Source organism: Caldimonas sp. KR1-144 (assembly GCF_049446155.1).
GTDB lineage: Bacteria > Pseudomonadota > Gammaproteobacteria > Burkholderiales > Burkholderiaceae_C > Rivibacter.
On sequence record NZ_JBMSEE010000011.1, the window covers coordinates 112,537 to 199,246 of the forward strand.

96 protein-coding genes (1 of these 96 cut by a window edge) are annotated in these 86,710 nt (G+C 71.0%); 56 read left to right on the forward strand and 40 right to left on the reverse strand.

Annotated elements, in window-relative coordinates; all coding sequences use genetic code 11:
- The 3 genes from ppk1 to ACO2TI_RS21610 form a co-directional block, all read right to left on the reverse strand.
- Nucleotides 1–409, reverse strand: the beginning of a protein-coding gene (gene ppk1, locus ACO2TI_RS21600) for a polyphosphate kinase 1 (RefSeq protein WP_423287315.1). 1,697 nt of this gene lie to the left of the window's left edge; the window shows 409 of its 2,106 coding nt (coding positions 1–409); it begins with the start codon at nucleotides 407–409; the stop codon falls past the left edge of the window.
- Nucleotides 410–573: 164 nt separating this feature from the next.
- Nucleotides 574–1,656: a porin gene (locus ACO2TI_RS21605; RefSeq protein WP_423287317.1), complete on the reverse strand. Its 1,083-nt coding sequence runs from the start codon at nucleotides 1,654–1,656 to the stop codon at nucleotides 574–576.
- Between the two features lie 328 nt (nucleotides 1,657–1,984).
- Nucleotides 1,985–2,899 carry a UDP-2,3-diacylglucosamine diphosphatase gene (locus ACO2TI_RS21610; RefSeq protein WP_423287500.1) on the reverse strand — a complete coding sequence of 305 codons (915 nt, stop codon included), beginning with the start codon at nucleotides 2,897–2,899 and terminating at the stop codon, nucleotides 1,985–1,987.
- A gap of 268 nt (nucleotides 2,900–3,167) precedes the next feature.
- Between ACO2TI_RS21610 and ACO2TI_RS21615 the strand changes: the two genes are divergently transcribed.
- The 3 genes from ACO2TI_RS21615 (at nucleotide 3,168) to ACO2TI_RS21625 (ending at nucleotide 5,588) form a co-directional block, all read left to right on the forward strand.
- Nucleotides 3,168–3,611, forward strand: a complete 444-nt coding sequence (locus ACO2TI_RS21615) for a post-PEP-CTERM-1 domain-containing protein (protein ID WP_423287319.1) — start codon at nucleotides 3,168–3,170, stop codon at nucleotides 3,609–3,611.
- The gene (locus ACO2TI_RS21620; protein ID WP_423287321.1) at nucleotides 3,601–5,031 is read left to right on the forward strand and encodes a PA domain-containing protein; all 1,431 of its coding nucleotides are present in this window, start codon (nucleotides 3,601–3,603) and stop codon (nucleotides 5,029–5,031) included. Before ACO2TI_RS21615 ends, ACO2TI_RS21620 begins: the two co-directional genes overlap by 11 nt.
- A 146-nt stretch (nucleotides 5,032–5,177) precedes the next feature.
- Nucleotides 5,178–5,588 (forward strand): PaaI family thioesterase, encoded by a 411-nt coding sequence (locus ACO2TI_RS21625; RefSeq protein ID WP_423287323.1) that lies wholly within the window; start codon nucleotides 5,178–5,180, stop codon nucleotides 5,586–5,588.
- Nucleotides 5,589–5,601: 13 nt separating this feature from the next.
- On the opposite strand, the gene ACO2TI_RS21630 is transcribed toward ACO2TI_RS21625, so the two are convergent.
- The gene (locus ACO2TI_RS21630; protein WP_423287325.1) at nucleotides 5,602–5,949 is read right to left on the reverse strand and encodes a hypothetical protein; all 348 of its coding nucleotides are present in this window, start codon (nucleotides 5,947–5,949) and stop codon (nucleotides 5,602–5,604) included.
- 169 nt (nucleotides 5,950–6,118) lie between these two features.
- Here ACO2TI_RS21630 and ACO2TI_RS21635 point away from each other — a divergent pair, with 169 nt between their 5' ends.
- Nucleotides 6,119–6,994: an NAD(P)-dependent oxidoreductase gene (locus ACO2TI_RS21635; RefSeq protein ID WP_423287327.1), complete on the forward strand. Its 876-nt coding sequence runs from the start codon at nucleotides 6,119–6,121 to the stop codon at nucleotides 6,992–6,994.
- Between the two features lie 131 nt (nucleotides 6,995–7,125).
- Here the strand turns inward: ACO2TI_RS21635 and polA are convergent, their stop codons facing one another.
- Entirely contained in the window at nucleotides 7,126–9,909 is a 2,784-nt protein-coding gene (gene polA / locus ACO2TI_RS21640) for a DNA polymerase I (RefSeq protein ID WP_423287329.1), read from the reverse strand.
- 275 nt (nucleotides 9,910–10,184) lie between these two features.
- Here polA and ACO2TI_RS21645 point away from each other — a divergent pair, with 275 nt between their 5' ends.
- From ACO2TI_RS21645 to ACO2TI_RS21655, 3 genes are read left to right on the forward strand one after another with little or no spacing between them, the layout of a single operon-like run.
- Nucleotides 10,185–10,544: a hypothetical protein gene (locus ACO2TI_RS21645; RefSeq protein ID WP_423287331.1), complete on the forward strand. Its 360-nt coding sequence runs from the start codon at nucleotides 10,185–10,187 to the stop codon at nucleotides 10,542–10,544.
- Between the two features lie 34 nt (nucleotides 10,545–10,578).
- Nucleotides 10,579–11,562, forward strand: coding sequence for a homoserine kinase (locus ACO2TI_RS21650; RefSeq protein ID WP_423287333.1), 984 nt, complete (start codon nucleotides 10,579–10,581; stop codon nucleotides 11,560–11,562).
- 1 nt (nucleotide 11,563) lies between these two features.
- Nucleotides 11,564–12,349: a BPSS1780 family membrane protein gene (locus ACO2TI_RS21655; protein WP_423287335.1), complete on the forward strand. Its 786-nt coding sequence runs from the start codon at nucleotides 11,564–11,566 to the stop codon at nucleotides 12,347–12,349.
- A 27-nt stretch (nucleotides 12,350–12,376) separates the two neighbouring features.
- On the opposite strand, the gene ACO2TI_RS21660 is transcribed toward ACO2TI_RS21655, so the two are convergent.
- Complete coding sequence (locus tag ACO2TI_RS21660; RefSeq protein ID WP_423287337.1) at nucleotides 12,377–12,709, reverse strand: DUF3579 domain-containing protein; 333 nt, start codon at nucleotides 12,707–12,709, stop codon at nucleotides 12,377–12,379.
- A 196-nt stretch (nucleotides 12,710–12,905) separates the two neighbouring features.
- On the opposite strand from ACO2TI_RS21660, the gene ACO2TI_RS21665 reads away from it, so the two are divergent.
- Genes ACO2TI_RS21665 through ACO2TI_RS21690 form a run of 6 tightly spaced genes read left to right on the forward strand, consistent with a single transcriptional unit; the run spans nucleotide 12,906 to nucleotide 18,414 of the window.
- Entirely contained in the window at nucleotides 12,906–14,117 is a 1,212-nt protein-coding gene (locus ACO2TI_RS21665; RefSeq protein WP_423287339.1) for an aspartate aminotransferase family protein, read from the forward strand.
- A gap of 2 nt (nucleotides 14,118–14,119) precedes the next feature.
- Nucleotides 14,120–15,052: an ornithine carbamoyltransferase gene (gene argF, locus ACO2TI_RS21670; RefSeq protein ID WP_423287502.1), complete on the forward strand. Its 933-nt coding sequence runs from the start codon at nucleotides 14,120–14,122 to the stop codon at nucleotides 15,050–15,052.
- Between the two features lie 7 nt (nucleotides 15,053–15,059).
- Nucleotides 15,060–15,836, forward strand: coding sequence for a HipA family kinase (locus ACO2TI_RS21675; protein WP_423287341.1), 777 nt, complete (start codon nucleotides 15,060–15,062; stop codon nucleotides 15,834–15,836).
- Nucleotides 15,814–16,209, forward strand: coding sequence for a DUF3037 domain-containing protein (locus ACO2TI_RS21680; RefSeq protein WP_423287343.1), 396 nt, complete (start codon nucleotides 15,814–15,816; stop codon nucleotides 16,207–16,209). Before ACO2TI_RS21675 ends, ACO2TI_RS21680 begins: the two co-directional genes overlap by 23 nt.
- Entirely contained in the window at nucleotides 16,206–16,952 is a 747-nt protein-coding gene (locus ACO2TI_RS21685) for a metallophosphoesterase family protein (protein WP_423287345.1), read from the forward strand. The genes ACO2TI_RS21680 and ACO2TI_RS21685 overlap by 4 nt, the downstream gene beginning before the upstream one ends.
- Complete coding sequence (locus ACO2TI_RS21690) at nucleotides 16,942–18,414, forward strand: protein kinase domain-containing protein (RefSeq protein ID WP_423287347.1); 1,473 nt, start codon at nucleotides 16,942–16,944, stop codon at nucleotides 18,412–18,414. The genes ACO2TI_RS21685 and ACO2TI_RS21690 overlap by 11 nt, the downstream gene beginning before the upstream one ends.
- 13 nt (nucleotides 18,415–18,427) lie before the next feature.
- Here ACO2TI_RS21690 and ACO2TI_RS21695 read toward each other — a convergent pair whose 3' ends face one another.
- The 5 genes from ACO2TI_RS21695 to ACO2TI_RS21715 all read right to left on the reverse strand — a co-directional run bounded on the left by ACO2TI_RS21695 (nucleotide 18,428) and on the right by ACO2TI_RS21715 (nucleotide 21,732).
- Nucleotides 18,428–18,856, reverse strand: a complete 429-nt coding sequence (locus ACO2TI_RS21695) for a DUF3574 domain-containing protein (RefSeq protein ID WP_423287349.1) — start codon at nucleotides 18,854–18,856, stop codon at nucleotides 18,428–18,430.
- A 10-nt stretch (nucleotides 18,857–18,866) separates the two neighbouring features.
- Nucleotides 18,867–19,244, reverse strand: coding sequence for a DUF2784 domain-containing protein (locus ACO2TI_RS21700; protein ID WP_423287351.1), 378 nt, complete (start codon nucleotides 19,242–19,244; stop codon nucleotides 18,867–18,869).
- Between the two features lie 16 nt (nucleotides 19,245–19,260).
- Nucleotides 19,261–19,695: a YciI family protein gene (locus ACO2TI_RS21705; protein ID WP_423287353.1), complete on the reverse strand. Its 435-nt coding sequence runs from the start codon at nucleotides 19,693–19,695 to the stop codon at nucleotides 19,261–19,263.
- An 83-nt stretch (nucleotides 19,696–19,778) separates the two neighbouring features.
- On the reverse strand, nucleotides 19,779–20,597 hold the full coding sequence (locus ACO2TI_RS21710) for a YihY family inner membrane protein (RefSeq protein WP_423287355.1): 819 nt from the start codon (nucleotides 20,595–20,597) through the stop codon (nucleotides 19,779–19,781).
- Between the two features lie 55 nt (nucleotides 20,598–20,652).
- Nucleotides 20,653–21,732: a class I SAM-dependent methyltransferase gene (locus ACO2TI_RS21715; protein ID WP_423287357.1), complete on the reverse strand. Its 1,080-nt coding sequence runs from the start codon at nucleotides 21,730–21,732 to the stop codon at nucleotides 20,653–20,655.
- 136 nt (nucleotides 21,733–21,868) lie between these two features.
- On the opposite strand from ACO2TI_RS21715, the gene ACO2TI_RS21720 reads away from it, so the two are divergent.
- Nucleotides 21,869–22,909 carry a GlxA family transcriptional regulator gene (locus ACO2TI_RS21720; RefSeq protein WP_423287360.1) on the forward strand — a complete coding sequence of 347 codons (1,041 nt, stop codon included), beginning with the start codon at nucleotides 21,869–21,871 and terminating at the stop codon, nucleotides 22,907–22,909.
- A 16-nt stretch (nucleotides 22,910–22,925) separates the two neighbouring features.
- Here ACO2TI_RS21720 and ACO2TI_RS21725 read toward each other — a convergent pair whose 3' ends face one another.
- A complete protein-coding gene (locus tag ACO2TI_RS21725; RefSeq protein ID WP_423287362.1) occupies nucleotides 22,926–23,381 on the reverse strand; it encodes a MarR family winged helix-turn-helix transcriptional regulator in 456 nt (151 codons plus the stop codon).
- Between the two features lie 198 nt (nucleotides 23,382–23,579).
- On the opposite strand from ACO2TI_RS21725, the gene ACO2TI_RS21730 reads away from it, so the two are divergent.
- Both ACO2TI_RS21730 and ACO2TI_RS21735 read left to right on the forward strand, forming a co-directional pair.
- Nucleotides 23,580–24,026, forward strand: coding sequence for an Ohr family peroxiredoxin (locus ACO2TI_RS21730; RefSeq protein ID WP_423287364.1), 447 nt, complete (start codon nucleotides 23,580–23,582; stop codon nucleotides 24,024–24,026).
- A gap of 82 nt (nucleotides 24,027–24,108) precedes the next feature.
- The gene (locus ACO2TI_RS21735) at nucleotides 24,109–24,363 is read left to right on the forward strand and encodes a hypothetical protein (protein WP_423287366.1); all 255 of its coding nucleotides are present in this window, start codon (nucleotides 24,109–24,111) and stop codon (nucleotides 24,361–24,363) included.
- A 36-nt stretch (nucleotides 24,364–24,399) separates the two neighbouring features.
- Here the strand turns inward: ACO2TI_RS21735 and garD are convergent, their stop codons facing one another.
- The 3 genes from garD to ACO2TI_RS21750 all read right to left on the reverse strand — a co-directional run bounded on the left by garD (nucleotide 24,400) and on the right by ACO2TI_RS21750 (nucleotide 28,269).
- Entirely contained in the window at nucleotides 24,400–25,938 is a 1,539-nt protein-coding gene (gene garD, locus ACO2TI_RS21740; RefSeq protein ID WP_423287504.1) for a galactarate dehydratase, read from the reverse strand.
- A gap of 122 nt (nucleotides 25,939–26,060) precedes the next feature.
- Nucleotides 26,061–27,023: a Bug family tripartite tricarboxylate transporter substrate binding protein gene (locus tag ACO2TI_RS21745; RefSeq protein ID WP_423287368.1), complete on the reverse strand. Its 963-nt coding sequence runs from the start codon at nucleotides 27,021–27,023 to the stop codon at nucleotides 26,061–26,063.
- 100 nt (nucleotides 27,024–27,123) lie between these two features.
- Nucleotides 27,124–28,269, reverse strand: coding sequence for an L-talarate/galactarate dehydratase (locus ACO2TI_RS21750; protein WP_423287370.1), 1,146 nt, complete (start codon nucleotides 28,267–28,269; stop codon nucleotides 27,124–27,126).
- Between the two features lie 148 nt (nucleotides 28,270–28,417).
- On the opposite strand from ACO2TI_RS21750, the gene ACO2TI_RS21755 reads away from it, so the two are divergent.
- The 3 genes from ACO2TI_RS21755 to ACO2TI_RS21765 are packed head-to-tail and all read left to right on the forward strand — an operon-like array spanning nucleotide 28,418 to nucleotide 30,388.
- Nucleotides 28,418–29,425, forward strand: coding sequence for a LacI family DNA-binding transcriptional regulator (locus ACO2TI_RS21755; protein WP_423287372.1), 1,008 nt, complete (start codon nucleotides 28,418–28,420; stop codon nucleotides 29,423–29,425).
- 17 nt (nucleotides 29,426–29,442) lie between these two features.
- Nucleotides 29,443–30,024: a GNAT family N-acetyltransferase gene (locus tag ACO2TI_RS21760; RefSeq protein ID WP_423287374.1), complete on the forward strand. Its 582-nt coding sequence runs from the start codon at nucleotides 29,443–29,445 to the stop codon at nucleotides 30,022–30,024.
- A 31-nt stretch (nucleotides 30,025–30,055) separates the two neighbouring features.
- Nucleotides 30,056–30,388, forward strand: coding sequence for a YkgJ family cysteine cluster protein (locus tag ACO2TI_RS21765; RefSeq protein WP_423287376.1), 333 nt, complete (start codon nucleotides 30,056–30,058; stop codon nucleotides 30,386–30,388).
- Here the strand turns inward: ACO2TI_RS21765 and ACO2TI_RS21770 are convergent.
- From ACO2TI_RS21770 to ACO2TI_RS21800, 7 genes are all read right to left on the reverse strand, one after another.
- A complete protein-coding gene (locus ACO2TI_RS21770) occupies nucleotides 30,381–30,788 on the reverse strand; it encodes a RidA family protein (protein ID WP_423287378.1) in 408 nt (135 codons plus the stop codon). The genes ACO2TI_RS21765 and ACO2TI_RS21770 overlap by 8 nt on opposite strands.
- Nucleotides 30,785–32,407 carry an AMP-binding protein gene (locus ACO2TI_RS21775; protein WP_423287380.1) on the reverse strand — a complete coding sequence of 541 codons (1,623 nt, stop codon included), beginning with the start codon at nucleotides 32,405–32,407 and terminating at the stop codon, nucleotides 30,785–30,787. The genes ACO2TI_RS21770 and ACO2TI_RS21775 overlap by 4 nt, the downstream gene beginning before the upstream one ends.
- On the reverse strand, nucleotides 32,404–33,579 hold the full coding sequence (locus ACO2TI_RS21780) for an acyl-CoA dehydrogenase family protein (RefSeq protein WP_423287382.1): 1,176 nt from the start codon (nucleotides 33,577–33,579) through the stop codon (nucleotides 32,404–32,406). Before ACO2TI_RS21780 ends, ACO2TI_RS21775 begins: the two co-directional genes overlap by 4 nt.
- Before the next feature lie 138 nt (nucleotides 33,580–33,717).
- On the reverse strand, nucleotides 33,718–34,572 hold the full coding sequence (locus tag ACO2TI_RS21785; RefSeq protein ID WP_423287384.1) for an enoyl-CoA hydratase family protein: 855 nt from the start codon (nucleotides 34,570–34,572) through the stop codon (nucleotides 33,718–33,720).
- On the reverse strand, nucleotides 34,569–35,072 hold the full coding sequence (locus tag ACO2TI_RS21790) for a MarR family winged helix-turn-helix transcriptional regulator (RefSeq protein ID WP_423287386.1): 504 nt from the start codon (nucleotides 35,070–35,072) through the stop codon (nucleotides 34,569–34,571). Before ACO2TI_RS21790 ends, ACO2TI_RS21785 begins: the two co-directional genes overlap by 4 nt.
- Nucleotides 35,069–35,932 (reverse strand): SDR family NAD(P)-dependent oxidoreductase, encoded by an 864-nt coding sequence (locus tag ACO2TI_RS21795; RefSeq protein ID WP_423287388.1) that lies wholly within the window; start codon nucleotides 35,930–35,932, stop codon nucleotides 35,069–35,071. The genes ACO2TI_RS21790 and ACO2TI_RS21795 overlap by 4 nt, the downstream gene beginning before the upstream one ends.
- Complete coding sequence (locus ACO2TI_RS21800; RefSeq protein WP_423287390.1) at nucleotides 35,932–38,322, reverse strand: bifunctional salicylyl-CoA 5-hydroxylase/oxidoreductase; 2,391 nt, start codon at nucleotides 38,320–38,322, stop codon at nucleotides 35,932–35,934. Before ACO2TI_RS21800 ends, ACO2TI_RS21795 begins: the two co-directional genes overlap by 1 nt.
- Nucleotides 38,323–38,480: 158 nt before the next feature.
- Here ACO2TI_RS21800 and kynB point away from each other — a divergent pair, with 158 nt between their 5' ends.
- From kynB to kynA, 3 genes are read left to right on the forward strand one after another with little or no spacing between them, the layout of a single operon-like run.
- Nucleotides 38,481–39,122, forward strand: a complete 642-nt coding sequence (gene kynB / locus ACO2TI_RS21805; protein WP_423287392.1) for an arylformamidase — start codon at nucleotides 38,481–38,483, stop codon at nucleotides 39,120–39,122.
- Between the two features lie 7 nt (nucleotides 39,123–39,129).
- On the forward strand, nucleotides 39,130–40,410 hold the full coding sequence (kynU, locus tag ACO2TI_RS21810) for a kynureninase (protein WP_423287394.1): 1,281 nt from the start codon (nucleotides 39,130–39,132) through the stop codon (nucleotides 40,408–40,410).
- Between the two features lie 9 nt (nucleotides 40,411–40,419).
- Nucleotides 40,420–41,268, forward strand: a complete 849-nt coding sequence (kynA, locus tag ACO2TI_RS21815; RefSeq protein ID WP_423287396.1) for a tryptophan 2,3-dioxygenase — start codon at nucleotides 40,420–40,422, stop codon at nucleotides 41,266–41,268.
- Between the two features lie 10 nt (nucleotides 41,269–41,278).
- On the opposite strand, the gene ACO2TI_RS21820 is transcribed toward kynA, so the two are convergent.
- From ACO2TI_RS21820 to ACO2TI_RS21830, 3 genes are read right to left on the reverse strand one after another with little or no spacing between them, the layout of a single operon-like run.
- Nucleotides 41,279–42,697, reverse strand: a complete 1,419-nt coding sequence (locus ACO2TI_RS21820; protein ID WP_423287398.1) for an ATP-binding protein — start codon at nucleotides 42,695–42,697, stop codon at nucleotides 41,279–41,281.
- On the reverse strand, nucleotides 42,694–43,356 hold the full coding sequence (locus tag ACO2TI_RS21825) for a response regulator transcription factor (RefSeq protein WP_423287400.1): 663 nt from the start codon (nucleotides 43,354–43,356) through the stop codon (nucleotides 42,694–42,696). Before ACO2TI_RS21825 ends, ACO2TI_RS21820 begins: the two co-directional genes overlap by 4 nt.
- Nucleotides 43,353–43,700, reverse strand: a complete 348-nt coding sequence (locus tag ACO2TI_RS21830; protein ID WP_423287402.1) for a PepSY domain-containing protein — start codon at nucleotides 43,698–43,700, stop codon at nucleotides 43,353–43,355. Before ACO2TI_RS21830 ends, ACO2TI_RS21825 begins: the two co-directional genes overlap by 4 nt.
- Nucleotides 43,701–43,817: 117 nt before the next feature.
- Here ACO2TI_RS21830 and ACO2TI_RS21835 point away from each other — a divergent pair, with 117 nt between their 5' ends.
- From ACO2TI_RS21835 to ACO2TI_RS21860, 6 genes are all read left to right on the forward strand, one after another.
- Nucleotides 43,818–44,255 (forward strand): DUF1924 domain-containing protein, encoded by a 438-nt coding sequence (locus ACO2TI_RS21835; protein WP_423287404.1) that lies wholly within the window; start codon nucleotides 43,818–43,820, stop codon nucleotides 44,253–44,255.
- Nucleotides 44,256–44,277: 22 nt separating this feature from the next.
- Complete coding sequence (locus tag ACO2TI_RS21840; RefSeq protein WP_423287406.1) at nucleotides 44,278–44,787, forward strand: diheme cytochrome c; 510 nt, start codon at nucleotides 44,278–44,280, stop codon at nucleotides 44,785–44,787.
- A 34-nt stretch (nucleotides 44,788–44,821) separates the two neighbouring features.
- Nucleotides 44,822–45,559: a cytochrome b/b6 domain-containing protein gene (locus tag ACO2TI_RS21845; RefSeq protein ID WP_423287408.1), complete on the forward strand. Its 738-nt coding sequence runs from the start codon at nucleotides 44,822–44,824 to the stop codon at nucleotides 45,557–45,559.
- Nucleotides 45,560–45,590: 31 nt separating this feature from the next.
- Entirely contained in the window at nucleotides 45,591–45,755 is a 165-nt protein-coding gene (locus ACO2TI_RS21850; RefSeq protein ID WP_423287410.1) for a rubredoxin, read from the forward strand.
- A 102-nt stretch (nucleotides 45,756–45,857) separates the two neighbouring features.
- Nucleotides 45,858–46,535, forward strand: a complete 678-nt coding sequence (locus ACO2TI_RS21855; RefSeq protein WP_423287412.1) for a YitT family protein — start codon at nucleotides 45,858–45,860, stop codon at nucleotides 46,533–46,535.
- 43 nt (nucleotides 46,536–46,578) lie between these two features.
- Nucleotides 46,579–46,986 carry a ribonucleotide reductase subunit alpha gene (locus ACO2TI_RS21860; protein ID WP_423287414.1) on the forward strand — a complete coding sequence of 136 codons (408 nt, stop codon included), beginning with the start codon at nucleotides 46,579–46,581 and terminating at the stop codon, nucleotides 46,984–46,986.
- A gap of 39 nt (nucleotides 46,987–47,025) precedes the next feature.
- On the opposite strand, the gene ACO2TI_RS21865 is transcribed toward ACO2TI_RS21860, so the two are convergent.
- Nucleotides 47,026–48,216, reverse strand: a complete 1,191-nt coding sequence (locus ACO2TI_RS21865; RefSeq protein WP_423287416.1) for a tetratricopeptide repeat protein — start codon at nucleotides 48,214–48,216, stop codon at nucleotides 47,026–47,028.
- Nucleotides 48,217–48,417: 201 nt separating this feature from the next.
- On the opposite strand from ACO2TI_RS21865, the gene ACO2TI_RS21870 reads away from it, so the two are divergent.
- Both ACO2TI_RS21870 and ACO2TI_RS21875 read left to right on the forward strand, forming a co-directional pair.
- Nucleotides 48,418–48,885 (forward strand): hypothetical protein, encoded by a 468-nt coding sequence (locus ACO2TI_RS21870; protein ID WP_423287418.1) that lies wholly within the window; start codon nucleotides 48,418–48,420, stop codon nucleotides 48,883–48,885.
- The gene (locus ACO2TI_RS21875; RefSeq protein WP_423287420.1) at nucleotides 48,882–49,805 is read left to right on the forward strand and encodes a DUF2145 domain-containing protein; all 924 of its coding nucleotides are present in this window, start codon (nucleotides 48,882–48,884) and stop codon (nucleotides 49,803–49,805) included. Before ACO2TI_RS21870 ends, ACO2TI_RS21875 begins: the two co-directional genes overlap by 4 nt.
- On the opposite strand, the gene ACO2TI_RS21880 is transcribed toward ACO2TI_RS21875, so the two are convergent.
- The gene (locus tag ACO2TI_RS21880) at nucleotides 49,802–50,152 is read right to left on the reverse strand and encodes a hypothetical protein (RefSeq protein ID WP_423287422.1); all 351 of its coding nucleotides are present in this window, start codon (nucleotides 50,150–50,152) and stop codon (nucleotides 49,802–49,804) included. The genes ACO2TI_RS21875 and ACO2TI_RS21880 overlap by 4 nt on opposite strands.
- 189 nt (nucleotides 50,153–50,341) lie before the next feature.
- On the opposite strand from ACO2TI_RS21880, the gene ACO2TI_RS21885 reads away from it, so the two are divergent.
- From ACO2TI_RS21885 to ACO2TI_RS21905, 5 genes are all read left to right on the forward strand, one after another.
- Nucleotides 50,342–50,674 (forward strand): hypothetical protein, encoded by a 333-nt coding sequence (locus tag ACO2TI_RS21885; protein ID WP_423287424.1) that lies wholly within the window; start codon nucleotides 50,342–50,344, stop codon nucleotides 50,672–50,674.
- Between the two features lie 124 nt (nucleotides 50,675–50,798).
- Nucleotides 50,799–52,139, forward strand: a complete 1,341-nt coding sequence (gene argG, locus ACO2TI_RS21890) for an argininosuccinate synthase (RefSeq protein WP_423287426.1) — start codon at nucleotides 50,799–50,801, stop codon at nucleotides 52,137–52,139.
- A gap of 25 nt (nucleotides 52,140–52,164) precedes the next feature.
- Entirely contained in the window at nucleotides 52,165–52,422 is a 258-nt protein-coding gene (locus ACO2TI_RS21895; protein WP_423287428.1) for a hypothetical protein, read from the forward strand.
- A gap of 91 nt (nucleotides 52,423–52,513) precedes the next feature.
- A complete protein-coding gene (locus ACO2TI_RS21900; RefSeq protein WP_423287506.1) occupies nucleotides 52,514–53,314 on the forward strand; it encodes a transporter substrate-binding domain-containing protein in 801 nt (266 codons plus the stop codon).
- A gap of 132 nt (nucleotides 53,315–53,446) precedes the next feature.
- Complete coding sequence (locus ACO2TI_RS21905) at nucleotides 53,447–54,100, forward strand: amino acid ABC transporter permease (protein WP_423287430.1); 654 nt, start codon at nucleotides 53,447–53,449, stop codon at nucleotides 54,098–54,100.
- 7 nt (nucleotides 54,101–54,107) lie between these two features.
- Here the strand turns inward: ACO2TI_RS21905 and ACO2TI_RS21910 are convergent, their stop codons facing one another.
- Entirely contained in the window at nucleotides 54,108–54,881 is a 774-nt protein-coding gene (locus ACO2TI_RS21910; protein ID WP_423287508.1) for a sulfite exporter TauE/SafE family protein, read from the reverse strand.
- A 46-nt stretch (nucleotides 54,882–54,927) separates the two neighbouring features.
- Between ACO2TI_RS21910 and ACO2TI_RS21915 the strand changes: the two genes are divergently transcribed.
- Nucleotides 54,928–55,842 carry a LysR substrate-binding domain-containing protein gene (locus ACO2TI_RS21915; RefSeq protein WP_423287432.1) on the forward strand — a complete coding sequence of 305 codons (915 nt, stop codon included), beginning with the start codon at nucleotides 54,928–54,930 and terminating at the stop codon, nucleotides 55,840–55,842.
- A 7-nt stretch (nucleotides 55,843–55,849) separates the two neighbouring features.
- On the opposite strand, the gene lysM is transcribed toward ACO2TI_RS21915, so the two are convergent.
- The 5 genes from lysM to murB form a co-directional block, all read right to left on the reverse strand.
- Nucleotides 55,850–56,347, reverse strand: a complete 498-nt coding sequence (lysM, locus tag ACO2TI_RS21920; protein WP_423287434.1) for a peptidoglycan-binding protein LysM — start codon at nucleotides 56,345–56,347, stop codon at nucleotides 55,850–55,852.
- A gap of 116 nt (nucleotides 56,348–56,463) precedes the next feature.
- Complete coding sequence (locus ACO2TI_RS21925; protein WP_423287436.1) at nucleotides 56,464–57,255, reverse strand: glycine-rich domain-containing protein; 792 nt, start codon at nucleotides 57,253–57,255, stop codon at nucleotides 56,464–56,466.
- A 94-nt stretch (nucleotides 57,256–57,349) separates the two neighbouring features.
- A complete protein-coding gene (locus tag ACO2TI_RS21930) occupies nucleotides 57,350–57,745 on the reverse strand; it encodes a 4a-hydroxytetrahydrobiopterin dehydratase (protein ID WP_423287438.1) in 396 nt (131 codons plus the stop codon).
- Nucleotides 57,746–57,791: 46 nt separating this feature from the next.
- Nucleotides 57,792–58,427: an intradiol ring-cleavage dioxygenase gene (locus ACO2TI_RS21935; protein ID WP_423287440.1), complete on the reverse strand. Its 636-nt coding sequence runs from the start codon at nucleotides 58,425–58,427 to the stop codon at nucleotides 57,792–57,794.
- A 123-nt stretch (nucleotides 58,428–58,550) separates the two neighbouring features.
- The gene (gene murB / locus ACO2TI_RS21940) at nucleotides 58,551–59,582 is read right to left on the reverse strand and encodes a UDP-N-acetylmuramate dehydrogenase (protein ID WP_423287510.1); all 1,032 of its coding nucleotides are present in this window, start codon (nucleotides 59,580–59,582) and stop codon (nucleotides 58,551–58,553) included.
- A gap of 85 nt (nucleotides 59,583–59,667) precedes the next feature.
- On the opposite strand from murB, the gene ACO2TI_RS21945 reads away from it, so the two are divergent.
- From ACO2TI_RS21945 to ACO2TI_RS21960, 4 genes are all read left to right on the forward strand, one after another.
- Entirely contained in the window at nucleotides 59,668–60,156 is a 489-nt protein-coding gene (locus tag ACO2TI_RS21945) for a YajQ family cyclic di-GMP-binding protein (protein WP_423287442.1), read from the forward strand.
- A complete protein-coding gene (locus ACO2TI_RS21950; RefSeq protein ID WP_423287444.1) occupies nucleotides 60,156–60,929 on the forward strand; it encodes a retropepsin-like aspartic protease family protein in 774 nt (257 codons plus the stop codon). Before ACO2TI_RS21945 ends, ACO2TI_RS21950 begins: the two co-directional genes overlap by 1 nt.
- A gap of 172 nt (nucleotides 60,930–61,101) precedes the next feature.
- Entirely contained in the window at nucleotides 61,102–62,280 is a 1,179-nt protein-coding gene (locus ACO2TI_RS21955; RefSeq protein WP_423287446.1) for an acyl-CoA dehydrogenase family protein, read from the forward strand.
- 13 nt (nucleotides 62,281–62,293) lie between these two features.
- Nucleotides 62,294–63,436, forward strand: a complete 1,143-nt coding sequence (locus ACO2TI_RS21960) for an acyl-CoA dehydrogenase family protein (protein WP_423287448.1) — start codon at nucleotides 62,294–62,296, stop codon at nucleotides 63,434–63,436.
- Nucleotides 63,437–63,488: 52 nt separating this feature from the next.
- Here ACO2TI_RS21960 and ACO2TI_RS21965 read toward each other — a convergent pair whose 3' ends face one another.
- Complete coding sequence (locus tag ACO2TI_RS21965) at nucleotides 63,489–64,364, reverse strand: hypothetical protein (protein ID WP_423287450.1); 876 nt, start codon at nucleotides 64,362–64,364, stop codon at nucleotides 63,489–63,491.
- Between the two features lie 69 nt (nucleotides 64,365–64,433).
- Between ACO2TI_RS21965 and ACO2TI_RS21970 the strand changes: the two genes are divergently transcribed.
- The gene (locus tag ACO2TI_RS21970; protein ID WP_423287452.1) at nucleotides 64,434–65,156 is read left to right on the forward strand and encodes a pseudouridine synthase; all 723 of its coding nucleotides are present in this window, start codon (nucleotides 64,434–64,436) and stop codon (nucleotides 65,154–65,156) included.
- A 9-nt stretch (nucleotides 65,157–65,165) separates the two neighbouring features.
- Here the strand turns inward: ACO2TI_RS21970 and ACO2TI_RS21975 are convergent, their stop codons facing one another.
- Nucleotides 65,166–65,633: a VOC family protein gene (locus ACO2TI_RS21975; protein ID WP_423287454.1), complete on the reverse strand. Its 468-nt coding sequence runs from the start codon at nucleotides 65,631–65,633 to the stop codon at nucleotides 65,166–65,168.
- A 233-nt stretch (nucleotides 65,634–65,866) separates the two neighbouring features.
- Nucleotides 65,867–66,214 carry a GFA family protein gene (locus ACO2TI_RS21980; protein ID WP_423287456.1) on the reverse strand — a complete coding sequence of 116 codons (348 nt, stop codon included), beginning with the start codon at nucleotides 66,212–66,214 and terminating at the stop codon, nucleotides 65,867–65,869.
- A 137-nt stretch (nucleotides 66,215–66,351) separates the two neighbouring features.
- On the opposite strand from ACO2TI_RS21980, the gene ACO2TI_RS21985 reads away from it, so the two are divergent.
- Entirely contained in the window at nucleotides 66,352–67,248 is an 897-nt protein-coding gene (locus tag ACO2TI_RS21985; RefSeq protein ID WP_423287458.1) for a bile acid:sodium symporter family protein, read from the forward strand.
- Here ACO2TI_RS21985 and ACO2TI_RS21990 read toward each other — a convergent pair.
- From ACO2TI_RS21990 to ACO2TI_RS22000, 3 genes are read right to left on the reverse strand one after another with little or no spacing between them, the layout of a single operon-like run.
- Nucleotides 67,223–67,702 carry a GNAT family N-acetyltransferase gene (locus ACO2TI_RS21990; RefSeq protein ID WP_423287460.1) on the reverse strand — a complete coding sequence of 160 codons (480 nt, stop codon included), beginning with the start codon at nucleotides 67,700–67,702 and terminating at the stop codon, nucleotides 67,223–67,225. The two genes, ACO2TI_RS21985 and ACO2TI_RS21990, sit on opposite strands and share 26 nt — an antisense overlap.
- A complete protein-coding gene (locus tag ACO2TI_RS21995) occupies nucleotides 67,699–68,331 on the reverse strand; it encodes a response regulator (protein WP_423287462.1) in 633 nt (210 codons plus the stop codon). Before ACO2TI_RS21995 ends, ACO2TI_RS21990 begins: the two co-directional genes overlap by 4 nt.
- Nucleotides 68,328–69,701 (reverse strand): ATP-binding protein, encoded by a 1,374-nt coding sequence (locus tag ACO2TI_RS22000; RefSeq protein ID WP_423287464.1) that lies wholly within the window; start codon nucleotides 69,699–69,701, stop codon nucleotides 68,328–68,330. The genes ACO2TI_RS21995 and ACO2TI_RS22000 overlap by 4 nt, the downstream gene beginning before the upstream one ends.
- Nucleotides 69,702–69,962: 261 nt before the next feature.
- On the opposite strand from ACO2TI_RS22000, the gene pqqA reads away from it, so the two are divergent.
- From pqqA to ACO2TI_RS22055, 11 genes are all read left to right on the forward strand, one after another.
- A complete protein-coding gene (pqqA, locus tag ACO2TI_RS22005) occupies nucleotides 69,963–70,037 on the forward strand; it encodes a pyrroloquinoline quinone precursor peptide PqqA (RefSeq protein ID WP_423287512.1) in 75 nt (24 codons plus the stop codon).
- A 65-nt stretch (nucleotides 70,038–70,102) separates the two neighbouring features.
- On the forward strand, nucleotides 70,103–71,035 hold the full coding sequence (gene pqqB / locus ACO2TI_RS22010) for a pyrroloquinoline quinone biosynthesis protein PqqB (protein ID WP_423287466.1): 933 nt from the start codon (nucleotides 70,103–70,105) through the stop codon (nucleotides 71,033–71,035).
- Nucleotides 71,032–71,787 (forward strand): pyrroloquinoline-quinone synthase PqqC, encoded by a 756-nt coding sequence (gene pqqC, locus ACO2TI_RS22015; protein ID WP_423287468.1) that lies wholly within the window; start codon nucleotides 71,032–71,034, stop codon nucleotides 71,785–71,787. Before pqqB ends, pqqC begins: the two co-directional genes overlap by 4 nt.
- On the forward strand, nucleotides 71,784–72,062 hold the full coding sequence (gene pqqD, locus ACO2TI_RS22020) for a pyrroloquinoline quinone biosynthesis peptide chaperone PqqD (protein ID WP_423287470.1): 279 nt from the start codon (nucleotides 71,784–71,786) through the stop codon (nucleotides 72,060–72,062). Before pqqC ends, pqqD begins: the two co-directional genes overlap by 4 nt.
- On the forward strand, nucleotides 72,059–73,189 hold the full coding sequence (gene pqqE, locus ACO2TI_RS22025) for a pyrroloquinoline quinone biosynthesis protein PqqE (protein WP_423287472.1): 1,131 nt from the start codon (nucleotides 72,059–72,061) through the stop codon (nucleotides 73,187–73,189). The genes pqqD and pqqE overlap by 4 nt, the downstream gene beginning before the upstream one ends.
- A 32-nt stretch (nucleotides 73,190–73,221) precedes the next feature.
- Nucleotides 73,222–74,235: a bifunctional riboflavin kinase/FAD synthetase gene (locus ACO2TI_RS22030; protein ID WP_423287474.1), complete on the forward strand. Its 1,014-nt coding sequence runs from the start codon at nucleotides 73,222–73,224 to the stop codon at nucleotides 74,233–74,235.
- A 139-nt stretch (nucleotides 74,236–74,374) separates the two neighbouring features.
- A complete protein-coding gene (gene ileS, locus ACO2TI_RS22035) occupies nucleotides 74,375–77,227 on the forward strand; it encodes an isoleucine--tRNA ligase (RefSeq protein ID WP_423287476.1) in 2,853 nt (950 codons plus the stop codon).
- Nucleotides 77,227–77,754, forward strand: coding sequence for a signal peptidase II (gene lspA / locus ACO2TI_RS22040; protein ID WP_423287478.1), 528 nt, complete (start codon nucleotides 77,227–77,229; stop codon nucleotides 77,752–77,754). Before ileS ends, lspA begins: the two co-directional genes overlap by 1 nt.
- A 150-nt stretch (nucleotides 77,755–77,904) precedes the next feature.
- Entirely contained in the window at nucleotides 77,905–79,887 is a 1,983-nt protein-coding gene (locus tag ACO2TI_RS22045; RefSeq protein ID WP_423287514.1) for an ATP-binding protein, read from the forward strand.
- A 67-nt stretch (nucleotides 79,888–79,954) separates the two neighbouring features.
- Complete coding sequence (locus ACO2TI_RS22050) at nucleotides 79,955–80,779, forward strand: DUF2189 domain-containing protein (protein ID WP_423287480.1); 825 nt, start codon at nucleotides 79,955–79,957, stop codon at nucleotides 80,777–80,779.
- Nucleotides 80,780–80,853: 74 nt separating this feature from the next.
- On the forward strand, nucleotides 80,854–82,719 hold the full coding sequence (locus ACO2TI_RS22055) for an ATP-binding protein (protein WP_423287482.1): 1,866 nt from the start codon (nucleotides 80,854–80,856) through the stop codon (nucleotides 82,717–82,719).
- A gap of 25 nt (nucleotides 82,720–82,744) precedes the next feature.
- Here the strand turns inward: ACO2TI_RS22055 and ACO2TI_RS22060 are convergent, their stop codons facing one another.
- Nucleotides 82,745–83,725 carry a quinone oxidoreductase family protein gene (locus tag ACO2TI_RS22060; protein WP_423287484.1) on the reverse strand — a complete coding sequence of 327 codons (981 nt, stop codon included), beginning with the start codon at nucleotides 83,723–83,725 and terminating at the stop codon, nucleotides 82,745–82,747.
- Between the two features lie 96 nt (nucleotides 83,726–83,821).
- On the opposite strand from ACO2TI_RS22060, the gene ACO2TI_RS22065 reads away from it, so the two are divergent.
- The 3 genes from ACO2TI_RS22065 to ACO2TI_RS22075 all read left to right on the forward strand — a co-directional run.
- A complete protein-coding gene (locus tag ACO2TI_RS22065; RefSeq protein ID WP_423287486.1) occupies nucleotides 83,822–84,127 on the forward strand; it encodes a DUF2007 domain-containing protein in 306 nt (101 codons plus the stop codon).
- A gap of 110 nt (nucleotides 84,128–84,237) precedes the next feature.
- Nucleotides 84,238–85,197: a DMT family transporter gene (locus ACO2TI_RS22070; RefSeq protein ID WP_423287488.1), complete on the forward strand. Its 960-nt coding sequence runs from the start codon at nucleotides 84,238–84,240 to the stop codon at nucleotides 85,195–85,197.
- 52 nt (nucleotides 85,198–85,249) lie between these two features.
- Nucleotides 85,250–86,710: PAS domain S-box protein (locus tag ACO2TI_RS22075; RefSeq protein WP_423287490.1), on the forward strand; the 1,461-nt coding region annotated here is incomplete at its 3' end.

Consider the following 86,710-nt stretch of genomic DNA (forward strand, 5'->3'; position numbering starts at 1 on the left):
GGAAGAACTGGTCGACCCAGCGGCGCTGCGCCTCGTCGCGCTCTGCATGGTTGAGCACGACGACGCCGCGCTGCTTGAGCGCGGGCATCACCGAGTCATTGAAGGCGGCGTACTGGTCGTCGATCAGGCGGTGCGCGGCCGCCGCGACGTCGGCCAGCGCGCGGCGCGTCGGGCCGCCCTCGGGCTGCTGGGCGGCCTCGAGCACGTCGGCGAAGCGCACCTCAAAGAACTCGTCCATGTTGGACGAGACGATGCAGATGTAGCGCAGGCGCTCGAGCAGCGGCACGTCCTCGCGCTGGGCCTGGGCCAGCACGCGCCGGTTGAACTCCAGCATGGCCTGCTCGCGGTTGAGCAGGGGAACGATGGGATTGCGAACGGGCGATGGAACATCAGGCGTAACGGCGCTCATCCCCCAAGTCTAGGAATTTTCGAAGTCCGTTCGGTGACACCCGGCCCTCATGAAAAAAGGGTCCGCAACCGTTTGCACGGCCGCGGACCCACGGCGACGCACGGGTGCTGCGGCGCCGCCCAGGTGCGGCGCCGTGCGTTCCCGGCGGATCGGAGGTAATCGATTCAGAAGTTGTGGCTGACGCCCAGGGCGATCACCGAGGTCTTCTCGTCGGGGAAGTTGCCGTTGGCGATCACGCTGGTGCGCGCCGTCGAACCGACGTCGGCATCGGCGATCGCGTACTGCAGGTAGATCGTCGTGCGCTTGGAGATCGCGTAGTCGTTGCTGATCACGAAGGTCTTGGTCTTGTCGCCGCTGTTGTCGTCGTCCTTGCCGTCGTAGTAGGTGACGTTCAGCGTGTGGTTGGGCATCCAGGCCCAGTCGGCGCCGATGCCCCAGAACTTGACCTTGCTGATCTCGGTGCCCAGCACCTCTTCCTTCGCGCCCTGGTAGCTGGCCTTGATCGTGAACGGCCCCAGCGGCAGCGCCGCGCCCACCATCCAGTGCTTGGTGCCGCTGTTGTCGGCGGGGCCGTCGATCTTCTGGTACGAGCCCGAGACCGTGAACACGTTGGTCGTGTAGTTGGCGCCGATCACCTCGGAGCGACCCACGCCCTCGCCGGCCGCGACGCCGACGCCGAGGTAGACCGGGCCGAAGTTGTTGCTGTAGGTCACCGCGTTGCCCAGGAAAATGCCCAGGTCGTTGACGGTGTTGCCGGCCGGGAACTGGTTGAAGGCGTAGGGATACAGGCCGGAGAGGTTTTCCTTGAAGGCGCGCGGCTCGGTGCCGAGGTTGGCGAGGATCGCCGGGCTGTACTGCCGCCCCAGCGTCACCGAGCCCCAGCCGCCCTTGAGGCCGACGTTGGCCTGGCGACGGAAGCCGCCGGAGCCCAGCTGGCCGGCGCCCGGGCCGGTGGCCGCGCCGGTGTCGGTCGCGAAGTGGGCTTCGAGGTTGAAGAAGGCGCTCAGACCGCCGCCGAGATCCTCGGTGCCGCGCAGGCCCCAGATGCTCGGGCGGATGCCGCCATTGGCGAGCTCGACGCGGCTGTCGTCGACGGTGGCGAGCTTGCTGCTGTACTGCACTGCCGCATCGAGGCGGCCGTAGAGCGTGACGTTGCTTTGGGCGCTGGCGGCGCCGGCGCATGCCGCGAGGGCGGCGCCGAGGATCAGCGACCGCGAGACGGTCACCTGGCTGCTTCTCTTGCTCATCGTGTCTCCTCGTTGGAATGTGGGCCGGCGAAACGCCGTCTTGCGGCTTTCGCCGCGCGCTGCCTTGTGCAATCGCTATGCCACTTGGCGCCCGGCAGCCACGCTGTGTCAAGCCGAGGCGGCCGAATGGCGCGCTGCGGCACCGGTTTGCGCCGCGCCGCCACACGCTGTGCCGCGTACGCCGGGCGAACCCGCTCCCACGACGCAAAAAAACGCACCGGTGATCGAGGGCAATGGCGGGGTTGGCTGTCACACACTGGCGCAGCTCGGCCACACAGTGGCCGGCCCGGGTGTCACGCGAGCGACAGCGACGCCGCGCGCGGGCGCCTCAGGCGGGCACGCGGGCTGCGTTGGGTTGTCGCAACACCGCGGCCGCGGCGGCCATGCGCGAGGACCAGTCGACGATCTCCAGCCGGCCGTCGGCATGCTCGACCAGGGCGGTGAGGCTTTCGACCCAGTCGCCGTCGTTGGCGTAGAGCACGCCGTCGATCATGCGCAGCTCGGCGTGGTGGATGTGGCCGCAGACCACGCCGTCGGCGCCGCGGCGCTGCGCCTCGCGCGCGACCGCGCGCTCGAAGTCGCCGATGAAGTTCACCGCGCGCTTGACCTTGAGCTTGAGGTACTTGCTCAGGCTCCAGTACGGCAGCCCCAGGCGCGCGCGCAGCGAGTTGAACCAGCGGTTGAGCTTGAGCGTGAACTCGTAGGCCGAGTCGCCGACGTAGGCCAGCCACTTGGCGCACTGGATCACGCCGTCGAAGTAGTCGCCGTGGGTGATCCACAGGCGACGGCCGTCGGCGGTCTGGTGCATCGCGTCTTCCAGCACCTCGATGCCGCCGAACTCGTGGTCGAGGTACTTGCGCGCGAATTCGTCGTGGTTGCCCGGCACGAAGACCACGCGCGTGCCCTTGCGCGCCTTGCGCAGCAGCTTCTGCACGACATCGTTGTGGGCCTGCGGCCAGTACCAGCTGCGCTTGAGCTGCCAGCCGTCGACGATGTCGCCGACCAGGTACAGCGTGTCGCACTCGAGGTGCTTCAGGAAGTCCAGCAGCGCGGTCGCCTGGCAACCGGGCGTGCCCAGGTGCACGTCGGAGATCCACGCCGCGCGCACCGAAAGCCGCGCGGCCGGCGCCGGCTCGTCGGCGACCGGCTCCGCGGGCCGCGGTGGGAGCGCCCCCACTGGCGGGGCCAGCGCCTCGCGCCGCAGCCCCTGCGCCTGGGTCCATGCCCGCCAGTCGATCGCCATCTTTCGCATGGACCCACATGCTCGCAGCCGAGCGTGACAGCCGCGGGTCGCCCACATGACGCGACGATGAAGCCGCGACAAGCGGGCGACTACCTCCCGTGTCCTTGGGGGTCGGCGGCGGCTGACAGCGCCCGGCCCGGCTTCCTAGACTCGGCGGGCCTCGTCGACCCCGGCCGTACCGGCCGCCAGGTCGACGAGGACACCCCACCCGGCCCGCGCGGCCACGAGCCGCCGGCGCCGACGTTTTGTCTGCCGAGGAAGGACCCAGATGAAGACGAAGCGATCCTGCCCGCGCAGGTGGCTCGCCGGCGTGGCGCTGTGCGCCGCCGGTGCCGCCCTGGCGCACGACCCCGCAGCCGAAGCCGCCGACACCGCCCCTGCTTCGACCGAAGCCCGCAAGGCGGTGCGCGACCCCGAGACCGGCCGCCTGCGCGCGCCCGAGCACGGCGAGCGCATCCAGGCGCCCAGCGCCGCCGCCGAGGCGCGCCGCGCGCAGGCGCTGCAGCGCTTCAGCGGCACGCGCGCGCTGGCCGGCGCGCGCGGCGCCTCGGGCTTCAAGCTCGACGCCAGCCACCTGAGCTTCGCGGTCGCGCGCCGCGACGCCGACGGCAAGATCGCGGTCGACTGCGTCACCGGCGAGAGCGCGGCCGCCGCCGCGATGGCCGGCGCCTCCACCCATGCCCACGCGCAAGGAGGCGACCATGCGCAGTAAACGCCTCTTGCGATCGCTGCTCGGCGCCGTTCTCGCCGCGCCGCTGCTGGCCGGCGCCGCGACCGTCTCCATCATCAACGGCAACGCGCCCGGCGTCGGCTTCAACGACCCGACGCCGGCCGCGCCGGTGGGCGGCAACAACGCCGCCACGGTCGGCGCGCAGCGGCTCGCCGTGTTCACCGCGGCGGCCGAGCTGTGGGGGTCGAAGCTGAACTCCGACGTGCCGATCACGATCCTCGCGACCTTCGACCCGCTGTCGTGCGACGCCACCAGCGCCACGCTGGGCGCGGCCGGCACGATGACGATCTGGAAGAACTTCGCCAACGCGCCGATGGCCGACACCTGGTACCCCTCGGCGCTGGCGAACAAGCTGGCCCGGGCCGACCAGCTCAGCGAGCCGCAGCCCGACGGCAGCGAGGCCGACATCATCGCGTTCTTCAACGCGGATCTCGGCCAGTCCGACTGCCTGGCCGGCTCGGGCTTCTACCTCGGCCTGGACGGCAACGCGCCGGCGGAGCTGATCGACCTCTACACGACGGTGCTGCACGAGTTCGGCCACGGGCTGGGCTTCCAGGCGCTGACCAGCGGACAGACGGGCCAGCGGATCGAGCGCACGCGCGCGATCTGGGAGTTCCACATGTACGACCCGCTGCAGCGCAAGACCTGGGCGGCGATGAGCGACAACGAGCGCCGACAATCGGCCCTGGTGCCGCGCAACCTGGTGTGGAACGGTCTCACCGTCACCGCCAAGTCGTCGAAGGTGTTGTCGATGGGCGTGCCCGAGCTCTTCGTCACCGGCGCCGGCTTCAACGGCACGCTGATGGTCGGGCCGGCGCAGTTCGGCCCGAGCTTCGAGGCGCAGCCGGCGGCCGGGCCGGTCGCGCCGGTGATCGACCAGAAGGATGGCAGCGGCCTGGCCTGCGCGCCGCTCGACGCGGCCAACGCGGCGCGCGTGAACGGGCGCATCGCACTGGTCGACCGCGGCACCTGCGCGTTCACGGTCAAGGTGCGCAATGCGCAGGCGGCGGGTGCGATCGCTGTGCTGGTGGCCGACAACGCCGACGGCACACCGCCGCCGGAGCTGGGCGGCGCCGACCCGCTGGTGACGATCCCGTCCGGGCGCATCACCAAGGCCGACGGCGCGGCGATCCGCAAGACGCTGACCAGCGGCCCGGCGGCGACGCGCAGCGTCAGTGCGTCGCTCTACTTCAATGCGCAGAAGCTCGCCGGCACCGACGTCAACGGGCGCGTCTTCCTGTTCACGCCCAATCCCTACCAGCCGGGCTCGTCGATCTCGCACTGGGACACGCTCGCGCGCCCCAACCTGCTGATGGAGCCCTACGCCGAAGCGGGCCAGGCGATCGCGGTGTCCTCGCCCAAGGACCTGACGCTCGAGCTGCTCGAAGACATCGGCTGGTAAGCCGCTCATCGCAACGCCGCCGAGGCCCGGCCATGCCGGGCCTTTTTTCTTTCATCCCACACGAGGCCTGTCACCGCGGCGACGGGTGCGGGGCAGGCGCCTGCCTACGATGGCCCGTCGTTCGACGTCACCGCAGGAGGCCTGACATGCTCGACGCGATCCGCGCCATCAACGCCACCGCGGCGTTCAACCGCTGGGCCGGCTTCGAGGTCACGCAGGCCGCCGCGGGCGAGGCCGAGCTGTGCATGGACTGGCGCGCGGACGACATGGGCCAGTACGCGGGATTCCTGCATGCCGGCCTGATCGGCGCGATGCTCGACACCGCCTGCGGCTTCGCCGCCGCGACCGTGGCGGGCCAGGTGCTGGCCTCGCACTTCTCGGTCAACTGCCTGACGCCGGCGGTCGGCACGCGCTTCATCGCGCGCGGCCGGGTGATCAAGGCCGGACGCAAGCAGGTGTTCGCGCGCGCCGAGTTGCATGCGCGGGCCGACGACGACACGCTGCGGCTCGTCGCCACCGGCGACGCGATCCTGGTGCCGGTCGAGGCGAAGGCCTGAGCCGGCGGGCGCTTCAGGCGCCCAGCAGCGCGATCGCGCCAGCCGCGGCCAGGCCGAACAGGCAGATCCAGGTGCGCGCCTGGGCCATCGCACGGCGGCGCAACACGCCGGCCAGGCTGCGGCCCTGGGCCCAGCGGTGCAACGCATGGCAGACGAAGGCACCGCCGCCGGCCAGCAGCATCACGATCGCCATCGCGAGCTGCATCGCGGCATGCCCGGGGCGCGCCGCCATCGCGAACGCCAGTGCGCCCAGCAAGGCGCCGGACAGCACGGCCTGCACGTGCAAATGGGAGGAGAGACGCGAGACGAGCCGCAGGCCGAGCGCGGCGGCAGTCGAACGGGGAGCGGGACGGCGAGGCATGGTGCGCCATTGGAACGGACGTCGCCGGCCGTCGGAGGCAGAAAAGGGCGAACGTTCGTAAGGTTCGTCGCCGGATCCGTCGCCGGCAGGGTCTTTGGCGCCCCGACGCGTTCGTCGTACCGCCACGCGCTAGCCTTCGCCGCATTTCGGCCTGGGAGGGGCAAAGGTCATGGAGATCGGCTTCATTGGTCTGGGCGTGATGGGCGAGCCGATGGCGCTCAATCTCGTGCGCGCCGGCACGCCGCTGCTCGTCTGGAGCCGGCGCGCCGCCGCCTGCGAACCGCTGCGCGACGCCGGCGCACGCGTCGCAGGCGATGCCGCGCAGGTCTTCGAGCAGGCTCGCACCGTGATCCTGATGCTGGCCGACGACGCCGCGCTCGACGCGGTGCTCGCGCGCGGCACGGCCGACTTCGCCCCACGCGTGCGTGATCGCACGCTGGTCGTGATGAGCACGCATGCGCCGGCCTATTCGCGCGCGCTCGAGGCCGATGTGCGCACGGCGGGCGGTGGCTACGTCGAGGCGCCGGTGTCCGGTTCGCGCAAGCCGGCCGAGGCGGGCCAGCTGGTCGGCATGCTGGCCGGCGAGCCCGACGCGGTCGATGCCGTGCGCCCGCTGCTGGCGCCGATCTGCCGCGAGACCGTGGTCTGCGGCGCCGTGCCCGGTGCGCTGCTGATGAAGCTTTCGGTCAACCTGTTCCTGATCACGATGGTGACGGGACTGGCCGAGGCCTTTCATTTCGCCCATCGCAACGGCGTCGACCTGCAACGCTTTCGGGCCGTGCTCGACGCCGGACCGATGGCCAGCGACGTCTCGCGCGTGAAGCTGCAAAAGCTCGTCGCCGGCGATTACGCGGTCCAGGCTGCGATCGCCGACGTGCTGAAGAACAATCGCCTGGTCGCCGAGGCCGCGCGCGAGGCCGGACTCGCCTCGCCCCTGCTCGACGCGTGCCATGCGTTGTACGGCGAGACGCTGGCGCTGGGCCACGGGCGCGAGGACATGGTGGCCGTGCTGCGCGCGCTCGAAGCTCGCACCGACGGCGCATAACCCGCTCAGCCAACAGCGGCGCGCCGCCAGGCCGCGCACCTTCCAACGGACGCCGCGGATCCGGCTCCGCCGGTCCGCTGGCGTCGCCCCCTCGAGGGGGAAGGGCCGAAGGCCCTTCGGGGGTGGGCCAATCAGTGCGCCTTGTCCCAGTTGGGCCCGACGCCGACTTCCGCGATCAGCGGCACCTTGAGCTCGGCCACGCCGGCCATCAGCGCCGGCACCTCGCGCTTCACCCATTCCAGCTCGGACTGCGGCACCTCGAACACCAGTTCGTCGTGCACCTGCATGATCATCTTGGTGGCGCGCGCCTCGCGCTCGAGCGCGCCTTGCACCGCGATCATCGCGAGCTTGATCAGGTCGGCCGCGGTGCCTTGCATCGGCGCGTTGATCGCCTGGCGCTCGGCCGCGGTGCGGCGCGGGCCGTTGCCGCCGCGGATCTCGGGCAGGTAGATGCGCCGGCCGAAATAGGTCTCGACGAAGCCCTGCTGCGCGGCGCGCGACTTGGTTTCGTCCATGTAGCGCTTCACGCCCGCGAAGCGCGCGAAGTAGCGCTCGATGTAGTCCTTGGCCGCCTTCTGCTCGATGCCCAGGTTGCTTGCCAGGCCGAACGCGCCCATGCCGTAGATCAGGCCGAAGTTGATCACCTTGGCATAGCGGCGCTGCTCGCTCGAGACCTCGTCCAGCGGCACGCCGAACACCTCGCTGGCGGTTGCGCGGTGCACGTCCAGGCCTTCGGCGAAGGCGCGCAGCAGGCCCGGGTCCTCGGAGATGTGGGCCATGATGCGCAGCTCGATCTGCGAGTAGTCGCAGCTCACGATCACGCTGCCCGCAGGTGCGACGAAGGCCTCGCGCACGCGGCGGCCCTCGGCGGTGCGGATCGGGATGTTCTGCAGGTTCGGGTCGTTGCTCGCCAGCCGGCCCGTCACCGCCACGGCCTGTGCGTAGTTGGTGTGCACGCGGCCGGTGGCCGGGTTGATCATCAGCGGCAGCTTGTCGGTGTAGGTGCCCTTGAGCTTGGACAGCGAACGGTGTTCGAGCAGCTTGGCCGGCAGCGGGTAGTCGGCGGCGAGTTCCTGCAGCACTTCCTCGTCGGTGCTGGGCGCGCCGGAGGCCGTCTTCTTGCGCACCGGCAGGCCGAGCTTGCCGAACAGGATCTCGCCGATCTGCTTGGGGCTGCCGAGGTTGAAGGGCTGGCCCGCGAGCGCGTGCGCCTCCTGCTCGAGCGCAACCATGCGCGTCGCGAGCTCGTGGCTCTGGCGCTCCAGCACCGCGGCGTCGATCAGCACGCCGTGGCGCTCGATCTTGCCCAGCACCACCGAGCTGGGCAGCTCGATCTTCTCGTAGACGAAGCGCATGCGCTCCTCGGTCTCCAGGCGCGGCCACAGCGCCTGGTGAACGTGCAGCGTCATCTCGCTGTCCTCGCCCGAGTACTCGGTCGCGCGCTCGACGCCGACCTGCGAGAACGGGATCTGCTGCGCGCCCTTGCCGGCCACGTCCTCGTACGACAGGCCGCGGCGACCGAGGTGGCGATCCGCCAGGCTTTCGAGGCTGTGCGGCTTGTGCGCCTCGAGCACGTAGCTTTCGAGCAGCGTGTCGTGCGCCACGCCGGCCAGCGCGATGCCGTGGTTGGCGAACACGTGGGTGTCGTACTTGAGGTTCTGGCCGACCTTGGCGCGCGAGGCGTCCTCGAGCCAGGGCTTGAGCCTGGCGAGCACCGCGTCGAGCGGCAGCTGCTCGGGCGCGCCGGGGTAGGTATGGGCCAGCGGGATGTAGCAGGCCTCGCCCGGCTGCACCGAGAACGAGAGGCCGACGATGCGCGCGCGCATCGGGTCGAGCGAGTCGGTCTCGGTGTCCAGCGCCACCAGATCGGCGCCGGCGATCTTGGCGATCCAGCGCTCCAGCGCGGGCTCGTCGAGCACGCATTCGTAATGGCGATCGGTCACCGCGGGCAGCAGTGGCAGGTCGGGCTCGTCCTCGTTGAGCGCGGCCGGCTCAGGCTGCGGCGAGGAGGATGCGGCGATGCCGAGCGCGCCCTCGAGTTCCTTCTTCCAGCTCTTGAAGCCGTGCTTGGCATAGAAGCCCAGCAGCGCCTCGCGATCGACCTCCTTGAAGCCGAGCGACTCGATCGACGGCCAGCCCGGCACGTGGCCGGCGAGGTCGCAGTCGCACTTCACGGTGACCAGCACGCGAGCGGTCGGCAGCCATTCGAGCGCGCGGCGCAGGTTCTCGCCGGCCACGCCCTTGACCGACGCGGCCGCGGCGATCACGCCATCAAGCGAGCCGTGCTCGGCGATCCACTTCGCGGCCGTCTTGGGGCCGACCTTGTCGACGCCGGGCACGTTGTCGACCGCGTCGCCGACCAGGGTCAGGTAGTCGACGATGCGCTGCGGCGTCACGCCGAACTTGGCCAGCACGCCAGCCTCGTCGAGCCGCTCGTTGCTCATCGTGTTGACCAGCGACACCTTGGGCGTCACGAGCTGCGCGAGATCCTTGTCGCCGGTGGAGATCACGACCGAGTGGCCGCTCTCGGCGCCCACGCGCGCCAGCGTGCCGATCACGTCGTCGGCCTCGATGCCGGGCACCTCGAGCACCGGCCAGCCGAGCAGCCTGACGACCTCGTGGATCGGCTCGACCTGCAGGCGCAGGTCGTCGGGCATCGGCGCACGCTGGGCCTTGTACTCCGCGTAGAGGTCGTCGCGGAAGGTCTTGCCCTTGGCGTCGAACACGCAGGCGGCATGGGCGGCCGGGAACTGATCGCGCAGGCGCTTGAGCATCGCGACGATGCCATGCACCGCACCGGTGGGCTCGCCTTGCGGACCGCGCAGATCGGGCAGCGCGTGGTAGGCGCGGTAGAGGTAGCTGGAGCCGTCGACCAGCAGCAAGGTGGTCGGATGCGTCGTCGTGGCGTCGTTCATCCGCGCATTGTGGCCAAAGGTCGCGAGCCAGGCCGGCCGCCGGGCCGCCCCAAGGCCGGCCAGCCGCTCGGCTGGCAGCGAACGCAGTGAGCGTGGGGGCCAGGCCGGCCGCCGGGCCGCCCCATGGCCGGCCAGCCGCTCGGCTGGCAGCGAACGCAGTGAGCGTGGGGGCCAGGCCGGCCGCCGGGCCGCCCCAAGGCCGGCCAGCCCCCTCGGGGGGCAGCGAACGCAGTGAGCGTGGGGGCCCCAACGAACCACCCACCTACAATGCCGCCATGATTTCGTCGTTCCCGCGCCTTGCCACGCTGTTGGCGCCCGCCGCCGCGGCGGTGCTGATCGGCCTCGCCGCGCCCGCCCAGGCCGCCCCGCCGGGCTGGATCGTGGTCGAGGAGATCCCTGGCACGCCGGATGCCAAGGAGCCCAACGTGCGCCGCACGACGATCGAGGACGACAACGCCCGCGTCGAGGAACTGCGCGTGCGCGGGGCCGTCAAGCGCATCACCGTCAAGCCCAAGCACGGCCCCAAGGGCGAATACGAGGTGGTTCCGGTCGACGCCGGCCGCGACCCGAGCGAGGGTCCGGCCAACGCGCGCGGCACCACCGGCCAGGCACGCTGGCAAGTCCTCGAGTTCTGAGCGCGCCGCAAGGCAGGCGCGCGCCCTCATCCGCATGGCGGTCTTCACCGAAATTGCCCACGACGACGCAGCTGCGCTCGTCGCGCGGCTTGGCCTCGGGCGGCTGATCAGCCTCAAGCCCATCGCCTCCGGCATCGAGAACACCAACTACTTCGCGAGCTGCGCGCAGGGCGAGTACGTGCTGACGGTGTTCGAGCGGCTGACCTTCGAGCAGCTGCCGTTCTACCTGCACCTGATGAAGCACCTCGCGCAGCGCGCGATCCCGGTGCCCGAACCGCAGGCCGACGCGAGCGGCGAGATCCTGCACACGCTGGCCGGCAAGCCCGCGGCGGTGGTCGACCGCCTGGCCGGCGGCCACGCGCTGGCGCCCGACATCGACCACTGCGAGCAGGTCGGCGAGATGCTCGCCCGCATGCATCTGGCCGGCGCCGACTACCCGCGCCACCAGCCCAACCTGCGCGGCCTGGCGTGGTGGGACGAGACCGTGCCGCAGGTGCGCCCCTTCGTCAGCGACGCCGAGCGCGCGCTGCTGGACAGCGAGCTCGCGTTCCAGCACGAGCTCGCGAAGTCGGTCGCCTACGCGCGCCTGCCGCGCGGCCCGATCCACGCCGACCTGTTTCGCGACAACGTGATGTTCGCGCCCGATGGCAGCGGCCGCGAGCGGCTCACCGGCTTCTTCGACTTCTACTTCGCCGGCGTCGACAGCTTCGGCTTCGATATCGCCGTGTGCCTGAACGACTGGTGCATCGACCTCGCGAGCGGCCGCCTCGACGAGGAGCGCGCCGAGGCCTTCGTGGCCGCCTACGAGCGCGTGCGCGCGCTCACCGGCGACGAGCACCGGCTCTTCCCCGGGCTGCTGCGCGCCGCGGCCTTGCGTTTCTGGCTGTCGCGGCTGTGGGACCTGCACCTGCCGCGCGATGCCGCGCTGCTCAAGCCGCACGACCCCACGCATTTCGAGCGCGTGCTGCGCGAGCGCATCGCCGCGCCCTGGCATCCGCCGGCCAGTCCCGCGGCCTGAGATGCGGCTCAAGCACGTCCCCGCCGCGCGCGGCGTCCTGTGGGTGCGCGAAGGCTTTCGCTGCTTCTTCGCGCAGCCACTGGGCTACACGGCGATCCTCGCACTGGTGCTGTTCGCCGGCGTGATGCTGGCGCAACTGCCCTGGATCGGGCCGCTCGCGTCGCTGGCGCTGATGCCGACCGCCACGCTGGCCTTCCTGATCGCCGGGCGCGAGCAGCGTGCCGGCCGGCCGGTCCATCCGGGCTACCTGATCGCGCCGTGGAAGGACGCGTCGCTGCGCGCGCCGCTGCTGCGCCTGGGCCTGGCCTACGGCGTCGCCGTGATGGCCTGCCTGCTGGTCGTCGAGTGGTTCGACGGCGGCAACATGCAGCGGCTGATCGAATCGATCACGCATGCCGCCGAGGCCGGCACGCCGCCGACGCTGGACGACGCCGTCGTGAGCGGCGCCTTCGCCAGCATGATGCTGGCCAGCGTGCTGCTCGGCCTGGTCTCGCTGTTGTTCTGGCACGCGCCCGCGCTGGTGATCTGGGACCGCCAGCCGATCGCCAAGGCGCTGTTCGCCAGCACCATGGCCTGCTGGCGCGGCTGGCGCGCCTATGCCCTGATGGGCCTGGCCTGGTTCTCGATCCTGCTGCTGTTCAGCCTGGTCGCGCAGACCGTGCTGGCGCTGCTGGGGCTGGGCGGCAACGCGCTCGTGATCGCGATGCAGCCGGCTGCGTTGATGTTCATGACGGCGTTCTACGCGTCGCTGTACGCGAACTACACGGACACCTTCGAGCAAGATTGAGCCGCGGCCCCGACGGCCGCCGCCACATCATCCCGCCTTCTTCGGAGCCTCCGGCAGCAAGCAAGCCTCGAGGACCTGCAGCCGGTTGTCGCGCGCGAAGTTCATGACGAAGTCCCAGGCCATCGGCTCGACTTCGCGCAGGGCCTCGTTGACGACCACGCACTTCACGCCTTCGATCACGGTCGGCACGCAGTAGGGCGAGTAGCCGATCGCCCCGCTCTTGCCGGACACCACGCCGCCGGGGCGAAAGCACGACATCGCGCCGGCCAGCCGCTCGGCCCAGTCGCTCGGGCGGAATGTGCGTCCGTCCAGGGTGACGCCCTGGATGAAGATCTCGCGGGGTTTGGCTGGAGTGGACACGGCAGGCCTGGAGTAGCGCGCGGCACAGGCTCTTGACCTCGCCAGCGCAGAACAACCCCGTATTGTGCTGCAGCGCAGCAGCCCCACGCCCGGACCTTAGAATCTTTCGGGCGCAGCGCTCGTCTTTCACGGGTCGCTGCGCCTTTTGCTTCCCCGGCCGGCTGCGCCGGTCCTTGCCGTCGAACGAAGGACGCTCATGAACGCCCCCGATGCCCTCGCCGCTCCCGCGATGCCGCATGTGCTCAACACCTACGGCCGACTGCCGTTCGCGCTGTCGCACGGCCGAGGCCTGCGCGTCTGGGACACCGAGGGCCGCGAGTACCTCGACGCGCTGGGCGGCATCGCCGTCAACACGCTGGGCCATGCGCATCCCAAGCTCGTGGCGGCGCTGACCGAGCAGATCGGCAAGCTGATCCACTGCTCCAACTACTACCAGGTGCCGCTGCAGGAGCAGCTGGCCGCCAAGCTGTGCGAGCTCTCCGGCCTGGCCGGCGCGTTCTTCTGCAACTCGGGCCTCGAGGCCAACGAAGCCGCGCTGAAGATCGCGCGCAAGTACGGCCACGACAAGGGCATCGAGGCGCCCGAGATCATCGTCTACGACAAGGCCTTCCACGGCCGCTCGATCGCCACGCTGTCGGCCACCGGCAATCCCAAGGTGCAAAAGGGCTTCGAGCCGCTGGTGCCGGGCTTCGTGCGCGTGCCGCTCAACGACCTGGGCGCGGTGCGCGAGGTCGCGGCGCGCAACCCCAACGTGGTCGCGGTGTTCCTCGAGACGATCCAGGGCGAAGGCGGCATCAACGCCGCCCGCTGGGACTACCTGCAAGGCCTGCGCGCGCTGTGCGACGAGCGCGGCTGGCTGCTGATGCTCGACGAGGTGCAGTGCGGCATCGGGCGCACCGGCAAGTGGTTCGCGCACCAGTGGGCCGGCATCAAGCCGGACGTGATGCCGCTGGCCAAGGGCCTGGGCTCGGGCGTGCCGGTCGGTGCGGTCGTGGTCGGCGAGAAGGCCGTCAACGTGCTCGGCCCCGGCAACCACGGCACCACCTTCGGCGGCAATCCGCTGGCCATGCGCGCCGGCGTCGAGACGCTGGCCATCATGGAAGCCGAGGGCCTGCTCGCCAACGCGGCCGCGATCGGCGCGCACCTCAAGGCCGCGCTGCAGCGCGAGATCGGCAGCCTGAAGGGCGTGACCGAGATCCGCGGCGCGGGCCTGATGATCGGCATCGAGCTCGACCGTCCCTGCGGCGACCTGCTCGGCCGCGCCGCCAAGGCCGGCCTGCTGCTGAGCGTGACGGCCGACAAGGTGATCCGCCTCGTGCCGCCGCTCGTCATCACCGCCGACGAAGCCGACCGCGTGGTCGCGCTGCTGGCGCCGCTGGTGCGCGAGTTCCTCGCCGAGGCGGCATGACGATGAAACCCGGAAACCGCCTGATGAAGCACTACCTGCAGTTCAAGGATTTCCGCGCCGAGGAGTACGCCTACCTCTTCGAGCGCACGGCCATCATCAAGAAGCGCTTCAAGAACTACGAGAAGTACACGCCGCTGGTCGATCGCACGCTGGCGATGATCTTCGAGAAGGCCAGCACGCGCACGCGCGTGAGCTTCGAGGCCGGCATGTACCAGATGGGCGGCTCGGTGGTGCACCTGACCACCGGCGACAGCCAGCTCGGCCGCGCCGAGCCGGTGGAAGACTCCGCGCGCGTGATCAGCCGCATGGTCGACCTGGTGATGATCCGCACCTTCGAGCAGACCAAGCTCGAAGGCTTTGCCGCGCATTCGCGCGTGCCGGTGATCAACGGCCTGACCAACGAGTTCCACCCCTGCCAGATCCTGGCCGACATCTTCACCTACATCGAGCACCGCGGCTCGATCGCCGGCAAGGTCGTGGCCTGGGTTGGCGACGGCAACAACATGGCCAACACCTGGCTGCAGGCGGCCGAGATCCTGGGCTTCACGGTGCACGTGAGCACGCCGAGCGGCTACGAGGTCGACCCGGTGCTGGCCGGCATCGAGAACCGCGACTGCTACAAGGTCTTCAAGAACCCCACCGAGGCCTGCCGCGGCGCGCACCTGGTGACCACCGACGTGTGGACCAGCATGGGCTTCGAGGCCGAGAACGACGCGCGCCGCGCTGCGTTTGCCGAGTGGTGCGTCGATGCGGACATGATGGCGGCGGCGCGGCGCGATGCGGTCTTCATGCACTGCCTGCCCGCGCACCGTGGCGAGGAAGTCGCCGCCGAGGTGATCGACGGGCCGCAGTCGGTGGTGTGGGACGAAGCCGAGAACCGCATGCACGTGCAGAAGGCACTCATGGAGTACCTGCTGCTCGGGCGAATCGGTTGAGACCTCGTTGAGGACGGTCACCGCCACCCAATACCTCACGCCGCTGCGTGAAGGCGGCTCGCTGCCCGCCGTGGTCGCGGCCGACGACGACGGCCTGTATGTCGTCAAGTTCCGCGGCGCGGGGCAAGGCCGCAAGGCGCTGATCGCCGAACTCGTGGCCGGTGAACTGGCACGCGCGGTGGGCCTGCCGGTGCCGGAGATCGTGCTGGTCGAGCTCGACGCCGAGCTCGCGCGCACCGAGCCCGACCCCGAGATCCAGGACCTCATTCGCGCCAGCGCCGGCCTCAACCTCGCGCTCGACTACCTGCCCGGCTCGGTCACCTTCGACCCGCTGGCGCACACCGTCGATGCCGCGCTCGCCTCGCGCATCGTCTGGCACGACGCCTTCGTCAGCAACGTCGACCGCAGCGCGCGCAACACCAACCTGCTGGTCTGGCACCGCGGCCTGTGGCTGATCGACCATGGCGCCTCGCTGATCTTTCACCACGACTGGCGCGGCTACATGGAGCGCAGCTCCGGCGCCTTCCCGATGATCAAGGACCACGTGCTGCTGCCCGCCGCCGCGCAGCTGGCCGAGGCCGACGCCGAGATGAGCGCCCGATTGAACGACGAGGCGATCGAGCGCATCGTCGCGCTGATCCCCGAAGCCTGGCTCGCCGACGAGCCGGCCTTCGCGAACGCCGCCGAACACCGCGAGGCCTACCGCCGCTACTTCATCAACCGCCTGCGCCAGCCGCATGCCTTCGTGGAGGAGGCCGTCCGTGCCCGATCGCTGCACCTATGACTACGCCGTCGTGCGGGTCGTGCCGCGCGTCGAGCGGGGCGAGTTCGTCAACGCCGGCGTGATCGTGGCCTGCACCGCGCGCGGCTTCCTGCAGGCGCGCATCGAGCTCGACGAGCAGCGCCTGCTCGCGCTCGACCCCAGCGCCGACCTCGAGCCGATCCGCCAGGCGCTGGCCGCGATCCCGGCCATCTGTGCCGGCGGCGCGGCGGCCGGGCCGATCGGCAAGCTCTCGCTGCGCGAGCGCTTCGACTGGCTGGTCGCGCCGCGCAGCAGCAGCATCCAGACCTCGCCGGTGCACGTCGGCCGCTGCGATGAGCTCGGCTCGGCAATGGAGCAGTTGCTCGAGCGCCTCGTCAGGGCACCGCGGCCATGAAGCTCGCGCTGCTGGCCGACCTGCACGCCAACCGCGAGGCGGTGGAAGCGGTGCTCGAGCATGCGCAGTCGCAGGGCGCGCAGCGCTACGCCTTCCTCGGCGACTACGTCGGCTACGGCGCCGATCCGGCCTGGGTGGTCGAGCGCGTGCGCGAGCTGGTCGAGCGAGGCACCGCGATCGCGGTGATCGGCAACCACGACCGCGCGGTCGTGCTCGGTTCGGCGCCGCAGATGCATGCCGACGCACGCACCGTGATCGACTGGACGCGCAAGCGGCTCGACGCCGACCAGCTCGCCTTCCTGGACGGCCTGCCGGTCTCGGTGAGCGACGGCCCGCGGCTGTTCGTGCATGCCAACGCCTGGGCGCCGGAAGACTGGGGCTACATCACCGCCCGTGCCGACGCGGTGCGCAGCCTGCAGGCCACCGCCGCGCGCGTCACCTTCTGCGGCCACACGCACGACCCCTGCCTCTACTACCTCGCCACCACCGGCAAGACCGGCGACTTCTCGCCCGTTTCGGGCGTGCCGATCCTGCTGTCGGCGCAGCGCCAGTGGCTGGTGATCCCGGGCTCGGCCGGCCAGCCACGCGACGGCAATCCGGCCGCGTGCTACGCCCTCTACGACACCGACGAGGGCGCGATCACCTACTTCCGCGTGCCGTACGACCACGAGGCCGCGGGCGCCAAGATCCGCGCGGCCCAGTTGCCGCAGCGCCTGGCCCAGCGGCTCGACGATGGCCAGTGAGCCGGCGCTCGAGCCCGCGCCGCAGGACTACCCGGCGCGCGTGCTCGCGCCGGGCCAGGTGGTCGACCAGTTCCGCATCGAGGAGCACCTGCACCAAGGCGGCATGGCCCAGGTCTGGCGCGTGAGCCGCCTCGACCGGCCCGACGACCCGATGCCGCTGGTGATGAAGGTGCCGCGCATCATGGGCGGCGAGGACCCGGCCAGCATCGTCGGCTTCGAGGTCGAGCAGATGATCATGCCGCTGCTCAAGGGCTTGCACGTGCCGGCCTTCGTCGCGCGCGGCGACTTCACGCAGGCGCCCTACATCGTGATGGAGCGCATCGACGGCCCTTCGCTGCGCCCGCGGCTCGATGCCGCGCCGCTGCCGGTCGCCGAAGTGGTCGACATCGGCATCCGCGTCGCCACTGCGCTGCACGACCTGCACCGCCAGCACCTGGTGCACCTCGACGTGAAGCCGAGCAACATCATGTTCCGCCGCCAGCCCGACGGCACGCTGGCCGAGGCGGTGCTGGTGGACTTCGGGCTCTCGCGCCACGACCAGCTGCCCGACCTGCTCGACGAGGAGTTCACGCTGCCGATGGGCACCGGGCCCTACATCTCGCCCGAGCAGGTGCAGTTCGTGCGCAACGACCCGCGCAGCGACCTGTTCGCGCTCGGCGTGATGCTCTACCACCTGCTGACCGGCGAGCGGCCCTTCGGCCATCCCACCTCGGTCAGCGGCCTGCGCCGCCGGCTCTACGAAGAGCCCGAGCCGCCGCGCGCGCTGCGCCCGGACTGCCCGCCATGGCTGCAGGAGCTGATCCTGCGCTGCCTCGAGGTGCGCGCCGAGCGCCGCCATCCGAGCGCGGCCCAGCTCGCGCTCGACCTGCAGCATCCGCAGCAGGTCGCGCTTACCGAACGCGCGCAGCGTGTGCGCACGTCGGGCACTTGGGCGACGCTCAGGCGCCGCTTCGCCGCGGTGGGCGCCGAGCCCGCCGGCACGCGTGGCGCCGCCGAGCAGGCGCAGCGCAACCCGATCGTGGTGGCCGCGCTCGACGTCGAGAACGCGCCCGCGGCCCTGCTCGACATGCTGCGCGACACCGTGCGCCGCTTCCTGCACGACGGCGGCTCGACGCGCCTGGCCTGCGTCAGCGTGATGAAGACCGCGCGCATCGGCATGGACGAACTCACCGACGCGCAAGGCCGCAGCCGCCACGTCAAGCAACTGGTCGCGCTCAAGCACTGGGCGCGCCCGCTCGCGCGCGAGCTGGGCCTCGGAGACGGCCGCCTGACCTTCCACGTGCTCGAGGCGCCGGATGCGGCCGAGGCCATCGTCGAGTTCGCGCAGCGCAACCAGGTCGACCACGTGATCATGGGCGCGCGCGGCGCCTCGGCGCTGCGGCGTTATCTGGGCAGCGTGTCGTCGCAGGTGGTGGCGCAGTCGAGCTGCACGGTCACGGTCGTGCGCGCGCCGGCCGAGTAGGCGCGCGCGGCGCTCAGAACGACGCGCAGCCGGGCGCCTTCACGCGCAGCACCGCCTCTTGCCGGAAGCGCGTCTTGTACTCGGCCACGATGGCCTGCACCGCGCGCTCGGCGGCGTCGTCGCCGGCATGCACGAGGACGAGCACGTTCGAGTCCTCGCGCACGACCTGTCCGTCGGCGCCGCGCCACTGGCCCGCCGCCGGCCACACCGACAGGCCCTGCGGAAAGCGCGGCGTCACCGCATCGCGCAGGAAGCCGCTCCAGGCCTCGGCCGTCACGCGCCCGCCGCCGCCCGGGATGTCGGTGCCGAAATAGAGCTGGTCGCTCACCATGGCCTGCTCGCCGCTGCGGCAGGCCGGCGCCTGCGTGGCGCAGCCGGCCATCGACGTCGCGATGACCATGGTGGCCCCGAGCACCCGCACGGGCATGAAGCGAAAGACCATGAGCGAGGCCTCAGCGTGGACGAGGCCGCGATCTTGCCTTGCGCCAGCCCAGCGCGTACAGCACGCCGTTGAGCAACAGCACGAAGGCGCCGAGCCCGATCTGCAGCGCCGGCGTCAACCCCGGCGGGTACAGCAGCGGCACGAGGTACTGCTCGACGAAGCTGCCGGCATAAGCCGCCTCGCCGCCGGCACGCCGCAGCGCGTTCTCCAGCGGCGTGAGCGGGCAGATGCCCGCCGTGCATTCGATCCACACCGCCCACGCGACGGCCGGCAGATGCAGCCACGCGACGCGCGGCCAGCGCCACACGAGCAGGCCACCTGCGAGCACGAAGGCGACGAAGCCCAGGTGCAGGGCGACCAGCGCATCGGCGAGCAGGCGCTGCAGCACGGCAGCCGGCGGCCGCTCAGCCGGCCTTGCTCTGCGCCTCGATCTGCGCGCGCAGACGGTCTTCCTGCTCGCGCAGCTCGGGCGTGAAGGCCTCGCCGAAGTCCTCGGCCTCGAAGATGCGGCGGATCTCGATGTCGGAGTCGCCCATCTGCGGGTTCGGGCAGCGCTTGACCCAGTCGATCGCCTCCTGCATCGACGCGACCTTCCAGATCCAGAAGCCGGCGATCAGCTCCTTGGTCTCGGCGAACGGACCGTCGACGACGGTGCGCTTGCTGCCCGAGAAGTGCACGCGCACGCCCTTGGAACTGGGATGCAAGCCCTCGCCGGCTTGCATGATGCCGGCCTTGACCAGCTCTTCGTTGTAGCGGCCCATGGCCGCGAGCAGTTCCTCGCTGGGCATGACGCCCGCTTCGCTTTGCTTGTCGGCCTTGACGATCACCATGACGCGCATGTCGGTCTCCTTGAGTGGTTGGAAAAAACGGAGATGGCTCCAACCCTACGACGATCCTGGCGCAGCGAAATCGACAAACCCTTTCAGCGGCGCGGCGGCGGCTTCGGCGCGCCGCCGCCCGCCAGGTTGGCCGCCACCAGCCCCGCGGCCAACGTTGCCAGCCACGAGAAGTAGACCCACAGCAGGAACAGCGGAAACGCGGCGAAGGCGCCGTACACCGCCTTGTAGGTCGGCAGCTTGACCAGGTAGGCGGCGAAGCCGCGCTTGCCGAGCTCGATCAGCACGCTGGCGATCAGTCCGCCGGCGATCGCGTCGCGCCGGCGCACCGGCGTGTTCGGCACGTAGTAGAAAAGGCAGGCCAGGCCCACCCCGCCGAGCACGACCGGACCCAGCCCCAGCACGACGTTCGCCGACGCCGGCAGCGGCCCGATCGGGCCCATCGACACGCCAACGACGAACGACGTCGCCCACAGGCTCAGGGCGAGCACCGGCGGGCCGATGGCCAGCATCAGCAGGTACATCGCCACGCGCTTGAGAATGGGCCGGTTGCGCCTGACGTTCCAGATCTGGTTGAGCGCGTTCTCCACCGTCAGCAGCAGCGCGAGCGCGGTGGCCAGCAGGAACAGCGAGCCCACCAGGGTCAGCTCGCCGGCGTTGGCGGTGAACTGGTGCAGGTGGCGCAGCACGGTGCGCGAGATCTCGGCCGGCAGCAGGCCCTTGAGCAGGTACTCCTCCAGCGCGACCTCGAAGCGGGCGAACACCGGAAAGTGCGTGAACAGCGCCAGGCTCACCGCCAGCAGCGGCACGATCGACAGCAGGGTCGTGAAGGTCAGGCTGCCGGCGATCTGCGGCAGGCGTTCCTGGCGGGCGCGGCGGAAGGTGAGGCGGGCGAGGTTCAGCATGCGCGGCGGGTGTGGGCGCGCGCATTGTCGATGCGTACGCCCGCGTCCGTTCCGGTCAGCGCCTGACCTCGAACACCAGGTTGAACGGCGTCTCGGCGGCGCAGCGAAAGTGCGTGAAGCCGGCCTTGCGAAACACCTCGGCCAGGCGTTTCGGTCCGGCCTGCGCGCCCAGCACCATGCGCCCGCCCTCGGAGATCGCATGCGCGCAGCAGATGATGGTCGAGCCGCCGTAGTAGAGCTGGCCCACCGGCGTGAGGTTGTCCTCGGTGCGGTCGCGCGCGAAGGGCTCGACCAGCATCACCGTGCCGCCCGGCGCCAGCACGCGCGCCGCATGCTCGGCGGCGGCGACCGGATCGCCCAGGTCGTGCAGCACGTCGAAGAAGCAGATCAGGCCGAAGCGCCGGTCGGGGTAGCTGGTGGCACGGGCGAGATCGAACTCGGCGCGTGCGGCCAGGCCCGCGGCCGCGGCGTGGCGCCTGGCCTCGGCGATCGACTCGGCATGCGTGTCATAGCCGAAGAAGCGCGAGTTCGGGAACGCCTCGGCCATCAGCAGCGTGGAATGACCGTGGCCGCAGCCGATGTCGGCCACCGCGATGCCGGCCTCGAGCTGCGCCACCACGCCCTCGAGCGCCGGCAGCCACTGCGGCACGAGGCTGGCGCGATAGCCGTTGCGGTAGAAGGCCGCGACGCCGCAGGCCATGCGGCCGTCGTGCTCGCCCCAGGCCACGCCGCGGCCGGTGCGAAAGGCCTCGAGCGTCTTGGGCTCGTCGGCCCACATCGAGGCCGGCATGTTCCAGGCCGGCGGAATGAAGACCGGGCTGTCCTCGTCCGCCAGCACGAGCGCTTGCTCGGCGCCGAGCTCGTAAGTCTCGCTGGCCGCGTGGAAGTCGAGGTAGCCGCTCGCGGCCTGCGCATTGAGCCACTCGCGAACGTAGCGTTCGGCGCAGCCCGAACGCTGCGCGAGCTCCTGGCTGCTCAGCGGCCCGGCGCCGAGCATGGCCTTGTACAGGCCCAGCTGGTGGCCCAGGTTGACCATCACGCCGGTATAGGCGCTGGCGATGTCGCCGATCGCGCGCATCGCAAAGGCTTCGAGCCTGGCTTGGTCGATCGCGGGGGCGGTGACGGCGGTGTCCATCGGGTGAGTCCTTTCTGCGCCGAACGCGCGGGGTTGAACGGTGCGCCCATGCTCGTGCGCTGGCCCGGTTCACGACAGAGCCGAAATCGCCCAAGATCGGTCCGTTCGTGCCATCCGCTCGCCCGTCACCGCACCCATGTCCAACGCCCCTGCCCGGCCTTCGCCTCCCGGCGCCGCGCCGCGTCATGTCTCGCTGATCGCACTGCCCGACGCGGTCGTCTCGACGCTGGCCGGCCTGTACGACGTGATGAGCGCGCCGGGCCGGCCGGGCCTCGCCGGCGGGGACGGGCGCGCGCCCTTCCAGGTCGAGATCGTCGGCGAAGCCACCGGTCCGCTTCAGCTGGCCAGCGGCGTGCCGATGACGGTGCAACGCTCGATCGACACGATCGAGCAGACCGACATCGTCATCGTGCCGTCCGTGCTGGTGCGCGGCGAGGCCTGGCACAAGGGCCGCTACCCGCGCCTGGTGGCGTGGATCGAGCGCATGCACGCGCGCGGCGCCACGCTGTGCTCGGCCTGCTCGGGCATCTTCCTGCTCGCCGAGACCGGCCTGTTCGACGGCCGCGATGCCACCGTGCACTTCGGCTATGCGTCGATCTTCGGCGCCTGCTTTCCGTCGGTGGCGATCCACCCCGAGCGTGTGCTCGTGGTCTCGGGCCTGCGCGAGGAGCTGGTGTGCTCCGGCGCCTCGACCACCTGGCACGATCTCGTGCTCTACCTGATCGCACGCTACGCCGGCGCGACGCAGGCACAGGACGTCGCGCGCGCCTTCGCGCTGCAGTGGCACCAGGACGGCCTCGCGCCCTACATCAGCTTCGAGGGCCGCCACGACCATGGCGACGCCGAGATCGCGAGCGCCCAGCAATGGCTGGCGACGCACTTCTCGGTGGCCAATCCGGTCGAGGAGATGATCCAGCGCTCGCGGCTCGCGGAGCGAACGTTCAAGCGACGCTTCAGCGCCGCGACCGGCCTGGCGCCGATCGCCTACGTGCAGCGGCTGCGCATCGAGGACGCCAAGCGCCGGCTCGAACGCACCGACGCGCCGATCGACGAGATCAGCTGGCGGGTCGGCTACGAGGATGCCGCGTTCTTTCGTCGGCTGTTCAAGCGCACGACGGGCATGGCGCCGGGCGCCTACCGCAAGCGCTTTTGCATCCCGGAGTTCGCGCGGCCGTAGCGACGCGACGGCTCGCTCAGCCGGGGTCGCGCACGGCGCTGACCAGGTTGTCGCGCAGCGCGACGACATCCTTCTGCAGCTTCGAGAACTGGCCGGGCGTGAGGCCGCAGGCGCCGGTGAGGTCGATGGCCGCGGTCTTCTCGCGCAGGTGGCGGCCGCTGCGGGTCAGGCGGATGCGCACGTGGCGCTCGTCGGCGGCATCGCGCACGCGCTCCACGTAGCCCATGGCCTCGAGCTTCTTGAGGATGGGCGTGAGCGTGTTCGACTCCAGGAACAGCTTCTCGCCCAGGCCGCTGACGGTCTGGTCGTCCTCTTCCAGCAGCGCGACGATCGTGACGTACTGGGTGTAGGTGAGCCCGAGCTGGTCGAGGATGGGCCGGTAGAGCTTGCCGAAGGCGAGGTTCGCCGAATAGACGGCGAAGCACAGGAAGTCGCCCAGCTTCGCGTTCGCCGCGCCGTTGCCTGGTTTCATCTTCGCTCCTTTCGTCGCGCCGAACGCCCGTTCGACCTGGTTCGCAATTTACATCGAACGCGATTCAATCGCAACGGCACTAATTTGTAACGGCAGCTTGATCTTGGGCGGTTCGTGCTCCAAGATGACACCAATCGCATGCGATGCAATCGAACGCGATTACAAGCCACCCGCCCCACAGAACGATTGGAGCCCTCCATGACCAAGATCCAGAAAGTCCTTCTCACCGGCAAGACGCACACCACCCCGAGCCAGCGCGAAGGCGCGGCGCGCGGCGGCGAAGGCCGCCTCGACATCCAGCTCTCGTCGCCGCACGACAAGAGCTCGGTGTATGCCTTCACGGCCGTCCAGTCGCATCCGACCGCGGAGCAGCTGTTCGCCGGCGCCTGGTCGGCCTGCTACATCGCCGCGATCGGCCTGGTCGCCAAGGAGCGCAACGTGACGCTGCCGCCCGACCTGGCGGTGGACATCGAGGTCGACCTGGGCATGAACGGCAACGCCTACTTGCTGCAGGCGCGCCTGAACGTCAGCCTGCCCGGCCTGCCGCGCGACACCGCCGAGGCGATTGCCCATGCGGCCGACGAGATCTGCCCGTACTCGAAGGCCACGCGCGGCAACATCGACGTCGCGCTGAACGTTCTCTGACGCGCCGAGCGGCCGGCCCTGCCCAGCGGGAGCCGGCCGCTCGCACGAGCCACCCACAACCCACGCCAAGCCAAGCCAAGCCATGAGCACCCTGCCCGCCCCGTACCAGCCGATCAGCTGCGAGTTCCACGACGTGCTGGAAGCGCACGCGACCGTGCGCCAGCCGGTGGCGATCCGCTTTCGCGACGCCGACGGCGGCGAGCAGCGGCGCGTGGCCACGATCACCGACGTGTTCGCGCGCGCCGGCGCCGAGTACCTCTCGGTCAGCGGCGGCGAAACGCTGCGTCTGGACCAACTGATCGAGGTCGGCGACGCCCGGCTGGCCGACTTCTGCTGAGCCGTGCTTCGCTCGCACGGCCGGCCGCCTTCTTGATCAGGTCACCGGCGCGGGGTTGAACAGCACCAGCGCGTTGTGCAGCTTCCACCGCTCGGCCCAGGTGGCCTTGCGGCCGCTGGCAACGTCGAGCATCAGGCGAAACAGCTCCCAGCCCATCTCCTCGATCGACGCCTGCCCGTCGGCGATGCGCCCGGCGTTGAGGTCCATCAGGTCGTGCCAGCGGCGCGCCAGGTCGCTGCGCGTCGCGACCTTGATCACCGGCACCTCGGCCAGACCATAGGGCGTGCCGCGGCCGGTCGTGAAGACGTGCAGGTTCATGCCGGCGGCCACCTGCAGCGTGCCGCAGATGAAGTCGCTGGCCGGCGTCGCGGCGTAGACCAGGCCGCGCTCGATGCCGCGCTCGCGCAGGCTTTCGCCCGGCGACAGCACGCCCGAGATCGGCGCGCTGCCGCTCTTGACGATCGAGCCCATCGCCTTCTCGACGATGTTCGACAGCCCGCCCTTCTTGTTGCCGGGCGTGGTGTTGGCGCTGCGGTCGGCGCCGCCGCGCTTCAGGTAGGCGTCGTACCACGCCATCTCGCGGATCATCGCTTCGGCGATCTCCGGCGATGCGGCGCGCGCGGTCAGCTGGTCGATGCCGTCGCGCACCTCGGTGGTCTCCGAGAACATCACGGTCGCGCCGGCACGCACGAGCAGATCGGTGCAAAAGCCCACCGCCGGGTTCGCGGTGACGCCGCTGAAGGCGTCGCTGCCGCCGCACTGCACGCCGACCACGAGCGCGCTGGCCGGCACCGTCTCGCGCCGGCGCGCGTTCAAGCGTTCCAGGTGCTGCTCGGCGGTGGCCATGATCGAGTCGATCATCGACATGAAGCCGACGTGCGCGTCGTCTTGCAGGCACACGACGTCGAGCGCCGCATCGCCGCCGGCACCGACGATCGGGAACGAGCCCGGGGGCAGCAGGCGCTCGGGCTGCAGCTTCTCGCAGCCCAGGCTCACCACCATCACCTCGTTGCCGAAGTTCGGGTTGCGCGTGATGTTGCGCAGCGTGCGGATCGGCACCAAGGCGTCGGGCGCGTCGATCGCGACGCCGCAGCCGTAGGTGTGCTCCAGCGAGACGACGTCGTCGACGTTGGGAAAGCGCGGCAGCAGTTCGCGCTTGATGCGCTGCACCGCGAAGTCGACCACGCCGGCGACGCACTGCACGGTGCTCGTGATCGCGAGGATGTTGCGCGTGCCGACCGAGCCGTCGGCGTTGCGATAGCCCTCGAAGCTGAAGCCCTCGAGCGGCTCGAGCGCCGGGCGCGGCGCATCGGCGATCGGCAGCGCGTCGAGCGCGCGCGCCGGCGGCATCTCGAGCAGGCGCTCATGCACCCAGCCGCCGCGCGGGATCGCCCGCGTCGCGCGGCCAATGACCACGTTGTAGCGCCGCACCGCGTCGCCGGGCGCCAGGTCCACGAGCGCGACCTTGTGGCCCTGCGGCACCTTTTCGACCAGGGTCAGGCCGTCGTCGAACACGGTGCCGGCCGGCAGGCCGCCGTCGTTGGCCACGATGGCCACGTTGTCGCGCGCATCCATGCGGATCGTGAGTGGCTTCAAGCAGTCCTCCAATTCAAGCGGACACCGCGGATCCGGCTTTGCCGGTCCGCTGGTGGCGCCCCCTCGAGGGGGAGGCGCCGCAGGCGCTTCGGGGGTGGTCATCAGTCTGCAGAGATCTTGCCCACCTCGATCACCTTCTTCCAGCGCGCGAACTCGGCGGCCTGGAAGGCGGTGAACTGGTCCGGCGTGTTGCCGCTGATCTCGAAGCCGAGATCGAGCAGCTTGGGCTTGACGGCCGGGTCGTTGAGCGCCGCGACGATGCCCTCGTGCAGCCTGGCCTTGATGTCGCCGGGCAGGCCCTTGGGCGCCGCGAAGGCCTGCCACGAGTAGACCGTCACGCCCTTGAAGCCGAGCTCGTCCATCGTCGGCACCTCGGGCAGCAGCGGCGAGCGCCTGGCGCTCGTGATCGCCAGCGGACGCAGCTTGCCGGCCTTGATGTTGGGCAGGCCGGTGTTGATGTTCATGAAGCTCGCATCGACGGTGCCGGCCAGCAGGTCCTGCATCGCCGGCGCGCCGCCCTTGTAGGGCACGTGCACCGCCTGCGTGCCGGTCTCCTGCCAGAACAGCTCGGCGGTCAGGTGGTCCGAGGTGCCGTTGCCGGCCGACGCGAACATCATCTTGCCGGGGTGGGCCTTGATGAAGGCCAGCAGCTCGGCAAACGACTTGTGCGGCGAGCCGGCCGGCACCGCGAGCACGTTGGGCGCCTGCACCGCGACGGTGATGTAGTCGAAGTCCTTCAGCGGGTCGTAGCCCGCGTTCTTGATCAGGTGCGGGCCGATCACGAAGGGCCCGAGCGACGAGACAAAGACGGTGTAGCCGTCGGGCGCCGCGCGCTTGGCCTGCGCCGCGCCGACCGTGCCGCCCGCGCCGGCCTTGTTGTCGACGATGAAGGTTGCGCCCAGGCGCTCCTGCAGCTTGGCGCCGACGGTGCGCGCGATCATGTCGGTCGAGCCGCCGGGCGGAAAGGGCACGAGCAGCGTGACCGGCTTGGCCGGCCAGGCCTGCGCATGAACGCCGGCGGTCGCGGCGAGGCCGAGGGCCAGGGTGGCGAGGATCTTTCGCATCGCTTGTCTCCAGTGGTGGTGGTGCGACGGGTTCGTGCCCGTTCGAGATGGATGTCGGGATGGAAGCGGCCGGCGCGCGCCGGCAAGGGTCAACGGGTCCTCAGGAGCGCTCGCCGAATTCGGCCTGCTCGCGCGTCCAGGCGCGCGCCTGCTCGCTCAGGCTCAGGCCGAGGCCGGGACGGGTGGGGACGCGCATGCGGCCGCGCTCGATCTCGAGCCGCTCGTTGAACAGCGGCTCGAGCCAGTCGAAGTGCTCGACCCAGGGCTCGCTCGGCGATGCCGCGGCCAGGTGCACGTGCAGTTCCATCGCGAAGTGCGGCGCCACCATCAGGCCGGCGGCCTCGGCCTGCGCGGCGATCTTCAGGTAGGGCGTGATGCCGCCGACGCGCGGCGCGTCGGGCATCAGCCAGTCGCAGGCGCGATGGCGGATCAGCTCGCCGTGCTCGAGCGCGCTGGTCAGCATCTCGCCGGTGGCGATCGGCGTGTCGAACTGGCGCGCCAGCGCGGCGTGGCCCTCGTGGTCGTAGGCGTCGAGCGGCTCCTCGATCCACACGAGGCCAAAGTCCTCGAACGCGCGGCACATGCGCTGCGCGCCCGGGCGGTCCCATTGCTGGTTCGCGTCGACCATCAGCGCGACGCCCTCGCCCAGGTGCTTGCGCACCGTCGCGACGCGCTCGATGTCTTTCGCGCGGTCCGGCTGGCCGACCTTGAGCTTGACGCCGCCGATGCCGCGCTCGACCGAGGCCTGCGCGTTGACCAGCAGTTCGTCCAGCGGCGTGTGCAGGAAGCCGCCCGAGGTGTTGTAGCAGGCGACCGAATCGCGATGCGCGCCCAGCAGCTTGGCCAGCGAGAGCCCGGCGCGCCGCGCCTTGAGGTCGTACAGCGCGACGTCGAAGGCGCCGATCGCCTGCGTTGCCAGGCCGCTGCGACCGACCGATGCGCCGGCCCAGCACAGCTTGTTCCACAGCCGCGCGATGTCGTTCGCGTCCTCGCCGAGCAGCGCCGGCGCCAGCTCCTTCGCGTGCGCGAACTGGCCGGGTCCGCCGGCGCGCTTGGCATAGCTGAAGCCCAGCCCCTCGTGGCCGCCCGCGGTGCGCACCTCGGCGAACAGCATCGCGATCTCGGTCATCGGCTTCTGGCGGCCGGTGAGCACCTTGGCGTCGCTGATCGGCGTCTTCAGCGGCAGGGTGCAGGACGACAGGCGCAGCCAGCGGATGCGGTCGTCGGCGCTCGGGTTTACGCTCATGGTAACGTTATCATCTCGACTCAAAAGAGAGCACATCTCATGGATGCGCCGTTGTCTCCGGTTGAATGCTAACGTTACCATTCTAGACGATCCAGCAAGACCCCTGGGCGCCATCGGACAATCGCGCCCTTCTTCGCCTCGCGTTCCCATGCCCGCCACGCCGCGCCCGTCATCCAAGTCCGTGACCCTGCACGACGTGGCGCGCGCCGCCGGCGTGTCGCCGATGACGGCCTCGCGCGCGCTGCGCGACCCGCAGCTCGTCTCGCCGCCGACGCTCGAGCGCGTGCAGGAAGCGGCGCGCGCGGTCGGCTACATCCCGAACCGCCTGGCCGGCGGGCTCAAGTCGCAGCGCAGCATGACGATCGGCGCGCTGGTGCCCTTCATCGCGGTGCCGCAGTTCCTGCCGACCGTGCAGACGCTGACCGAGGAGCTCGACCGCGCCGGCTACCAGCTCGTGCTCGGCCAGACAGGCTACGACCACGCGCGCGAGGCAGCGCTGCTCGACACGCTGCTCGGCCGGCGCGTCGACGGCATCGTCGTCGCCGGCCTGCTCAACGACAGCGAGGCCGCGCGGCGCCTGCGCCAGCTGGGCGTCCCGGTCGTCGAGACCTGGGACCTGACCGACCGTCCGCTCGACATGCTGGTCGGCTTCTCGCACGCCAGCGTCGGCAGCGCGGTGGCGGGCTACTTTCTCGCCAAGGGCTGGCAGCGGGTCGGCATCGCGACCGGCGACGACGAGCGCGCGCTGCGCCGGCGCGCCGGCTTCGTGGCCGCGTTCGGCCGCGAGGTGCCCACGGCCAGCGTCAAGGCGCCGAGCAACCTGGGCCTGGGCCGCGCCGCGCTGCGCGAGCTGCTGCAGGACCACCCGGACCTGCGCGCGGTGTTCTGCAGCTCCGACGGCCTCGCGCACGGCGTGCTGACCGAGGCGCGCGCGCGCGGCCTTCGCGTGCCCGAGGACCTCGCGGTGGTGGGCTTCGGCGACGCCGACTTCGCCGCGCACCTCGAGCCGAGCCTGACGACGGTGCACATCGACGGCGCCGGTATCGGCCGCATTGCCGCGAGCCAGATCCTGGCCGCGTGCCGCGGCCAGCCGCCGCAAGAGCGCGTCGTCGACGTCGGCTTTTGCATCGTCGAACGGCGCTCGACCGCCGCCTGAACCCAGCCGCAAAGACCATGACCGATCCGCTGCTCGTTGACGTGCCCTCGCAGATCGAGACCGAGCGCCTGCTGCTGCGCCCGCATCGCGCGGGCGACGGCGCGATCCTGCACGAGGCCCTGGCGGAGTCGATCGACGAGCTGCGCCGCTTCCTGTGGTTCCTGTCGTGGGTAAGCGAGGAACAGACGCCCGCGTCGGCCGAGATCCGCTGCCGCCGCGCCGAGGCCGCCTTCATCGCGCGCAGCGACCTGCCCTACCTGATGTTCGAGAAGTCGAGTGGCCGGCTGGTCGGCTCGGTCGGCCTGCACCGCACCGACTGGCAGCTGCCGAAGACCGAGGTCGGCTACTGGGTGCGGCGCTCGGCCGCCGGGCGCGGTTATGTGAGCGAGGGCGTGCAGGCGCTCGTGGCCTGGGCGCTCGACAGCCTGGGCGCGGTGCGCGTCGAGCTGGTCACCGACGAGGCGAACCTCGCCTCGCGGCGCGTGGCCAAGCGCTGCGGCTTCCGGCTCGAAGGCGTGCTGCGCCACCAGCTGCGCGCGCCCGACGGCACGCTGCGCAACAGCTGCGTGTACGCTCGCCTGCCGGCCCGCGTGGCATAGGCCCTGTTAAAAGACCCTGAGGTCGGCATCCATGTCGCAAGCGTCGATCCACCCCTGCCTCGAATGCGGCGCCTGCTGCGCGGCCTACCGCGTCGACTTCTCGGTCTACGAGCTTCAGGAGCACGGCGGCAGCGTGCCCGACGGCCTCGCCGTCGAGGTCAACGGCAACACGGCGCGCATGCGCGGTACCGACCACGTGCCGATCCGCTGCGCGGCGCTGGTTGGCACGGTAGGCGTTCGGGCGCACTGCGGCATCTACGAGTGGCGCCCAGGGCCGTGCCGCGAGCTGGAGCCGGGCAGCTACGGCTGCGAGAAGGCGCGCGCGCGGCACGGGCTCGCGCCGCTGGCGAGCGGCGCTACCTGACCGCGGTCACCTCGATCTCGACCTTGGCGCGGTCTTCCATCAGCGCCGCCACCTGCACCGCGCTCATCGCGATGCCGTAGTCGCCGATCAGCTCGCGGAACACCGCGCCGATCTCGCGGCCGCGCGCGAGGTACTCGCGCTTGTCGGTCACGTACCAGGTCATGCGCACGATGTGCTCGGGTCGCGCGTCGGCCTCGGCCAGCACCGCGACCACGTTGGCCAGCGCCTGGCGCACCTGGTCGACGAAGTCGTCGCTCTCGAAACGGCACTGCGCGTTCCAGCCGATCTGGCCGGCCACGCTGACCAGCGTGCCGCGCGCCGCGACGCCGTTGGCATAGCCCTTGGGCGGCGCCCAGCCGGCGGGCTGCAGCAGCTGCTTGGAAGGAATCGACGTCGTCATGCCTGGTTCTCCTGCCGCAGCCGGAAACGCTGCAGCTTGCCGGTCTCGGTGCGCGGCAGTTGGGCGCGGAACTCGATCGCGCGCGGGTACTTGTAGGGGGCGATGGTCTGCTTCACGAAGTCCTGCAGCGTCTTGACCATCGCCGCGTCGCCGGTCTCGCCGGGCTTGAGCACGACATAGGCCTTGACGATCTGGCCGCGCTCCTCGTCGGCCACGCCGACCACGCCGCACTCGGCCACCGCCGGGTGCGCGAGCAGCGCGACCTCGACCTCGGGACCGGCGATGTTGTAGCCGCTGCTGATGATCATGTCGTCGGTGCGCGCCTGGTAGACGAAGTAGCCGTCGGCGTCCATCAGGTAGGCGTCACCGGTGAGATTCCAGCCGCCTTGCACGTACTGCGATTGCCGGTCGTCGGCGAGGTAGCGACAGCCCGTCGGGCCCTTGACCGCGAGTCGGCCGACCTGGCCGGGCGGCAGCGGCTGCAGCGCCTCGTCGACCACGCAGGCGGTGTAGCCGGGCACCACGGTGCCGGTCGCACCGGGCTTCGCGTGCGCCTCGTCGTGCGAGATGAAGATGTGCAGCAACTCGGTGGAGCCGATGCCGTCGATGATCTCGATGCCCGTGGCCTCCTTCCACAGCGCGCGCGTCGCGGCGGGCAGCGCCTCGCCGGCCGAGACGCACTTGCGCAGCGAGCTCAGGTCATGCGCACCGTTGCCGGCCTTGATCGCCATCGCGATCGCGCGGTAGGACGTCGGCGCGGTGAAGCACACGCTCGCGCGGTGCTCGGCGATCGCCGCCGGCAGCGCATCGGGCGTCGCCTTCTCGATCAGCACCGTCGAGGCGCCGATCGACATCGGGAACAGCAGCAGGCCGCCGAGCCCGAAGGTGAAGGCCAGCGGCGGGCTGCCGATGAAGCGGTCGTCCCCGCGCGCCTTCAGCACATGGCGGGGCCAGCACAGGCAGGCGGCCATGACGTCGCGGTGGAAGTGCATCGTGCCCTTGGGCACGCCGGTCGTGCCCGAGGTGAAGGCGATCAGCGCCACGTCATCGGCGGCGGTCTTCACCGCCTCGAACTCGGGCGGCTTCGCGGCGGCGCGTCGCTCCAGCTCGCCGTCGCCCAGGAAATGCAGCACGTGCGCCAGCGTCGGGCACTGCGCCTTCGCGCTCGCGAGCTCGTCGGCCAGGCGCGCGTCGCACAAGGCATGCGTGATCTGCGCCTTGTCGATGATCGTGGTGAGCTCCTTGGCGCGCAGCAGCGGCATCGTGCCGACCGCGATGCCGCCGGCCTTCACCACCGCGAGCCAGCAGGCCGCGAGCATCGGCGTGTTCGCGCCGCGCAGCAGCACGCGGTTGCCGGGCACGAGGCCGAGCTCGTCGACCAGCACGCGCGCAATGCGGTTGACCTGCTGCTGCAGCTCGGCATAGCGCCAGTGCACACCGGCGCCGATCAGCGCCGGGCGGCCGCCCTCGCCGCGCTCGACCCACGCGTCGAGCAACTCGCCCACGCAGTTGAGCTGGGTCGGCAAGGCCTGCAGCTCGGGCAGGTCGAAGCGCATCTCGGGCCACTGCTCGCGCGGCGGCAGGCGGTCCCTGGCGAACGTGTCGACGTGAGCGCTCATTGGACTTGTGCCTCCTTCAACAACTCGCGGCCGATGATCAGCTGCTGCACCTCGGTCGCGCCTTCGTAGATGCGCAAGGCGCGGATCTCGCGGTAGAGCGACTCGACGACGCTGCCATGGCGCACGCCCTCGCCGCCGAACAGCTGCACCGCGGCGTCGATCACCTGCTGCGCGCCTTCGGTGGCCGCGAGCTTGGCCATCGCGGCTTCGCGCGTGACGCGCTGGCCCTGGTCGCGCAGCCAGGCGGCGCGGTAGGTCAGCAGCGCGGCCGACTCGATCGTCATCGCCATGTCGGCCAGCTTGGCCTGCGCGATCGGCAGGTCGGCCAGGTGGGCGCCGAACATGGGGCGCGTGCGGCTGCGCGCCAGCGCTTCGTCGAGCGCACGCCGCCCGAAGCCTAGCGCCGCCGCGGCGACCGAGGTGCGGAAGATGTCCAGCGTGCGCATCGCGAGCTTGAAGCCCTGGTTCGCCGCGCCGAGCTGGTTCGCCTTGGGCACGCGGCAGCCGGCGAAGCGCAGCCGCGCCAGCGGATGCGGCGCGATCACCTCGATGCGCTCGGCGATCTCGAAGCCCGGCGCGCCGGCCTCGACGACGAAGGCGCCGATGTCGGCGGTGCCGCGCTGGGCATCGCCGGTGCGCGCGAACACCACGTAGACATCGGCGATGCCGCCGTTGCTGATCCAGGTCTTCTCGCCGTCGAGCACCCAGGCGTCGCCCTCGTCGCGCGCGCGGCACTGCATTGCCGCGACGTCGGAGCCGGCGCCGGGCTCGCTCAGCGCAAAGGCCGCGATCGCGTCGCCGCGCGCCACCTTGGCGAGCCAGCGCGCGCGCTGCTCGGGCGTGCCCTCGAGCGAGATCGCACCGGAGCCGAGGCCTTGCATCGCGAACGCGAAGTCGGCCAGGCCGTGGTGGCGCGCGAGCGTCTCGCGCGCCAGGCAGATCGTGCGCGTGTCGATGACCTCGGCCGCGCCGCCGTGGGCGCTGCCGGCCACCGCATGGCGCAGCCAGCCGGCCTCGCCGAGCGCGCGCACCAGTTGCTTGCAGGTGGCGTCGACGTCGCCGTCGTGCGGCACGTGGGCCAGGGCCTGCGTGGCCCACGCGTCGAGTTCCTTCGCGAAGGCGCGATGGCGGTCTTCGAAGAACGGCCAGGCGAGATGGTCGTGCGGCGTCATGCGGTCATGCTCCTGTGCGTTGCCCCCTCGCCCCTGCCCTCTCCCCCTGGCGGGGGCGAAGGAGTGAACGGAAAGGAAGGCTCCCTCTCCCGCGCGCTGGAGAGGGCGGGGGTGAGGGCCAGGCGAGGCTTGCCCATCTCAATCCCCTTCAAAGACAGGCTTCTTCTTCGCCGCGAACGCCTCGTACGCCCGATGGAAGTCCCGCGTCATCATGCAGATCGCCTGCGCCTGCGCCTCCGACTCGATCGCCTCGTCGACGCCCATCGCCCACTCCTGATGCAGCATGCGCTTGGTCATGCCGTGCGCGAAGGTCGGGCCGGTGGCCAGCTCGGCGGCCCAGGCGATCGCCTCGCGCTCCAGCGCCTCGGGCTCGACCACGCGGTTCAGGAAGCCCCAGGCCAGCGCCTCGTCGCCGCTCATCGCGCGGCCGCTGTAGAGCAGCTCGCTCGCGCGGCCCTGGCCGATGATGCGCGGCAGGATGGCGCAGGCGCCCATGTCGCAGCCGGCCAGGCCCACGCGCGTGAACAGGAAGGCGGTCTTGCTGCGCGCGGTGCCCACGCGCAGGTCGGCCGACATCGCCATGATCGCGCCGGCGCCCGCGCACACGCCGTCGATCGCCGCGACGATGGGTTGCGGGCAGGCCCGCATCGCCTTGACCAGGTCGCCCGTCATGCGCGTGAACGCCAGCAAGTCCGGCATCGGCATCTTGGTCAGCGGGCCGATGATCTCGTGCACGTCGCCGCCCGAGCCGAAGTTGCCGCCTGCGCCGTGCACGACGACGAGCTTCACGTCGTCGGCGTAGGCGAGGTTGCGAAACAGCTCGCGCAGCTCGGCATAGGAGTCGAAGGTCAGCGGGTTCTTGCGCTCGGGCCGGTTGAGCGTGACCACGCCGACGCCGCCCGGCTCGACGCGCCAGAGAAAGTGCTCGGCGCGGTAGGCGGCCAGCGGCCGGCGGTTGCCGGCGGCGAGATGGGCATCGATCGGTCGTGTCATTCGGTGCTTCCTTGTCGGGCGAGGTGCTGCTTGAGCACGGCGAGCTGCTCGTGCATCGCGGCCTTCTGCTGCGGCGTCCAGCCGGCGAAGAGTTCGACGACCCAGGCTTCGTGCGTGGTCGCCATGCGCTTGAAGAACTTGCGCCCGGCGGGCGTGAGCCTGACCGAGAAGGCGCGCCGGTCGGTGGGGTGTGGCGCGCGCACGACCAGGCCTTCGGCTTCGAGCTGGTCAGTGATGCCGGTGACATTGCCGCCGGTGACCATCAGGCGCTTGGACAGCTCGCGCATCGTCAGGCCCTCGGGGTGGCGTTCGAGCTGTGCCATCAGGTCGAAGCGCGGCAAGGTGGTGCCGAACTCCGAGGCCAGGCGCTTGCGGATCGCGTCCTCGATGCGCGTGGTGCAGGAGAGCCAGCGCAGCCACAGCTTGAGCGCTTGGTGGTGCTCGTCCTGCACGCGCGATTCGAGGTCGGGCACGCCGGGGTCGTCGGCCAGTGCGCTCACATCACCTCCCCGCCGGCCACGGCGATCGCCTGGCCGGTGATCGCCGCGCTGTCCTCGCGCGCCAGCCACAGCACCGCCTGCGCCACTTCCTCGGGCTTGACCAGACGGCCTTGCGGATTGCTCGCTTCGAGCGCCGCGCGCGCGGCCGCCTCGTCGCGGCCCGTCTTGCGCACGATCTTGTCGATCGCCTCGCGCACGATCTCGGTGTCGGTGTAGCCGGGACAGACCGCGTTGACGGTCACGCCGGTCTTCGCGAGCTCCAGCGCGGCGGCGCGGGTGAGGCCGACGAGGCCGTGCTTGGCCGCGACATAGGGCGCGACGTAGGCGTAGCCCTTGAGCCCGGCGGTGCTGGCGACGTTGATCACGCGGCCGAAGCGGCGCTCGGCCATGCCGGGCAGCACCTGCTGCTGGCACAGGAAGGCGCCGGTCAGGTTGACGTCGAGCGCGCGGCGCCACTGCGTCGCGCTTGTTCGCGCGAGCGGCGCGGTCTCGACCGCGCCCGCGTTGTTGACGAGGGTATCGACCGGCGCGCGCTCGTGGGCCGCTTCGAACGCCTGCACGACCGAGGCCTCGTCGGTCACGTCGCAGACGACCGCATGCACCTGGCCGCCGAGCTTCACCACCGCCTGCAGCGCCTCGGTGCGCCGGCCCATCACGGTGACCATCGCGCCCTGGGACGCGAACGCGCGCGCGATCGCCGCGCCGATGCCGCTGCCGCCGCCGGTGACGACGACGTGGCGATTCGCGAAGACCCCCTCACCCCGGCCCTCTCCCCCTGCGGGGGCGAGGGAGGAAGAAGCCGGATCGCTCCCTCTCCCGCGCGCGGGAGAGGGCTGGGGTGAGGGCAAGGTGCTCGCCATCACACCCCCAGCGCCAGGTTGGCCTGCTCGAGCGCGCTCAACCCCGCCGTCTGCGCCGCGATCTGCCGCTCGCGCTCGACATTGCGGTCCAGCTGCGACTTGCCCGACAGGTACTGCACCGGCCACAGCAGGCCCGGCGCCTCGGTCACGCCCAGGCGCGCGGCCTCGTTGAGCGTCCAGGCCGGGTTCGCGAGGTGCGGCCGCGCGATCGCGCACAGGTCGGCGCGGCCGGCGGCGATGATGCCGTTGACCTGGTCGGCCTCGGTGATCGCGCCGACCGCCATCGTCGCGATGCCGACCTCGTTGCGGATCGCTTCCGCGAACGGCGTCTGGTAGAGGCGGCCGTAGACCGGCTTTTGCGCCTTGCTGACCTGGCCGCTGGAAACGTCGATCAGGTCGCAACCCGCGGCCTTGAAGGCGCGCGCGATCTCGATCGCGTCGTCCGGCGTGTTGCCGCCGGGCACCCAGTCGTGCGCCGAGACGCGCACCGACATCGGCCGCTCGGCCGGCCAGACCTTGCGCATCGCCTCGAACACCTCGAGCGGGAAGCGCAGCCGGTTGGCGAGCGAGCCGCCGTATTCGTCCGTGCGCTGGTTCGTGAGCGGCGACAGGAAGGCCGAGAACAGGTAGCCGTGCGCGCAGTGCAGCTCCAGCCAGTCGAAGCCGGCCTCGGCGCCGCGCCAGGCGGCGGTCACGAACTCGGCGACGATGCGGTCCATGTCGGCCCGCGTCATCGCACGCGACCAGTCGCTGACGCCGTCGAGGTACTGCTGCGGCGAGGCCGACAGCAGCGGCCAGTTGCCCTCCTTCAAGGGCAGGTCCTCGCCCTCCCAGGGCACGCGGGTCGAGCCCTTGGGGCCGCTGTGGCCCAACTGCAGCGCGATCTTGGCGCGCGTGCCGCCATGCACGAAATCGACGATGCGCGTCCAGGCCGCCTGCTGCGCGTCGCTCCACAAGCCGGTGCAGGCCGGCGTGATGCGCGCGTCGGGCGAGGGACAGGTCATCTCGGTGAACACCAGGCCGGCGCCGCCGAGCGCGCGTGCCCCGAGATGCACGAGGTGGTGGTCGGTCGGCAGGCCGTCGACCGCCGAATACTGCGCCATCGGCGAGACGACCACGCGGTTGGCGAGCGTGAGGCCGCGCAGCTTGAAGGGCGTGAGCATCGGCGGCGGCGCCTTGGCCGCTGCCGCGCTCGCGGCGGGCGCATCGGCCTGCGCGGCCGCCTTCTCGGCGACCCACGACTCCAGCTCGGCCACATAGCTGGCGTCGCGCACGCGCAGGTTCTCGTGAGAGATGCGCTGCGAGCGCGTGAGCAGCGAGTACGCGAACTGCTCGGGCGCGAGTCGCGCGTGGCGCTCGACGTTCTCGAACCATTCGGTCGAGTTGCGCGCGGCGTTCTGGATCTTCAGCACCTCGACGCTGCGCACCGCTTCGTAGCGGGCAAGCGCCGCGCGAAGGTCGCCGCGGTGCGCCTCGATCTCGGCCGCGAGGTCGATCGCGTCCTCCAGCGCGAGCTTGGTGCCCGAGCCGATCGAGAAGTGCGCGGTGTGCGCGGCGTCGCCCATCAGCACGACCGGCCGGTTGCCGCCCGGCCCGCCTTCGTGGTGTACCCAGCGCCTGCAGACCACGCGCGGGAAGCGGATCCACTGCGCCGAGCCGCGCAGGTGGGCGGCGTTGGAGATCAGCTTATGGCCTTCGAGCACGTCGGCGAACAGGCGCTCGCAGAACGCGATGCTCTCGTCCTTCTCCATCTGCTCGAGGCCGGCCGCGCGCCACACGGGCTCGGGCGTCTCGACGATGAAGGTGGAATGCGTCTGGTCGAAACGGTAGGCGTGGGCCTGGAACCAGCCGTGCGGCGTGTGCTGGAAGTCGAAGGTGAAGGCCTCGAACAGCCGCGTCGTGCCCAGCCACACGAAGCGGCAGCGGCGCAGGTCGACGTCGGGCTCGAAGGTCTGCGCGTACTTCTGGCGGATGCGGCTGTTCAGGCCGTCGCTGGCGATGATGAGGTCGGCGTCGATGGCCGCATCGTCGATCTCGGTCTCGAAGCGCAGCTCGACGCCGAGTTCCAGGCAGCGCTCCTGCAGGATGTTGAGCAGGCGCTTGCGGCCGATGCCGCAGAAGCCATGGCCGCCGGAGCGGATGCGCCGACCCTGGAAGCGCACCTCGATGTCGTCCCAGTGGTTGAAGGCGTCGAGGATCTTCTGCGCGGTGGGCGCGTCGGCGCGCTGCAGCGCGCCCAGGGTCTGGTCGGAGAAGACGACGCCCCAGCCGAAGGTGTCGAACGGCCGGTTGCGCTCGACCACGACGACCTCGCGCGACGGGTCGGCCTTCTTCATCAGCAGCGCGAAATACAGCCCCGCGGGGCCGCCGCCGATGCAGGCGATGCGCATGGGAGTGATCCTTTCCCGCGGCCGCCTCCGAAACAGAGCTGGCGCCGCGACTTGTGGGATTGAATTTAGAAGTGTATTGTTTAGGTGTCAAGCATATTTCCACGGCCTTCCGGCCCCCGCAGCGCGGTGCTACCGTGCGCCCTTGTCGTGAGCAAGACGTGAGCAAGACCTTCCAGCTCTGGGACATTTCCCCGCCGGTGCACGCCGGCGCGCCGGTGTTCCCCGGCGACACGCCCTACTCGCAGCGCTGGGCCGCCGAGATCGGCCCCGGCTGCCCGGTCAACGTCAGCGCGATCACGCTGAGCCCGCACGTCGGCGCGCATGCCGACGCGCCGCTGCACTACGACCCGGCGGGCGCCGCGATCGGCGCGCTCGAGCTCGCGCCCTTTCTCGGCCGCTGCCGCGTGATCCACGCGATCGGCGCGGCGCCGCTGGTGCGGCCCGAGCACATCGCGCATGCGCTCGGGCCCGACCTGCCGCCGCGCGTGCTGGTGCGCACCTACGCGAAAGCGCCGCTGGAGCGCTTCGACGACGCGCTGACGGCCTACGCGCCCGAGACCATCGAGCAGCTCGCCGACCGCGGCGTGGTGCTGGTCGGCATCGACACCGCGAGCATCGACCCGGCGTCGAGCAAGACGCTCGACAGCCACCAGGTGATCCGCCGTCGCGGCCTGCGCGTGCTCGAGAACCTGGTGCTCGACGACGTGCCCGAAGGCGACTACGAGCTGATCGCGCTGCCGCTCAAGCTCGTGACCTGCGACGCTTCTCCCGTGCGTGCCGTGCTGCGCCCATTGCCCTGAGGTTTTCATGATCCCGACCACCCGAGAACAAGCCCTCGCGCTCGACGCGCAGGACCCGCTGCACGGCCTGCGCGCCAACTTCACGCTGCCCGCCGGCGTGATCTACCTCGACGGCAACTCGCTCGGTGTGCTGCCCGCGGCCACCCCGGCGCGCGTGGCGCAGGTGGTGTCCGACGAATGGGGCCGCGACCTGATCAAGAGCTGGAACACCGCCGGCTGGATCGAGCTGCCGCAGCGCGTGGGCGACAAGATCGCGCGCCTGGTCGGCGCCGGCCCCGGCGAGCTGGTCGCCGCCGACTCGACCTCGGTGAACCTCTACAAGGTGCTGCACGCGGCCGCGGCGATCCAGCGCGCCGACCACCCCGGCAAGACGGTCATCCTCTCCGAGCGCAGCAACTTCCCGACCGACCTCTACATCGCCGAGTCGTTGGCGCGCGAGATGGGCTTCACGCTCGCGCTGGCCGACACGCCCGAAGCGGTCGAGCAGCGGCTCGACGAGCGCGTCGCGGTGCTGATGCTCACGCAGGTGAATTACCGCACCGGCGCGCTGCACGACATGGCCGCGCTGACCGCGCGGGCGCATGCCGTGGGCGCGCTGACGATCTGGGACCTGTGCCACAGCGCCGGCGCGCTGCCGGTCGAGCTCAAGGCCTGCGGCGCCGACTTCGCGATCGGCTGCGGCTACAAGTACCTCAACGGCGGCCCCGGCGCGCCGGCCTTCGTCTGGGTGAACCCCAAGCATGCCGACCGCTTCTGGCAGCCGCTGTCGGGCTGGATGGGCCACGCGGCGCCGTTCAAGTTCACGCCGGACTACCAGCCGGCGCCCGGCATCGCGCGCTACCTGTGCGGCACGCCGCAGGTGATCGGCATGGCCGCGCTCGAATGCGGCGTCGACAGCGTGCTCGCGGCCGAGCCCTTGGGCGGGCTGACCGCGCTGAGAGCGAAATCGATCGCGCTGACCGAGGCCTTCGCGGCGCTGGTCGAGCAGCGCTGCGAAGGGCACGGGCTCGCGGTCGTCTCGCCGCGCGAGGCCGCCCACCGCGGCTCGCAGGTCTGTCTCACGCGCAGCGAAGGTGCCTTCGCGATCGTGCAGGCGCTGATCGCACGCGGCGTGATCGGCGACTACCGCCAGGGCGACGAGCAGACACCCGACATCCTTCGCTTCGGCTTCACGCCGCTGTACATCGGCTTCGCCGAGGTGTGGGACGCGGTGGAGCAGCTGCGCCAGGTGATGGAAAGCCGTGAGTGGCAGCGCCCGGAGTTCAACCGCCGCCACGCCGTGACCTGAAAGACGACGATGAACGAACCGAAGAGCCCCGAACAGATCGTCGCCGACGAGCGCGCGCAGCTCGACTTCAGCCGCTCGATGAGCTATGGCGACTACCTGCAGCTCGACCAGGTGCTGAGCGCGCAAAAGCCGCTGTCGCCGGCGCACGACGAGCTGCTGTTCATCGTGCAGCACCAGACCTCCGAGCTGTGGATGAAGCTGATGCTGCACGAGCTGCGCGCCGCGATCGACGCGGTGGCGCGCGACGAGCTGCAGCCTGCGTTCAAGATGCTCGCGCGCGTCAGCAAGATCATGGAGCAGCTGGTCCACGCCTGGGACGTGCTCGCGACGATGACGCCGCCCGAGTACTCGGCGATCCGGCCCTACCTGGGCCCCAGCAGCGGCTTCCAGAGCTGGCAGTACCGCTGCATCGAGTTCAGCCTTGGCAACAAGAACCCGGCCATGCTCAAGCCGCACGAGCACCGGCCCGAGCGCCTGGCCGAGGTGGAAGCGGCGTTCAAGGCACCCTCGCTCTACGACGAGGCGCTGCGCCTGCTCGCGCGCCGCGGCATTGCCGTGCCCGCCAGCCACACGCAGCGCGACTGGTCCCAGCCCTACGCCGCGAGCGACGCGGTCGAGCAGGCCTGGCTCACGGTCTACCGCGCGCCGAACGCGCACTGGGATCTCTACCAGCTCGGCGAGGAGCTGATGGACCTCGAAGACGCGTTCCGGCTCTGGCGCTTTCGCCACGTGACGACCGTCGAGCGCGTGATCGGCTTCAAGCGCGGCACCGGCGGCACCGGCGGCGTGAGCTACCTGCGCAAGATGCTCGACGTGGTGCTGTTCCCCGAGATCTGGAAGCTGCGCACGGACCTGTAGGCCGCGCCGCTCAGGCTCGCGTTCCCCGCCACGAGGGCAGCACCAGGTCGACGCGCAGGCCGCCCGCGGGCGCCGACGCCAAGCGCAGCTCGCCGTCGTGCAGCGCCGCAAGCTCCTGCACGATCGCGAGTCCGAGCCCGCTGCCCGAGACCGACTCGTCGAGCCGCGCGCCGCGCGCCAGCGCGCTCTCGCGGCGCTCCGACGCGATGCCCGGTCCGTCGTCGTCGATGGTGATGTGCAGGCGCGGCGGCCCGTCGCCGGGCAGGCGCGCGGCCGAAACCTCGACCGCACCGCGCGCCCACTTGCAGGCGTTGTCGAGCAGGTTGCCGACCATCTCGTGCAGGTCCTCGGCCTCGCCGGCAAACACCAGGCCAGGCTCGACGCGATCGGCCGCCAGCCGCAGGCCGCGGTCGGCGTGCACGCGCCCCATCACGCGCAACAGGCCATCGATGACCGGTGCCACCTCGGTGTGCACGCCCGGCACGCCGCGCGCCGCCGCGGCGCGCGCACGCGCGAGATGCCAGTCCACGTGCCGGCGCGCCAGGCCCGCCTGCTCGTCGACCAGCGCCGGCAGTTCGGCCAGCGCCGCGGGGCGCTGCCGCGCGCCGGCGGCGGCCTGCATCAGCGCCGCCAGCGGCGTCTTGAGCGCATGGGCGAGGTTGCCGGCGTGCGCGCGTGCGCGCGCCACGATCGCCGCATTGCGATCGAGCACGCCGTTGAAGTCGTCGACCAGCGGCTGGACCTCCGACGGGAAGCGCCCCGAAAGCCGTTGCGCCCGCCCTTCGCGCACGTCCAGCAGCGCGCGCTGCAGCGCGTGCAGCGGCGCCAGCCCGAGCGTCACCTGGGCCACCGCGACGACCAGCAGCAAGGCGCACAGCACGCCGAGCGATGCCGCGAGCACGCCGTCGAACCGCCGCGCCGCCGCCTGCGTCTCGCGCACGTCGGCGGCCACGAGCACGCGCCAGGGCGCACGCGCGGCACCGTCGATGCGCACCGAGCGCTCGACCAGCAGCAACGATGCGCCAGCGGGCCCGCGAACCTCGTGCACATGGACCTCGCCGTCGGCCGGACGGTCGGCCGGCACCGCGAGCTGCGCATCCCACAGCGAACGCGAGCGCAGCGCAACGCGCCCCGACCCGCCCGCCGCCTCGTCGACCTGCCAGTACAGCCCCGAATAGGGCCGCTGCCAGCGCGGGTCGCTGAGCGCGGCCGGATCGAGCGTCGGCTCGCCCGCGCTTCCCGGCTCGACGGCCGCGACCACCTGGTCCAGCTGGGCCGTGAGCAGCTCGGCGAACTGCCGCGTGACGTGCTCGCGAAACAGGGCCGACAGCCACCACCCTGCCAGCAGCATCGCCGCCGCGACGGCGATCAGCGTCGCCGTCAGCAGGCGCCATCGCAGCGATCGCGGCCCTGTCGCGCGCGACGTCATGGCGGCGTCGCGAGCCGATAACCCAGGCCGCGCACGGTCTCGATCGCCTGCGCCGGCAGCTTGCGCCGCAGGCGGGCGACGAACACCTCGATGGTGTTCGAGTCGCGGTCCAGGTCCTGCGCGTACAGGTGCTCGCTGAGCTCGGTTCGCGAGACGATCTGCCCGGGCCGATGCATCAGGTAGGCCAGCAGCCGGTACTCGTGCGCCGTCAGCGCAACGGTGCGCCCGTCCAGCGTCACGCGACCGGATCGCGTGTCCAGCGCGAGCGGGCCGCAGCGCAGCAGCGGCGATGCAACGCCCTGCGAACGGCGGATCAGCGCTCGCAGGCGGGCGAGCAGCTCCTCGGCGTGGAAGGGCTTGGTCAGGTAGTCGTCGGCGCCGGCGTCGATGCCGGCCACTTTCTCGTGCCAGCGGTCGCGCGCGGTCAGGATCAACACCGGCATCGTGCGCCCGGCGGCGCGCCAGCGTTGCAGCACCGTCATGCCGTCGACGAGCGGAAGCCCCAGGTCGAGCACGACCGCGTCGAATGGCTCGGTCTCACCCAGGTGCTGCGCATCGCGGCCGTCGTGCGCCACGTCGACCGCATAGCCTGCCTCCTCCAGCCCGGCGCGAAGCTGGCTGCCCAGGGTCGGGTCGTCCTCGGCCAGCAGGATCCTCATCGGCGCGGCCCGAGCACTTGCGCTGTGCGCGCGTCGACCTCGAGCTTGCGCACCCGGCCGCCGGCTTCGAGCAGCTTCAGCTCGTAGATCCAGCGTCCGTCCTCGCGCTCGAGCTCGACCTCCAGCACCTGCCCCGGGTGGCTGCGTTGCACACGCTCCAGCAGCACCGGCAGCGGCAGCACCTCGCCGGCGCGCAGCGCCGCGAGGGCACGCTCGTGGTCGTCGCGCTCGCCGGCATGGGCCGCGGCCAGCAGGCAGGCCGCGGCCAGCGCGGCAGCCGCGACGCCTTGGACCGGCCGGCGCAGGCGGCGGATCGAAGGCGGGGCCGAGCGACCGGGGCACATGCCGCGATTGTTCACCGCGAGGCTGAACGGCCGATGAACGCGCCGTTCAGCGTGGATTCAAGCGCTCGCTCGAAGAATCCCTGCACCGACCCTCGGGCCGCTCACGCAGGAGACGACATGCCACACCGCACCCCGCCGCGCGCCGGCGCCGCCACCGCCCGCATGTCCGCCGCCGCGCTGCTGATCGCCCTCGGCTCGCTGGCGCCGGCGGCGCGGGCCGGCGACACGACGCCGCAGCAGCAACTCGCGCGCTTCGCCGCCGAGGCCGGCAGCCCCGGCCAGGCCGAGCGCGGTCGCGCGTTCTTCAGCGCCCGTCACGGGGGCCAGTGGTCGTGCGCCTCGTGCCACGGCGAGCCACCGCTTTCGCCGGGCAAGCACGCCAGCACCGGCAAGCCGATCCAGCCGCTGGCGCCGGCCGCCAACCCCGAGGCCTTCACCGATGCCGCGAAGGTCGACAAGTGGTTCCGCCGCAATTGCAAGGACGTGGTCCAGCGCGAATGCAGCGCCGCCGAGAAGGCCGACGTGCTGAGCTACCTGAGCAGCCTGAAGCGCTGAAGCCACCGCAGGAGAGTCTTCGATGAACAGCGTCTCCTTCCTTCGCCCGGCCCTCGCGGCCCTGATCGGCGCGGCCTTCGCCACCTTGGCGCCGGCCGGCGAGTCAGGCTCGATGCCGGCCTCCGTGCCGCCGGCCTACACGCGCGAGTGCGCCTCCTGCCACGTCGCCTACCCGCCGGGCCTGCTGCCGGCGGCGTCGTGGCAGCGCCTGATGACCGGTCTGGACCGGCATTTCGGCTCGGATGCCTCGCTCGACCCCGACACCGTGCGGCAGCTGTCGATCTGGCTGCAGGCCCACGCCGGCAGCGCGCGGCGCATGCGCGAAGCGCCGCCGCAGGACCGCATCACGCGTTCCGCGTGGTTCAGGCGCGAGCACGCCGAGATCGCACCCGCCGTCTGGTCGCTGCCCTCGGTCAGGAGCCCGGCGAACTGCGCCGCCTGCCACGTCGGCGCCGACCGCGGCGTCTTCGACGAGGACGAGCTGCGTTTCCCGGCGGGCCTGGACAGGCGCGACCGCCGCGCCTGGCAGTGAACGAACGCCCTGAACCCCTTGCGAGGAGGACCGCATGCACCCCACCACCGGCTCCATGATCGGCTCGCGCGCGCCGGACGCGCCGCCATCGCGCGGGCGGCGCGTCGTCGACGCCCCGATGCGCATGTTCCATTGGCTCTTGGCGCTGAGCTTCGCCGGCGCCTGGTTGAGCGCCGAGTCGGAGCACTGGCGAGCGATGCACGTCACGCTCGGCTACACGATGGCCGGGCTGCTCGGCTGGCGCATCGCCTACGGGCTCGTCGGTCCGCGGCAAGCGCGGCTTTCCGTGCTGCTGGGCAAGCTCGGCGGCGCGCGCGAATGGCTGCGCTCGCTGCGTCAAGACGGGACACCGCGCTGGCGGCCCTTGCAGAACCTCGTGATGGCCGGCGCCGTCGTGGCGCTGCTGGCCCTCGTCGGCCCGCTCGCGTTGAGCGGCTACGCCGTCTACGCGGACTGGGGCGGCGAGTGGCTCGAAGAGCTGCACGAGTTGTTCGCGAATGCCTTGCTTGCCGTCGTGTTCGCGCACCTGGCGGCGATCGTCCTGCTCAGCCTGCTGCGACGACGCAACCAGGCGCTGCCGATGCTCACCGGCCGCGTACCGGAACCCGGACCGGACGTGGTGCGCGCCAATCGCCGTCCGCTGGCCACGGCGCTGCTGGCCGCCGTGCTGGCCTTCGGCGCCTGGCAGTGGCACGAGGCGCCCGGCGGGCTGCTGCCGGCGGCGAACGACGCCGCGACGGCGAACCGCGGCCACCACGACGACCGCGACTGACGCCCCCGATCCGAATCACCGGAGAAGCGACATGACCCTCTACGTCTGCCCCGCCTGCGGCCTCGTCTACGACGAAAGCGTCGGCCTGCCCGACCACGGCATCGCGCCCGGCACGCCCTGGTCCGCCATTCCCGACGACTGGCGCTGCCCCGAGTGCAACGTGAGCAAGCGCGACTTCATGCCGATCGAAGGCTGAGGCCTCGCGGAACGCCGGCCCGCGCCGGGCTCGTCGTGGCGTCGAGGCACCTCCTTGTCCTGCGTCAACGCCCTCGCCTCGCGGCGACCCCAGACTCGCCGGATGGCGAACTCGTCGGCCGCTTCGGCCCCCGCGGCTTCATCCGGGCCGCCGCACACCGTCGTCGACGACCTGCAGGCGGGGGTGACGGCCGTCATCCTGGCATCGCTCGGGCTCGCGCTGCTCAACAGCGCCGGCCTGATGACCGGCGGAACGCCGGGGCTCGGATTCCTGCTGAGCTACGCGAGCGGCATGCCGCTGGGCATCGCGCTGTTCCTTGCCAACCTGCCTTTCTACTGGCTGGGGTGGCGCGCGATCGGCCCGCGCTTCACGCTTCGGACCCTGGCCGCGGTCAGTGCGCTGGCGCTCGGCGTCGCGGCCGTGCAGCAGGTGCTCGTGGTGCGCACGCAGCCGCTGTACGCCGCGCTGGCCGGCGGCGTGCTCATCGGCACCGCCTTGCTGGTCATGTTCCGCCACCGCGCGAGCTTCGGCGGCATCAACATCCTGGCGCTGTGCCTGCACCAGCGCTTCGGCTGGTCGACCGGCAAGGTGCAGCTGGCCGTTGACCTCTGCATCCTCGCGGGCGCGTTCTTCGTGATGGACGCGCGGCGTGTCGGCCTGTCGGTGCTCGGCGCGCTGGCGTTGAACGCGGTGCTGGTCTGGAATCATCGTCCGGGCCGCTACCTGGCGGAAAGCTGCCACGCTCGTCGTCCCGCGGCGCCGGGCGCGCGCGGCGATTGACGCGCCGCAAGGGCTTTGCGGGCGCGATGGCGATCATGTCGGCATGGATGACGGCCACCCCTTCGATCAGTTGCTTGCCGCGGCCGCCGCACAGCCGGACCGCCAGGTCCTGCTGTTCGTGTTCGCTGCCGCGCAGCTGCCCTCCGACGCCACGCCGGCCCAGCGCGATCGCTACGACGCGGGCGCCGGCGGCGAGCTCACGCCGCTGATGTGCGTGGAGAAGCCACTGGACGAACTGACCTCGTTCGAAGCCCTGGTCAGCGAGTCGCGCGACGTCGGCCCGCCGTGGCAGGTGGTGTTCGTCGCCGGGCTCGGCGGCCACGGCGATGAACCGCCGTCGCCCCGGTCGGTCGAGTCCTCGCTGCACACGATGATCGAGCGCGTCAAGCACGGCGCGGTGCAGGGCCTGCTCGCGCTGTCGCCGCGCGGCGAGGTGCTGACCTTCGAGTGAGGCTCTCGCTGTCTCGCTGTCTCGCGGACCTCGCCGGCCTCACTGGAACTTCAGCATCGGGTTTTGCGCTCTCAGGCGATCGAGCTTGCTCGCGTAGAAGCTGCGGTCGCCCTGCGTCGTGCTGAACGCGATCGCCTGGTCCATCTGGCGGCGCGCGCCGGGCAGGTCGCCCAGCCGCGCATGGACGACCGCGAGCCAGAACCTGAACTCGTGGTAGCTCGGGTAGCGCTCGACCACGCGCGCGATGAGGTCGCGCGCCGACTCGTTGTCGCCGGCCGCCATCGCGGCCAGCCCTTGGCGCAGTTGGTCGAAGGGCGAGGCCGGCTGCAGCGCGGCGAGGCGGCGGTCCACCACCTCGGCCTCGCCGTGGCGGCCCTGGTCGGCCAGCGCCAGGCGCAGGTTGGCCAGCAGCATCGGCTGGTCGGGGCTCCTCGCGAGCAGGCCGCGCAGCACCTGTTCGGCCAGCGCCGGCGCGCCGCGGCGGCGGTAGATCACCGCCAGCGTGTTCGCGCTGTCGCCGTAACCCGGCGCGATGCGCAGCGCCGCGCGCACCCAGGCGTAGGCGTCGTCGAGCCGGCCCTCGGCGAGGCTTTCGACCGCACGGTTGTTCATGAACATCGCGACGACCGTCGATTCGTCGATCTCGCGCACGCCGTAGCGCCGCAGGTCCTCGGGCGGCAGGAAGTCGATCACCATCGGGTCCACTTCCTGGCGGGTGCGGCCGATGTCCATCGGCCGTCCGCCGAGCGAAAGGTTGACGTGGCCGACGGCCAGCATCAGGTCGCCGCGGCGGTCGAGTTCGTCGTGCACGTCGACGCGCTGGTAGCGCACCGACAGGCCCAGCATCTTCGCGAACGCGCTGGTCATGATGACCATCGACAGGCAGTTGCCGCGCCGTGCATCGAAGGCCTCGGCCGCGTTGCGCGTGACCTCGGAGTCGAACTCCAGGCGCAGCGCGCCGGCGCGCTGCAGCTCGGCCATCAGCCACTGCCGCCGGTCGCGCATCTGCGGGCGCTCGGCGCGCGCAGCCTCGAGGTGGCGGCGCATCGCCTCGCTGGGCCGGAACACGGCCTCGGCGTCGACCGGCTGCGAGGGCGCGGCGAACAGCTCGTCGTGCAGCAGTTCCGGCGCCAGCGGCGGACCGCCGGTGGCAGCGCAGCCGGCGGCCAGCAGCGCGGCGGCCCAGATCGACACGGCGGCGGCGCAGCGGCCGGCCGTGCGGCGAGTCATTCCATGAACCGTGCGCCCGAGCATGCCGGCCACTCCTCGAAACCCCGGCAACGATGGTCGCGCGGCGGCGGCGCTTGTCAATCGGTCCGCCACCCGACGCCGCCCCACCGCGAAGCGCTTACCGGCCGTCACAGTGCGCCGCCGGGCATGCCGGCGCGCGGGCGATATCCTCGCGGCGCCCCTGTCTCCCACCCGACCACCATGGCCCCTGCTTCGCCCCGTCTCGCCTGCATCGCCGCCCTGCTCGCCGCCGTCGCGGCCGCGCCTTGCATGGCCGAGAGCTTTGCTTCGTCCGCCTCCAGCGCCGGCTCGGCCTCGAGCGGCAGCGTCTCCGACTCGCTCGAAGGCTCGAGCGACAGCTCCTCGCCCGACCGCAAGGTCGCCGAGGGCGAGTACCGCGTCGCCGCGATCGCGCCGGTCGACGGCCGCCCGGGCGCCGTGCGCCTGACGCTGCAACCTACCGAGGCGCGCGCCGGCGCGGGCGAGTTCTTCCTGACGCTGCCGCAGCAGGCGCTCGGCCCGCAGGGCCTCGCGGAAGGCGCGATCGTCAGTGCGCGCCAGCGCCCCTACGGCCTGGAGTTCGCCCGCGCGCAAACGCGCGAGGCCTTCTTCCTCGTGCTGCACGACGACTGGCACCGCGAGCTCGATCCGCGCCCCGTGACGCTTTGATCGCCCACCTGGCGCGCGCCGCGCTGCTCGCGGCGGCGTTGCTCGCCAGCGCGGCGCCGGCCCAGGCGGCCAGCGCCGCGCTGCGCTTTTGCGACCGCGGGCCGTCGATGACGGCCACCGAGCAGGACCGCCTGCTGCGCTTCGCCGCGCTGGTGAAGGAGGAGCTCGACGGCGCCGGCGATGCCGTCGCGCTGGTCTCGCGCTCGGGCCTGAACCTGCAGCGCTTCGGCCTGCGCTACTCGCACGCCGGCATCGGCCTCAAGCCGGCCGGCGACGGCGCCGCCGGCTGGGCCGTGCGCCAGCTCTACTACGCCTGCAGCGAGGGCCGCCCGCGGCTGTACGACCAGGGCCTGGCCGGCTTCGTCTCCGGCACCGAGAACCCGGCCACCGGCTACATCTCGATCGTGCTGCTACCCAAGGCGCTGGCCGAGCCGCTGGCAGCGGCCGCGCGCGACAACGCGCTCGCCTTGAGCCTGCTGGCCGGGCGCTACAGCGCCAACGCCTTCCCGTTCAGCCTGCGCTACCAGAACTGCAACCAGTGGGTCATGGAGCTGATTGCCGCGGCATGGGGCCGCACCGGTGGCAGCGGCTTGCAGGCGCGCGAGCGCGCGCAGGCCTGGCTGCAGGCGCAGGACTACGACCCGGAGCCGGTGCGCGTGGACTCGCACCTGCTGATGTTCGCCTCCGCCTTCGTGCCGTGGGTGCACGCCGACGACCACCCCGAGGAGGACTGGTTCAAGCTCCAGGTGCGCACCAGCGTGCCGCGCGAGATCGAGGCCTTCGTGCGGCGTCGCGCGCCCGCGGCGCGGCGCGTCGAGCTGTGCCACGACGAGCGGCGGGTGGTGGTGCGCCACGGCTGGCAGCCGTTGGGCGACGGATGCGAGCCGCAGGCGGGCGACCGCGTCGTGCCGCTGGACTAGTAATCCATGACCACCCACTCCACCACTTGCGAGATCGCGGTGGCGAGCGCAATTCCGATGGCCCACTTCGCCAGCGAGCGTTCGGTCGTGGCGGCCGGGGGCCCGGCGGCGGGCTTGCTGGCCTGGGCATCGCCGCCTTGCCGGCCCTCGCCGACCATCGTGCGGTCGTAGTTCATCAGCCATTTCTCGATGGCGCGGCGCTTGCTCGCCGCCATCATGGGGTGGGCATCGAGATAGTCGCGCATCGAATGCGCGGCATGGCTTTGAGAGTGTCCGTACGCGGCGATCCACGCGTCGACGTCGGCCACCTTGCGGATGTCGGCGTCACGCAGCTTGGTCTTGTCCATTTTTCGCGTGGCAGAGAACGTCAGCATGGTCGTTGCGTCTTGCGCCTCTCGCAGCCCGGGAGCCGAGGCCGCTGTAGCCGTGCAGCAAACGGCGTTCCGAATCGGCAGCCCCCCGGCCGTTGGTCAGGGCAACCGGGATGAGCGGCAGCCGGGCGCGTGATGGGCACGTCTCTTGCCGCGACTGCGACCATGAGGGTCACCTGGACCGGCGCGCTTGCGAGGGCGCTGAATGAAGCTGCCTTTTCCCGCGCGCCGCTGCGGCGGCGGGATCCCCCGGCGAGCCGTGAGGCGCTGGGCGTGACGGCGCGCGAGGTCGCGCTCGAGGATCCCCAGGAAGTTGTCTGGGTCGAACAGTTCGCCGACGAGATGGTCGAGCTGGGCGCGCTGATCTCGCGCGATGCCCTGCGCTTCTACGGCCACCTTCTGATCTCCGCGAACCGCGGCCGCGCCCCGGCCAGCGTCGCGCGGGAGGCGATCGACACGCTCGTTCCCGAAGCGCGCAGGGATCCGCAGCTGTTCTAGCGGCTGTCACCGCCACGAGAGGACGCGCGGGGCCGCGGCGCCGCGAGCGGCGACAATGCGCGGCTGGCGCCTGGCTCCCCTGGAGGGGCGGCGCCGGCCCCCCGCTCGCAGCACCTCTCAGATCATGGCCACGATTCTTCAGCACCTGCCCACCGGCCAGAAGGTCGGCATCGCCTTCTCCGGCGGCCTGGACACCAGCGCCGCGCTGCACTGGATGAAGCTCAAGGGCGCCGTGCCCTATGCCTACACCGCCAACCTGGGCCAGCCCGACGAGCCCGACTACGACGAGATCCCGCGCAAGGCCATGCAGTACGGCGCCGAGAAGGCGCGCCTGATCGACTGCCGCGCCCAGCTCGTCGCCGAAGGCATCGCCGCGTTGCAGAGCGGCGCCTTCCACATCTCGACCGCCGGCGTCACCTACTTCAACACCACGCCGATCGGCCGCGCAGTGACCGGCACCATGCTGGTGGCCGCGATGAAGGAGGACGACGTCCACATCTGGGGCGACGGCAGCACCTTCAAGGGCAACGACATCGAGCGCTTCTACCGCTACGGCCTGCTGACCAACCCGTCGCTCAAGATCTACAAGCCCTGGCTGGACCAGCAGTTCATCGACGAGCTGGGCGGTCGCGCCGAGATGTCGGCCTTCATGACCAAGGCCGGCTTCGGCTACAAGATGTCCGCCGAGAAGGCCTACTCCACCGACTCCAACCTGCTCGGCGCGACGCACGAGGCCAAGGACCTGGAGCACCTGAACAGCGGCATCAAGATCGTCCAGCCCATCATGGGCGTGGCCTTCTGGCGCGACGAGGTGGAGGTCAAGCGCGAGGAAGTGACGGTGCGCTTCGAGGAAGGCCAGCCGGTCGCGCTCAACGGCAAGACCTTCGCCAACGCAGTCGAGCTGATGCTCGAGGCCAACCGCATCGGCGGTCGCCACGGCCTGGGCATGAGCGACCAGATCGAGAACCGCATCATCGAGGCCAAGAGCCGCGGCATCTACGAGGCCCCGGGCCTGGCGCTGCTGTTCATCGCCTACGAGCGGCTGGTGACCGGCATCCACAACGAGGACACGATCGAGCAGTACCGCGACAACGGCCGCAAGCTCGGCCGCCTGCTCTACCAGGGCCGCTGGTTCGACCCGCAGGCCATCATGCTGCGCGAGACCGCGCAGCGCTGGGTCGCGCGCGCGGTCACCGGCGAGGTGACGCTCGAGCTGCGCCGCGGCAACGACTACTCGATCCTCAACACCGTCTCGCCGAACCTGACCTACGCGCCCGAGCGCCTGAGCATGGAGAAGGTCGAGAACGCGCCGTTCTCGCCGGCCGACCGCATCGGCCAGCTGACGATGCGCAACCTCGACATCGTCGACACGCGCGACAAGCTCGGCATCTACGCGCGCAGCGGCCTGCTGACGCAGGGCGGCGGCGCGCCCCTGCCGCAGCTTGGCGAGCCCGACAAGGGCTAAGGCGGCCGCGAGGCACGTTCGGCCCATGCCCATCGTCGTCTACTGGCTCGAAACCGAAGGCCTCGCCGCTCACCGCGAGCTCGGCGACGAACAGCTCGGCGAAGCGCTCAAGCTCGCCGAGCAGCTGCGCCGCGAGGGCAAGCGCCATGTGAGCCTGTCGAGCGAACTCGCGGCCAGCATCGGCAAGGCCGGTGTCGACGCGGTCGAAGAAGGCCGCCTGCCCGGCGGCGAGGCCTACACCTTCCACAAGCGCCACCGCGGCCACCCCAAGCTGTCCGAGTGACGCCGCGAGCTGCGCTTTGCTCATAAGCATGCTCCGGCAAGGCCGATGGCGCGCTGGCACCATCGGCCTTTCGCCATCCACAAGGAGAACGCTGATGAGATCGCTCGCTTCACGCCTGCTGGCTGCGGCCGCGCTGGCGCTGCCGCTGCTGGCCGCGACGGCCCATGCCGCCGACCTGCTCGACGAGGTCAAGCAGCGCGGCACGCTGCGCATCGCCGTCGAGGGCACCTACCCGCCCTTCAACTACAAGGACGAGGCCGGCCGCCTGACCGGCTTCGACGTCGAGATCGCCGAGGCGATCGCCGGCAAGCTGGGCGTCAAGCCCGAGTTCACGACCACCGAGTGGAGCGGCATCCTCGCCGGCCTGCAGGCGGGCAAGTTCGACGTCATCGTCAACCAGGTCGCCGCGACCGACCAGCGCCGCCAGACCTTCGACTTCAGCGAACCCTATGTGGTCTCGAGCCCGCAGCTGGTGATCCGCGCCAACGAGACGCGCCCGCTGAAGACCCCGGCCGATCTCAAGGGCAAGAAGATCGGCGTCGGCCAGGGCACCAACTTTGCCGAGATCGCGCGCGGCATCGAGGGCGCCGAGGTCAAGGTCTACCCGGGCGCCCAGGAGTACCTGCAAGACCTCGCGTCCGGTCGCATCGACGCCGCGCTCAACGACAGCCTGCTGATCCCCTACCTCGCCTCAAAGACCAGGCTGCCGGTCAAGGCCGGCGCGCCGCTGGGCAAGCTGGAAAGCAACGCGATCCCGTTTCGCAAGGGCAGCCCCAAGTTCAAGCAGGCGATCGACAAGGCGCTCGCCGACCTGAAGGCCGACGGCAGCTACGCGAAGATCTCCAACAAGTACTTCGGCCGCGACGTCTCCAAGCCCCCGGTCGCGCAGTGACATTGGCCCCCACGCTCGCCGCGCTCACTGCCCCCCGAGGGGGCCCTCGGCCGCTTGGGAGCGGCCCGGCGCGGCCTCGAGCGCGGCGCCTGTGATCCACCGTGAGTCATCAGAAGAAGAAAGGCCAGCGCGATGGACCTGCAATCACTCTTCGCCCTGGCCGCGCCGGTGATGCTGCGCGCCACCGGCTACACGCTGCTGTTCGCCGCCGCGGCGATGGTGCTGGGCCTGGCGCTCGGCGCCTTCGTCGCGCTGCTGCGCGTGCTGCAGTGGCCGGTGCTCGCGCAGGCCGCCACGGTCTACGTCAGCGCGCTGCGCGGCACGCCGCTGCTGGTGCAGGTGTTCATCGTCTATTACGGCCTGCCGAGCGTGGGCATCGAGTTCTCGCCGATCACCGCCGGCATCCTCGCGCTCACGCTCAACGTCTCGGCCTATCTCTCGGAGAGCCTGCGCGGCGCGGTGCTGGGCATCGGCCAGAACCAGTGGCTGGCCGGCACCAGCCTCGGTCTCTCGCGCACGCAGACGCTGCGCTACGTCGTTGCGCCGCAGGCGCTGCGCAGCGCGGTGCCGAGCATGTCGAACAGCCTGATCAGCCTGATCAAGGACACCTCGCTCGTCAGCGTGATCGCGGTCACCGAGCTGATGCTCGCGACCAAGGAGCTGATCTCGACGACCTTCCAGCCCTTTCCGCTCTACATCGCGGCGGCCGGCATCTACTGGGTGCTGAGCCTCGCGTTCGAGCAGGTGCAAAGGCTGCTGGAGCGCCGGCTCGCGTTCCCGCATTGAGCGCCATCTACAACGCCTTGGCCAGAAGGGCCAGGCCGAGCATCACGAACACCGCGTAGAGCGCGCGCTGGAAGGTCGCAGCGCGCAGCAGCCCGCGCAGCGATGCGCCGGCGCCGAGTCCTGCAAAGGCCGCCGCCACCGCGACCGCGTGCAGCGGCCATGCCTCGGTGGCCAAGCCGCTTCCCAGGCCTTCGAGACGCACGGCCAGCGCCAGGCTCGCCAGCGTGAAGCTCAGGCCGAGCGCCTGCACGAGCGCGTCACGCTCCAGCTTCATCGACTGCAGGAAGGGCACGAGCGGCATCACGAACACGCCGGTGGCCGCCGTCAGCAGCCCGGACAGTGCGCCGGCACCGGCTGCGATCCAGCGTTCGCGCCGACCTGGCCGCGGCAGGGCGGGCTTCACCAGACCCCACAGGCCATAGGCCGCGAGCACCGCGCCAAGCAGGCCCGCGGCGAACGAGCGCGATGCGCCCAGGCCGGGCACCGGCGCGAACGCCGCGACGATGCCCATCGCCAGCCACAGCGGCCACAGACGCCGCGCCAGGACTCGCGCATGCGGCCCGACACACTGCGCAAGATTCGTCAGGAGCGAAGGCAGCAGCATCAGCGCGGCGGCCTGCGCCGGCGCCATCGACCAGCCCAGCAGCGCCATGGACAGCGTCGGCAGGCCCAGACCGGTGACGCCCTTCACCGCGCCCGCCAAGGCGAAAACGAAGGCCACGAAGCTCAGCGAGATGTTCTCCATGCAGGCATCGTGAGCCGCGGCGGCGCGCCGGTCCATCGCATTCACGCCCAGCTATCCTTCCGCAATAGCGAAGGATGAAGCCATGAGCAGACTCGCCACCAGCGCCGGCTACCGCATCGACCCGTTCGACCTGCGGCTCTTCGTGGCCATCGTGGAAGGCGGCTCGATCACCGCCGGCGCGCAGCGCATCCATCTCTCGCTGGCCGCGGCGAGCACGCGGCTGCAAGGCCTCGAGCATGCGATCGGTGCACCGCTGCTGCGCCGCGCCAAGCAAGGCGTCACGCTGACCGATGCCGGGCGCACGCTGCTGCGCCACGCCGGGCGGCTGCAGCGCGAGCTCGAGGCGCTGCATGCCGCGATGGCGGCCCACGCCCACGGCGTGCGCAGCACGGTGCGCGTGCTGTGCAACACGGCGGCGATGTCCGAGCACCTGCCGCGAGCGATCGGGCGCTTCCTCGCCGCGCATGCCGACGTCGACGTCGAGCTGCGCGAGCTCGACAGCCAGGACGTGCTGCTCGCGCTGCGCCAGGAGCAGGCCGACATCGGCATCGTCGCCGACTACGTCGGCACGGAAGGCCTGCACGCGCGCGTCTGGCGCGAAGACCCGCTGGTGGCCGTGCTGCCGCGCAGCTTGCGTGGCATCGCACGCCGCGGGCTGCGCTTCGTTGACCTGATCGAGCGGCCCTTCGTCGGCCTCGCGGCCGAGAGCGGGCTGAGCCGCTTCCTGCAGCGCCAGGCGCTGCAGCACGGGCGCGGCCTGCACCACCGCGTGCGCGTGGGCAGCGTCGACGCGGTGATCGCGCTGGTCGGCGATGGGGTCGGCATCGGCGTGGTGCCGGCCGTCGCCGCGCGCCGCCTCGCCGACGGGCGAGTGACCGCTGTGCCGTTGGCCGACGACTGGGCGCAGCGGCGGCTGCTGTTGTGCAGCGCCGCCGGCGAGCGCATGGGCCGCGCCGGCGCGCTGTTGCTGGACCACCTCGCGAACGAGGCGGCGTGAGGCCGTGCTACTCGGGAATGCGCAGCAGCTGCCCCGGATAGATCTTGTCCGGGTGCTTGAGCATCGGCTGATTGGCCTCGAAGATCTTCATGTAGGCATTGGCGTTGCCGTACATCTTCTTGGCAATGGCCGACAGCGTGTCGCCTTTCTCGACCAGGTGGAAGCGCGACTCGGGCGCGGCCTGTGCGACGGCGAGCAGATCGTTGACCTTGGCGACGCCTTGCACGTTGCCGCAGCACAGCACGATCTTCTCCTTCGTGGCCTGGTCGGGCGCGGTGCCGCTGACGGTGACGGTCTGCGTCGCGCCGTCGTACTCGACCTTCAAGCCCTCGGCGGCGAGGTTCTGGGTGTCGATGTACTTGCGGATCGCGGCACCCGCGGCAGCGTTGAGCTCGGCGAGCCGGGCCTGCGCGGCAGCCGGATCGGGCGCCTGCGCGGCGGCCTCGGTCTCCTTGGCGCCAAACAGCTTTTCGCCGGCTTCCTTGAAGAAACTGATGATGCCCATCGTGCGACTCTCCCTGGCTGTGCCTCGCGGGTGAGCGAAGCGGTTGTGCGGGGTCTGACCGGCCGAACTTAGCAGGTCGCGCGCGCGGCCGCTACCGCGACCTCGGTCGGGGCCTCTCAGTCGCCGCCGCAGCCACCGCCGTCGCCGCCACCATCACCGCCTGCGTCGCCCGCGCCGGACTCGCCGCCGAAGCCGCCGGCATCGCCCGCGACGCCGCCGTCCGAGAAATCGCCGCCGCAGTAGACGCCCAGCGCCGCGGCACCGGCGATCGCCTTGCAGTCGGGCACGTAGCGAAAGCCGCCCGCAATCGCGAGCTCGGCATCGAGCGCGAACAGCAGCGGCAGTGCCGTTGGCCGCCGCGGGTCGATGCCGTCGAAGCGGCAGCACCAGTACCAGGTGCGGCGCAGGGCGTCGTTGCGCCTGGCGTCGCCTGACAAGCTCTCGGCCGGACGGTGGTGCAAGAAGCGCCCGAGCGCGCGGGCGCAAAACGCGGCGTAGGCGCGCGTGTCGAGGATGAAGGCGTGCCACAGCGCGTCGACCGCCTGCGAGGGCATCGCCGCGAGCCCGCGAGCGCGCAGGTGGACGCGAAAGAACTGCCGCAGCCCCGCCTCGACACGGCGGCGTTGGTGGGCATCGAGCTGCGGATAGGCTTTGGCGAGCGCGCGGTCCAGGTGCGAGGGCAGCGGCGCTTGTTCGATGTGCCGTTCGCGCGTGCGCCGCTGCAGCTGCGCGACGATCGCCCAGCCGAGCGTGGAGGCCACGGTGATGGCCATCGCCGCGCCGATCGCACCGCTCTTGAAGCCGCGCCACCACGCCGCGGCCAGCACCAAAAGCAAAAGGCCGCGCATCAGCGCGGCCAGGCTCGGGACCGGCAAGCCGGTCGGACTCGGGTTCCACTTCGGTGTCATCGTTCTCGTTTGCTTCTTCTTGTTGTCGTGCTTCTTCTTTTACTAGCGATCGCACTGTGCCGCGGCACGGTGACAGCGCGATGACACCGGCGCATCAGGCGTCGTACTTCAGGTACTTGAAGCGGGGGTCGTCGTTCGGCGTGCCCTGCAGCACCGCGCCCTCTTCCTTGCCAGGCTGCCACATCAGCACTTCCTCGATCTTGCTCGCGAGCGCGAAGTCCTTGTCGGTCACGCCCTTGGCCTCGTGGTTCATCAGCTTGACGATCACGAAGGCATAGCTGACCGTGAGGTCCGGGTGGTGCCAGGCCGCCTCGGCGAGGTGGCCGACGGTGTTCACCACCATCAGCGTCGCCTTCCAGCCGCTGGTCTTGTACTTGCGGCGGATCCAGCCGTCCTCGAAGTACCACTGCGGCAACTCTTCCTTCAGCCTCGCCTCGATCTCCTCGGGCGTGTAGGCGGTGTTGGAACTCGGTTTGCGCCACTTCGTCATCGCGGTCTCCCCATTTGCCAGAAACGGCCTGTGCATCGTGCCGCGTTCAGGTAGCAACGACGATCGGAAGGTCACTGCGCCAGCCGCCGTCGACGCGCTCGAAGCGCCGCGTCAGCGCCGCGCGGTCGGCCGCGTCGCGCAGGCTGCGCCACAGGCCGTCGCGTGCGTTGCCGGGGTCGCCCTCGACGTAGAGCTGCGTCGTCAGCAGCGCACGAGCGCCCAGGCGCAGCTTGACGTGGATGTGCGGCGTGCGCCCGGCGTAGGCCACCGGGCGGATGGTCCGAAACGCATAGCGGCCGTCGGCGTCGACCGTCACGCGGCCGAAGCCCTGGAAGTCGGGATCGGCGCGACCGCCGTCGCCGGGATGGTGGTAGCGGCCGTCGGCATCGCACTGCCAGATCTCGACCTGCGCGCCGGAAAGCGGCCTGCCGTCGAGATCGGTCACGCGGCCGCTGAGCGCGAGCGGCTCGCCGCGGCGGTAACGGCGCTCGCCTTGCGCGAGGAGGTCGGCATCGGTGTCGGCGGGCAGCTGAACGGGATAGAACGGCCCCTCGGTCTGCGCCGGCGTCGGGCGCAGCGTCTGCGGCGCCTGGGCGCGCGCGCCGGTCCACATGGCCGGCATCGCCAGGCTCGCGGCCGCGATCGATGCACCGCGCAACAGGAGTTGGCGGCGGACCTTCATCGCAGTCGCTCGAGAGCGCATCGCGCTACCCACTACACCCAGCGGACGCGGTGGATCCGGCTTTGCCGGTCCACTCGCGGCGCCTCCTTGAGGGGGCAGCGCCGAAGGCGCTTCGGGGGTGGTTCATATCACCACCGGTTCCGGCTCGAGCCGGATGCCGAAGCGGCCGTAAACGCTTTCCTGAATCGCGCGGGCCAGCGTGACGACCTCGCCGCCGGTGGCCGAGCCGCGGTTGACCAGCACCAGGGCCTGCTTCTCGTAGACGCCGGCGCCGCCGATCGACTTGCCCTTCCAGCCGCAGGCGTCGATCAGCCAGCCGGCCGCGAGCTTGAAGCTGCCGTCGGGCATCGCGTAGTGCACCAGGTGCGGATCGCGGGCGATGATGTCGCGGCACTGCGCCTCGCTGACGACCGGGTTCTTGAAAAAGCTGCCGGCATTGCCGATCACCGCCGGATCGGGCAGCTTGGCGCGCCGGATCGCGATCACCCAGTCGGCGATCTCCATCGGCGTCGGCGTGTGGTTGCCGGTTTCGTCCATGCGGCGCTGCAGGTCGAGGTAGCCCAGCGTCGGCAGCCAGGGCAGCGGCAGGCGCAGGCGCACGCGCGTGATCACGCTCTTGCCGGCCAGGCCGCCATCGCTCGCGGGCTGCTTGAAGACGCTGTCGCGGTAGCCGAAGTGGCACTGCGGCGCCGACAGCGTGACGGTGCGGCCGGTGACGAGGTCGACGGCGTCGAGCGAGTCGAAGCGGTCCTTCAGCTCGAGGCCGTAGGCGCCGATGTTCTGCACCGGCGCGGCACCCACGGTACCGGGGATCAGCGCCATGTTTTCCAGGCCGCCGAAGCCGTGCGACAAGGTCCACATCACCGCGTCGTGCCAGCTCTCGCCGGCGCCGAACTCGACGATCACCGCATCCGTTCGCACCTCGACGATGCGCTTGCCCGGCACCTCGACCTTGAGCACGAGCGACTGCACATCGCGCGTGAACACGAGGTTGCTGCCGCCGCCGAGCACGAACTTCGGCGCGCGGCCGAATTCGGGGTGGGCCAGCAGGCGCCGCACGTCGGCGTCGCTCCTGATGCGCACCAGCGATTTCGCCACCGCCGGCAAGCCGAAGGTGTTGAACGTGCGCAGGCTCACGCCCGACTCGACCGCGATCGGTTCGCGCGGCGCGGCGGGGGCGTGGCTGACGGCAGACATGGCAGAATTTTCGCCGATCCACCGCCGCCTGAGTGTTTCTGCCATGCCCAGCTTCGACACCGTGCTCGAACCCAACCTGGTCGAGGTCCGCAACGCGGTCGATCAGGCCGCCAAGGAGATCGGCACGCGCTTCGATTTCAAGGGCACGTCGGCCGCGGTCGAGCTCAAGGACAAGGACATCACGCTGTTCGGCGACAGCGACTTCCAGCTCGAGCAGGTCAAGGACGTGCTGATGGCCAAGCTGACCAAGCGCGGCGTCGATGCGCGCTTTCTCGACACGAGCGCCAAGGTCGAGAAGATCGGCGGCGACAAGGTCAAGCAGCTCATCAAGGTCAAGGCCGGCATCGACACCGACAGCGCGAAGAAGATCGTGCGCGTCGTCAAGGACAGCAAGCTCAAGGTCACGGCCGCGATCCAGGGCGACACGGTGCGCGTCACCGGCGCCAAGCGCGACGTGCTGCAAGAGGCGATCGCGCTGATCCGCAAGGACGTGGCGGATCTGCCGCTGACCTTCAACAATTTCCGCGACTGATGTCGGCCCCCACGCTCGCTTGGCTCGCTGCCCCCCAAGGTGGCTGGCCGGCCCTGGGGCGGCCCGGCGGCCGGCCGGCGTGGCAGCTTGCGTTGTTCGTCCTGGCGCTCTCGTTGCCGGCCGCGGCCCAGGTGCCGCCGGCCGTCGCGGCCTCGGCGGTGCGCCCGGTGATCGCGCTGCGCGTGGCCCTGGTCGGCACGATGGGCCAGCAGGCCGTGCTGGTGATCGACGGCGGCGCGCCGCGCGGCCTCAAGGCCGGTGAAAGCCTGCGCGGCGTGCGCCTGGTGAGCGTGGGCGCAAGCGACGCGGTGATCGAGGTCGAGGGCCAGCGCCACACGCTGGTGATGGGCGCCGCCCCGCAGGACCTGGCCGGTATCAACCGCGCTGCGGCCGCCGGCGGCGGCCCACGCCAGATCGTGCTGCAAGGCGACGCGCGAGGCCACTTCACGACGCCCGGCTCGATCAACGGCCGCGGCGTGCAGTTCCTGGTCGACACCGGGGCCACCGTCATCGCGATCGGCAAGTCCGAGGCCGACCGCCTGGGCCTGCCCTACCAGCAAGGACAGCGCGTGGGCCTGCGCACCGCCAACGGCGAGGCCGTCGGCTGGCGCGTGTCGCTGACCTCGGTGCGCATCGGCGAGGTGGAGATCTACAACGTCGACGCGGTGGTGCAGCCGGCCGAGATGCCCTTCATCCTGCTGGGCAACAGCTTCCTCACGCGCTTCCAGATGAAGCGCGAGAACGACACGCTGACGCTGGATCGGCGGTTCTAGCCTCCGGCTGCCCGCAAGGGCCTGCAAGCGCTCGCCGAGCGCTGCGGCAATCGCACGGGTCCCGCCCGCTGTCACCCTGGCGACCCCCACAAATCGAACGACCGTGCTAAAAGGCGAGCTGACGCGCCGGCCCTTCGACACTTGAGAGCACCGGGCGCGCAAGGAGACACGCATGGACCTGAACTTCACGCCCGAACAGCAGGCGTTTCGCGAAGAGATCCGCGCCTGGGTGCGCGCCAACCTTCCGGCCGACATCAGCCACAAGGTGCACAACGCGCTGCGGCTGAACAAGGACGATATGCAGCGCTGGGCCCGCATCCTCGGCAAGAAGGGCTGGCACGGCTGGGCTTGGCCCAAGCAGTTCGGCGGCCCGGGCTGGGACGCGATCCAGCGCCACCTGTTCGAAGAGGAATGCGCCCTCGCCGGCGCGCCGCGCGTCGTGCCCTTCGGCCCGGTGATGGTCGCGCCGGTGATCATGGCCTTCGGCACGCCCGAACAGCAAAAGCGCTTCCTGCCCGGGATCATGAGCGGCGACGTCTGGTGGAGCCAGGGCTACTCGGAACCCGGTTCGGGCTCCGACCTCGCCAGCCTGAAGACGCGCGCCGAACGCAAGGGCGACTACTACGTCGTCAACGGCCAGAAGACCTGGACCACGCTCGGCCAGTACGGCGACTGGATCTTCTGCCTCGTGCGCACCAGCACCGAAGGCAAGCCGCAGACCGGCATCTCCTTCCTGCTGATCGACATGAAGTCGCCCGGCATCACGGTGCGCCCGATCATCACGCTCGACGGCGAGCACGAGGTCAACGAGGTCTGGTTCGACAACGTCGAAGTCCCGGCCGACCAGCTGATCGGCGAGGAGAACAAGGGCTGGACCTATGCCAAGTACCTGCTGGCCCACGAGCGCACCAACATCGCCGACGTCAACCGCGCCAAGCGCGAGCTCGAGCGGCTCAAGCGCATCGCGCGTGCCGAAGGCGTCTACGAGGACGCCCGCTTTCGCGACCAGATCGCCCTGCTCGAGGTCGACATCGTCGCGCTCGAGATGATGGTCCTGCGCGTGCTGAGCGCCGAGCAAAGCGGCAAGCAAAGCCTCGACGTCGCGGGCCTGCTGAAGATCCGCGGCAGCGAGATCCAGCAGCGCTACACCGAGCTGATGATGCTGGCCGCCGGCCCCTACAGCCTGCCCTTCCTCTTCGAGGCGATGGAAGCCGGCTGGCAGGGCGATCACGTCGGCGCTGCGCATGTCGCGCCGCTGGCGTCGAACTACTTCAACGTTCGCAAAACCACGATCTACGGCGGCTCGAACGAAGTGCAGCGCAACATCGTTGCCCAAACCGTTCTCGGCTGAGCAGGAGACAGACATGGACTTCGACTACACCGACGAACAGGAACAGCTGCGCGACGCGGTGCGCCGCTGGGTCGACAAGGGCTACGGCTTCGAGCGCCGCCAGCAGATCGTCAAGAAGCAAGGCGGCTTCTCGGCCGAGGCCTGGACCGAGATGGCCGAGCTCGGCCTGATGGGCCTGGCCGTGAGCGACGCGCACGGCGGCATGGGCTTCGGCCCGGTCGAGGCGATGGTCGTGATGGAGGAGCTGGGTCGCGGCCTGGTGCTCGAGCCCTATGCGCCGGTCGCGCTGGTGGCGGCGTCGATCCTCGCGCACTCGAAGGCGCCGCAGGCCGCCGAGCGCCTGGCCGCGATCGCCGACGGCAGCCAGCGCATCGTGCTGGCCCACCAGGAGCGCGCGGCGCGCTATCGCCTGAACCACGTGACGACGACCGCCAGCTCGGCCAGCGGCTCGTGGACGATCAGCGGCGCCAAGAGCGTGGTGCCGACCGGCGCGCATGCGCATGCCTTCATCGTGCCGGCGCGCGTCGAGGGTGCGGTCGACGATGCCTCGGGCATCGCGCTGTTCCTGGTCGACCGCGCGGCCGCCGGCGTCAAGCTGCGCGGCTATCCGACGCAAGACGGCGCGTGCGCGGCCGAGCTTTCGCTTGCCGACACGCCGGCCGTCCAGCTGCTGCCGGCCGGCGAGGCCTTCGGCGTGCTCGAGCTCGCGGCCGACGTGGCGATCGCCGCGCTGTGCGCGGAGGCGGTCGGCGCGATGGACAAGCTGCTCGGCATCACTGCGGAGTACCTCAACACGCGCAAGCAGTTCGGCGTGCCGATCGCCAGCTTCCAGGCGCTGCGCCACCGCATGTCGGACATGAAGATGCAACTCGAGCTCGCGCGCTCGATGAGCTACTTCGCGACGCTCAAGCTCGCGGCACCCGCCGCCGAGCGCCGCCGCGCGCTGTCGCAGGCCAAGGTGCAGCTCGGCCAGTCGATGCGTTTCGTCGGCCAGCAGTCGATCCAGCTGCACGGCGGCATCGGCGTCACTGAGGAATACAGCGCCGGCCACTACTTCAAGCGGCTCACCGTGATCGAGATGAGCTTCGGCGACACGCTGCACCACCTCGGCGAGGTGAGCGCGCGCATGCATGACACGGCCGGCGTGTTTGCCTGAGCCCCTACGCTTCAGTCCTTCTCACGGCCGCCTTCGGGCGGCCGTTTTCATCTCAGCTTTCCACCCAGCAGTTCTGCTCCCGGCGCACGTCGTTGTGGACCCAGTACTCGTAGCCGCTGCGCAGATCGAACCTGCCGCTCAGGCGGCCTGCGGTCGCGAGCCTGAAACCCGTGCCCAGTGCCTGGGCACAGGCAGCATCGGCCGCGCCGCGGGTCGCGAGCTGGCTGCCGGAAACGCTGTCGAAGGTCGGCCGCACCTCCAGGTAGGAGCCACCGCCCTCGTTCGCCAACCTCGCACAGGCCAGCGGTCGCTGCGTCACGCAGCTTTGCGGCTTGACGCATTGAAAGCCGCAGTCATTGACGTCCTGCGGCGTCTGGGGCACCGCCAGCACGCTGCCGATCGGTGCCCCCGCCGCCAGCGACGAGCCCGAGGCCGCTTCGATGGGCGCGAGCTTGGCAAGCACCTCGGCATTGGCGGCCAGCTGCGCCGGTACATCGGCCACCGATTTCAGGATCTCGCCGCGGCAAAAGCGCCTCACGTGCGACGGTGAGGTGTTGCTGACGCAGTCGTAGAACAGGCTCGACGGGCCGCGCACGATGGGCACATAGTGCAGCTGCACCTCGCGGCCATCGACCTTGGCGTCCAGCGTCACGAGCAAGCTGCTGTCGGCATTGAGCACCCAGGCCTTCACGCCGCTCCTGGCCGGCACCGGCGGCAACGTGATGTCGCCGGCGACGGCGGGCTGGCGGTGCCTCAGGTAATGCTTCTGCAAGGGCTGGATCAGCACCGCCGCTTCGCTGCCGGCCCACTCGTGATAGCGCTCCAGGTTGACGCGCGCCTTCTCGGATCCCAGGCCCGAGACGCTGAAGTAGACCAGCAGCGGCAACATCAGGATCAAAAGCAGTCCCCAGCCGGGCAAGCGACTCATGTCTTCACTGTCCTTGTTCGAGGTTCAGGCGCCGCCGTCGTGGGCCGGATCAGCCACTAGACTGCGCCGATGCACTGGTCCCAGGTACTTTATTCGCAGGGTTTCGGCACACGCCGCGAATGCGAGGCACTGCTGTTGGGCGGCCGCGTCAGCCATCAGGGCACGGTCGTCGAAGACCCCGAGTCCGAGATCGACACGGCGGGCCTCGTGTTTGAAGTCGAGGGCCGCGCGTGGCCGTTTCGCGAACGCGCCATCGTGCTGCTGCACAAACCCACCGGCTACGAGTGCTCGCAGAAGCCCTCGACCTGGCCGAGCGTGATGACGCTGCTGCCCTCGCCCTTGCGGCTGCGCGGTGGCAAGAAAGGCGGCGCCACCGCCGGCGTGCAGCCGGTCGGCCGGCTCGATGCCGACACCACCGGCTTGCTGCTGCTCACCGACGACGGCGCGCTGCTGCACCGCCTCACTTCGCCGAAGCACCACGTGCCCAAGGTCTACGAGGCGACCACCAAGCATGCGATCGACGACGCGCAGATCGCGCGCCTGCTGCAAGGCGTGGTGCTCGACGACGACCCCAAGCCGGTGCGCGCCGCGGCCGCCGAGGCCACCGGCACGCACACGCTGCGCCTGACGCTGACCGAGGGCAAGTACCACCAGGTCAAGCGCATGGTCGCGGCGATGGGCAACCGCTGCGAGGCGCTGCACCGCAGCGCCTTCGGCGCGCTGACCCTGGGCGACCTGGCGCCGGGGCAGTGGCGCTGGGTCGACGAAGCGGAGCTTCGCGCGCCGGCCTGAGGCCGTCCGTCAGGGCGCCGGCATGTTGGCCATCGCCTGCTTCATCTCCTCGATGCTGACGTCGCGCACATGGTGCGCGATCGACCAGCGGTGGCCGAACGGATCCTCGACCTGGCCGTAGCGGTCGCCCCAGAACATGTCGGCGGCCGGCATCGTGAGCTTGGCGCCGGCGGCGACGGCCTTGGCGATCGCGGCGTCGGCATCGTCGACCATCAGGTGCAGCGTGACCGGCGTGCCCTTGAGCGTCTTCGGGCCCAGGCTGCCCCAGTCGGGCATCTCCTCGGCCAGCATGAAGGTCGAGTTGCCGATGCGCATCATGCCGTGCGCGAGCCGGCCGTCCGGCCCGTCGAGGCGCATCTCCTGCACCGCGCCGAAGGCCTGGGCGTAGAACTCCATCGCCTCGCCGGCGCCGGCGCAGACGATGTGCGGCGTGAGGGTCGACAGGCGGGCAGGGTCGTACTTTCCTGGCTGGGACATGGTCTCGCTCCTGGTTCAAGCGGTTGAAGGGGCGAAGGCGCGATCGGCGCGCTTCGACCCCATGACGATCGAGCCGTCGCCGGATCGACAGGTCGGCGGGCAAATCGTGAGCCCGACGACCACGCCAGCGCATTCATCGCTTCGCCCCAGCAGCCGCCGCGGATCCGGCTTGGCCGGTCCGCTGGCGGCGCCCCTCGAGGGGGAGGCGCCGAAGGCGCTTCGGGGGTGGACGCTCACCGCGAGCGGCCGTCGAAGGCCGTCACCGGGATCGTGGCGAGGTCCACGTCTTCCAGGCAGCGAAGGTTGATCGCCGCGGTGGCCTGCCCCTTGGGGTCGGTGCCCTCGCCGTAGGGGTGCATGCCGCACACCGGGCAGAAGCGATGCTTGATGACGTGCTTGTTGAAGGTGTAGGTGCTCGCGTTCTCGTCCGGGGTGAGCAAGCGCAGCGCGTCGCGCGGCACGAACCACATCAGCGCACCCTTGCGTTGGCAGATCGAGCAGTTGCAGGACATGGCGCCCTGGATCTCGCCCTCCACTTCGAATGCGATGCGGCCGCAGTGGCAGCTGCCGTGGTAGGTCATGGCTGTCTCCTGTCGATGTCACCATGGAGCCCGCGCCGGGGACTTTCCCTAGCTCGGGCCGATGCGGAGATTCTGGCGCACGCCCGTGCGGCACCATCGCGCGCCATCACGTTCAACCCGGTCGGGGAGACACGCCGATGCAAGGCGACATCGTTTCGGGCCTGCTGCTGCCGCTCGCGCTGGCCTTCATCATGTTCTCGCTCGGGCTCGGCCTGACGCCAGCGGATTTCGCGCGCATCGTGAAGCAGCCGCGCGCGCTGCTGGTGGGCGTTGCATGCCACTTCGTGCTGCTGCCGCTGGTGTGCTTCGCGATGCTCAAGGCGGCCGGGCTGCCGGCGGCGTTCGCGGTCGGCTTCATGATCCTCGCGGCCTGCCCGAGCGGCACGACCTCGAACCTGCTGACCTACATCGCGCGCGGGGACGTCGCGCTGGCGCTGAGCTTCACCGCGGTGGCCAGCGTCGTCACGATCTTCACGCTGCCGCTGATCGTGGTGTTCTCGCTCGAGCACTTCGCCGGCAGCGCGCAGGCCGTCTCGGCGCCGGTGGGGCAGATGATGGGCCAGATCCTGCTGATGCTCGGCCTGCCGGTGGGCATCGGCATGCTCGTGCGCGCGCGGCGCACGACCTGGGCGCTGCGCTTCGAGCCGCTGGCCACGCGCATCGCGACCTTGCTGTTCGTGCTCATCGTGCTGGCGGCGGTGGCCAAGAACTGGGCGCTGCTGCGCGAACACTTCGCAACGCTGGCGCCGTTCGCGCTGGCGTTGAACCTCTCGATGCTGACGGCCGGATTCGCCGCGGCGCGACTCGTGCGGCTGTCGCGGCCGCAGGCCGTGACATTGGGCATCGAGACGGCCGTCCAGAACGCCACGCTGGCCCTGGTGGTCGCAAGCTCGGTGCTGAAGCAAGACGCGATGGCGATCCCCGGCGCGGTCTACGGCGTGCTGATGTACGCCGGCGGCCTGGCCTTCGCCTACGGCATGCGGCGCTTCGCCGGCCCGGCCGCCATCGCTACGGCACCGGCCGAAGCAGCTTGACGAGCTCCAGCGGCTCTCGCCCGACGGACCAGCGGCGCAGCTCGCCGAAGCCGCAGGTAGCGTAGAGCGCGAGCGCTGGCGCGTTCTTCGCGCCGGTCTGCACCGTCAGCACGCCGTGGCCGTGCTCGGCCAGCAGCTGCGCCATCAGCGCACGGGCGATGCCGCGGCGCTGGAACGGCGGCGCGACGACGAGCGAGGCGATCGTCAGGCCCAGCCCTTCGGGGTCGGGCTCGATGCCGATCGCGCCGGCAAGCTCGTCGCCGACGAACGCGGCCGTGAAGCGCTCGTGGCCGTCGGCGATGTCTTCGACGCTGCGTTCGAGCGGCGGGAACCAGACCGCGCCGAGCAGCCTCGCCTCCTGCGCATAGGCGCTCATCTGCACCGCGTGCAGGCGGCGCGCCATGGCCTGCTGCGTGTGGTCGACCGCGACGATGTCCACGCCCAGGAGCGTCATGCCTCGATGAGCCCCCAGCGCAGCGCCACCAGCGTAATCTCGCTCTGGTTGCTCGCACCGAGCTTTTGCTTGATGTGGTACAGGTGCGTGCCCACCGTGCTCGGCGAGAGCTTCAGGTTCTCGGCGATCTGCGCAACGCTCGCGCCGCGCGCCAGCTGGATGAAGACCGAGAACTCGCGCTCCGACAGCGCCTCGGTCGGGCTGGTCTCGCCCTCGATCTGCGCCAGCGCCAGCACCTGCGCGGTCTGCGCGTCGACGTAGCGTTCGCCGCGCGCGACCGCCGCCACCGCCGCCAGCAGCGCCTCGGGCGCGCTGCGCTTGGCCAGGTAGCCGAGCGCACCGGCCTTGAGCACGCGCTGCGGATGCGCCGTGTCCTCGTGCGCCGACAGCGCCAGCACGCGCGCCTTCGGGTCCTGCGCAAGCAGGCGCCGCACCGCTTCGAGCCCGCCCATGCCGGGCATCGAGAGATCCATCACCACCACGTCGGGCTTGTGTTTCGCGTAGGCCTGCAAGGCCTCCTCGCCGCTGCCCGCCTCGGCGACGACCTCGACCTCGCCCTTGGCGCCCAGCAGCATGCGAAAACCCATGCGCACCACGGCGTGGTCGTCCACCAGCATCACGCGCGTCATGCGCTCACTCCTTGTACGGCTTCGTCGGCATGCAGCGGCACGTGCACCTCGAGGCGCGTGCCGCCCGGCCCGCGCGGCTCGAGCGTGAAGCGGCCCTGCAAGGCCTGCAGGCGTTCGCCGAGCCAGCGCAGGCCGTAGTGGCCGCTGCGCTGCTGCCAATCGGGCGCGAGGCCGGCGCCGTCGTCGTCGACCTGCAGCGTCACGCCCTTGGCATCGCCGCGCAGCGCCACGCGCACGTTGGCGGCGCCGCCATGCCGCAGCGCGTTGGTCAGGCCTTCCTGCGCCGCGCGGTACAGCGCCAGCGCGGCATCGGACGACAGCTGCGCCTCGCCCGGCTCGATCTGCAGCTCCAGCCGCAGGCCGGGTTGGCTACGTCGCGTGCGCTCGGCGAGGTCGCGCAGCGCGTCGGGCAGGCCGAAGCGGTCGAGCACCAGCGGCGCCAACCGCGGGATCAGGCCGTGCATCGCGTCGTACAGCCGCAGGGATTCGTCGGCGATCACGCGCGCGGCCTGGGCCGAGTCGGCGTCGCGCTCGCCGACGCGCTCGGCGATCGACAGCGCCATGCTGCGGATCGCGGTGACCGACTGGCCGAACTCGTCGTGCAGCTCGCGCGCGATCATGCGGCGCTCCTGCTCGATGTGGTGGTCGATCCAGCGGCCGAGCTCGCGGTTGTCGGACAGCTGCTGCTCGGCGCGCAGCGCGCGGCGCTCGGCCTCGAACTGGTCGCGCAAGCGGGCCACCATGCGGTTGAAGGCCGCGCCGATCGCACGGGCCTCGCGGCCCGGCAGCGGCGGCAGCGCGACGTCGAGCTTGCCGCTCTCGACCGCGCCGAGGCCGTCGATGATGCGCGCGAACGGCCGCACGGTGCGCCCGACGACCCAGAACACGATCGCGTTCACCGCGAGCAACAACGCGACACCCCAGCCGAGCAGGCTGACGCTGTAATCCCAGGCGTCGATCGCCGCGCGCGAGGGATCGGAGCGCACCACCAGACGGCCGTCCGGGAACTCGATCGACTGCTCTGTCGGCGGCGGCAGCACGAGCTGCGCGAACCATTGCGGCGCGTCGCGCCCGGTCTTGTAGGGCGAGGGCGGCGAGCGGTAGAGCTCGGCGCCTTGCGCGTCGAGCAGCACGATGTCGTTCGAGCGCACGCGCCCCACGCCCTGCAGGAAGGCCAGCATCGCCGGCGTGCCCTGGGCCGCCTGCAGCCAGGCGGTGCGTCGCAGCAGCTGGGCGGCCACGCGGTTGGCGGCGATCACCTCCTCGTGCACGCCTTCGCGCAGGCTGCGCAGCTGCAGGCCCAGCACGCCGGCGACGAACAGCGTGACCAGCACGCCGACGATGAGGTGGATCTTGAGTCTCAGGCTCATGGTTGGCACCCTTGGCGCTCCGCGCGCTGCCTCCGAGAGGGCATTCGCCCTTCGGGGCGGCCGAGCGGGGCTCATGGTTAACCCATGGTATCGGCAGCCCACGGCACGCGAATCATGAAAATCATGAGGACGCTTTCATGACCGGGGCGCTGTGCGCGAGGGCGCGCCGGGCGCACGATGGGCCATGAGTTGCCGGAGATCGGCGCTTCTCGGTGCCAGCCGGCGCCGTGTCCATCGACCTGGAAATGAAGGAGACCTTGAATGACCTGGGAAACCCCGCAAGCCCGTGATCTGCGCTTCGGCTTCGAGATCACGATGTACATCTCGGCGCGCTAAGCCCCGAGCCGCGGAGCCCGCCACCCGGCGGGCTCTCTCGTTTCCGAACCACCCCTTTTCCTGCGATGCGCATCACGGTGCTCGGCTCGGCCGCCGGCGGCGGCTTTCCGCAGTGGAACTGCAACTGCCGCAACTGCGCCGGCGTGCGCAGCGGGTCGCTGCGCGCCAAGGCGCGCACGCAGTCGTCGATCTTCGTCCAGCCCGGCAACGGGAGCGACGGAGGCGTCGACGGCCTGCTGATCAACGCCTCGCCCGACATCCTCACGCAGATCCAGCGCAACCCGGCGCTGCAGCCGGCGCGCGGGCTGCGCGACACGGCCATTGCCGGCGTCGTGCTGATCGACGGCCAGATCGACCACGCCACCGGCCTGTTCATGCTGCGCGAGCGCACGAGCCCGCTGCCGCTGTGGTGCACCGACCCCGTCCATGAGGATCTCAGCACCGGCAACCCGGTGCTGCGGGTGCTGCAGCACTACTGCGGCACCGCGCGCGAGCGCATCCCGCTCGACGGCCGCGCGTTCTCGTCGCCGGCCGTGCCGGACCTGCTGCTGCGCGCGATGCCGCTGTCCAGCAAGGCCGCGCCCTACTCGCCGCACCGCGAGGCGCAGGTGCCGGGCGACAACATCGGGCTTTCGATCACCGATCGCGCCAGCGGGCGCTCGGTGTTCTACGCGCCCGGCCTCGGCGAGATCGACGAGCGCGTGTTCGACGCAATGAGCACCGCCGACGCGGTGATGGTCGACGGCACCTTCTGGACCGACGACGAGATGACCTCGCTGGGCATCAGCGGCAAGACCGCGCGCTCGATCGGCCACCTGCCCCAGTCCGGCCCCGGCGGCATGATCGAGTGGCTGTCCCGGCTGCCGGCGCGCACCCGCAAGCTGCTGATCCACATCAACAACACCAACCCCATCCTCGACGAGGACTCGCCGCAGCGTGCCGCGCTGGCCGCCGCGGGCATCGATGTGTGCGAGGACAGCCAGGTGATCACGCCATGACGATGCGCGCCGACATGCTCAAGCCCGTGGGTTCGGCCCACGACGGCGAACCCGCCTGGGACCGCACCGCCTTCGAGGCCCAGCTGCGCGAGCGCGGCAAGAGCTATCACATCCACCACCCGTTCAACGTGATGCTCAACACCGGCCGTGCCACGCCCGAGCAGATCCGCGGCTGGGTGGCCAACCGCTTCTACTACCAGATCGCGATTCCGGTGAAGGACGCGGCGGTGATGGCCAACTGCCCCGACCGCGCCGTGCGCCGCGGCTGGGTGCAGCGCATCCTCGACCACGACGGCTTCGAGCTCGGCGGTATAAGCGATGCCGGCGGCATCGAGGCCTGGCTGCGGCTGGCCGAGGCGGTGGGTCTTTCGCGCGACGAGGTGGAAGACCTGCGCCACGTGGTGCCCGGCGTGCGCTTCGCGGTCGACGCCTACGTCAGCTTCGCGCGCAAGGCGCCGTGGCAGGAAGCGGTGTGCTCGTCGCTGACCGAACTCTTCGCGCCCGAGATCCACAAGCAGCGCCTGGCGACCTGGCCCGAGCACTATCCGTGGATCGACAGCGAGGGCCTGACCTACTTCCGCAACCGCGTCAGCCAGGCGCGGCGCGACGTCGAGCAGGGCCTGTCGATCACGCTCGACCACTTCACGACGCGCGCGCTGCAGGAACGCGCGCTGCAGGTGCTGCAGTTCAAGCTCGACATCCTGTGGTCGATGAACGACGCGATGGCCACGCGCTACGGGGTGAACACGTGACTGAAGCGCTTTCGCTCGACCTGAAGCCGCGCATCGGCGCGGGCTTCCGGCTGCAGTGGGAGCCGGTGCAAAACGCTCACGTGCTGCTCTATCCGGAAGGCATGGTGCAGCTCAACGGCAGCGCCGGCGAGATCATGAAGCGCTGCAACGGCGAGTCGACGCTGGGCGAGATCGTGGTCGATCTCGAACGTACGTTCAACGCGCAGGGATTGTCGAAGGACGTCCTGGGCTTCGTCGAGATCGCCGCGAAGCAGCGCTGGCTGGAATGGACATGAAGCCCGAAGCCTCGCCGCGCCCCGGCCCGCCGCTGTGGCTGCTGGCCGAAGTCACGCACCGCTGTCCGCTGCACTGCGTGTTCTGCTTCAACCCGGTCGACTACGCGACGCACGAGCAGGAGCTCTCCACTGACGACTGGCTGCGCGTGCTGCGCGAGGCGCGCGAGCAAGGCGCGGTGCAATGCGGCTTCTCCGGCGGCGAGCCGCTGGTGCGAGACGACCTGGAGATCCTGGTCGCCGAGGCCCATCGCCTGGGCTACTACACCAACCTGCTGACCTCGGGCGTCGGCCTCACCGAGGCACGCGCCGCCGCGCTCAAGGCCGCGGGCCTGGACCACGTGCAGCTGTCGTTCCAGGATTCCACGCGCGAGATGAACGACTTCCTCTCGCACACCAGGACCTTCGAGCTCAAGCAGCGCGTCGCGAAGCTGATCAAGGCCAACGGCTGGCCGATGGTGATGAACGTGGTGATCCACCGCATGAACATCGACCACGTCGACCGCATCATCGGCATGGCGCACGAGCTGGGCGCCGAGTACGTGGAGCTGGCCAACACGCAGTACTACTCCTGGGCCTTCCTCAACCGCGCGCAGCTGCTGCCCACGCGCGAGCAGCTGCGGCGCGCCGAGCAGGTCACCGACGCCTGGCGCGCCCGGCTCGGCAACGAGATGAAGCTGTTCTTCGTCGCGCCCGACTACCACGAGGCGCGCCCGAAGAAGTGCATGAACGGCTGGGGCAACGTCTTCCTGACGATCGCGCCCGACGGCACCGCCTTGCCCTGCCACACCGCGCGCATGCTGCCGGGCCTCTCGTTCCCCAACGTGCGCGAATCGAGCATCCGCGACATCTGGTTCGACAGCGAGGGCTTCAACCGCTTTCGCGGCACCGGCTGGATGAAGGAGCCCTGCCGCAGCTGCGACCAGCGCGAGGCCGACCTCGGCGGCTGCCGCTGCCAGGCCTTCCTGATCGCCGGCGACGCCGCCGTGGCCGACCCGGTGTGCAGCAAGAGCCCGCACCACGCCAAGGTGCAAGAAGCGGTGGCGCAGGCCGAGCGCGGCGAGCCGGTCGCGCAGCCGCTGGTGTTCCGCGATCCCGCCAGTTCGCGGCGGCTGGCGAGCACCAGCTGATCGAGTCCGGCGCGCATCGCGATAATCCCGCGATGCGCGTCTTCCGCGGCTTCAACCACCCCGACCTCGCTGCGGCCTGCGCGGTCACCATCGGCAATTTCGACGGCGTCCACCGCGGTCACCAGGCCATGCTGGCCCTGCTGACCAACGAGGCGCGCCACCGCGGCGTGCCAAGCTGCGTGCTGAGCTTCGAGCCGCATCCGCGCGATTTCTTCGCCAGGCGTGCCGGCCAGCCGCAGGCGGCGCCGGCGCGCATCGCGACGCTGCGCGACAAGCTCGCCGAGCTCGAGCGCTGCGGCGTCGACCAGACGGTGATCCTGCGCTTCGACGAGCGCTTCGCGGCGCAATCGCCACAGGCCTTCATCGACGACGTGCTGGTCAAGGGCCTGGGCGCGCGCTACGTGTTGGTCGGCGACGACTTCCGCTTCGGCGCCCGGCGCGCCGGCGACTACGCCTTGCTCGACGCCGCCGGCGAAGCGGCCGGCTTCGACGTTGCGCGCATGCTCAGCTACGAGGTCCACGGCCTGCGCGTGTCCAGCTCCGCCGTGCGCGAGGCGCTGGCCGGCGGCGACATGGCGCTGGCCGCCTCGCTGCTCGGACGGCCCTACAGCATCAGCGGCCACGTGGTGCACGGACGCAAGCTCGGCCGCGAACTCGGCGCGCGGGAGATCGGTGGCTTTCGCACCCTGAACCTGCGCTTCCATCACCCCAAGCCGGCCGCGATGGGCATCTTCGTGGTGCGCACCCACGGCCTGCCGGGCGGCCCGCTCGACGGCGTCGCGAGCCTGGGCGTGCGTCCGACCGTGGAAGACGCGGGCCGCGTGCTGCTCGAGGTGCACTGCCTCGAGTGGCCTCAGCGCCTCGGCGCCGAGGGGGGCTACGGTAAACTCGTGCGCGTGGAACTGCTGCACAAACTGCGCGACGAGCTTCGCTTCGACAGCCTCGCCGCGCTGACCGACGCGATTGCCAAGGACGTGGCCGACGCCCGCGCCTGGCTCGCCGCGCACGCGTCCGAACGCCGCCAGACCACGCGCGACCGAATTTGACGCTGGCCGCGACGCCGCCGACGCCACCCCGCGCGCCGGCCCCGCGAGCCCCCGCCGGCTGCCCGCCGACGGGACCACGATCCAGGCGAAGCCTCATTGCCCTTCGCCGACAACGCGCACCAGGCTGCGCGACCGCGCCATGAACGACAAGACCACCGACTACCGCGCCACCCTCAACCTGCCGGACACGCCCTTCCCGATGCGCGGCGACCTGCCCAAGCGCGAGCCGGGCTGGGTGAAGAAGTGGAACGACGAAGGCACCTACCAGCGCCTGCGCGACGCGCGCGTGGGCCGTCCGAAGTTCGTGCTGCACGACGGCCCGCCGTACGCCAACGGCGCGCTGCACATCGGCCACGCGCTCAACAAGGTGCTCAAGGACATGATCGTCAAGTCCCGGCAGCTGGCCGGCTACGACGCGCGCTACGTGCCGGGCTGGGACTGCCACGGCCTGCCGATCGAGAACCAGATCGAGAAGACCTTCGGCCGCGGCCTCTCGCGCGACGAGGTGCAGGCCAAGAGCCGCGCCTACGCGACCGAGCAGATCGCTCAGCAGATGGCCGACTTCCAGCGCCTGGGCGTGCTGGGCGACTGGGGCCGGCCCTATCGCACGATGGACTTCGGCAACGAGGCCGGTGAGATCCGCGCGCTCAAGCGCCTGATGGAGCGCGGCTTCGTCTACCGCGGCCTGAAGCCGGTCTACTGGTGCTTCGACTGCGCAAGCTCCCTGGCCGAGTTCGAGATCGAATACGCCGACAAGGTCTCGCCCACCGTCGACGTGGCCTTCCTGTGCGCCGAGCCCGACAAGCTCGCCGCCGCGTTCGGCCTGAAGCGGCTCGCCAAGGACGCCTTCGTGGTGATCTGGACCACGACGCCCTGGACCATCCCCGCCAACCAGGCGCTGAACCTGAACCCGACGCTGGATTACGCGCTGGTCGACACCGAGCGCGGCCTGATGCTGGTGGCGCAGGCGCTGGTCGAGAAATGCCTCGAGCGCTGGGGCCTCACGGGCACCGTGGTCGCCACGACCAAGGGCCAGGCGCTCGACCGCATCGACTTCTTCCATCCGCTGGCCGCCGTGCACCCGGGCTACAACCGCCGCAGCCCGGTCTACCTGGCCGACTACGCGACCGCCGAAGACGGCACCGGCATCGTCCACTCGGCGCCGGCCTACGGCATCGACGACTTCAACTCGTGCATGGCCCATGGCCTGAAGCACGACCTGATCCTGAACCCGGTGCAGGGCAACGGCGTCTACGCCGCCGACCTGCCGCTGTTCGGCGGCCAGATGATCTGGAAGGCCAACCCGCTGATCGTCGAGGCCTTGCAGAACGCCGGTCGCCTGCTCGGCAGCGCCAAGCTCACGCACAGCTACCCGCACTGCTGGCGCCACAAGACGCCGGTGATCTACCGCGCCGCGGCGCAGTGGTTCGTGCGCATGGACGAGGGCGAGGGCGTGTTCACCGTCGACAAGGCGAAGAAGACGCTGCGCCAGACGGCCTTGGAGGCCATCGACGCGACCGCGTTCTATCCCGAGAACGGCCGCGCGCGGCTGCGCGACATGATCGCCAACCGCCCCGACTGGTGCATCAGCCGCCAGCGCAACTGGGGCGTGCCGCTGCCCTTCTTCCTGCACAAGCTCACGGGCGAGCTGCATCCGCGCACGCTGGAGTTCGTCGACCGCGCCGCGGCGCTGGTCGAGCAAGGCGGCGTCGAGGCGTGGTCGCGGCTCGACGCGCGCGAGTGGCTGGGCCCCGAGGCCGACGACTACACCAAGAGCACCGACATCCTCGACGTCTGGTTCGACTCGGGCAGCACCTTCTTCCACGTGCTGCGCGGCAGCCACCCCGAAGGCCGCCACGAGACCGGCCCCGAGGCCGACCTCTACCTCGAAGGCCACGACCAGCACCGCGGCTGGTTCCACTCGTCGCTCCTGATCGCCTGCGCAATGGAAGGCCGCGCGCCCTACCGCGGCCTGCTGACGCACGGCTTCGCGACCGACGGCCAGGGCCGCAAGATGAGCAAGTCGCTCGGCAACACCGTCGTGCCGCAGACGGTGAGCGAGAAGCTCGGCGCCGAGATCGTGCGCCTGTGGGTCGCCTCGACCGACTACTCGGGCGACCTCAACATCGACGACAAGATCCTCGCGCGCGTGGTCGATGCCTACCGGCGCATCCGCAACACGCTGCGCTTCCTGCTCGCCAACACGAGCGACTTCGATCCCTCCAAGGACGCAGTGCCGCTGGGCGAGCTGCTGGAGATCGACCGCTATGCGCTGGCGCGCGCCGCGCAGCTGCAGGCCGAGATCCTGGCGCACTACGAGGTCTACGAGTTCCACCCGGTGGTCGCCAAGCTGCAGGTCTACTGCTCCGAGGACCTGGGTGCGTTCTACCTCGACGTGCTCAAGGACCGCCTCTACACCACCGCGCCGGGCAGCCGCGCGCGGCGCAGCGCGCAGACCGCGCTGTGGCATCTCACGCACGCGATGCTGCGCTGGATGGCGCCGTTCCTGAGCTTCACGGCCGAGGAAGCCTGGCCGATCTTCGCGGCCGGCCCGACCAAGGCGCCGGTGTCGTCGTCGATCTTCACCGAGACCTACTGGTCGCTGCCCGAGGACGGCGATGCCGCGCTGCTCGCCAAGTGGCAGCGCATCCGCGAGATCCGCGAGACGGTCAACAAGGCGATCGAAGACGTGCGCGCCGCCGGCGGCGTGGGCTCCTCGCTGCAGGCCAACGTGACGATCGCGGCCAACGCCGAAGACCGCGCGCTGCTCGCCTCGCTCGGCGCCGACCTCAAGTTCGTGCTGATCACCTCGGCGGCCGCCGTCGTGCCCGGCGACGAGCTCGCGGTCAGCGTGACGCCCAGCACCGCGGCCAAGTGCGAGCGCTGCTGGCACTGGCGCGACGACGTCGGCGCCGACGCGGCGCACCCCTCGATCTGCGGACGCTGCGTGGCCAACCTGTACGGCGCGGGCGAACCGCGCGCGGTGGCCTGATGGCGCGCGCGGCGGTGGCCGCGGGCGGCGGCGCCCGCAACCTGCTGTGGTGGGTGCTGGTCGCCGCCGTCGTGATCGTCGCCGACCAGTTCACCAAGACGCTTGTCGTCGGCTGGTTCGAGCTCGGCGACGCGCGGCCGGTGACCTCGTTCTTCAACCTCGTGCGGGTGCACAACACCGGCGCGGCGTTCAGCTTCCTGGCCGGCGCCTCCGGCTGGCAGCGCTGGTTCTTCGTCGGCCTGGGCGTGGCGTTCACCGCGTTTTGCCTGTGGATGCTGCGCCAGCACGGCGCGACGCAGCGCCTGTTCGCCTGGGCGCTGACGCTGATCATGGGCGGCGCCTTGGGCAACGTGATCGACCGCCTGATCCACGGCTACGTGGTCGACTTCCTCGACTTCCACTTCCGCTTCCTCGCCCCGCTCTTCCACGGCGGGCACTTCCCGGCCTTCAACCTCGCCGACATGGCGATCACGCTCGGCGCGGTGCTGCTGATCGTCGACGAGCTGCGTCGCGTGCGGCGCGGCTGAACCGCCGCGCGGTGCAATCCGTCACGCCGGCGGCGCGGCGCGAAAGCATCAGCAAAAGAGAGTCCGAAGCCCAGACAAGCCGGCACCAACCCACGCTCCTAGAGTGGCGGGCCGCATCGCGCGCCAGCGGTGCAACAAGCCGTGCCTGCCATGACCGCGTCGCCGTCGTCCGCTTCGTCGGATCGTGACTTCCCGCTGCTGCGCTATTACTCGCTGACCGCGCTGGCGCTCATGCTGCTGGCGGCGTCGGTGCTGGCCCTGGGCTACAAGGTGTGGGTCGAGAGCGACCTGGTCGAACAGGGCGGCCGCGCCAACGCCACGCTCACGCGCGCCATCCACAACGCGCTCGCCGACGATCTGCGCCATGCGGCATCGTCGGGCGAGCGTCGCATCGAGGAGATCGACCGCACGATCCGCCGCATGATCGGTGGCACGCCGATCCACAAGGTCAAGATCTACGACGCGCGCGGCATCACGGTGTACTCCACCGAACGCGGCCAGATCGGCCAGTCGCAGGCCGCAACGCCCGCGTTCCAGCGCGCGCGTCGCGGCCAGATCGTGAACACGGTGAGCTTTCGGCACCGGTTCAACTCGATCGAAGGCGAGGTCTTCGACCGCAACCTGCTCAGCAGCTACGTACCGGTGGCCGATGCCACGGGCCGGGTCGACGCCGTCTTCGAGCTCTACCAGGACATGCCCGACTTCGGTGCGCAGGCCCGGGCCTCGTCGATGCGCGGCTTCGCGCTGATCTTCGGCGTGATGCTGCTGCTGTACGGCGGCCTGCTGCTGGTCGTGCGGCGCGGCGCCCGGGTCATCGAGCGCCAGCGCCGCAGCCTCTACGAGGTCCACCAGCACCTCGTCGACGCCAAGCAGGCCGCCGAGCGCGCCAGCCGCTCGAAAAGCGCCTTCCTCGCCAACATGAGCCACGAGATCCGCACCCCGCTGCACGGCATGCTCGGCCTGGCCGCGCTGCTGCAGCAGTCCTCGCTGTCGAGCGTCCAGTCGCGCTACGTGGCGAGCCTGGAGAGCTCGGGCAAGGCGCTGCTGCGCATCATCAACGACGTGCTCGACCTCTCCAAGATCGAAGCCGACCGGATGACGATCGAGGAGACCGAGTTCGACCTGCGCGCCATGGTCGAGGAGGTCGCCTCGCTGATGAGCCCCACCGCCCGGCAAAAGGGCCTCGAATGGCACACCGAGATCGACGCCGGGCTGCCGCACGTCGTGCGCGGCGACCCGGTGCGGCTGCAGCAGGTGCTGACCAACCTGGTCGGCAACGCGATCAAGTTCACCGACCGCGGCTCGGTGCGGCTGATCGTCTCGGCCTGGCGGCGCGGCAGCAGCGATGTGCGCTTCTCGGTCGTCGACAGCGGCGTCGGCATGGCCGCGGAAGCGCTGGACCGCGTGTTCGAGCCCTTCATCCAGGCCGACGCGTCGACCTCGCGCCGCTACGGCGGCACCGGTCTCGGCCTGGCGATCGTGGCCGGCATCGTCAAGACCATGGGCGGACGCATCGACGTGCGCAGCGCCCCCGGCGCCGGCAGCGCCTTCCACTTCATCTGCACGCTGCCGCGCGTCGAGGCGCCGCAGCCGCCCCCCGCCGCGACCGCCGACGCGCCATCGCCCGCAAGCGCCGCGCCCGCACTGCGGCGCTTCCTGCTCGCCGAGGACAACCCGGTCAACCAGCTCTACGCGCAGGCGCTGCTCGCGCGCATGAACCACGACGTGTGCATCGTCTCGAACGGCCGCGAAGCCGTCGAGACCTGGTCGAGCCAGGGGCCGTTCGACGCCATCCTGATGGACTGCCACATGCCGGAATGCGACGGCTACCAGGCGGCCCGCACGATCCGGGAGATCGAGCGTTCGCGCGGCCTGCCCCGCACGCCCATCATCGCCGTCACCGCCAGCGTGATGACCGAAGACCGCGCCGAGTGCCTGCAGCACGGCATGGATGCGGTGCTGGGCAAGCCGTTCTCGCCGCAGGAGCTCGAGCAGGCGCTGGGTGATTCGGCCCTCGAGGCACTGCGCGCGCAGTTGCCGCCGCTGCCGCCCGCCTTCGTCGGGCCCAAGCCCAGGCCGCGCGGCGGCGCCGGCCCGGCCGCCCTGCGCGCCCAGCACGCTGCCCCCGCCTGAGACGGCGGGCCGCGGCTGCGGGCTGACCCTCTGGCCGCAGCCGCGCCGAGTGCACTAGCCTTGCGGCATGCACGACGACCCGCCCGCCCCGCTGGTCCCAGCCGACGCCTCCGCCGGCCCGCGCGCGCCGGGCGTGCTCGACTACACGCTCGCCCCGCTGTCGTGGCGCGATCCGCTGCGCTGGCTCGCGCTCGGCTGGCGCGACTTCCTGCGCTGCCCCGGCCTGGGCCTGTTCTACGGCTTCGCGTTCGCGGCCATGGGCTGGTGCCTGCTGTTCGCGTTTCGCCACGCGCCGGCCTGGACGCTGGCGCTGTCGGCCGGCTTCCTGCTGGTTGGCCCGTTCATGTGCATGGGCCTGTACCAGGCCAGCCAACGGCTCGAACGCGGCGAGCAGCCGGCGCTGGCCGACTCGCTGCTGGCATGGGAAGACAAGCTCGGCGCGATGGCGATCTTCGGCGGCGTGCTGCTGATCCTGGAGATGGTGTGGGCGCGCGCTTCGCTGGTCGTGTTCGCGATCAGCTTCGACGGCATGCCGGACTTCGGCGGCTCGCTCGCCGGGCTGCTCACGCTGGAGAACCTCGGCTTCATCGTCGCCTACCTCGCCGTCGGCGGCGTGTTCGCCGGGCTGATCTTCGGCATCAGCGTGGTCAGCATCCCGATGCTGCTGGACCAGCCGGTCGACGCGATCACCGCCGCGCTGACCAGCCTGCGCCTCGTGCTGTCGCGCCCGCTGGTGATGCTGTGCTGGGGCGCGCTGATCACGCTCATCGTCGCGCTGGCCCTGCTGCCCGGATTCGCCGGCCTGCTGGTCGCCGGCCCGGTGCTCGGTCATGCGTCGTGGCACGCCTACCGGGCGGCCGTTCGCCCGGCGCGCGACACCTCGTCTGCCTGACGGTTGCGCCGGCTCGGCGGCGGCCCCACCATCGCGGCGGGACGCGGCTGCGACGATGCAGCAAAGGGGTGGAGGTGGCGCACACCGGAGCCGACACGCAGGCCGATGACACCGGCTTCACGCTGGATTCGCAGCTGCTGGCCGTGCGCAAGGCCGAGCGCGCGCGGCGCGTGTTCGCGCGCCAGGTCCCGGCCATCCGCGCTGCCGGTTTCACGGTGCTGTGCCTCATCGTGCTGGTGCAGCAGTGGAGCCGCGGCGGCAGCGCCGGCGACCCGCAGGCGCTGGCCCTGGTGGTCGGCAACCTGGCCTACGCCGCCGTCGGCTGGCTCTTGCTGCGCCTGGGCCATGGCCGCACCGGCCGCGTCGACCTGAGCCTTGCGCTGTTCCACGTCGACATCCTCGTGTGGCTGGTCAACCTGCACTGGCTCGAGCAGGGCAACCTGTTCTTCGCCTTCTTCATGCTGGTGCGCGTGAGCGATCAGATCGGCGCGGGCTTCAAGCGCGCGCTGTACTTCTGCCACGTGATCGTGCTGGCCTATCTCGCCTATGCGCTGTGGGCGCAGCTGCATGCGCCGGCGCTGGCCGGCTGGACCGAGCGGCTGGGCATCGCCGCGGTGATGTACCTGCTGGGCGTCTACCTCGCCTTCACCGGCGTCGTGACCGAGAAGCTGCGCAACCGCATGCAGGAAGCCGTGCGCGCCGGCCGCGCGCTGGTCGACGCGCTGGCCCAGCGCACGCAGGCACTCGAGCTCCAGGCGCTCGAGCTCGACAAGGCACGGCAGCTCGCCGAGCAGGCCAGCCGGGCGAAGTCGCAGTTCCTCGCGACGATCAGCCACGAGATCCGCACGCCGATGAACGGCATCCTCGGCACCACCGAGCTGCTGCTCGGCACCTCGCTCACGCGCTCGCAGCAGCACTACGCCAAGACCACCTACCGCTCGGCACGAGCGCTGCTGGCGCTGATCGACGACGTGCTCGATCTCTCCCGCATGGGCGCCGGCAAGCTCAGCCTGCAGGTCGCCACCTTCGACCTGCCGGCGCTCGCGACCGAGACCGTCGAGCTGATGGCCGCGACCGCTCGCGACAAGCCGGTGCAGGTCTCGTGCGAGCTGGCGCCGCAGGTGCCACGCTGGGTGCGTTCGGACGCGTTGCGGCTGCGCCAGGTGCTGGTCAACCTGCTGCACAACGGCGTCAAGTTCACCGAGAACGGCATCGTTTCGCTCGAAGTCAGCGTGCTCGGCCGCAACACCGCTTCGGTCGACCTGCGCTTCGCCGTGCGCGACACCGGCGTGGGCATTGCCGCCGACCAGCTCCACGCGGTGTTCGACGCCTTTACGCAGGTCGACGGCTCGACCACGCGGCGCCACGGCGGCAGCGGCCTGGGCCTGGCGATCGTCAAGGACATCGTCCAGCTGATGGGCGGCCAGATCGCGGTGAGCAGCGAACCCGGCAAGGGCTCGCGCTTCTGGTTCGACGTGCGCATGCTGGTCGGACGCGCCGACGAACTCGCGGCCGCCGCGCCGCAGGTGGCGGCGCGCGACGAGCCGGTGCACCTGCTGCTGGCCGAGGACGACCTGGTCAACCAGATGGTCGTCGCCGAGATGCTCAAGGCGCATGGCTGGGCGGTGGACCTGGTCGACAACGGCGAGGCGGCGCTCGCCGCGATGCTCGAGCACCGCTACGACCTCGTCTTCATGGACTGCCACATGCCGACGATGGACGGCTACGAGGCCACGCGGCGCCTTCGCGAGGCCGAGCGCCTGCGCGGCACGCACGTGCCGATCGTCGCGCTGACGGCCAACACGCTGGCCTCCGACCGCGAGCGCTGCGTCGAGGCCGGCATGGACGACTACCTGTCCAAGCCGGTGACCAGCGCGCAGCTGTCGGCCGCCGTCGAACGCTGGACCGGCCGGCGCGTCCAGTCGGTCACGCAGTGGTGAGCCGGCGCCGCCGGCGGCGCGACGCTCAGGGCAGCAGCACGCTGCAGCCGGTGGTCAGCCGCGCTTCGAGGTCGCGATGCGCCTGCGCCGCGTCGGCCAGCGCATAGCGTCGTTCGACCGGGATCTTCACCGCGCCGCTTGCGACCATCTGGAACAGGTCGTCGGCCATCGCCTGGGTCGCCTCGCGCGTCGCGATGTGGGTGAAGATGGTCGGGCGCGTCACGTACAGCGAGCCCTTGCTCGCCAGCACGCCGAGGTTGAGCGGCGCGACCGGCCCCGACGCGGCGCCGAACAAGGCCATCAGCCCGAACGGGCGCAGGCAGTCGATCGACTTGTCGAAGGTGTCCTTGCCGACCGAGTCGTAGACCACCTTCACGCCCGCGCCGCCGGTGATCTCCTTGACGCGCGCGACGAAGTCCTCGCTGCGGTAGTTGATCGCGTGCGCGGCACCGCTGGCCCTGGCGAGCGCGCACTTCTCGTCGCTGCCCGCGGTGCCGATCAGTTGCAGGCCCATCGCCTTGGCCCATTGGCAGGCGATCAGGCCGACGCCCCCGGCCGCCGCGTGGAACAGCACGAAGTCGCCCGGCTGCAACCCGCCTTGCGGCTGCGTCTTGCGCAGCAGGTACTGCACCGTCAGGCCCTTGAGCATCATCGCGGCGCCGGTCTCGAAATCGATCCCGTCGGGCAGCTGGACGACGCACTTGGCCGGCATCACGCGCGCCTCGCAGTAGCTGCCCGGCGGCTGGCTCACGTAGGCGACGCGGTCGCCCGCCTGCAAGTGGGTGACGCCGGCGCCCACCGCCTCGACGACGCCCGCGCCTTCCATGCCGATGCCGTACGGCGTCGGCAGCGGGTAGGCGCCGGTGCGGTGGTAGACGTCGATGTAGTTCAGGCCGCAGGCATGGTGGCGGATGCGCACCTCGCCCGCGCCGGGATCGCCGACGGCCACCTCGACCAGCTTCATCGCCTCGGGCCCGCCGGGTGCGTCGACCTGGATCGCCTTCATGGGTACTCCTCTCGTTCGTGATGTCAGGGGTTCGGCCGGCGCTCGCGCGGTCCGTTCTCCGGTATCGTGCCAGTGTTGCGATGACCCCGTGCTCCGATGCGCCGTCTCCAGGCCGCCCCCAACCTCGCGATCGCCACGCTGTGGGCCGACTGGCTCAGCGGCGGCGGCATTGCCGCGAGCGTGCAGCGCGCCAACGCGCAGGCGATCGCCGGCCAGATCCCGCCCGACCAGTGCCTGCCCGAGGTCTGGATCGAGGACGACGACCGCGTCGACGCGGCGCGCGCGTTGCTGGCCGGCCTGACCGCCGCGCCGGCGCGCGATTGGGTCTGCCCGCACTGCCGCGAACGCATCGAAGGTCCGTTCGAGGAGTGCTGGAACTGCGGCGCGGCGATGCCGCGCTGATGCACCGCCGATGCACCCTTCCCGTCGCCTCGTGAGGGGCGACCGCCAATGAACCCCAGGCCCCGCCGACGCGCGCCGGCGGCGCCGCCGGCCTGCCCTTCGCTTCGTCCATGTCGTCTCGCCTCACTCCCCGCATCGCCTTGCTGATGACGCTGCCGCCGCTGCTGTGGGCCGGCAACGCGGTCGTCGGGCGGCTGCTGGTCGGCCAGGTGCCGCCGCTGGCGCTCAACGCGCTGCGCTGGCTGCTGGCGCTCGCGCTGCTGCTGCCGTTGGGCTGGCGCGCGCTGGCCGCGCCGCGCGAGCTCATCGCGCGCTGGCCCTACCTGCTCCTGCTCGGCACGCTCGGCGTCGGCAGCTACAACGCGCTGCAGTACATGGCGCTGGTGACCACGACGCCGATCAACGTCACGCTGATCGCCGCCAGCATGCCGGTGTGGATGATGGCCGTCGGCGCCGCGTTCTACGGCGTCGCGCCGCAACGCCGCCAGCTGGTCGGCGCGGCGCTCTCGCTGGCCGGCGTCGCGCTGGTGATCGCGCGCGGCAACCTGCACGCGCTGGGCGAGGTGCAGTTCGTGCGCGGCGACTTCTACATCGTCGCGGCCATCATCGCGTGGGCGTTCTACAGCTGGCTGCTGGCGAGGCCGCCGGCGCACCTGCAGGCCGATGCCGCGCCGCGCGTGGCCGATGGCCACGGCGGCACGCGCGGCTGGAACTGGGCCGAAACGCTGGCCGTGCAGGTGGTCTTCGGCCTCGCCGGTGCCGGCGCGGCCGCGGGCGTCGAGCAGGCCGCCGGCGCCGCGCCGATCCAGTGGGGCGCCGGCGTCGCGCTGGCGCTGCTGTACGTGGCCGTCGGGCCCTCGGTGATCGCCTACCGCTGCTGGGGCCTGGGCGTGTCGGTCGCCGGGCCGGCGGTGGCTGCGTTCTTCGGCAACCTCACGCCGCTGTTCGCGGCGCTGCTGTCGGCGCTGATGCTCGGCGAGCCGCCGCGCTGGTACCACGGCATCGCGTTCGCGCTGATTGTCGCGGGCATCGTGGTGTCTTCACGTTCATCCTCACGCGCAGACTCCTAGGGGGCGTTGCCGCGGCAGCGCTGGCTATGATGCGCCAGCCGTACCCATCCGCATGAGCGCCCCACCCGCCTCCCCCGACGCCGATCCCGCCCGCCTTCGCGAGTTCGAAGCGTGGTGCGAGCGACTGCCCGGCGCGCTGATCGCGGTGGCCGCCGACGGCCGCCTGCTCGCCGCCGGGCAGGGTCTGTCGGAGCTCAGCGGCTGGCCGCGTGGCAGCCTGCTGGGCACCGGCTGGCGCGAACGCATCGCCCCGGCCTCGCGCAGCGAATGGCAGGCCGCGCTGGCGGCGCCGGGCGCGCGCGGGCCCGCCGGGCTGCGGCTGGACCTGCAGTACACGCGCGCCGACGGCGGCATCGGCTGGCTCGACTGCGCTGTACGCTGGGACGCGCAGCTCGGCGCCTTCGTCTGCTCGATGCACGACATCACCGCACGCAAGGTCGCCGAGCTGGCGGCGCGCCTGAAGGCGGCGCAGTTCCAGGTGCTGGCCGACAACGTGCCGGCGCTGATCGCGTACTACGAGCTCGAGGACCATCGCTGCCAGTTCGCCAACCGGCGCTACGCGAGCAATTTCGGCTGGGACGAGCAGAGCATCGTCGGGCGCACGGCGCACGAGATCGTCGGCGAGCGCGGCTGGCAGCAGATCAAGCCCTTCATCGACGAGGTCGTGCGCGAGCGCCACGTGGTGTCCTACGAGCGCGAGCTGACCGGCCCCGACGGCCAGCACCAGTGGATCGAGGTCGAGGTGCTGCCGCACCTGGCGCCGCAGGACGGCGAGCTGCTCGGCGCCTTCGTGCGCGTGACCGACATCACCAAGCACCGCCTCGCCGAGCGCGCGGTGCGCGAGTCGGAGGAGCGGCTGCAGAAGTTCATGCAGGCCAGCGCCGAAGGCATCGTGTTCCATCGCGACGGCCTCGTGCTCGACGTCAACCCGCCGCTGGCCGCGCTGATCGGCTACACGCGCGACGAGCTGCTGGGCCGGCGCACCACAGAGTTCGTCGCCCCCGAAGCGATCGAGCAGGTGATGAGCACGATCGCCTCGGAGGGCGACCGCAACTACGAAAGCGCGGTGATCCACCGCAACGGCACGCGCATCCCGGTCGAGCTGCTGACGCGCGGCATCACGATCGACGGCGAACGGCTGCGCTTCGTGATCGTGCGCGACATCCGCGACCGCATCGCGGCGCAGGCGCGCATCCACCACCTGGCGCACCACGACGCCTTGACCGGCCTGCCCAACCGCCTGGCCTTCGTCGAGCAGCTCGAGCAGCTCGCCGCCTCGCACCGCGCCGACGACGCCGCGATGGCGCTGCTGTTCATCGACCTCGACCACTTCAAGCGCGTCAACGACTCGCTCGGCCACCTCGCCGGCGACACGCTCTTGCAGACCGTGGCCTCTCGCATCACCGGCTGCCTGCGCGCCAGCGACCGCGTCGCGCGCTTCGGCGGCGACGAGTTCATGGTGCTGCTCACCGGCGCCTCCGACCGCAGCGTGGTCGAGCAGGTCGCGCACAAG

Bases quoted from the DNA above. Each gene is read 5' to 3' on its own strand.
- ACO2TI_RS21605 (WP_423287317.1), bottom strand. From the start codon at position 1,656: ATGAGCAAGAGAAGCAGCCAGGTGACCGTCTCGCGGTCGCTGATCCTC.
- ACO2TI_RS21610 (WP_423287500.1), bottom strand. From the start codon at position 2,899: ATGGCGATCGACTGGCGGGCATGGACCCAGGCGCAGGGGCTGCGGCGC.
- ACO2TI_RS21615 (WP_423287319.1), top strand. From the start codon at position 3,168: ATGAAGACGAAGCGATCCTGCCCGCGCAGGTGGCTCGCCGGCGTGGCG.
- ACO2TI_RS21620 (WP_423287321.1), top strand. From the start codon at position 3,601: ATGCGCAGTAAACGCCTCTTGCGATCGCTGCTCGGCGCCGTTCTCGCC.
- ACO2TI_RS21625 (WP_423287323.1), top strand. From the start codon at position 5,178: ATGCTCGACGCGATCCGCGCCATCAACGCCACCGCGGCGTTCAACCGC.
- ACO2TI_RS21630 (WP_423287325.1), bottom strand. From the start codon at position 5,949: ATGCCTCGCCGTCCCGCTCCCCGTTCGACTGCCGCCGCGCTCGGCCTG.
- ACO2TI_RS21635 (WP_423287327.1), top strand. From the start codon at position 6,119: ATGGAGATCGGCTTCATTGGTCTGGGCGTGATGGGCGAGCCGATGGCG.
- polA (WP_423287329.1), bottom strand. From the start codon at position 9,909: ATGAACGACGCCACGACGACGCATCCGACCACCTTGCTGCTGGTCGAC.
- ACO2TI_RS21645 (WP_423287331.1), top strand. From the start codon at position 10,185: ATGATTTCGTCGTTCCCGCGCCTTGCCACGCTGTTGGCGCCCGCCGCC.
- ACO2TI_RS21650 (WP_423287333.1), top strand. From the start codon at position 10,579: ATGGCGGTCTTCACCGAAATTGCCCACGACGACGCAGCTGCGCTCGTC.
- ACO2TI_RS21655 (WP_423287335.1), top strand. From the start codon at position 11,564: ATGCGGCTCAAGCACGTCCCCGCCGCGCGCGGCGTCCTGTGGGTGCGC.
- ACO2TI_RS21665 (WP_423287339.1), top strand. From the start codon at position 12,906: ATGAACGCCCCCGATGCCCTCGCCGCTCCCGCGATGCCGCATGTGCTC.
- argF (WP_423287502.1), top strand. From the start codon at position 14,120: ATGAAACCCGGAAACCGCCTGATGAAGCACTACCTGCAGTTCAAGGAT.
- ACO2TI_RS21685 (WP_423287345.1), top strand. From the start codon at position 16,206: ATGAAGCTCGCGCTGCTGGCCGACCTGCACGCCAACCGCGAGGCGGTG.
- ACO2TI_RS21690 (WP_423287347.1), top strand. From the start codon at position 16,942: ATGGCCAGTGAGCCGGCGCTCGAGCCCGCGCCGCAGGACTACCCGGCG.
- ACO2TI_RS21695 (WP_423287349.1), bottom strand. From the start codon at position 18,856: ATGGTCTTTCGCTTCATGCCCGTGCGGGTGCTCGGGGCCACCATGGTC.
- ACO2TI_RS21705 (WP_423287353.1), bottom strand. From the start codon at position 19,695: ATGCGCGTCATGGTGATCGTCAAGGCCGACAAGCAAAGCGAAGCGGGC.
- ACO2TI_RS21710 (WP_423287355.1), bottom strand. From the start codon at position 20,597: ATGCTGAACCTCGCCCGCCTCACCTTCCGCCGCGCCCGCCAGGAACGC.
- ACO2TI_RS21715 (WP_423287357.1), bottom strand. From the start codon at position 21,732: ATGGACACCGCCGTCACCGCCCCCGCGATCGACCAAGCCAGGCTCGAA.
- ACO2TI_RS21720 (WP_423287360.1), top strand. From the start codon at position 21,869: ATGTCCAACGCCCCTGCCCGGCCTTCGCCTCCCGGCGCCGCGCCGCGT.
- ACO2TI_RS21725 (WP_423287362.1), bottom strand. From the start codon at position 23,381: ATGAAACCAGGCAACGGCGCGGCGAACGCGAAGCTGGGCGACTTCCTG.
- ACO2TI_RS21730 (WP_423287364.1), top strand. From the start codon at position 23,580: ATGACCAAGATCCAGAAAGTCCTTCTCACCGGCAAGACGCACACCACC.
- ACO2TI_RS21735 (WP_423287366.1), top strand. From the start codon at position 24,109: ATGAGCACCCTGCCCGCCCCGTACCAGCCGATCAGCTGCGAGTTCCAC.
- garD (WP_423287504.1), bottom strand. From the start codon at position 25,938: ATGGATGCGCGCGACAACGTGGCCATCGTGGCCAACGACGGCGGCCTG.
- ACO2TI_RS21745 (WP_423287368.1), bottom strand. From the start codon at position 27,023: ATGCGAAAGATCCTCGCCACCCTGGCCCTCGGCCTCGCCGCGACCGCC.
- ACO2TI_RS21750 (WP_423287370.1), bottom strand. From the start codon at position 28,269: ATGAGCGTAAACCCGAGCGCCGACGACCGCATCCGCTGGCTGCGCCTG.
- ACO2TI_RS21755 (WP_423287372.1), top strand. From the start codon at position 28,418: ATGCCCGCCACGCCGCGCCCGTCATCCAAGTCCGTGACCCTGCACGAC.
- ACO2TI_RS21760 (WP_423287374.1), top strand. From the start codon at position 29,443: ATGACCGATCCGCTGCTCGTTGACGTGCCCTCGCAGATCGAGACCGAG.
- ACO2TI_RS21765 (WP_423287376.1), top strand. From the start codon at position 30,056: ATGTCGCAAGCGTCGATCCACCCCTGCCTCGAATGCGGCGCCTGCTGC.
- ACO2TI_RS21770 (WP_423287378.1), bottom strand. From the start codon at position 30,788: ATGACGACGTCGATTCCTTCCAAGCAGCTGCTGCAGCCCGCCGGCTGG.
- ACO2TI_RS21775 (WP_423287380.1), bottom strand. From the start codon at position 32,407: ATGAGCGCTCACGTCGACACGTTCGCCAGGGACCGCCTGCCGCCGCGC.
- ACO2TI_RS21780 (WP_423287382.1), bottom strand. From the start codon at position 33,579: ATGACGCCGCACGACCATCTCGCCTGGCCGTTCTTCGAAGACCGCCAT.
- ACO2TI_RS21785 (WP_423287384.1), bottom strand. From the start codon at position 34,572: ATGACACGACCGATCGATGCCCATCTCGCCGCCGGCAACCGCCGGCCG.
- ACO2TI_RS21795 (WP_423287388.1), bottom strand. From the start codon at position 35,932: ATGGCGAGCACCTTGCCCTCACCCCAGCCCTCTCCCGCGCGCGGGAGA.
- ACO2TI_RS21800 (WP_423287390.1), bottom strand. From the start codon at position 38,322: ATGCGCATCGCCTGCATCGGCGGCGGCCCCGCGGGGCTGTATTTCGCG.
- kynU (WP_423287394.1), top strand. From the start codon at position 39,130: ATGATCCCGACCACCCGAGAACAAGCCCTCGCGCTCGACGCGCAGGAC.
- kynA (WP_423287396.1), top strand. From the start codon at position 40,420: ATGAACGAACCGAAGAGCCCCGAACAGATCGTCGCCGACGAGCGCGCG.
- ACO2TI_RS21820 (WP_423287398.1), bottom strand. From the start codon at position 42,697: ATGACGTCGCGCGCGACAGGGCCGCGATCGCTGCGATGGCGCCTGCTG.
- ACO2TI_RS21825 (WP_423287400.1), bottom strand. From the start codon at position 43,356: ATGAGGATCCTGCTGGCCGAGGACGACCCGACCCTGGGCAGCCAGCTT.
- ACO2TI_RS21830 (WP_423287402.1), bottom strand. From the start codon at position 43,700: ATGTGCCCCGGTCGCTCGGCCCCGCCTTCGATCCGCCGCCTGCGCCGG.
- ACO2TI_RS21835 (WP_423287404.1), top strand. From the start codon at position 43,818: ATGCCACACCGCACCCCGCCGCGCGCCGGCGCCGCCACCGCCCGCATG.
- ACO2TI_RS21840 (WP_423287406.1), top strand. From the start codon at position 44,278: ATGAACAGCGTCTCCTTCCTTCGCCCGGCCCTCGCGGCCCTGATCGGC.
- ACO2TI_RS21845 (WP_423287408.1), top strand. From the start codon at position 44,822: ATGCACCCCACCACCGGCTCCATGATCGGCTCGCGCGCGCCGGACGCG.
- ACO2TI_RS21850 (WP_423287410.1), top strand. From the start codon at position 45,591: ATGACCCTCTACGTCTGCCCCGCCTGCGGCCTCGTCTACGACGAAAGC.
- ACO2TI_RS21855 (WP_423287412.1), top strand. From the start codon at position 45,858: ATGGCGAACTCGTCGGCCGCTTCGGCCCCCGCGGCTTCATCCGGGCCG.
- ACO2TI_RS21860 (WP_423287414.1), top strand. From the start codon at position 46,579: ATGGATGACGGCCACCCCTTCGATCAGTTGCTTGCCGCGGCCGCCGCA.
- ACO2TI_RS21865 (WP_423287416.1), bottom strand. From the start codon at position 48,216: ATGACTCGCCGCACGGCCGGCCGCTGCGCCGCCGCCGTGTCGATCTGG.
- ACO2TI_RS21870 (WP_423287418.1), top strand. From the start codon at position 48,418: ATGGCCCCTGCTTCGCCCCGTCTCGCCTGCATCGCCGCCCTGCTCGCC.
- ACO2TI_RS21880 (WP_423287422.1), bottom strand. From the start codon at position 50,152: ATGGACAAGACCAAGCTGCGTGACGCCGACATCCGCAAGGTGGCCGAC.
- ACO2TI_RS21885 (WP_423287424.1), top strand. From the start codon at position 50,342: ATGAGGGTCACCTGGACCGGCGCGCTTGCGAGGGCGCTGAATGAAGCT.
- argG (WP_423287426.1), top strand. From the start codon at position 50,799: ATGGCCACGATTCTTCAGCACCTGCCCACCGGCCAGAAGGTCGGCATC.
- ACO2TI_RS21895 (WP_423287428.1), top strand. From the start codon at position 52,165: ATGCCCATCGTCGTCTACTGGCTCGAAACCGAAGGCCTCGCCGCTCAC.
- ACO2TI_RS21905 (WP_423287430.1), top strand. From the start codon at position 53,447: ATGGACCTGCAATCACTCTTCGCCCTGGCCGCGCCGGTGATGCTGCGC.
- ACO2TI_RS21910 (WP_423287508.1), bottom strand. From the start codon at position 54,881: ATGGACCGGCGCGCCGCCGCGGCTCACGATGCCTGCATGGAGAACATC.
- ACO2TI_RS21915 (WP_423287432.1), top strand. From the start codon at position 54,928: ATGAGCAGACTCGCCACCAGCGCCGGCTACCGCATCGACCCGTTCGAC.
- lysM (WP_423287434.1), bottom strand. From the start codon at position 56,347: ATGGGCATCATCAGTTTCTTCAAGGAAGCCGGCGAAAAGCTGTTTGGC.
- ACO2TI_RS21925 (WP_423287436.1), bottom strand. From the start codon at position 57,255: ATGACACCGAAGTGGAACCCGAGTCCGACCGGCTTGCCGGTCCCGAGC.
- ACO2TI_RS21930 (WP_423287438.1), bottom strand. From the start codon at position 57,745: ATGACGAAGTGGCGCAAACCGAGTTCCAACACCGCCTACACGCCCGAG.
- ACO2TI_RS21935 (WP_423287440.1), bottom strand. From the start codon at position 58,427: ATGAAGGTCCGCCGCCAACTCCTGTTGCGCGGTGCATCGATCGCGGCC.
- ACO2TI_RS21945 (WP_423287442.1), top strand. From the start codon at position 59,668: ATGCCCAGCTTCGACACCGTGCTCGAACCCAACCTGGTCGAGGTCCGC.
- ACO2TI_RS21950 (WP_423287444.1), top strand. From the start codon at position 60,156: ATGTCGGCCCCCACGCTCGCTTGGCTCGCTGCCCCCCAAGGTGGCTGG.
- ACO2TI_RS21955 (WP_423287446.1), top strand. From the start codon at position 61,102: ATGGACCTGAACTTCACGCCCGAACAGCAGGCGTTTCGCGAAGAGATC.
- ACO2TI_RS21960 (WP_423287448.1), top strand. From the start codon at position 62,294: ATGGACTTCGACTACACCGACGAACAGGAACAGCTGCGCGACGCGGTG.
- ACO2TI_RS21965 (WP_423287450.1), bottom strand. From the start codon at position 64,364: ATGAGTCGCTTGCCCGGCTGGGGACTGCTTTTGATCCTGATGTTGCCG.
- ACO2TI_RS21970 (WP_423287452.1), top strand. From the start codon at position 64,434: ATGCACTGGTCCCAGGTACTTTATTCGCAGGGTTTCGGCACACGCCGC.
- ACO2TI_RS21975 (WP_423287454.1), bottom strand. From the start codon at position 65,633: ATGTCCCAGCCAGGAAAGTACGACCCTGCCCGCCTGTCGACCCTCACG.
- ACO2TI_RS21980 (WP_423287456.1), bottom strand. From the start codon at position 66,214: ATGACCTACCACGGCAGCTGCCACTGCGGCCGCATCGCATTCGAAGTG.
- ACO2TI_RS21985 (WP_423287458.1), top strand. From the start codon at position 66,352: ATGCAAGGCGACATCGTTTCGGGCCTGCTGCTGCCGCTCGCGCTGGCC.
- ACO2TI_RS21990 (WP_423287460.1), bottom strand. From the start codon at position 67,702: ATGACGCTCCTGGGCGTGGACATCGTCGCGGTCGACCACACGCAGCAG.
- ACO2TI_RS21995 (WP_423287462.1), bottom strand. From the start codon at position 68,331: ATGACGCGCGTGATGCTGGTGGACGACCACGCCGTGGTGCGCATGGGT.
- ACO2TI_RS22000 (WP_423287464.1), bottom strand. From the start codon at position 69,701: ATGAGCCTGAGACTCAAGATCCACCTCATCGTCGGCGTGCTGGTCACG.
- pqqB (WP_423287466.1), top strand. From the start codon at position 70,103: ATGCGCATCACGGTGCTCGGCTCGGCCGCCGGCGGCGGCTTTCCGCAG.
- pqqC (WP_423287468.1), top strand. From the start codon at position 71,032: ATGACGATGCGCGCCGACATGCTCAAGCCCGTGGGTTCGGCCCACGAC.
- pqqE (WP_423287472.1), top strand. From the start codon at position 72,059: ATGAAGCCCGAAGCCTCGCCGCGCCCCGGCCCGCCGCTGTGGCTGCTG.
- ACO2TI_RS22030 (WP_423287474.1), top strand. From the start codon at position 73,222: ATGCGCGTCTTCCGCGGCTTCAACCACCCCGACCTCGCTGCGGCCTGC.
- ileS (WP_423287476.1), top strand. From the start codon at position 74,375: ATGAACGACAAGACCACCGACTACCGCGCCACCCTCAACCTGCCGGAC.
- lspA (WP_423287478.1), top strand. From the start codon at position 77,227: ATGGCGCGCGCGGCGGTGGCCGCGGGCGGCGGCGCCCGCAACCTGCTG.
- ACO2TI_RS22045 (WP_423287514.1), top strand. From the start codon at position 77,905: ATGACCGCGTCGCCGTCGTCCGCTTCGTCGGATCGTGACTTCCCGCTG.
- ACO2TI_RS22050 (WP_423287480.1), top strand. From the start codon at position 79,955: ATGCACGACGACCCGCCCGCCCCGCTGGTCCCAGCCGACGCCTCCGCC.
- ACO2TI_RS22060 (WP_423287484.1), bottom strand. From the start codon at position 83,725: ATGAAGGCGATCCAGGTCGACGCACCCGGCGGGCCCGAGGCGATGAAG.
- ACO2TI_RS22065 (WP_423287486.1), top strand. From the start codon at position 83,822: ATGCGCCGTCTCCAGGCCGCCCCCAACCTCGCGATCGCCACGCTGTGG.
- ACO2TI_RS22070 (WP_423287488.1), top strand. From the start codon at position 84,238: ATGTCGTCTCGCCTCACTCCCCGCATCGCCTTGCTGATGACGCTGCCG.